The 89891-nt window shown below is 70.1% G+C and carries 70 protein-coding genes, 3 tRNA genes and 1 pseudogene (1 of these 74 only partly in view); 33 read left to right on the forward strand and 41 right to left on the reverse strand.

Features of this window, described 5'->3' with window-relative positions:
* Positions 1-838, forward strand: partial view of an ABC transporter permease gene (locus tag ACFYWY_RS22860; RefSeq protein WP_389189672.1) — the 3' portion only. It extends 20 nt beyond the left edge of the window; 838 of the gene's 858 nt are visible here — the last part of the coding sequence; its start codon lies off the left edge, out of view; its stop codon occupies positions 836-838.
* 36 nt (positions 839-874) lie between these two features.
* Here the strand turns inward: ACFYWY_RS22860 and ACFYWY_RS22865 are convergent, their stop codons facing one another.
* Positions 875-1477 carry a DNA-binding response regulator gene (locus ACFYWY_RS22865; protein ID WP_389189675.1) on the reverse strand — a complete coding sequence of 201 codons (603 nt, stop codon included), beginning with the start codon at positions 1475-1477 and terminating at the stop codon, positions 875-877.
* A 368-nt stretch (positions 1478-1845) separates the two neighbouring features.
* Between ACFYWY_RS22865 and ACFYWY_RS22870 the strand changes: the two genes are divergently transcribed.
* Positions 1846-3459 (forward strand): von Willebrand factor type A domain-containing protein, encoded by a 1614-nt coding sequence (locus ACFYWY_RS22870; RefSeq protein WP_389189678.1) that lies wholly within the window; start codon positions 1846-1848, stop codon positions 3457-3459.
* A gap of 144 nt (positions 3460-3603) precedes the next feature.
* The gene (locus ACFYWY_RS22875; protein WP_389189681.1) at positions 3604-4077 is read left to right on the forward strand and encodes a DUF1772 domain-containing protein; all 474 of its coding nucleotides are present in this window, start codon (positions 3604-3606) and stop codon (positions 4075-4077) included.
* An 82-nt stretch (positions 4078-4159) separates the two neighbouring features.
* Here the strand turns inward: ACFYWY_RS22875 and ACFYWY_RS22880 are convergent, their stop codons facing one another.
* The 6 genes from ACFYWY_RS22880 to ACFYWY_RS22905 form a co-directional block, all read right to left on the reverse strand.
* A complete protein-coding gene (locus ACFYWY_RS22880; RefSeq protein WP_389189684.1) occupies positions 4160-5314 on the reverse strand; it encodes a S1 family peptidase in 1155 nt (384 codons plus the stop codon).
* A 190-nt stretch (positions 5315-5504) separates the two neighbouring features.
* Positions 5505-5639 carry a hypothetical protein gene (locus ACFYWY_RS22885; RefSeq protein WP_389189687.1) on the reverse strand — a complete coding sequence of 45 codons (135 nt, stop codon included), beginning with the start codon at positions 5637-5639 and terminating at the stop codon, positions 5505-5507.
* Between the two features lie 362 nt (positions 5640-6001).
* Positions 6002-7090, reverse strand: coding sequence for a polyprenyl synthetase family protein (locus ACFYWY_RS22890; protein ID WP_389189837.1), 1089 nt, complete (start codon positions 7088-7090; stop codon positions 6002-6004).
* An 8-nt stretch (positions 7091-7098) separates the two neighbouring features.
* Positions 7099-8163, reverse strand: coding sequence for a tetratricopeptide repeat protein (locus ACFYWY_RS22895; RefSeq protein ID WP_389189690.1), 1065 nt, complete (start codon positions 8161-8163; stop codon positions 7099-7101).
* Positions 8164-8854: 691 nt separating this feature from the next.
* The gene (locus ACFYWY_RS22900; protein WP_389189693.1) at positions 8855-9535 is read right to left on the reverse strand and encodes a DUF4230 domain-containing protein; all 681 of its coding nucleotides are present in this window, start codon (positions 9533-9535) and stop codon (positions 8855-8857) included.
* A 318-nt stretch (positions 9536-9853) separates the two neighbouring features.
* Positions 9854-9926, reverse strand: a tRNA-Arg gene (locus ACFYWY_RS22905).
* 317 nt (positions 9927-10243) lie between these two features.
* Between ACFYWY_RS22905 and ACFYWY_RS22910 the strand changes: the two genes are divergently transcribed.
* The 8 genes from ACFYWY_RS22910 to ACFYWY_RS22945 all read left to right on the forward strand — a co-directional run bounded on the left by ACFYWY_RS22910 (position 10244) and on the right by ACFYWY_RS22945 (position 20726).
* Positions 10244-11854 carry a dynamin family protein gene (locus ACFYWY_RS22910; RefSeq protein ID WP_389189839.1) on the forward strand — a complete coding sequence of 537 codons (1611 nt, stop codon included), beginning with the start codon at positions 10244-10246 and terminating at the stop codon, positions 11852-11854.
* Positions 11855-11859: 5 nt separating this feature from the next.
* Positions 11860-13659, forward strand: coding sequence for a GTP-binding protein (locus ACFYWY_RS22915; protein WP_389189696.1), 1800 nt, complete (start codon positions 11860-11862; stop codon positions 13657-13659).
* 119 nt (positions 13660-13778) lie between these two features.
* Positions 13779-14204, forward strand: a complete 426-nt coding sequence (locus ACFYWY_RS22920; RefSeq protein ID WP_389189699.1) for a single-stranded DNA-binding protein — start codon at positions 13779-13781, stop codon at positions 14202-14204.
* A 333-nt stretch (positions 14205-14537) separates the two neighbouring features.
* Positions 14538-15884, forward strand: coding sequence for an LAETG motif-containing sortase-dependent surface protein (locus ACFYWY_RS22925; protein WP_389189702.1), 1347 nt, complete (start codon positions 14538-14540; stop codon positions 15882-15884).
* A gap of 993 nt (positions 15885-16877) precedes the next feature.
* On the forward strand, positions 16878-17432 hold the full coding sequence (locus tag ACFYWY_RS22930) for a hypothetical protein (protein WP_389189705.1): 555 nt from the start codon (positions 16878-16880) through the stop codon (positions 17430-17432).
* 481 nt (positions 17433-17913) lie between these two features.
* Positions 17914-19578 carry an energy-dependent translational throttle protein EttA gene (ettA, locus tag ACFYWY_RS22935; RefSeq protein ID WP_389189708.1) on the forward strand — a complete coding sequence of 555 codons (1665 nt, stop codon included), beginning with the start codon at positions 17914-17916 and terminating at the stop codon, positions 19576-19578.
* Positions 19579-19587: 9 nt separating this feature from the next.
* A complete protein-coding gene (locus tag ACFYWY_RS22940) occupies positions 19588-20064 on the forward strand; it encodes an acyl-CoA thioesterase (RefSeq protein ID WP_389189711.1) in 477 nt (158 codons plus the stop codon).
* Complete coding sequence (locus ACFYWY_RS22945; protein ID WP_389189714.1) at positions 20061-20726, forward strand: hypothetical protein; 666 nt, start codon at positions 20061-20063, stop codon at positions 20724-20726. The genes ACFYWY_RS22940 and ACFYWY_RS22945 overlap by 4 nt, the downstream gene beginning before the upstream one ends.
* 57 nt (positions 20727-20783) lie before the next feature.
* Here the strand turns inward: ACFYWY_RS22945 and ACFYWY_RS22950 are convergent, their stop codons facing one another.
* Positions 20784-21188 (reverse strand): globin, encoded by a 405-nt coding sequence (locus tag ACFYWY_RS22950; protein WP_389189717.1) that lies wholly within the window; start codon positions 21186-21188, stop codon positions 20784-20786.
* A 99-nt stretch (positions 21189-21287) separates the two neighbouring features.
* Here ACFYWY_RS22950 and ACFYWY_RS22955 point away from each other — a divergent pair, with 99 nt between their 5' ends.
* Entirely contained in the window at positions 21288-22274 is a 987-nt protein-coding gene (locus tag ACFYWY_RS22955; protein ID WP_389189720.1) for a methyltransferase domain-containing protein, read from the forward strand.
* 58 nt (positions 22275-22332) lie between these two features.
* Here ACFYWY_RS22955 and ACFYWY_RS22960 read toward each other — a convergent pair whose 3' ends face one another.
* The 13 genes from ACFYWY_RS22960 to ACFYWY_RS23020 form a co-directional block, all read right to left on the reverse strand.
* Positions 22333-23589: an FHA domain-containing protein gene (locus ACFYWY_RS22960; RefSeq protein WP_389189723.1), complete on the reverse strand. Its 1257-nt coding sequence runs from the start codon at positions 23587-23589 to the stop codon at positions 22333-22335.
* An 86-nt stretch (positions 23590-23675) separates the two neighbouring features.
* Positions 23676-25034, reverse strand: a complete 1359-nt coding sequence (locus ACFYWY_RS22965) for a VWA domain-containing protein (protein WP_389189726.1) — start codon at positions 25032-25034, stop codon at positions 23676-23678.
* A 122-nt stretch (positions 25035-25156) separates the two neighbouring features.
* Positions 25157-26527 carry a PP2C family serine/threonine-protein phosphatase gene (locus ACFYWY_RS22970; RefSeq protein ID WP_389189729.1) on the reverse strand — a complete coding sequence of 457 codons (1371 nt, stop codon included), beginning with the start codon at positions 26525-26527 and terminating at the stop codon, positions 25157-25159.
* A gap of 3 nt (positions 26528-26530) precedes the next feature.
* Positions 26531-29299, reverse strand: coding sequence for a tetratricopeptide repeat protein (locus ACFYWY_RS22975; RefSeq protein WP_389189732.1), 2769 nt, complete (start codon positions 29297-29299; stop codon positions 26531-26533).
* A complete protein-coding gene (locus ACFYWY_RS22980; protein WP_389189735.1) occupies positions 29296-30636 on the reverse strand; it encodes a hypothetical protein in 1341 nt (446 codons plus the stop codon). The genes ACFYWY_RS22975 and ACFYWY_RS22980 overlap by 4 nt, the downstream gene beginning before the upstream one ends.
* Before the next feature lie 96 nt (positions 30637-30732).
* Positions 30733-31743, reverse strand: a complete 1011-nt coding sequence (locus ACFYWY_RS22985; RefSeq protein ID WP_389189738.1) for a glutamate ABC transporter substrate-binding protein — start codon at positions 31741-31743, stop codon at positions 30733-30735.
* 11 nt (positions 31744-31754) lie between these two features.
* Positions 31755-33146: a hypothetical protein gene (locus ACFYWY_RS22990; RefSeq protein WP_389189741.1), complete on the reverse strand. Its 1392-nt coding sequence runs from the start codon at positions 33144-33146 to the stop codon at positions 31755-31757.
* A 307-nt stretch (positions 33147-33453) separates the two neighbouring features.
* Positions 33454-34539 carry an N-acetylglucosamine kinase gene (locus ACFYWY_RS22995; RefSeq protein WP_389189744.1) on the reverse strand — a complete coding sequence of 362 codons (1086 nt, stop codon included), beginning with the start codon at positions 34537-34539 and terminating at the stop codon, positions 33454-33456.
* Complete coding sequence (locus tag ACFYWY_RS23000; RefSeq protein ID WP_389189747.1) at positions 34536-35801, reverse strand: 6-phospho-beta-glucosidase; 1266 nt, start codon at positions 35799-35801, stop codon at positions 34536-34538. Before ACFYWY_RS23000 ends, ACFYWY_RS22995 begins: the two co-directional genes overlap by 4 nt.
* Positions 35802-35808: 7 nt before the next feature.
* Complete coding sequence (locus tag ACFYWY_RS23005) at positions 35809-36720, reverse strand: carbohydrate ABC transporter permease (protein WP_389189750.1); 912 nt, start codon at positions 36718-36720, stop codon at positions 35809-35811.
* A 5-nt stretch (positions 36721-36725) separates the two neighbouring features.
* The gene (locus tag ACFYWY_RS23010) at positions 36726-37694 is read right to left on the reverse strand and encodes a carbohydrate ABC transporter permease (RefSeq protein ID WP_389189752.1); all 969 of its coding nucleotides are present in this window, start codon (positions 37692-37694) and stop codon (positions 36726-36728) included.
* Positions 37695-37698: 4 nt separating this feature from the next.
* Positions 37699-39036: an ABC transporter substrate-binding protein gene (locus ACFYWY_RS23015; RefSeq protein WP_389189754.1), complete on the reverse strand. Its 1338-nt coding sequence runs from the start codon at positions 39034-39036 to the stop codon at positions 37699-37701.
* Between the two features lie 73 nt (positions 39037-39109).
* Positions 39110-40270, reverse strand: a complete 1161-nt coding sequence (locus ACFYWY_RS23020) for an ROK family protein (protein ID WP_389189756.1) — start codon at positions 40268-40270, stop codon at positions 39110-39112.
* 371 nt (positions 40271-40641) lie between these two features.
* Between ACFYWY_RS23020 and ACFYWY_RS23025 the strand changes: the two genes are divergently transcribed.
* A complete protein-coding gene (locus ACFYWY_RS23025; protein WP_389189758.1) occupies positions 40642-42588 on the forward strand; it encodes a LamG domain-containing protein in 1947 nt (648 codons plus the stop codon).
* Between the two features lie 58 nt (positions 42589-42646).
* Here the strand turns inward: ACFYWY_RS23025 and ACFYWY_RS23030 are convergent, their stop codons facing one another.
* A complete protein-coding gene (locus ACFYWY_RS23030) occupies positions 42647-43708 on the reverse strand; it encodes a mechanosensitive ion channel family protein (protein ID WP_389189760.1) in 1062 nt (353 codons plus the stop codon).
* 280 nt (positions 43709-43988) lie between these two features.
* Here ACFYWY_RS23030 and ACFYWY_RS23035 point away from each other — a divergent pair, with 280 nt between their 5' ends.
* A complete protein-coding gene (locus ACFYWY_RS23035; protein WP_356226193.1) occupies positions 43989-44525 on the forward strand; it encodes an HNH endonuclease in 537 nt (178 codons plus the stop codon).
* Between the two features lie 50 nt (positions 44526-44575).
* Here ACFYWY_RS23035 and ACFYWY_RS23040 read toward each other — a convergent pair whose 3' ends face one another.
* Positions 44576-47659, reverse strand: coding sequence for a beta-N-acetylglucosaminidase domain-containing protein (locus ACFYWY_RS23040; protein ID WP_389189763.1), 3084 nt, complete (start codon positions 47657-47659; stop codon positions 44576-44578).
* Positions 47660-47926: 267 nt separating this feature from the next.
* On the opposite strand from ACFYWY_RS23040, the gene ACFYWY_RS23045 reads away from it, so the two are divergent.
* Genes ACFYWY_RS23045 through ACFYWY_RS23055 form a run of 3 tightly spaced genes read left to right on the forward strand, consistent with a single transcriptional unit; the run spans position 47927 to position 50589 of the window.
* Complete coding sequence (locus ACFYWY_RS23045; protein WP_389189765.1) at positions 47927-48121, forward strand: hypothetical protein; 195 nt, start codon at positions 47927-47929, stop codon at positions 48119-48121.
* Entirely contained in the window at positions 48122-50338 is a 2217-nt protein-coding gene (gene malQ, locus ACFYWY_RS23050) for a 4-alpha-glucanotransferase (protein WP_389189767.1), read from the forward strand.
* Positions 50339-50358: 20 nt separating this feature from the next.
* On the forward strand, positions 50359-50589 hold the full coding sequence (locus ACFYWY_RS23055; RefSeq protein WP_389189769.1) for a hypothetical protein: 231 nt from the start codon (positions 50359-50361) through the stop codon (positions 50587-50589).
* Positions 50590-51217: 628 nt separating this feature from the next.
* Here the strand turns inward: ACFYWY_RS23055 and ACFYWY_RS23060 are convergent.
* The 10 genes from ACFYWY_RS23060 to ACFYWY_RS23105 all read right to left on the reverse strand — a co-directional run bounded on the left by ACFYWY_RS23060 (position 51218) and on the right by ACFYWY_RS23105 (position 65233).
* Entirely contained in the window at positions 51218-52579 is a 1362-nt protein-coding gene (locus ACFYWY_RS23060) for a cytochrome P450 (protein ID WP_389189771.1), read from the reverse strand.
* A gap of 16 nt (positions 52580-52595) precedes the next feature.
* Positions 52596-53768, reverse strand: a complete 1173-nt coding sequence (locus tag ACFYWY_RS23065) for a selina-4(15),7(11)-diene synthase (protein WP_389189773.1) — start codon at positions 53766-53768, stop codon at positions 52596-52598.
* A gap of 450 nt (positions 53769-54218) precedes the next feature.
* The gene (locus ACFYWY_RS23070) at positions 54219-54848 is read right to left on the reverse strand and encodes an ATP/GTP-binding protein (RefSeq protein WP_389189775.1); all 630 of its coding nucleotides are present in this window, start codon (positions 54846-54848) and stop codon (positions 54219-54221) included.
* Entirely contained in the window at positions 54829-55188 is a 360-nt protein-coding gene (locus ACFYWY_RS23075) for a DUF742 domain-containing protein (protein WP_389189777.1), read from the reverse strand. Before ACFYWY_RS23075 ends, ACFYWY_RS23070 begins: the two co-directional genes overlap by 20 nt.
* A complete protein-coding gene (locus ACFYWY_RS23080; protein ID WP_389189779.1) occupies positions 55185-55601 on the reverse strand; it encodes a roadblock/LC7 domain-containing protein in 417 nt (138 codons plus the stop codon). The genes ACFYWY_RS23075 and ACFYWY_RS23080 overlap by 4 nt, the downstream gene beginning before the upstream one ends.
* Positions 55598-57043: a sensor histidine kinase gene (locus ACFYWY_RS23085; RefSeq protein ID WP_389189781.1), complete on the reverse strand. Its 1446-nt coding sequence runs from the start codon at positions 57041-57043 to the stop codon at positions 55598-55600. Before ACFYWY_RS23085 ends, ACFYWY_RS23080 begins: the two co-directional genes overlap by 4 nt.
* Before the next feature lie 184 nt (positions 57044-57227).
* Positions 57228-59813 (reverse strand): aminopeptidase N, encoded by a 2586-nt coding sequence (gene pepN, locus ACFYWY_RS23090; RefSeq protein ID WP_389189783.1) that lies wholly within the window; start codon positions 59811-59813, stop codon positions 57228-57230.
* A 166-nt stretch (positions 59814-59979) separates the two neighbouring features.
* A complete protein-coding gene (locus ACFYWY_RS23095) occupies positions 59980-61008 on the reverse strand; it encodes an aspartate-semialdehyde dehydrogenase (RefSeq protein ID WP_389189785.1) in 1029 nt (342 codons plus the stop codon).
* A gap of 191 nt (positions 61009-61199) precedes the next feature.
* The gene (locus ACFYWY_RS23100) at positions 61200-64529 is read right to left on the reverse strand and encodes a S8 family serine peptidase (protein ID WP_389189787.1); all 3330 of its coding nucleotides are present in this window, start codon (positions 64527-64529) and stop codon (positions 61200-61202) included.
* A 158-nt stretch (positions 64530-64687) separates the two neighbouring features.
* On the reverse strand, positions 64688-65233 hold the full coding sequence (locus ACFYWY_RS23105) for a CGNR zinc finger domain-containing protein (RefSeq protein ID WP_389189789.1): 546 nt from the start codon (positions 65231-65233) through the stop codon (positions 64688-64690).
* A 118-nt stretch (positions 65234-65351) separates the two neighbouring features.
* Between ACFYWY_RS23105 and ACFYWY_RS23110 the strand changes: the two genes are divergently transcribed.
* The 4 genes and pseudogenes from ACFYWY_RS23110 to ACFYWY_RS23125 all read left to right on the forward strand — a co-directional run bounded on the left by ACFYWY_RS23110 (position 65352) and on the right by ACFYWY_RS23125 (position 68194).
* Entirely contained in the window at positions 65352-65807 is a 456-nt protein-coding gene (locus tag ACFYWY_RS23110) for a VOC family protein (protein ID WP_389189791.1), read from the forward strand.
* A gap of 15 nt (positions 65808-65822) precedes the next feature.
* The gene (locus tag ACFYWY_RS23115) at positions 65823-66743 is read left to right on the forward strand and encodes a pyridoxamine 5'-phosphate oxidase family protein (protein ID WP_389189793.1); all 921 of its coding nucleotides are present in this window, start codon (positions 65823-65825) and stop codon (positions 66741-66743) included.
* Positions 66744-66764: 21 nt separating this feature from the next.
* Positions 66765-67205: pseudogene (locus ACFYWY_RS23120) on the forward strand (NUDIX hydrolase); the annotation flags it as partial.
* Positions 67124-68194 carry a serine hydrolase domain-containing protein gene (locus ACFYWY_RS23125; RefSeq protein ID WP_389189795.1) on the forward strand — a complete coding sequence of 357 codons (1071 nt, stop codon included), beginning with the start codon at positions 67124-67126 and terminating at the stop codon, positions 68192-68194. The pseudogene ACFYWY_RS23120 and the gene ACFYWY_RS23125, both read left to right, overlap by 82 nt.
* Before the next feature lie 67 nt (positions 68195-68261).
* On the opposite strand, the gene ACFYWY_RS23130 is transcribed toward ACFYWY_RS23125, so the two are convergent.
* Positions 68262-69290: a hypothetical protein gene (locus ACFYWY_RS23130; protein ID WP_389189797.1), complete on the reverse strand. Its 1029-nt coding sequence runs from the start codon at positions 69288-69290 to the stop codon at positions 68262-68264.
* 602 nt (positions 69291-69892) lie between these two features.
* The gene (gene pepN, locus ACFYWY_RS23135; protein ID WP_389189799.1) at positions 69893-72475 is read right to left on the reverse strand and encodes an aminopeptidase N; all 2583 of its coding nucleotides are present in this window, start codon (positions 72473-72475) and stop codon (positions 69893-69895) included.
* 135 nt (positions 72476-72610) lie between these two features.
* Between pepN (ACFYWY_RS23135) and ACFYWY_RS23140 the strand changes: the two genes are divergently transcribed.
* Positions 72611-73255, forward strand: coding sequence for a DsbA family protein (locus tag ACFYWY_RS23140; protein WP_389189802.1), 645 nt, complete (start codon positions 72611-72613; stop codon positions 73253-73255).
* Between the two features lie 122 nt (positions 73256-73377).
* Here ACFYWY_RS23140 and ACFYWY_RS23145 read toward each other — a convergent pair whose 3' ends face one another.
* Positions 73378-74019: a superoxide dismutase gene (locus ACFYWY_RS23145; RefSeq protein ID WP_389189804.1), complete on the reverse strand. Its 642-nt coding sequence runs from the start codon at positions 74017-74019 to the stop codon at positions 73378-73380.
* Positions 74020-74154: 135 nt separating this feature from the next.
* Positions 74155-75597 (reverse strand): amino acid permease, encoded by a 1443-nt coding sequence (locus ACFYWY_RS23150; RefSeq protein ID WP_389189806.1) that lies wholly within the window; start codon positions 75595-75597, stop codon positions 74155-74157.
* Between the two features lie 394 nt (positions 75598-75991).
* Here ACFYWY_RS23150 and ACFYWY_RS23155 point away from each other — a divergent pair, with 394 nt between their 5' ends.
* On the forward strand, positions 75992-76576 hold the full coding sequence (locus ACFYWY_RS23155) for a biotin transporter BioY (protein WP_389189808.1): 585 nt from the start codon (positions 75992-75994) through the stop codon (positions 76574-76576).
* Positions 76577-76720: 144 nt separating this feature from the next.
* On the opposite strand, the gene ACFYWY_RS23160 is transcribed toward ACFYWY_RS23155, so the two are convergent.
* Positions 76721-78205: an amino acid permease gene (locus tag ACFYWY_RS23160; RefSeq protein ID WP_389189810.1), complete on the reverse strand. Its 1485-nt coding sequence runs from the start codon at positions 78203-78205 to the stop codon at positions 76721-76723.
* Positions 78206-78389: 184 nt separating this feature from the next.
* On the opposite strand from ACFYWY_RS23160, the gene ACFYWY_RS23165 reads away from it, so the two are divergent.
* The gene (locus ACFYWY_RS23165; protein ID WP_389189812.1) at positions 78390-78878 is read left to right on the forward strand and encodes a ribose-5-phosphate isomerase; all 489 of its coding nucleotides are present in this window, start codon (positions 78390-78392) and stop codon (positions 78876-78878) included.
* On the forward strand, positions 78878-79702 hold the full coding sequence (locus tag ACFYWY_RS23170) for an Fpg/Nei family DNA glycosylase (protein ID WP_389189814.1): 825 nt from the start codon (positions 78878-78880) through the stop codon (positions 79700-79702). Before ACFYWY_RS23165 ends, ACFYWY_RS23170 begins: the two co-directional genes overlap by 1 nt.
* Positions 79703-79824: 122 nt before the next feature.
* On the opposite strand, the gene ACFYWY_RS23175 is transcribed toward ACFYWY_RS23170, so the two are convergent.
* Entirely contained in the window at positions 79825-81054 is a 1230-nt protein-coding gene (locus tag ACFYWY_RS23175; protein WP_389189816.1) for a GNAT family N-acetyltransferase, read from the reverse strand.
* Positions 81055-81160: 106 nt separating this feature from the next.
* Between ACFYWY_RS23175 and ACFYWY_RS23180 the strand changes: the two genes are divergently transcribed.
* Positions 81161-82306 (forward strand): PP2C family protein-serine/threonine phosphatase, encoded by a 1146-nt coding sequence (locus ACFYWY_RS23180; RefSeq protein WP_389189818.1) that lies wholly within the window; start codon positions 81161-81163, stop codon positions 82304-82306.
* Between the two features lie 173 nt (positions 82307-82479).
* Positions 82480-82941: an HD domain-containing protein gene (locus tag ACFYWY_RS23185; protein ID WP_389189820.1), complete on the forward strand. Its 462-nt coding sequence runs from the start codon at positions 82480-82482 to the stop codon at positions 82939-82941.
* 9 nt (positions 82942-82950) lie between these two features.
* Here ACFYWY_RS23185 and ACFYWY_RS23190 read toward each other — a convergent pair whose 3' ends face one another.
* On the reverse strand, positions 82951-84105 hold the full coding sequence (locus ACFYWY_RS23190) for an acyltransferase family protein (RefSeq protein ID WP_389189822.1): 1155 nt from the start codon (positions 84103-84105) through the stop codon (positions 82951-82953).
* A gap of 423 nt (positions 84106-84528) precedes the next feature.
* On the opposite strand from ACFYWY_RS23190, the gene ACFYWY_RS23195 reads away from it, so the two are divergent.
* Positions 84529-84723: a hypothetical protein gene (locus tag ACFYWY_RS23195; RefSeq protein WP_215097656.1), complete on the forward strand. Its 195-nt coding sequence runs from the start codon at positions 84529-84531 to the stop codon at positions 84721-84723.
* Between the two features lie 64 nt (positions 84724-84787).
* On the opposite strand, the gene ACFYWY_RS23200 is transcribed toward ACFYWY_RS23195, so the two are convergent.
* Positions 84788-84858: transfer RNA gene (locus ACFYWY_RS23200), tRNA-Gly, on the reverse strand.
* Positions 84859-85022: 164 nt separating this feature from the next.
* Between ACFYWY_RS23200 and ACFYWY_RS23205 the strand changes: the two genes are divergently transcribed.
* The 5 genes from ACFYWY_RS23205 (at position 85023) to clpX (ending at position 89738) form a co-directional block, all read left to right on the forward strand.
* Positions 85023-85099, forward strand: a tRNA-Pro gene (locus ACFYWY_RS23205).
* A gap of 198 nt (positions 85100-85297) precedes the next feature.
* A complete protein-coding gene (gene tig, locus ACFYWY_RS23210) occupies positions 85298-86701 on the forward strand; it encodes a trigger factor (RefSeq protein WP_389189825.1) in 1404 nt (467 codons plus the stop codon).
* 240 nt (positions 86702-86941) lie between these two features.
* Positions 86942-87547, forward strand: a complete 606-nt coding sequence (locus tag ACFYWY_RS23215; protein WP_389189841.1) for an ATP-dependent Clp protease proteolytic subunit — start codon at positions 86942-86944, stop codon at positions 87545-87547.
* Positions 87548-87616: 69 nt separating this feature from the next.
* A complete protein-coding gene (locus ACFYWY_RS23220) occupies positions 87617-88300 on the forward strand; it encodes an ATP-dependent Clp protease proteolytic subunit (RefSeq protein WP_356226350.1) in 684 nt (227 codons plus the stop codon).
* A gap of 145 nt (positions 88301-88445) precedes the next feature.
* On the forward strand, positions 88446-89738 hold the full coding sequence (gene clpX, locus ACFYWY_RS23225; RefSeq protein WP_389189827.1) for an ATP-dependent Clp protease ATP-binding subunit ClpX: 1293 nt from the start codon (positions 88446-88448) through the stop codon (positions 89736-89738).
* Positions 89739-89891 lie beyond the last annotated feature (153 nt).

Below are 89891 nucleotides of genomic sequence, written 5' to 3' on the forward strand. Positions count from 1 at the left end.
GGCCCCGGGCTACCGGGCACGGCACACCCTGCCGCTGCGTGTCGAGGCGGTACGGCAGCTGAAGCGCAGGCGGACGCTGGTGATGGCCGGGATTCTGGCCGCGCTGCCCCTCGTGCTGATCGCCGCCTTCGCGATCGGCGGTACACCGGACGGCGGGGAGAACGGCCGGATCACTCTGATCGACACGGCTACGGCGTCGGGCGCGAACTTCGCCGCCACCTGTCTGTTCGTTTCGGCCGGCTTCCTGCTGGTGGTGCCGGTGGCCCTCTTCCACGGGGACACCGTGGCCTCGGAGGCCAACTGGTCCTCGCTGCGCTATCTACTGGCAGCCCCCGTCCCGCGCACCCGGCTGCTGTGGTCCAAGCTGGCGGTGGCACTCGGCTTCAGCGCGGCGGCGATGATCCTTCTGCCGCTGGTGGCGCTGGCGGCGGGCACCGCGGCATACGGCTGGGGGCCGCTGAAGCTGCCGACGGGCGGCTCCCTGGCCGCCGGCGACACGGTGTCGCGGCTGGCGCTGGTCGTGGCGTTCATCTTCTTCTCCCAACTGGTCACCGCAGGGCTTGCGTTCTGGCTGTCCACCAAGACCGACGCCCCGCTGGGCGCGGTCGGCGGAGCGGTCGGACTGACGATCATCGGGAATGTGCTGGACGCGGTCACCGCGCTCGGGTCGTGGCGTGATGTGCTGCCCGCGCACTGGCAGTTCGCGTGGATCGACGCGCTCCAGCCGCAGCTGGAGTGGAACGGCATGGTGAAGGGCGCGGCCGTCTCTGTGACATACGCCCTGGTGCTGTTCGCCCTCGCCTTCCGAAACTTCTCCCGCAAGGACATCGTGTCGTAGTCGTAGTCGTAGTCGTAGTCGTAGCCGTAGGCCTCGCTACACCCAGCCCCGACGAGCCGCTTCCGCTCCCGCCCGGAAGCGGCTCGTCGTGCCGAGGCCGGTGAGCAGTTCACCGACGCGGCGGCTGTACGTACGCCCGGACATGCCGAGCCGGGTCGCTGCCGTCTCGTCCGTGAGCCCGGCGAGCAGGGCCAGGAGCACCGGCTGCAGATGGGCCGGCACGGCGCCGGGCGCGGTGTGCCGGGTCAGACTGTCACCGGTGGCCCACCAGGCGCGGTGGGTACGGACCAGGGCCTGGACGACGACGGGATCGCGGATCAACAGCACGCCGTTGAAGTGCAGTTCCAGATCGAGCGGAACGGCAGCGACCGACCGGTCGGCGACGACCATCTTGAACGGGATGGAGTCCGTCACCCGGGTCGCGCCGGGGCAGAGCCATGGCTGCGCGAGATGGGTCAGCCCGTTCCGGGGTGTGATCCGCCTGACCGCCTTGGTCTGCTCGGCGGCCGTACGAACACAGGCGCCGCCGAATTCCAGGAACGGCTCCGGAATGCCGTGGCCCAGCGCGCCCGCCGGGTCGTCGAAGCTGAGGAGCTCATGGCGCGCCGAGCGGACCAGCCCGGTCAGGGCCGCTCTCACCTGTGTCACTCCTTGAACCGGCTGTCCCGGCGCTTCGCGCAGGACAGACCGGGAGACCTCCCGACCGAGCACGGAGCCCGGTGCCACCCCCGCTGTCATGACAGATCATCCCCCCGCCCTTCACACACGCCCCACGGCCCGTCCCCTCGGATCCGTAGGCCACTCCATGTACGCACACGATTGCACATGGTGACAAGTTCTGGTTCGCGGGTGGCGAGTCATTGCCAATTCCTCTGGGTTCCGGGGAGGTTCCGGGCAACTTCCGCCCGTCGTTGCCGCATTGAGATTCATCCGCAACTCCTTCGACTGCTCCCCGGGGCCGTCTCGGACGTCACATTCACAAGTGCTGACGATCCAGGGGAGCCCAGATGAAGCTCAGCGCACGGACGTACAGGGGAGTGCTGGCAGCGGTGCTGGCCGGCGGCATGCTGCTGACCGCCGGCTGCGGCGGTGGCGACCACGCCGACCGGACCTCCCAGGGCGGCGCCAAGGAGCGGGCGAACGACGGCGGGAGGCCCGATTCCGCGCCGATTGCGCCCGACGGGGGAGGAGGCGCGCCCGCCACGGGAGTGGACGGCGGGGCTGACGGGGCGCGGCAGGGCGACGCGTTCCAGGAGTCCGAGCGCGCTCCCGACTATTTGTCGACCTTCGCGCTCGACGTGGACACCGCCTCGTATGGCTATGCCCGCCGTACCCTCGCCGACGGGCGGCGGCCGCAGGCCGGTCAGATCCGGCCCGAGGAGTTCGTCAACAGCTTCCGGCAGGACTATCCGCGGCCGAAGGGCAACGGCTTCTCGGTGACGGTCGACGGGGCGCGGCCCGGCCGCGCGGAGGGCGAGATCCGAGGCCAGGGCGATGACGCAACGGGTGGCGAGGGCTGGTCGCTGGTGCGCGTGGGGCTCTCCACCCGCCCGTCCGACCGCAAGGGTGAGCGGCCGCCGGCCGCCCTCACCTTCGTCATCGACATCTCCGGCTCCATGGCGGAGCCCGGCCGGCTCGACCTGGTCAAGGAGTCGCTGGGCATCCTCACCGACGAGCTTCGGGACGACGACTCGATCGCTCTGGTCACCTTCAGCGACGAGGCCAGGACGCGGCTCCCGATGACCAGGGTCGACGACAACCGTGACCGTATCCACGAGGTGATCGACAGCCTGGAGCCGACGGACTCCACCAACGTCGAGGCGGGCGTGCGGCGAGGCTACGACGAGGCGGTCGAGGGCCGTCGCCGCGGGGCCACCAACCGCGTCGTCCTCCTCTCCGACGCGCTCGCCAACACCGGCGAGACCGAGGCCGACGCGATCCTCGACCGGATCGACGACGCCCGCCGCACGTACGGCATCACGCTCTTCGGAGTGGGTGTCGGCAGTGAGTACGGCGATGCGCTGATGGAGCGGCTCGCCGACAAGGGCGACGGGCACACGACGTATGTCTCCACCAGCGAGCAGGCCAGGAAGGTCTTCTGCGACCAGCTGCCCACGCATGTCGAGCTGCGGGCACGGGACGCCAAGGCGCAGGTGGCCTTCGACCCGAAGACCGTCCAGCAGTTCCGGCTCATCGGATACGAGAACCGCGCGGTCGCGGACGAGGACTTCCGCAACGACACGGTGGACGGCGGCGAGGTCGGCCCGGGGCATACGGTGACGGCGCTGTATGCCGTACGGCTCAGGGAAGGCGCGAGCGGCCACGTCGCGACGGCGACCGTCCGCTGGCTCGACCCGAGTACGCGGGCGCCGCACGAACAGACGGGCTCGGTCGAGACGGACGCGGTGGACGGCGCGTTGTGGGAAGAGGCGTCGAAGCGGCTCCAGGTCACGGCGGTCGCGGCGTATTTCGCGGAGTCACTGCGCGGCGGCTCGATGCCAGGGGCACCGGGGCTGGGTGAACTGGCGGGCCGGGCGAGGAAGCTGGCGGGCTCGACGGAGGACGGCGCGGTGCGTGAGCTGGCGGAGGCGATCGCTCAGGCGCAACGGGTACGGGACTGAGAGGGACCCGGGGGCTGAGGGACCCGGGAGGGGACTGAGGGAACGGGGAGGGAACTGAAGGACCCGGGAGGGAACTGAGCGGGAGGGGACGGGCGGCGCGGCGCGATGCTGCGTCGCCCCTCACCCCGCGTCATGATGTGCGCCATGGCCACCCTTCTCCTCGCCCTCGCCATCGTCTTCACGGGGCTGTACGCGGGCTTCATGCTGACGTTCCAGATCTCGGTCATGCCCGCGCTCGCCCGCCTGTCGGACGACCAGTTCCTGCCGGCCATGCGCCGTATCAACGAGGTCGTACCGCGCCCCGTCTTCCTTCTCCTCTTCATCGGGATCATCGTGTTCCCCGCCGCGGCGCTCGCCGTGCCCGTCGACGGGCGCACGGACACCCAGCTATGGCTGATCGTCGCGGGCCTGGGGTGCGCGGTCGTCAACCACCTGATCACCATCGTCGGCAACATCCCGCTGAACAACGCCCTCGCCGCGGCGGAGAACGCCTCCCCGGCCGCCCCCGACAGCGAGGTCCGCGCGGCCTTCGAGCGCCGTTGGAACCTCCTCCATCTGATCCGCACCCTGTTCACGCTCGCGTCGTTCGCCCTGCTGGTCGGCGCCGCGCTGCAGTGACCGTGAACGGCTTGACCAGGCCGGGTGGCGACCTGGTCAAGCCCCCGGGAGGCTGCGTCCGTCCAGAACTCCCGGCTGTGCGTCAGGCCGTGTGCAGCGTCAGCCCGTACCGCCAGAGGATCTCGTTCACGGGCTGGAACCAGGTCTCACCGCCGCCGCGGCAGTTGCCCCAGCCGCCGGAGGTCACGCCCTGCGCCTGGTCGCCGCTGATGAACGAGCCTCCGGAGTCGCCGGGTTCGGCGCAGACGCTGGTCTTCGTCATCTGATGGACCGCGCCCTGGCTGTAGTTGACGGTCTCGTTCTTGCCCAGCACCCTGCCGCAGTGCCAGTGGGTGGTGGACCCGGAGCGGCAGATCGAGGCGCCCACCGGGGCCTCCGCCGATCCGCGTACGAGCTGGTCGGGTACGGTGCCCCAGCCCAGTACCACCGGGACGGTCCACCAGCCGTGGCCGATGCCGACGTAGGCGTAGTCGTCACCGGGGAAGGACGAGCCCTGGAAGGTGCCCATGCCGGAGCCGTCCCAGCCGCGGACGAAGGCGCCGGGCCTGCCGCAGTGCCCGGCCGTGACGAAGCCGCCGTGGACGGAGAAGCCGATGGAGCAGCGGACGTTGCCCGTGTAGTACGGGTCGCCACCCACGGTTCCGGCCGCGAAAGTGGCCGGCGCCTCGCGCATGGCCGCTTCGACCAGTACCGGCCCGGCCAAGCGGGCGCGGTCGACGAAGGCCCGGACATCGGCGTCGCCGCGGCGGGACGCGACGACGTCGATGACGACCTGGTTGGCCTTCGGGTCGACGTGCCAGCCGCTCACCCCGCGCGGTGCCCCCTTCGCGGACTGCGCCGCCTGCCGGTCGATGCCCTCCTTGGCCGCGTCCAGTTCCTTCGCGCTGTGCTGTACGAGCCGGACCGCCGCGCCTGTCTCCCGTACGGCCGCGGCACTTCCGCGACTGGTGACGGCGACAGTCAGCCTGCCGGTGGACGCGTCGAACCAGGATCCGCCGTACGCGTCGCCCGCGGCCCGTTCCGCCTTGCCCTGGAGGGCGGTCGCTGTCCGCTCCTGGGCGATCCGCTCGCGTGCCTGCGGCTCGGTGAGGCCCAAGTCCCGCTGCATGGCGGTCAGCAGACCGGCCGAGAGCGGGGGCTCGGGGGCCGCGGCGGCGGGGGTGAGCGACGCTCCGCCCCACGCGCCGAGGACCAGCAGCGCGGTCATGCCGATGCGTAGTCCGAAGGCGCGTCTCACGGATGTCCGTCTCACGGATGTCCGTCTCACCGATGTGCGTATCGCTGATGTGCGTATCACTGTGGTGAACCCTTCCGTCGTTTTTCCTGTGGGGTGATGGCAGTTCAGGTGGTGGTAGAGAGCGCTCTCAGAACGCTGCGCGATGCGCCCCGGTGGAGGCAGATCCGGGCACAGCGTCCGCGCTGTCGGCTCAGGGCGCCCGGGCGGCCTCGACCGCCCAGGTCGTGACTTCGGTGGACTCGGCGGGCGGGCCGGCGTCATGGGAGGTGACCCCGAAGCCCCGGCTGCTGGCCGTCTGGAGGAAGTGGCGTCGGTTGAGCGGCATGGGGGGCGCTCCTGCCGTTGACCGCGGGGGGACGGGGGCTTGCGCGTGTACGCCGTTGCGCCGTGTACAACGTTGAAGGGAGGGGCAGTTGGCATGACAGCACAGACCTCGGCCACTGTCCAGGTGCATGACAACAGTGTGGGGTGGGCACGGGCCTCGCCGTAGCGGGTCATATGACGCGGGTTGGCTGGGGCCGGGGGCGCGGACTGTCGGATGGGCTTGCGGATTCGCCGTGCCCGCGTTCGCCCCCCCGGTCACCCGATGGCTGGTCACCCCGGCCGAGAGGCGGCCGGGGGTCTCCCGGATTTCTGCCAAGAGTGAATCGACTGACGGGTGGTCGGAGCGTTCCAGACGGCGGGCCCTCACATTCTTCGTGTGATGAGGAAGCGAAGCAGCGTGAGGATTTCGCCGACAGCCGTCGTCGCCAGCGGGACGCTGCGCAAGCACGCGGAGGCCATGTCGACGTGGTGACTGGCCTCGTCCAGAGTGGCGGAGCGCCCGCCGGCTTCCTCGATGAGTTCGGCGGCGTGGCGGACGGTGTCGTCGTCCAGGGCAGCCGGAGATTCGAGGAGCGTGATGAGGCGCCGGGAGGCAGCGCTGTCCTTGGTCAGTGCGGCGAGTGCGGGGAACGTCTTCTTCCTCCGGCGCAGATCACTGTGAACAGGTTTGCCTGTGACTTCGGGATCTCCCCACATGCCGAGCAGATCGTCCACCGCCTGGAATGCCACGCCGAGGTGCTGTCCCGCCCGGGCGAGGGCGGTGACCGTGGACGACGGAGCTCCGGCGAGTACGGCGCCCAGGGCGGCGGCGCAGCCCAGGAGAGCGCCGGTCTTGTGGTCCGCCATGGACCGATACTCGTGCAGTTGCACGGCGTCCGGCCCTGTCCAGGGGCGGGTTTCGAAGAGCAGGTCCTCCGCCTGACCGCGTACCAGCTTGTTCAACGCTTCGGACAACTTCCGTATCGCACCGCCGCTGTTGGCGTTCTGCGATGTGGCCAGCGTTTCCAGGGCGAGGGCGAACAGCGCGTCCCCTGCGAGGACCGCGGGCCCTGTGCCGTACGCCTTCCATACGGTCTCCCGCTGCCGCCGCGTCTCGTCACCGTCCATGATGTCGTCGTGCAGGAGGGAGAAGGTGTGGATCAGCTCCACGGCCACCGCGCCCGCGACCGCAGTCTCGCCGGGCGCGCCCGCGGCTTCCGCGCAGAGCACGGTGAGGGCCTGGCGCACGCCCTTGCCATGAGCACTGGATCCGGGTCTGCCGCCCACCTCGCACCAGCCCAGGGAGAAAGCGGCCATCTCGCGCGGCCAGGGGTGGAGGCGCTCAATGGCCGCGGCCAGGGGCGGCCGCACGAGTTCCCGGCAGCGGGCGAGGATCTGCGGTGCGGTCGGCTGCGGTGCGGTCGGCCGCGGTGCCGTCGGCCGCAGTGCTGTCTGCTTGTCGTCGGCTGCCATGGGCAGAGTCATCGCAGACCGCCCCCCTCGCCCATCCCGGAGTGCATGGGCGGTATTCCGAGCTCGGCCCTGGCCTTGTCTGCCATGTCACGGGCATGATGCAGGCCGATCCGGTCGAGGTCGCGGCGCAGCTCGTCCAGATCCGCGGCCGTCTCCGCCTGGTCCCGCCCCAGACGGGCGAGTGTCTTGACCAGCCCCAGCCGGGCCAGTGCCTCGCCGCGCGGCTCGCTGATGGCGCGGAACTCCGCCAGGGTCTGTTCGTACGCCTGCTGGGCCTCCTCGTAACGGCGGGCGCGGAAGAGCACGTTGCCGCGCATCTTGTGGTTGTAGGCCAGCGCACTCGTCAAGTGCATCTCACGGCAGATGAGTTCCGCTTCGGAGAGCAGATCCAGGGCGCGGTCCGGCTCGTCGTCCCGTGCGGACACGATGTCGGCGATGCCGCGCAGCGCCCAGGCCCGGCCCCGCCTGTCGTCTGCCCTCTCGGCTATCTCCGCCGCTTCCTCGAACATCGCGAGCGCGGTGCCGTACGAGCCGGTGTTCCGGTGTATCTGGGCGATGCCCTCCAGCGCCCACACCGTGTGCCTGGCCTCGCCGCGCCGCCGGGCCTCGGCGAGCAACTGCTCGTGGAGGGCGCGGACGGCCTCGTAGTCACCCTGGATCCGGCCGGTCTCCGCCATCCCGGCGAGCGAGTAGCCCCGGGCCACGACGTCACCGCCGCGCTCGCCCAGTTCGGCGGCGAGCCCGAGCAGCCGGCGGGCCAGAGCCAGGGCGCCCCGCTGACGGGCGAGGGTGCCGCCGCTCCACAGCGCCCATGCCATCGCCCCGAGGTCACCGACCGAGCGCGCGGTGCGGTAACTCGCCTTCCAGGCCCGATCGGCCTCCTCGACGTGTCCCAGGCGCCGATGTGCTTCCGCGACGGCAAGACCGGACCGCGCGACCTCCTGCTGGGAACCCGAGAGCTTGGCCTCCCGCAACTGCTCGGTCCCCTTGGCCAGTACGTCGGGCAAGGAGGAGTTCACCGACATTGATCGGAGGGCGCCTTGGTATTCGGCGGCGAAGGCCTTGCTGTACATGGGTGCCTTTCTGCTTTCTGGGCTCTGGCCAGGCGAGTCTTGAGTTTGTGAGTGGGCAGGTCAGAAGGGGGTCGTCGTGCAGAGGACTTGATGAGGCAGCGACTATACGCAGCATCTATACATGGAATGCATAGTCGGCTGGTGCGGGAGGCGGAAACCTCTGCCCACACCCCGCTCCGCTGCTTACGGGGCGCTACGGAAGGGGGCTTGTAAACACCCGCTCCGACACCTGCCGTTGATCAAGACGCTGATCGTGCTCTTTGCGTTGCTTCCGAAAGCGAACGGAAGGAGCCGCACGGCGGAGCGTCACTCGTGTCACCTCGGCCCGACCAAGGCCGATGGTGACGCTCGCCGTCGGGGCCGGCAGCAGGCGGCGGCTGGTTCACGCCGGTCAACTCGGCCGCGCCCTAGCCTCGGCGGGTTCTAGGTGGAGCCGGAGACGCTGCCCGGGGTTCGAGGCATCGCGGCGCCGCGATGCCAAGTTCAACAAGTGCGCCGCTCGCGCCGACGCCGACACCCTCGCCGAAGAAGACGACGAAGAAGCCGTCCCCGAAGAAGACGACAAAGACGCCGACGCCGTAGTTGAAGACGTGCGCCGAGCGGCTCGCCGAACTAGGTCCTTGGGTCTCACGAAACGCTCAAGACACCAATGACACGTGTTCGACGGCGTCGCTGGTGGCGGCGACCGCCGTCATCCGTACACGACGGTCACTTGCCGGAATCCGAGGGAGCGCAGCAGACCCTCCAGCATGGAGGTGGTGTTCTTCTCCGCGCGCGCGGTGAGCTCGCTGTCCTTCGCCGCCTCGCCGATGCGCTGTGCCGCGAGCCGGTTCACCGCACGTTCGCTGGCGGGGTTGTCGGAGAACAGATCTCCGAGGCGGTCGAGGAGCCCCCGCTGCTTGGACACCGCGTACGACCGTTCTGGGTCGAGGACAGGCGCACCGAGACGGGCGTGCGGAAGGCGGAGCGTGGCCGCCGTACGGTCCTTGTCGACGGTGACGCTCTTCTGGCCGATGGCGCCGAGATCCACGTATGCGCTGACGCTGCCTGCCCCCACGTACAGGGTGCGGGTGCCGCGGATTGCGTCTGGGAGGAACTTGGCGTCCTTCTCCAGGTCCACGACGATCTGGAAGTTGCCCGCCGCTCCCTCGTAACGGTTCATGTCCTTGATGGACTTGAGCAGGGCGGGCCCCGACCGGTCCTTCGTCTCCTCGCCGAAGACATCGTCGAATCCGGGCAGCAGACTGAAGCGTCCGGCGAGGACCACCACAACGAGGACCAGCAACAGGGCGACCGGCACTGACAGCCACCACGGCAGCTGCAGGCGGCGGGCGGGGCGTGGGCGCTCGGTATCCGAGGTAGGTGTCGTCACTCTCTACGTGTGCCCCGGGCCGCACGCGGGCACGCGCTGCGGGCCGTCGGGTGCGATACGCGTCGTAACCCTGCGTGCGGCCGTTCGTGGACGGCAGCGCTCGGATCGCGCGAAGTCGTGGCCCTCTGCGGCACACGTGCACGTATTCGACAGGGCCACCCGCCCAAACCCGGTGACAGCGGGACACCGCCGGACCGCCCCCGACAGTCACGGGGGCGGTCCGGCGCTTACGCCTCCGCTACCCTCCGCCCGCTATGGTGCCTTTGACCAGCAAAAAGACCCTCCGGGGTGGAGGGTCTGTCGGTCGTGCGGGTTGTGCGCCCCCGGCAGGACTCGAACCTGCGGCCAAGCGCTTAGAAGGCGCCTGCTCTATCCACTGAGCTACGGGGGCTGGATCGTGGCCTCGGTGGCCTGGAGCCCCTGGTGGGTCGTCCGTGAACCTTGCCGGGGACAAGGATAGGGCTCCGATCGCCTTGACCCGGTTGCTTCACCTGCGTGGCACGATGTGGAGGTTCGGTGAAGCGAACCGATAATCGCAGGCAGGTGCGATTCATGCAGCGCTTTTGACGTCTCGGGTCTCGGGTGTTGTGCACTCGTTATGCCTGCGCCCCACTCATCCCGTCTGTCCCGTCTGTCCGACCGGCGCGCAGAGAGGGTCATACGCTTCAAAAAGCCGCCAAAATTGGGCATTCTTCGCATGTGGTGACCTTGGATGCACGGCCTCAGCTGATCGACGCACTCTCCGCCCTCCGCGACCGTGTCGCCGCCGTGCGTCTTCCTCTTCCCCTTCCTGGTGCCCCGCGCGCCCGGCAGACGCGCGCAGAGCTTCTTGCGCAGCTCGACAATTACCTCGTGCCCCGGCTCAGGGAGCCCGAAGCGCCGCTGCTCGTGGTCGTCGGCGGATCCACCGGGGCGGGGAAGTCGACGCTCGTCAACTCGCTGGTGGGGCGGCGGGTCAGCGAGGCGGGGGTGCTGCGGCCCACCACGCGTACGCCGGTGCTCGTGTGCCACCCCGACGATCATCACTGGTTCACGGGGATGCGGGTGCTGCCGCACCTGACGCGCGTATGGCGGCCGCAGCAGGACGAGGCCGAGGGGGCGGAGGACGGCCGGCGGGAAGGGGAAGGGGAGGAAGGGGAGAACTCCCTGCGGATCGAGACAGCCGGCACCCTGCCCCGCGGGCTCGCGCTGCTCGACGCACCCGACATCGACTCGCTCGTCGTCGAGAACCGGCTGCTGGCCGCCGAGTTGATCTGCGCCGCCGATGTGTGGGTGATGGTGACGACGGCATCGCGGTACGCGGACGCCGTGCCGTGGCATCTGCTCCGTACGGCCAAGGAGTACGACGCCACGCTGGTGACCGTGCTCGACCGGGTGCCGCACCAGGTGATCACTGATGTCTCGCGGCAGTACGCGGCGCTGCTGACCAAGGCCGGTCTCGGGGATGTGCCGCGGTTCACCATCCCGGAGCTGCCCGAGTCGGCGGGCGGCGGCAGGGGGCTGCTGCCCACCACCGCCGTGGCCCCCCTCTTCGCCTGGCTGGCGCACCGGGCGCAGGACCCGGCGGCCAGACAGCAGACCTTGGGGCGTACGGCGGTGGGCGTGATCGACTCGCTCAACGCGCGGATGCCCGAGCTCGCGGCGGCGGTGGCGGGGCAGTACGCGGCAGCCGTACGACTCACGAGTGCGGTCGAGGAGGCGTACGAGAGGGAGCGCGAGCGGGTACGCAAGCAGCTCCGGAGCGGGGCGGTGCTCGCCGGGGACGCGCGGACCCGCTGGCGTGGCTATCCGCGCGACAGCTCCGCGGGCGAGCTGCTGGACGCGCTGGTCGGCAGCCTGTCCGCGCTGTTGCAGTGCGCCGTTGCCGCCGCGGACGAGCGCGTCCAGGAGGCATGGCGGCGAGAGCCGGCCGCGCGAGCGGTCGTCGTCCAGGGGCGGCTGGACCTGGAGACGGCCGAGCGGATCGGGATCGCCGTACGCCGCTGGCGGCGGGAGCTGGAGGAGCTCGCCGAGGAGGAGGTGCGCCGCCTGGACAGGAGCGTGGCGCCCGACCCCGAGGCGGTGGCCGCCCTGGTCGCGGCCGCGCTGCTCGGCGGGCGCCGGGCCCGCGGCGCGGGGGAGCGGCTCGCCGAACGAATCGGGGCGCAGGGCGCGCTGAAGCTTCGCGACAAGGGCGGCGAGCTGATGGCGACGTACATCAACGGCGTACTGCACAGCGAACGAGACCAACGCCTCGCACCCCTCGACGCACTCGAAGTGACCCCTGAGCCGCAGGCCGAGCTGATCGCCGCGCTTTCCGTACTGCAGAAGGAGAGGTGACGGCGGTGACCGCCATCACGGACGAACGCGCTGACGACGAGAACGAGGACGGCGTCCGCTGGGACGACGGGCTGATCGCCCGGCGAGCGGGCGGCGGGGACAGCGAGGGGGAGGACGGGGCGGACGTTGAGGAGGATCCGTGGGGCGAGGTGCATGTGCCGATCGGCGGGCCGTACGTCGGGCCGCTGCGGGTACGGCTCGACGCCCTGCGCGAACTGATCGGCCTTTCGCGGACCCGGCTGGACGAGAAGACCCTCGTCGAGGCAGGACGCGTCCTCGACGAGGCCGCAGCCCGGCAGCGGCTCTCCTCGCGGCACACCGTCGTCGCCATCGCGGGCGCGACCGGGAGCGGGAAATCGACGCTCTTCAACGCGCTCGCCGAAGTGCCGATCTCGGAGACCGGCCTGCGCAGACCCACCACCGCCGCGCCGATCGCCTGCACCTGGTCGGAGGGCGCGGCAGGGCTGCTGGACCGGCTCGCCATCCCGCCACGGCTGCGGCGCAGGCCCCTGGCGGGTGGTGACGAGGAGCTGTACGGGCTGGTGCTGGTCGATCTGCCCGACCATGACTCGGCCCTGGTCAGACACCGCGAGCAGGTGGACCGGGTGGTGGCACTGGTGGACGCGGTGATCTGGGTCGTCGATCCGGAGAAGTACGCGGACGCCGCCCTGCACGAGCGGTATCTGCGGCCGCTCGCCGGACATGCGGAGATCACGTTCGTGGTGCTCAACCAGATCGACCGGCTGCCCGGCGAGGCCGCCGACCAGGTGCTCGACGATCTGCGCCGGCTCCTCGACGAGGACGGCATGGCCCTTGGCGAACACGGCGAGCCGGGCGCCACCGTGCTCGCGCTCTCCGCGCTGACCGGGGAGGGCGTCGGCGAACTGCGCGAGCTGATCGGGAAGTTCGTACAGGACCGCAATGCCGCAGCGCGCCGGCTGTCCGCCGATGTCGACGCGGCGGCGGCAAAGCTCCGTTCGGTGTACCTCGCCGACGGGCACACCGGCCTCCATGAACGCTCGCGCGAGGACTTCGCGGCCCGGCTGGCGGAGGCGATCGGCGCGAATGCGGCCGGTGAGGCGGCGGAGCGCGAGTGGCGCAGGAACGCCAGCCGGGCGTGCGGGACGCCGTGGCTGCGGCTTTGGCGCTGGTACGAGCGCACCCGTATGCCGGGCGGGCTGCCGGAGCCCGCGACGCCGGCGGAGGACGAGCTCACGGCACGGCAGCGGGTCGAGCAGGCGGTGCGTACGGTCGCGGACGAGGCTGCGGCCGGGCTGCCCGTGCCGTGGGCGCAGGCGGTGCGCGAGGCGGCGGTGCGCGGGGCCGAGGGGCTGCCGGAGGCTCTGGACGAGCTGGCCGTGCGTGAGGCGGCGGCGACGAACGGGAGGCCGCTGCGGCCCGCGTGGTGGCCGGCCGCGGTGCTGGCGCAGGCGTTGATGACGCTGGTTCAGATCTTCGGGGGACTGTGGCTGGTGGGCCAGATCATCGGCGTGCTGGACCCGGGGCTGCTGCCGCCGGTGATGCTGATGCTCGCCGGGATCGTGGGCGGGCCGCTGGTGGAGTGGGCGTGCGCGGGGGCTGTACGGGGGCCCGCGCGGCGGTACGGGCAGGACGCGCAGCGGCGGCTGCGTGAGGCGGCCGCCGGGTGCGGGCGGGCGAAGGTGCTCGACCCGATCGCCGGGGAGCTCATGCGCTACCGGGAGGTGCGGGAGCAGTACGCGACCGTGTCGGGGAAGGCGGGGGCCGGCAGGGCCGCAGGCGGTTCGGGGGTGGGTGGGGGCGGGACGGTCCGGCTTCTGGGGTGACGGGGTTTTCCACAACGGTGCGGTGGTCCACAGGCGTCGGCGGGATCCTTCCGTCCGGTCCAGCATGGAGATCGGTCAGGACAGACCGGGCCAAGTGACCGGACGGGGAGGTGGCCGTCGTGAACGACACGATGGTGACGGTGGTGGGCAATGTCGCCACGAATGTTGAGTACCGGGAATCGGCGGCCGGAGGGATGGCTCGATTCCGTTTCGCGGTGACACCGAGGCGGTACGACCGGCAGAGCGGCAGCTGGACGGACGGACACACCAGCTTCTACACGGTCTTCGCCTGGCGGTCTCTCGCCATAAATCTGGCCGGGTCGGTCTCCGTCGGTGAACCTCTTCTCGTCCACGGGCGGTTGAAGGTGCGCGAGGAGGAGCGGGACGGGCAGCGCAGGACGTTCGCCGAGATCGACGCGGTGGCGGTGGGACACGATCTGACGCGAGGGACGGCGGCATTCAGGCGGGTGGTGAAGGCGGAGCCGAATCTGACGCACCGTCCCACGCCCCAGGAGGGGCCGACGACGCCGACACCTGTGCCCTGACCTGGAGTTGGGTGGATTTGTCGATTCAGCAGCGGAGATACGGCCGCGTCCGGACGAGCATCGATAACGATTCCGAGTCGGAATGGTTGTATGACGGTACGACGGGGGACTGGGGCGCGCGGTGTCCTTAGGATTTCGGCGTACTCACGGGGCACTTGAGTCTGCAGGCGAGGCACTCCCCCCACGCGTCACATGCGCACCTGATCCGACGTGAACACGTGCTCATTCGCGAATCAAGGACCTCGCTCGGAGGGGAATTCTGTGTTTGCTTTGTTCTCTGCGTCAGTTGGACGCAGGCGGGGCGCTGCTCGTCGTCTTACTGCCGCGGCTTTGATGTCGGGCCTCATCGCGGGCGGCTCCATGGCCGGCGCGGGCGCGGCAGCCGCCGACGACGGTGTCCAGCACCAGGGTGGCGCGGTCGCCACTCTCGACGGGCTGAAGACCTATGACCGTGCCGTGCTTCGCGCAGACGGCAAGAATCGCGAAATACCCGCCGGGCTCTTCGAGATGACCGTCGACGGCGGCGGTCGGCTGAAGACGTACTGCATCGACATCAACAACCCGACCCAGGACCAGGCGAAGTACCTGGAGACCCCCTGGAACCAGACGTCGCTGGGCGGCAACGAGAACGCGGGCAAGATCCGCTGGATCCTGCAGCACTCCTACCCGCAGGTCGACGATCTGGGGGCGCTGGCCAAGGACGCGGACAGCGGCCCGCTCTCCGAGCGCACCGCGGCGGCCGGCACTCAGGTCGCCATCTGGCGCTACTCGGACAAGGCGGACGTCGAGGCGCTCGACCCCGCGGCGGAGAAGCTCGCGGACTGGCTGGAGTCGAAGGCCGAGAACGTGGCGGAGCCGAAGGCCTCGCTCAGCCTGGAGCCGAACGCGGTCTCCGGCAAGGCGGGCGGGCGGCTCGGTCCCGTGACGGTCCGCACGGACGCCGGGCAGGTCTCCGTGGCCCCGCCGGCCGACGCGGCCGCCAGCGGGATCAAGGTCACCGACAAGACCGGCAAGCCCGTCACCTCCGCCGTCGACGGCACTCAGCTGTACTTCGACGTGCCGGCCGGTGCCGCGGACGGTTCGGCGACGCTGACCGCGCAGGCGACGACCTCCGTGCCGGTCGGCCGGGCGTTCGCCGGAGTGACCAAGAGCCAGACCCAGATCCTGGCCGGTTCCAGCGAGTCCACGGTCTCCGCGAACGCGACGGCCACCTGGGCCAAGACGGGCGCGATACCGGCGCTCTCGGCGAAGAAGAACTGCGCCAAGGGCGGCGTGGACATCACCGCGGAGAACAAGGGCGACGCTCCGTTCACCTTCGAGCTAGTGGGCCTGAAGCACACGATCCCGGCCGGGGAGTCCAGGACGGTCACCGTTCCGGTCGCCGAGGACCAGGCGTACGACTTCACGATCACTGGGCCCGAGGGCTTCACGAAGACCTTCAAGGGTGTGCTGGACTGCAAGACCACCGGCACCCCGACCCCGGGCACGGACACCCCCTCGTCCCAGCCCAGCCCGGCCTCGGCCGGCGGCACGTCCTCGGGTTCCGGGGGCGGCGACCTCGCCGAGACGGGCAGCTCCAGCGCCACCCCGATGATCGCGGGCATCGCGATCGCGCTCGTCGTGCTCGGCGGCGGCGCGGTCTTCCTCCTCCGTAAGAAGAGGGCGACGGCCGGCGAGTAGTGACAGGCGGCAGTGACCACGCGTAAACACGGCGTGACACTGCGCTGACGACGGCCCCGGTGCGAAGCACGCACCGGGGCCGTTGCGTGCGCCCCGTCTCGGCCGCGGTCCCACCGATCTGCCCCGGCCAGGCCCGCCTCCGGAGCCTAGGCGGATGGACTCCTGACACCGCGACAGATGCGACCATCTGCGCCTCGGCGTACGCAGCGTTGTGCGCATGTCGCGCTGCCTCCAGTTCGTCGTGCGCGGCTTCGGGTGACGTCTCGGCGCGGTTCTCGTCGCGCAGCCATTGGTCATGCGTGATCCGCTGCTGTCGTTCGAACTGCTTTCTCTGCACCCGTGCAACGAGCCGCTGGGAGACAACAGGTGCAAACGAGGTTCCCGTTACGCCGACAACCGCACCGAACAGCGCGATCATCCCACTCTCCATGCATCCCCCCCCCGGCCGCTGTGAACGGACGCTCTCGAAGATGTTCCGCCGGTAAGTCGCTGACGAGACAGCCGTCTTGAGCTCACGGCTCCAGCCCCGGAGGTGCTCAGGCTTGAACGAGGCAGCGGGCGGGAACCGATGTACGGGCAGGCGTGTAGCCGAGCCCGGCGGTCCTGCAGCCGCCCAACTGCGGATCTTGGCCCGTCTGCTTGTCCTGGCAGGACGGGGAGCCGTGGCAAGTGTGTACCGCTCGCTCTCCCCCGTGCAGATGAGGTGCGCGAGCCGCTCCAGGTGTCGGGAACACCGGAGCAGGAGTAGACATTGAGCGCTGACGGGCGAGGGCGGCCGTCCGCTCGCCGGAGGAGGTTGGGTTGGGTCATGCTGGGGTTTCTCCTGTTCCTGCCGAAGGGGCGGAGAGCCGGGCGGTCGCGGTCTTGTGGTGAGAGGCGACCGCCCCGGACGTATCTGCATGCGGTGTCGCAGAACGTTGATCCGAAGACCGGATGTGGAGGCGACGCGCGCAACTTTGGGGGACCTACTTCCGTAGGGCCTGACCACGCGGCGTGGACAGCACCACCGCCGCACAGCGGAGTGGGGTGATTGCGGTGGTCCTGAGCGTGGTGACGCTTTTGGTCTCGGTGCTCGCGCTGGTGATCTCGGCGATGCTGGCCCGGAGGCAGCTTCTGTCATCCAGGAACGCGAATGTGCTGGCGATGATCCTGGAGGGATTCAAGGACACGAGGGGGGACGACTACCTGCAGGCGGTCGAATACGTGCTGTACCGACTGGCAACCGAGCACCAGCCGCCGGTGCCCTATATGGATCTCCCGCAGGGCCCCAAGAAGTACGTTCAGCGCGTGGGTCTCTTCTACAACCACCTCGGCAAGCTGGTCGCGCACGGCATCGTCGACGAATCCCTGATCATCGGGTCCTACGGGAGAAGCCTGCTGCGGGCCTGGACGGTGCTGGCACCATATGTGTACCTGGAGCGCGAGGCGCGCAGGCGCCATGTCATGCCGTACTTCGAAGACCTCGCGTGGCGGGTGTCCGTCAAGCCTCCCGAGGATGTCTACCGGGAACTGGGCTTGCATGTGCTCCCGCCGACGACCTCGCCTTGAATCGAAGCCGTCGTTGCGGGCCGCGTGCTCCAGCTCAGCGATGGTTTCGTCGGTGCGGCGCAGCTGCCAGACGAGCCATTCGCGGACGCTGTGCAGGCGCTCCAGGCGAGGCATTTTTTCGGACACGTGTTCGAGGCCATGGTCGCCTGGGCGCGACGCGACAGAGCACTCCCCTGACGGGGTGACCGGGCTCACGCGCACGCGAGGTCAGATACGGGCGTATCCGCATCTCCAGTGGCCCGCTCACGCTCCCGCTAGGACGCTGGCCAGCCGGAACGTGTTCGAGCGCGGGGCCGTCTGTGGGCCGTCGGAGGGCCGCCAAGGGTGACCGACAACGACCAACGACGACAGGACCGGCGTGCACGCCCACCGAATGCAGCCCAGATCAGAGCCGCTGGCCGTACTCATTTCCTTCGGGGGATGGACGTACGGCAAGATGGGGTGTATCTCTGCCCACCCACTTCTTGCCGGACGGTTTCTCTTGGCTGAGTACATCTACACGATGCGCAAGACGCGCAAGGCGCACGGCGACAAGGTCATCCTCGATGACGTGACGCTGAGCTTCCTGCCCGGTGCGAAGATCGGTGTGGTCGGCCCCAACGGCGCCGGTAAGTCCACCGTGCTGAAGATCATGGCTGGTCTGGAGCAGCCCTCCAACGGCGACGCCTTCCTCTCGCCCGGCTACACCGTCGGCATCCTGCTGCAGGAGCCGCCGCTGGACGAGTCGAAGACCGTGCTGGAGAACGTCCAGCTCGGCGTCTCCGAGGTCAAGGGCAAGCTCGACCGGTTCAACGAGATCGCCGAGCAGATGGCGACCGAGTACACCGACGCCCTGATGGAAGAGATGGGCAAGCTCCAGGAGGATCTCGACCACTCCAACGCCTGGGACCTGGACGCTCAGCTCGAGCAGGCCATGGACGCGCTCGGCTGCCCGCCCGGCGACTGGGCCGTCACCACCCTCTCCGGTGGCGAGAAGCGCCGCGTCGCCCTGTGCAAGCTGCTGCTCGAAGCCCCCGACCTGCTCCTCCTCGACGAGCCCACCAACCACCTGGACGCCGAGTCCGTGCAGTGGCTGGAGGCGCACCTCGCCAAGTACTCCGGCACCGTCGTCGCCATCACCCACGACCGGTACTTCCTCGACAACGTCGCCGAGTGGATCCTGGAGCTCGACCGCGGCCGCGCCCACCCCTACGAGGGCAACTACTCCACCTACCTGGAGAACAAGTCCTCCCGTCTCAAGGTCGAGGGTGCCAAGGACGCCAAGCGCCAGAAGCGTTTGAAGGAAGAGCTCGAGTGGGTCCGCTCCAACGCGAAGGGGCGGCAGGCCAAGTCCAAGGCCCGTCTGGCCCGTTACGAGGAGATGGCGGCCGAGGCCGACAAGATGCGGAAGCTGGACTTCGAGGAGATCCAGATCCCGCCGGGCCCGCGGCTCGGCAGTGTCGTCGTCGAGGTCGAGAAGCTCTCCAAGGCCTTCGGCGACAAGGTCCTCATCGACGACCTGAGCTTCACGCTGCCGCGCAACGGCATCGTCGGCGTCATCGGCCCGAACGGCGCGGGCAAGACCACGCTGTTCAAGATGATCCAGGGACTGGAAGAGCCCGACTCCGGTGTGATCAAGGTTGGCGATACGGTCAAGATCAGCTACGTCGACCAGAACCGCGCCAACATCGACCCCAAGAAGTCCCTGTGGGCCGTCGTCTCCGACGAGCTGGACTACATCAATGTCGGCCAGGTCGAGATGCCGTCCCGCGCCTATGTCTCGGCGTTCGGCTTCAAGGGCCCGGACCAGCAGAAGCCGGCCGGCGTGCTGTCCGGCGGTGAGCGCAACCGCCTCAACCTGGCGCTGACCCTGAAGCAGGGCGGCAACCTGCTGCTCCTCGACGAGCCCACCAACGACCTCGACGTCGAGACGCTCTCCTCCCTGGAGAACGCCCTGCTCGAGTTCCCCGGTGCGGCCGTGGTCGTCTCCCACGACCGCTGGTTCCTCGACCGCGTCGCCACGCACATCCTGGCGTACGAGGGCGACTCCAAGTGGTTCTGGTTCGAGGGCAACTTCGACTCGTACGAGAAGAACAAGGTCGAGCGGCTCGGCCCGGACGCCGCCCGTCCGCACCGTGCGACGTACAAGAAGCTGACCCGGGGCTGAGGTTCATAGATGGCCCGGCACATTTACCGCTGTCCCCTTCGCTGGTCGGACATGGATGCCTTCGGGCACGTCAACAACGTCGTCTTCCTGCGGTATCTGGAAGAGGCGCGCATTGACTTCATGTTCCGGCTGGCGCCCGGGGACGGTTCCCCGTCGTTCGCCGGCGGGTCCGTCGTGGCCCGGCACGAGATCGACTACAAGCGGCCGCTGGTCCACCGGCACGAGCCGGTGATCGTCGAGTCGTGGGTGACGAAGATAGGCGCGGCGTCGCTGACCATCGCATACGAGGTCAAGGACGCGGAAGGGGCCTCACAGGTGTATGTCCGAGCCTCGACCATCGTCGTGCCGTACGACCTGAGCGCCGGGCGCCCGCGCCGGATCAGCGCGGAGGAGAAGTCCTTCCTTCAGCACTACCTCGACGACGCCAACGACGCTGCCGACGCTGACGAAAAGGCCGACGCCGACGAGGGTGTTCTCGCGGCATGAGCGTGCCCGTGCAGACTCTGCACTTCGCCGACGCGGGGGAGGCTGAAGATCTCACAGCCTTCCTCTCCCGGCTGATCCATTACGACCGCGCCGCCGCCGTCCGGCTTCAGGCCGGCGGCGGCGCGCTCGCCGTTTTCGGGCGTCCGCCCTCCTTCGAGGTGCTCGCGATCCGTACGGCACGGCTCAGTGACCGAGTCGAGCTGGATGTCACCGTCTCCGCCGGTGAGCTGCTGGAGTCCCTCGGCGGGGCGGAGTTCACCGTGCCCGCCGCCGTCACCGGGCCGCCGTGGGCCGGCGTGCTGCCGCCGCGCGGCGGCTGGCGGGAGCTGCCCGGGCTGCCCGAAGTGACCGCGATGCGGGGCGCGGTGGCCGCAGCCGTGACTGAATTCCGTACCCGCGACGAGCAGTTGCCCGCCGAGCGGCGTACACGCGCCGAGCGGGACCGCATCGGGCGTGAGATATGGTCGCGCACCGTCGGCGGAACCGGGCTGCCGCTTCGAGCCGTGCACGCCGCCCAGTCGCTCGGCTTTCTGCGTCCCGGAGTCCCGGTCGCGCTGCTGTCCACGGGCTCGTGGCTCAGACTGCGTACGCCCTTCGGGTCGATCGTCGTACGCAAAGACGGCCTCGGCGGACTGAGCGTCACCCCCACCGGGCCGCGCTGACCCCGGTCGAGCCTCGCCCGCAAGTGACCGGGCGGCTCCCTCAGGTGCCGGTGCTGATCAGTCCGCCGTGTTCAGCATGGAGGCCGCGGCGTACGTGAGGTAGTTCCAGAGCGTCCGCTCGTGCTCCTCGGACAGGCCCAGCTCGTCGACGGCGGTACGCATGTGCTTCAGCCAGGCGTCGTGCGCGGCCCGGTCGACGGTGAACGGCGCGTGGCGCATCCGCAGCCGCGGGTGGCCGCGGTTGTCGCTGTAGGTGCGGGGCCCGCCCCAGTACTGGATCAGGAACAGCGTGAGCCGCTCCTCGGCGGGACCCAGGTCCTCCTCCGGGTACATCGGCCGCAGCACCGGATCCTCGGAGACGCCCTGGTAGAAGCGGTGGACGAGGCGCCGGAAGGTCTCATCGCCGCCGACCTGTTCGTAGAAGGTCTGCTCCTGAAGCGTGCCGCGCGGAATCTCATTCACCTGACCATCGTCTCAGACTCACCGGCCGAGGACCCAGGCCCTAGGACCACCCACGATCGGGTGCTCGCCTCAGGCGCGGCGCCGCAGGACAGTGGATGCATGGGTGTGGACCTGGAGCAGTATGCAGACCCGGCCGCCGAGGCGCGGCAGTCGTTGGTGCGGGCGATCGTGGCCGATGGCGGGCTGACCGATCCGGCCTGGCGGGCGGCGTTCGAGGAGGTGCCGCGGCATCTGTTCGTGCCGTACTACTTCGTGGGCCGGGGCGGCGCGTACGAGCGTCTGTGGTGCGAGGACCCCGATCCCGTGCGGCGGAGCCAGTGGCTGAGAGGCGCATATACGGACGGGCCGCTCGCCACCCGGGTGCGCGACGGCGAACTGATCTCCTCCAGCAGCCAGCCCTCGCTGATGGCCAGGATGCTCGAGGAGCTGGAGGTACGGGAGGGGCACAGCGTCCTCGAGATCGGCGCGGGCACCGGCTACAACGCGGCTCTGCTCGCACACCGGCTCGGCGACGAGCTGGTGACGACCGTCGACGTGGACCCTGAGATCACCGAGTCCGCGCGAACGCATCTGGCGGCCGCGGGCTACCACCCGGCTGTGATCACCGGCGACGGGGCGCGTGGCTGTCGGGAGCGCGCGCCCTTCGACCGCATCATCGCGACCTGCACGCTGACGTCCCTGCCGTTCGACTGGCTGCCGCAGTGCCGGCCGGGAGCGCGGATCCTGGCCCCGCTCTCCACCGGGCTCATCGCGTTGCGGGTGCGCGACGACAGCCGTGGCCGGATCGCGGAGGGGCATTTCCTGCGGACGTCCGCGTACTTCGTGCCGCTGCGCGGCGGCGGGCTTGCTCCGGTGGGGCACGGCGGGGGGCTGCCGAGGCGCGCGGTCGAGAACGATCTCTTCCGCTTCTTGCTGACGCTGACCGCCGGCAGCCTCGATCCGCACGAGGCGCTCTCGCTGTGGGAGCGCGAGCGGCGCCCGCAGCGGGACCGGTTCGGGATCACGGTCAGCGGACAGCACCAGTGGGCCTGGCTGGACGACCCCGAGGGGCCGTACGCCTGGCCGCTCGGGCGTCCGTCCAGCTGACCGTTTCAGCCGGCTGTTCTCGGCGGAGTGTCTTGCGGAGTGTCTTACGGCGGCAGGGCTAGCCGCGGCGGACGGTGATGGTGGTCCAGGCGCCGACGTGAACCCGGTCGCCGTCGTTCAGCGGGATCGGCACATAGGGCTGGATCGGATCCTCGGCGCCGTTGAGCGTGGTGCCGTTGGTGGAGTTCTGGTCGACGACGGCCCAGGAGCCGTCGGGCTGCTGGACCAGCACCGCGTGCTGGTGCGAGACTCCCGGGTCTTCCGGCGGGACGGACAGGTCGATGTCGGGGGACTCGCCGGTGGAGTGCCGGCGGCGGCCGATCGTGATCTGGTTGCCGGCGAGCGGGAGGTGCTGCTCGGGGGAGTACGCGGGCAGGTTGAGGCCGCTGGCATCGGGGCCGCTGCGCTGCATCATCGCGAGGAAGTACTCACGGTCGGGCGCTATGACGGCCGTCCAGCCCGCGGGGGCCTGGGGCTGGGGCTGGTACTGGGGCGGCTGCTGTGGACCCGACTGCCCCTGCTGCGAACCCAGCTGTGGACCGGACTGCGGACCGGGCTGCTGGGCGTACTGCTGCGGCATCTGCTGCTGGAACGCCTGCGGCGCGTGCGGCTGCTGGGGCGCCTGGGGCTGAGGTAGCTGGGGGGCCTGTGGCTGCTGCGGCGCCTGCGAGGGCGGGGGCAGCATCCAGTCGTCCCCGCCGCCCGTCTGCTGGGGCTGCTGCGGCACGGGCGGCGCCGGCTGCTGCTGGAAAGACGGCGGGGGCGGGCCCTGCTGGCTCGGCTGCGGGTGCTGGAAGGACGGCGGAGGCGGCGGCCCCGGCTGCTGGAACGCCTGCGGCGGCTGCTGCGCCGACGGGTCGTTCGTCAGCGGTTCGGCCGGCCGGTTCATCTGCGACGGCCGCGAGCTCTGGTACTCGTACGGATCGTGCTGCTGCGGGAGAGGAGGCTGCGGCGCAGGAGGCGGCGGTGCAGGGGCGGGCGCAGGCTGCGACTGGAAGCCCGGCGGGAGGTTCAGCCCGGCCGGCTGCTGCTGGGGCGGGGCCACCGGGGTGTACGACGTTGCCGTGTGCGTGAGGAAGTTGTACCGGCACTCCTCGCAGAACGGGGCCATGGCCTCGCGCGGGGTGCGGCACTGCGGGCAGAGCTCGGCCTGGGCGGTGGCGTTCGGGTCGCCGGGACCCGGGTAGCCGTAGGCCGGCGGCGGGGGAGGCGGCGGAACGGCACCCGCGGGAGCGCCAGGACCGGCCATGCGGTGGCCGCAGACCTCGCACCAGTCGTCGGAACCCGACTGGTGTCCGTTCGGGCAGGTCGGCATGTCGGCGCTTCCCCCTCTCCTCGTCCGGCCCGAGGGCCGTTTCACTTCGGTGTTGCCGTCGGCGTTTCTGTCGGCGTCAGTACCGGCTACTTCTTCACGCGAACCGTCTTGGTGGAGCGCGTTTCGAGGGTCATCTCGTCAGCCTCCGCGACCTTCGCCTTCAGTCGCACAGTACCTGTCGCGGCATCGACGACGTCCACCACCTTCGAAAGCAGTTTCGCTGTGTCCTCGTTGCCGGAGTCCGCCGCGAGCTGCACGGCACGGCCGAGCTTCGCGGTCGCGCCGTCGTAATCGCCCGACTTGCGGGCATCGAGCCCCTGTTGGATGACTTGCGCAAGTTCGGCCTGGCCCGTGTAGTGCGCGACCTGCGGGTTGATCGAGGTGGACGCCACCATGTCGTCTGTCCACACCGCCCGTACGAGACCCTGTGACAGCACCTGCGGAGCCCCGCCGTCCGCGGCCGGGATGATCAACGAGACCCGGGCGGCCAGCATCTCCTGGCCGATCCCGGCCTCCGGGACCTGCACGCACACGTGGTAGTCGCGGGACTCGTCGCCCCAGGAGCCGGTCGGATAGTCGCCGGCCCGCGGGCCCGCTTCCGTACGCCGTCCGGTCAACTCCTCGACCGTCGGCGCCACTTGTTTGACGAACTTGATCTCCACGCCGACGGGCGTCCACAGCCGCAGCGCCACATCCGCGACCTCCTTGCCCATCGCGTTCTCCATCATGCTGGTGAAGTCCGCGGCCAGTTCGGCCGGGTTCGCGACGATGTCCGCCGTGCCGAGCAGCGCGGAGGCGATGCCGGTGACCTCCTTGACCTCCCAGTCGGTGCCGACGCCGCGGGCGTCGCAGGTGAAGCGGCCCGCGCCGGCTTCGAGGGTGGCCTGCAGATCCTCCGGCGACTCGTGCTCGTTACGGCCGTCGGTGAGCAGGATGCCGTGCCGGATGCCGGCATCGGAGCTTGCGAGCAGCCGGTCGGCGAGGCGGAGCCAGGTGCCGATCGCGGTGCCGCCGCCCGCGGTGAGCCGCCGCAGTGCCTCCTTGGCCTGACCCCGCGTCTGCGGATCGGCGACCGCGAGCCGACCGCCGCCCGGGTAGACCTCGTTCGCCACATGCGTGCCCGCGATCACCGCGAAGGAGACGCCGTCGCGCAGCGTTTCGATGGCGGCGGCCGTGGCATCACGGGCATTGCGCATCTTGGTCGGCGGATAGTCCATCGAGCCGGAGCAGTCGACCATGATCACAACGGCGGCGCTCGGCGCCTGTCCCGGTATGTACGCGGGGGAGCGCGAAGCGCCCGCGAGCGGGGTCCCGCCGCTGGTGCCGCCTCCGGTGGAGGTGACGGTGACGATCGCGTTCACCTCGCGGCCGCCCTCCGGCAGATACTCGTTCTGATACACCTCGACGGAGAACTGCGGTACCTGTGACTTGGAGAAATTGGCCATGTGATCGGCTCCTTGGGGCTCCACTCGGGCAGAGAAACGACACGAAGGTCCGCAAGCGGCAGCAGGCGGCAACGGGCGGTGACAAGCGGCAACAAGCAGCCACTCGGCGGACATAAGGGGGCTCAAGCCCTGTTGTAGGCCGATCCTGCCCCTTGCTGCGGCACGGCGAACGGCAGCACCGCCACTGTTACGTTGTCGTGGCCCCCGCCGTCGAGTGCGTGGCCGACCAGAACCTGCGCGCTGTGCAGCGGGCGGCCCGCCGCATCGACCGGGATCGCCTGGGCCATGTCCTCGGCGGCCTCCGCATAGTTCCACAGGCCGTCCGTGCAGACCACGACCACGCCGGAACGGTCCGGTTTGAACGAGGCGGTGTGCGGCTCCAGTTCGTACGCGTCGGCCCCGAGCCAGCCCGTGATGGCGTGGGCACGATCGTCCGCGTACGCCTCCGCCTCGCTCATCAGGCCGGCCGCCACCATCTGGGCGGCCCAGGAGTCGTCCTCGGTGAGCCGGGCGGGCGGGCCGCTGCGATCGTCCGGTACCCAGTAGGCGCGGCTGTCGCCGACCCAGCCGACGACCAGCAGGCCACCGGCCGCCACGGCGCCGACGATGGTGCAGGCCGGCGCGTTCTGGTGGTGGTGCGGGTCGTGCTCCATCGCCTCGCCCTGACCGGAGTCCCTGGCGAGGGAGTTGACCGCCTCGGAGGCCGCGACGATCGCCTCGTGCATGGCCTGCTGGGGGTGGGTGCCGCGTGGCAGCGTCTGGAGCAGCAGCTCATTGGCGGCGCTCGCGGCGGCCTCGGAGGCCTCGTCGGGGCGGGTCGCCGACGACACCCCGTCGCAGACGATCGCGACGACGGCGGGCGAGCCGTCGGGCAGGGCTGTGGACGACACCGCGAACGAGTCCTCGTTGCGGTGGTGGCGCAGCCCGCGGTCGCTGACGGCGGCTACCGAGCCGAGCTCCTGCTCCATGTGGTCGCGCTCGCGGGGCTGGGCGTGGCCGCAGTTCTCGCAGTAGCCGTCGGGGTCGACATGGCCGGCCCGGCAGGCCACACAGAGCTTGGTGCCGGACGGGGGTGCGATCGGGTCCGCGGCGCGCGGGTCGGCGGCGACGGCGGTGCCCGCCTCGGGCGCGGGCAGCTCGAAGTCGCCGCTGGAGGAGGCATTGGGCGGAGCCGGGGGCGAGGGGGGCGGTGAGGAGGGCGGATCGTCGTAGCGCACGGCCGCGGCGGGCAGCAGGCCGCCGCCCGAGTCCCTGCCCGGCAGATCTCCGGGCAGATGCGCCGGCGCGGGCGCGCCCGAGCTGTCCGTCCTTCCGGTGGCCGACGGCCACTCGACGGGCGTGCCGATGGCAATGGTCGGGTGGTCGTCCGGCGGCGCGGGCACGACGGAAAGGTCGTATCCGCACGCACCGCAGAAAAGGTCACCCGTCTCCAGCGGCTCGGCGCAACTTGGGCACGTCGACCCGGCGGCCGGCTGGTGCATCTGCGAGGCCATCAATCACACCCACGTCCTGGGGCGGAAGCGGTTCGCCCGCTCCACCAGGTCTATCCGCTCCTCGCCGCGCTGGGCGAGCCGGGCGAGCACCCGGTAGGAGCGTTCCAGTCCGAAGCGCAGGCCGCGCTCGTCCAGTTCGTTGCCGAGCAGCACTCTCTGTCCGGACGGCGGGGCTCCGGGACTACCGGAGAGTACCCAGTCGAGGGCCGTGCCGAGTACTTCTGTGGACAACTGCGCGCGGCGCACCGCGTCCAGACCGAAGTCCTGCAGGGCGTCCACCTGCGCGGCGGCCGCCGACAGGTCGTCGATCAGCGGGTCGTGCGCGGCGCGTCGCCGCAGCCTCGCCCGTACGGCAGCCACCCGCGCGGCCGTGTAGTGGATGGACGACTCCGGCACCGACTCCAGAGTCCGTACGGCGCCGGGCCGGTCGCCCGCCGCGAGCTGCACCCGGGCCAGGCCGAACGCGGCGCTGACATAGCTCGGGTCGGTCGTCCACACCAGGCGGTAGTACTCCGCGGCGTTGTCCAGCTGGCCGAGCACCTCGGCGCAGACGCCGAGTGCCAGCTTGGGTGCGGGCTCGCCGGGGAACGCGTCGTAGATCGCGTCGAAGGAGAGCGCCGCGACCTCGTTGTCCCCGGTCACCAGCGAGGTGAGGCCTCGGTACCAGACGACCCGCCAGTCGTCGGCGTCCTCGCTCTCCAGGGTGGCGAGAGCCCTGGTGGCGGAGTCCAGTTCACCCATCTCCAGGCGGGCGCGCAGCTCGCGCAGCCGGGTCTCCGGGGAGGCCGCGGACGCGGAGTGCAGAGCGGCGATGAGCTCGGCGGGCGCGGAAGCCATCAGGCCGGCGAGGAATCCGGCGTTGGGGTCGCCCGGGTCGACACGCGGCACGGGCAGGGCGAGTGAGGTCGCCCGGGCGTCGAGCACGGCGAGGTGCGGGGCGAGGGCGAGGTTCGGGGGAGGGGAGGCGAGACCGGCGGAGCGGGGCGCGGGGATCGGTGCGGCGTAGGCATTGGCCGATCCGCCGCCGGGGTAGCCGGTGCCTCCGGCGGCCAGTTGTCCCGGAACCGTCCCCGGAACCGACCCCGGCACCGGCGTGCCGCCCGCGTTCCCGGCTCCGCCGGGCACAGTCCCGGCGCCCCAGGGCTGCGCGGCCGAACCGCCGCCCACCCCCGGGCCGCCCACCCCCGGGGCGCTCACCGCAGGGCCGCTCACAACAGGACCGCCGCCCACCGCGGCCGAGCTGTTTGCCGCCGCGGGGAGCTTGCCGCGGCCGCGGCCCGAGGGCGCCGACGCACGCCCGCCCAGCTGCGAGACGTCCTCCGTCAGCTCCGCGAACAACTGCGTGTCCGTGACCCGCAGTTCAGGTCCGAACAGCGTCGACAGCGCAGGCCGCGGGCGGCCCGTCTGGATCGCGACGACCTCTCTGAGCACCCCCGTCAGCTGCTCCGCCATCTCCTGCGCAGAGGCGAACCGCCGCGCCGGATCCGGGTCCGTCGCCCGTACCAGCAGCCGGTAGAAGGACTCGTACGTCTGGAAGACGCCGATGTTCTCCGGGTCCGGCAGGGAGTCCACGAACACATTCGTGTAGCCCTGGAAGTCGAAGGTCAGCACGGCCAGCGTGCGCGCGACGGTGTACAGGTCGGAGGCGACCGAAGGGCCGACCTCGCCGACCTCCGGGGCCTGGTACCCGACCGTGCCGTAGATCGCGGACTCGTCGTCGTCCATCCTGCGGACCGCGCCCATGTCGATGAGCTTGAGCTGGTCCTGCTGCTGGATGGCGTTGTCCACCTTGAAGTCGCAGTACAGCAGGTTCCTGCTGTGCAGATGTCCGAGCGCCTCCAGCGCCTCGATGCCGTACGCACATGCCTGCTCGACCGGCAGCGGATCGCGCTTGCCCGCCCGGTTGCGCCGTTCGTTGGCGATCTCCTTCAGCGACTTGCCGCCGACGTACTCCATGACGATGTAGCCGTCGAGCGAGCCGGTGCGCTGGTCGAGATGCTCCACGAAGTTGTAGATGCGGACGATGTTGGAGTGCTCGATCTCCGCGAGGAAGCGCCGCTCCGAGATCGCCGCGGCCATCGCGTCCTGGTCGCCCGTGTCCAGCAGGCCCTTGAGCACCACCCACCGGTCGGAGACCGCGCGGTCCACCGCCAGATAGACCCAGCCCAGGCCGCCGTGGGCGAGGCAGCCCACCACTTCGTACTGCCCGTGCACGATGTCGCCGCCGGTGAGCTTCGGCACGAAGGAGTACGGGTGGCCGCACTTGGTGCAGAACCCTTCCGTACGCCCCGGACGCTCCCCGCGAGAACGCCCCACCGGGGCACCGCAGTCGGAGCGCGAACAGAACCGCTTGCGCTCGGGGACCTCAGGGTTCTCCATCACCGCGGTACGCGGCTCGGGGCGCGGCACGTCCGGCACGGAGACCAGGCCGGCGCCCAGCCGGTTGCGGCCTGACCCGCTCGTGGAGCTGCCGGAGCTGCGCACCGAGACCGACCGGGACGAGGCGCTCCCGGACAGCGAGCGCGAAAGCCGCCCGGACACGGAACGGCGCGACGTCGACGAACGCGACGAGGCCCGCGAGGAGCGCGAACTGCTCCGCGCGGAGCCGGAGTCCCGGCCGCCGCCCGTGATGCCGGTGGGCGGCGAGGACACCATCCCGTTGGACGCGACGACGGGCGCGAGGCCGCATGTGTCGCAGTACAGCTCACCGCCGCCGAAGTCCTCGTACGAGCCCTCACAGCCGGGGCGCTGGCAGTTCTTGTTCTCGCTCACGAATCCCCCCTGCGGTCATTGGGCCCGGACGGTCCCTGCTGTCTCGGGACAAGGACTTCGGCGGCGGCGTGCTGATAACGCAGCACCGCCTGTTCGGCGACGCGCAGATCGCATGGTGCGCTCCACAGCATCCGGCGGGCCGCGTCGTACCGCTCGATCAGCAGCGGATCCTCCGCCATCCCGTGCCTGGCCACTTTCGCCTTGTACGCGTCGAGACGGCCGCGCAGCTCGGCGCGGACCGCGAGCGGGGCGGTGACGGCCGTCAAAGACTCACGGGCGCGCAGCAGCTCGTCCTCCGCCTCGCGCTCCAGGGATTCGAGCAGCGGCGACAGCCGGTGCCACTGCGAGTGCCTGCGGTACTCGGCGGCGGTGGCGAGCCGTTCCTGCAGCGCGGTCGACGGGCCGCTGACCGCGGGCACCTCGGAAGCGGCGATCTTCGCCAGCACCTCGCCGCGCGCCGACCGCGCCTCGGTGAGCGTACGGTCGGCGCGCGACAGCACGTCGCGCAGCCGGATCAGCCGCTCCTCGGAGTCCTGCCGAACCCGGAGCACCGCCTCGATCTCCCGGCGTATGTCTTCGAGGGCGCGCGCCGCACGGTCGTAGCGGTCGGTGTCGGGGCGGCCGCCACCGGGCGCCGAACTGCCGAGCGCGGGCCGCCAGAAGGCGAGCGGGTCGGAGATCACCTGGGCGCGCAGCGTGGACAGTTCATGGGTGATCGACTCCAGCTCGTCGCCGGCCGGGTGCTCCCCGGGCCGTACGCCGACGGAGTGCGCGAGCGAGCGGGTGCGCTGCAGCTCGGCGGAGAGCAGATCTATCCGGGCGGGCAGCGCCGACCACACCGAGTCGGCCGTCACCACCATGTCCAGCGAGCTTGCGTACAGCTCGTTCATCCGGGCGACCAGCTCTTCGAGCGTGAACTGCTCGGAGAGCTTGGCGGGCCCGGTGATCGAGGGTGCGGTGTGGGCGGCGGAGCTGGCGATCGTGACGCTGCGGCCGCGCAGCCGGTCGGTCAGCTCCACCAGGTCCTCACGGCTCGGCCAGCGACGCCTGTCGCGCAGCTCACGGGTGTCGTTCAGGGCGGCGGTGTACGTGTCGAAGTACCCCCACAGCAGGCTGATCGCCTGGTCGGCGGAGGCCCAGCGGTCCTTGGTGACGCCCGTCAGCTCGGCGCCTTCGAGGAGTCTGCGGCCGGCATGGTCCTGCAGGGCGAGGAGCGAGGTCTCGATCGCCTCGTGCTCCGCGCCGAGGCGCGCCAGCGCACGGTCCACCTCGTCCCGGTCCATCACCGGGCCTGGGGGTCCCCCCGCGGAGCTGGGGGAGGGTCCCGCCGCGCCCATCGATCACCTCTCTGCTCTTCCTGTGTTCCTTGCAGGACTAGTCGTTCAGCCTGTTCAGCCTGTTCAGCCTGTTCAGGTCGTTCAGCGCCGGTTGTCTCAGCCGGCGCGGTACTTCGGCGCCGGCGGCCCGGCTATCCCGGGGAGATCGGCCACCAGCCATTTGTTGTACGCCGCCGTCCAGGCGCCCTTGCGGTACTGGTCAAGCACCTTGTTCACCCGGCGCACCAGGTCGTTCTTGCCGAGTTTGGTGGCCACGCCGTAGTACTCGGTGGTGAAGGGCTTGCCGCCCTTGAGCTCGACCGCCGGGTCCTGCGCCGCCTGGCCGGCCGCGAGGGCGTTGTCCGTCACGATCGCGTCGACGAGACCCTGCTGGAGCCGCACCAGGCAGTCCAGCTGGTTGGACACGGTGAGCACGTCCTCGTCTCCCGGCTGCCCGTCGTGCTTGTCCTTGAACGTGGCGCCGAAGGAGTTCTCCTCCAGCGCGTCGTACGCCGTCGAACCCTCCGCGGTGCAGATCTTCTTCCCGGCGAGGGACTTGTCGTATCCGGTGATGGACGAGCCCTTGGCGGCGAGAACCTGCTGGCCCGCCTGGAAGTACGCGGTGGAGAAGGCGACCTGCTTGATCCGGGCGCAGTTGATCGTCATCGTGCGGACGACGATGTCCACCGTGCCGTTGTTCAGCGCGGGTATGCGCTGGTTGGTCGGGATGGCGCGGAAGATGATGGCGTCCGGCTTGCCGAGGATGTCCTGGGCGATGGCCCGGGCGAGATCGATGTCGAAGCCTTCGAGGCCGCCGGTGGCCGGATTGCGGTAGCCCCAGCGGTAGCTGTTCTGGTCGACGCCGACGATCAGCTTGCCCCGTGCCACGATCGCGTCGATGTTCGGCCCGTTCGCCGCCGACGGTGACAGGGAGCGCTCCGGTTCGGTACAGCTGTCGGCCTTGGCGGGCGTCACCGAGGCGGCGCTCTGGCCGTCCAGGCCGGAGCCGAGGGCGTCCGCGCCGCCGTGGGACAGCGGCAGCAGCGTGACGGCCGCGGTCAGCGCACAGGCAGCGGCCATCCCCGCGACGCCGCCCCAGCCGCGGAACCTGGTCCTCAGGTCCGTCATCGCTCCTCCTCTCACCGGTATTCCGAAAGCCTGCGGTTGATGCCGAGCACGGCGCCCGCCGCACCCAGCACGGCCAGTGCCGCGGCGCCGACCGGAAGACCGGTCAGCGCGCCGCGCCCGTCCTCGGCGGCGCGGGTGAACTCGTGCTGCTCGTGCGCGAGCGCCTTCGCCAGCGCGTCGTCCACCTGGTCGAAGGACTGGCCGGTGGAGGCCTTGGGCCCGATGACCTTGTCCAGCGCGCCTTCGTAGTCACCGGCCTTGTCGGTGGTGCTGGCGCTGCTGTGCCGGACCTTCCACTCGGACACGCCCTTGACGGCGGCCTCGACGGGAGCGCGGCCTTCCTTGTCGTCGGCGAGCTTCTGCGCCTCGCTCAGCCCGTCGCCGAGCTTCTTCATGCCTGCGGTGTAGTCCGTTTCGTACTTGTCGCTCTTGCCGTCGTCGGTGAGCACCGCGCCCCGCGCGACGAGCGTCAGGTTCTCATTCGCCCGCGCCTTCAGGGAGCTGATCCGCGCGTCGTTGAGCACCTTGAGCGACTTCTGGCCGTGCACTTCTGCGGCGTTCAGCTCGGCGCGGGCCACCGTGTGTCCCACGGCCAGCCACAGCAGGACGACGGTGGCGGCGGTGGTGGCGGCGAGCAGGCCGTGGTTGAACACCCGGTTCGTCCGACGGTAGTTGCGGCGCTGCGCCCACACCAGGGCGGCCAGTGCGACCACGCCCACGGCGAGCGAGAAGACCGGCCAGAAGCGGGCGTCGTCGTCGTCCCGGTCGAGCCGGGCCGTCTCCGCGTCGTACAGCTTCTGGGCGGCGGGCAGCAGATCCCGGGTCATCTGCTCGTTCGCGAACCGCAGATACGCGCCGCCGAGGGGCAGGCCCTGCCGGTTGTAGGAGCGGGCCGTCTCGATCACGCCGGTGTAGCGGGGGAGCTGCTCGTTGAGGGCGGCTATCTGGCGGCCCGACTCGCTCGAACTGTCGGTGTTCGCCGCGGCCTTGACCAGCAGTCTGGACGCGAGCGCGATGTCTTTCTGGTACCGCTCGCGGGCAGCGCGGGGCTCCTCGGCCCCGGCCAGGAAGCCACTGGAGGCCGCCGTGTCCGCGTCGGCCAGCGAGCGGTAGATGGACGCGGCGTCCGCGCTCAGTGGCTGGCTGCGGCTCACCACGTCGTCGGCCGCGGATGCCCGGTCGGAGATCTCGAACGCCGTCACCGCGCCGAACGCGACCACCAACGCCGCCAGAACGGCACCGATGATCTGCAGCCGCCCCGGCTCGGTCGTCGCCGCCGTGCGCAGCCGCTCCTTGCCCTCGGCCCACGCGCCGCGGTGGGCGGGCGGCGTGGCCGGCGGCTGCGCGGGCGCATGCGTCGGAGCCGATTGGGGCGCAGTGCGCACAGTCGGCGGGTATGTCACGTGACCCCCCTCGGTCGCTGACGTCGGCTCCGCCCCCGGCGGGTCCGGGGGACGTCCCCCGGCCAGCAGTATGGCCGCAGTGACCGACATACACAGCAGGATTGACTGGATCTTGTCCTGTCGCAGCAATTCAGGATCCGTCAGGCCCCGTCTCCCCCGCCATTCTTCCCCACCATGAATACGCTTCAGCACCTTGATCGGTTCCCCGTCGCACGGATGTCGGGCATGACCGGTCGCCGGAGCGGCGGAATGACCGGCCGCCGGACGGGCGTGAGGTCAGCCCGTCCGGCGACCGGAGACGCAGCGGCTACGCGTAGTGCGCGCGCAGCCTGGCGCGGTCCCCCGGCGAGGCTCCGATGTGGTCCATGCCCAGCAGGGCCGCGCCGAGCACCGGCGGTGCCGTCACCACCTCGATCACCGCCTTGGGCGCCTTGGCCGCGAGCAGCTTGCCGATGTGCTCGTCGAGTTCCGGGTGCCTGGCCGCGAGCACGCTGCCGCCCAGCAGCACCGGCACCTCCTCGTCGAGCAGATCCAGCCGCGCCAGCGCCACCGTGGACAGGGCGACGACCTCCTCGGCAAGCCGGTGCACCACCGAGCGGGCGACCGTATCGCCCTCCGCGCTGGTGGTGAACAGGACCGGCGTCAGCTCGTGCTTGCGCGCCGCGGGGATCCGCCCCAGGTGCAGCGCCTCGATCAGGGCGTACATGGAGTCCAGGCCGAAGTGCGCGGGCAGCGTACGGGCCAGAGCCGTCGGCTCGCCGCGTCCGTCCTCCGCCCGCGCCGCGAACCACAGCGCCTCCTCCGCGAGCCCCGCGCCACCGCCCCAGTCGCCGGAGAGCCGGCCGATCGCGGGGAAGCGTGCGGTACGGCCGTCCGGCAGCATGCCGACGCAGTTGATGCCCGCGCCGCACACCACCGCGACGCCCCGTGGCTCATCCACGCCCGCCCGCAGAATGGCGAACGTGTCGTTGCGCACCTCGGTCGTGAGCCCCCAGCCGCGCGCCTGCACAGCGGCCGCCAACTCCCGCTCCTCGACGGGGAGATCGGCGTTGGCCAGACAAGCCGAGACGTGCGCGACGAACGGCTCGGAGAGCGAGGTGCCACCGGTCGCCGTGACACCGGCCGCCGTGACACCGCCCGCCGTGACACCGCCCGCCGTGCCACCGGCCGTCGTGACTCCGACGGTGGCGACACCGCCCGTAGTGACGCCGGCCGCGGTCGCGGCCGCCGCGACCGTACGGCCCAGGGCGTCCACAGCCGCCTCGATGCCGACGGTCGGCGGCTGGAACCCCCCGCCGCGAGCCTTGCCGAGGACGGTCCCGTCGGCCGCGACCACCGCGACGTCGGTCTTGCTGTTGCCGGCGTCGATGGCCAGGACGCCTCGTGCGGTCATGCCCACGCGAGGTGCTCCCGGTTGTGCGCGATCAGCTTCTCGGTGAGCGGCTCGGCGTACTCGTACTGCCCGATCAGCGGATGCGACAGCAGCGCCTTGAAGACGCGGTCGCGGCCGCCGCGCAGAGCGGCCTCCAGCGCCAGGTCCTCGTACGCCGTCACATTGGCGATCAACCCCGCGAACAGCGGGTCGAGTTCGGGCACTGCGAGCGGCGTGGCGCCGCTGCCGTCGACGCGCGCCTGCACCTCGATCACGGCGTCTTCCGGCAGGAAGGACAGGGTGCCCTTGTTGTACGTGTTCACCACCTGCACCGAGCTGCCGCCCCCGCCCAGCAGCGAGGCCGCGAGGTCCACGGCCGCCTCCGAGTAGAAGGCGCCGCCGCGCTCGGCGAGCAGCTCCGGCTTGGTGTCGAGCGCCGGGTCGCCGTACATCTCGAGCAGCTGCCTCTCCATCTGAGCGACCTCGGCGGCCCGCGACGGCTTGGTCCTCAGCTCCCGTACGACGTCGTCGTGCGCGTAGAAGTAGCGCAGGTAGTACGAGGGGACGACACCGAGCCGGTCCAGCACCTGGCGCGGCAGCCGCAGATCGTCCGCGATCGCGTCGCCGTGCTCGGCCAGCAGCTTCGGCAGCAGATCGACGCCGTCGGACCCGCCGAGCCGCACACCCGTCTCCCACGTCAGGTGGTTGAGGCCCACATGGTTCAGGTGGACGTCGGACGGGGCTACTTCGAGAAGCTTCGCGAACTTGCGCTGGAAGCCGATGGCGACGTTGCACAGCCCGACGGCCTTGTGCCCGGCCTGCAGCAGCGCCCGGGTCACGATGCCCACCGGGTTGGTGAAGTCGATGATCCAGGCATCAGGGCTGGTACGCCGCACCCGCTCGGCGATGTCGAGAACGACCGGGACGGTCCGCAGCGCCTTGGCGAGCCCGCCCGCGCCCGTCGTCTCCTGCCCGACGCAGCCGCACTCCAGCGGCCAGGTCTCGTCCTGCTTCCGGGCCGCCTGCCCGCCCACGCGCAGTTGCAGCAGTACCGCGTCGGCGTCCGCGACGCCCGCGTCCACGTCGGAGGTGGTGACGATCTTCCCGTCGTGACCCTGCTTGGCGAAGATCCGCCGGGCCAGGCCGCCGACCAGCTCGAGGCGGTCGGCCGCTGGGTCGATGAGCACCAGTTCACTGATCGGGAGGGTGTCCCTCAGCCGGGCGAAGCCATCGATCAACTCAGGGGTGTAGGTGGATCCGCCACCCACGACTGCGAGCTTCATATGTGCATCAGCCCTTCACTCCGGTCAGTGTGACGCCCTCGACGAATGCCTTCTGTGCGAAGAAGAAGACGAGGATCACGGGGGCCATGACCAGGACGGTCGCGGCCATGGTCAGATTCCAGTCCGTGTGGTGCGCGCCCTTGAACGACTCCAGGCCGTAGCTCAGAGTCCACGCTGCCGGGTTCTCCGATGCGTAGATCTGCGGGCCGAAGTAGTCGTTCCAGGCGTAGAAGAACTGGAAGAGCGCGACGGCGGCGATGCCCGGCTTGGCCATCGGCAGCACCACCTTGATCAGCGTGCGCAGTTCACCGCAGCCGTCGACCTTCGCCGAATCCAGGTACTCATTGGGAATGGTGAGCAGGAACTGCCGCAGCAGGAAGATTGAGAACGCGTCGCCGAACGCCATCGGGATGATCAGCGGCCAGAGCGTGCCGGCCAAGTCCAGCTGCTTCGCCCAGAACAGATACATCGGGATGATGATCACCTGGGGCGGCAGCATCATCATCGAGATGACGAGCATCATCGACAGATTGCGGCCGCGGAAGCGGAACTTGGCGAGCGCGTACGCCACCGGGATGGAGGACACGACGGTCAGGACGGTGCCGAGCCCCGCGTACAGCAGGGTGTTCTTCCACCAGGTCAAGAAGCCGGGGGTGTCCAGGACCCGGGTGTAGTTGTCCCACTCCCAGGTCGCCGGGACGAGATCGCGGGTGAGCGCCTGCTGGTCGCTCATCAGCGAGGTGAGGACGACGAAGACGAACGGCAGCACGAAGAAGAGCGCGGCCGCGATGCCCAGCGAGTGCACGGCGATCCAGTGCAGCAGCGCCTTGCGGCGCGCCGTGCGCCCCGCCTGGGAAGCGCGGGTCGCCGGTGCGGCAGGCTTTCCGCGCCGGCCGGACTTGTCGAGTACTTGAGTCATGGCCCTCACCCACCTGCCTGCATCAGGCCGCCGCGCCGTCGCATCAGAAACGCGGTGAAGACCATGGAGAGCCCGAACAGAACGAGCGCGATGACAGCGGCGGAGCCGTAGTCGAAGCGCTGGAAGCCGAGGTTGTAGATGAGCTGCGGCAGCGTCAGCGTCGACTTCTCGGGGTAGCCGGGTTCGAACTGCTGCCCGCTGCCGCCGATGATGCCGGACGCGACCTTTCCGGCCACCAGCGGCTGTGTGTAGTACTGCATCGTCTGGATCACGCCGGTGACGACGGCGAACATCACTATCGGCGAGATGTTCGGCAGGGTGACGAACCGGAAGCGCTGCCAGGCGCTCGCGCCGTCCAGCTCCGCCGCCTCGTACTGCTCCCTCGGCACATCCAGCAGCGCCGCCATGAAGATGACCATCAGGTCGCCGATGCCCCACAGGGCGAGCGCGGTGAGCGCCGGCTTGGACCAGGCGGGGTCGGTGAACCAGCCGGGGGTGGGCAGCCCGATCGAGTCGAGGATCGAATTGACCGGTCCCGTACCGGGGTTGAGCAGGAAGACGAAGGCGAGCGTCGCCGCGACCGGCGGCGCCAGATAAGGCAGATAGAACAGCGTGCGGAAGACGCCGGCGGCCGTCCTGATCTTGGTGATCAGCAGCCCGACACCGAGGCCGAAGACGACCCGGCAGGTGACCATCACCAGCACCAGCCACAGGGTGTTCCGCAGAGCCGGCCAGAACATCCGGTACTCGCTGAAGACGTACGTCCAGTTGTCCAGGCCGTTGAAGACGGGCGGCCGGAAGCCGTCGTACTTCATGAAGGAGAAGTAGACGGTGGAGATCAGCGGGTACGCGAAGAAGACGGTGAAGCCGATCAGCCAGGGCGACATGAAGGCCGCGTTGCGCAGTGCTTGTTTTCTGCGCTTCGCCACAAGGCCGGAGCGCCGCCGCTCCGGCCGCAGAGTGTGCGTCGTCACGGTGCTACTTCGCCTTCGCGATGTCCGTGTCGATCTGCTGCGCGGTCTTCTGCAGACCCGCCTTGAGGTCGCTCACCTTCCCCGCCTCGTACTGGTAGCCGAAGTCCTGGAAGGTGACCTGGTACGCGCCGCCGTCGACGTTGGCCGGGGTGGTGCTGGACTTCGGGTGCTGCGCGATGTCGATGAAGGTCTTGAACTCCGGGTCGACCTTCAGCTGCGGTGACTTGAGCGCCTCGATCGTGGAGGGCACGTTGTGGATGCCGTTTGCGAAGGCCACGACCGCGTCGGTGTCCGTGGTCATGTACTTCACCAGCTCCCATGCGGCGTTCTGCTTCTTGCTGGTGGAGGCGATGCCCATGATCGTGCCGGAGAGGTAGCCCTTGCCGTAGTCGGCGGCCTGGTCGTCGGCGACGGGCAGCGGAGCCGTACCGATCTCGAACTTCACGCCCGCGTCCTTGGCCATGCCGAGCCGCCACTCGCCGTCCAGCTGCATGGCGACCTGGCCGGTGTGGAAGGGGTGCTTGGCGCCCCACTCGTCACCGAAGGTGTTGCGGTACTTCTCCAGTTTGGCGAAGCCGCCGAGCTTGTCGACCAGCCCCTTCTGGAAGGTCAGCATCTTCGAGAACGCCGGGTCCTTGACGATGTTGGACTTGCCGTCGGCGCCGAAGTACGTCGGGGACCACTGCGAGACGTAGTGCATGGGAGTCGTCTCGTAGCCGTGGTAGTTCGGCATGAAGCCGAGCTGCGAGTAGCTGTCGCCCTTGGACTTGGTCAGCTTCTCGGCGACCTTCTCGAACTCGCTCCAGGTCTTCGGCGGGGCGGTGATCCCGGCCGCCTTGAACGCGTCCTTGTTGTAGTAGAGGCCGTACGCGTCATTGAGGAGCGGCAGCGAGCACTGGTTGCCGTCGAACTGGGTGTAGTCCAGCAGCGGCTTGTGGAAGACCTTGGCCGGGTCGATCTTCGACTTGTCCAGGAAGGGCTTCAGATCCACGAAGGCGCCGGACGTGCAGAACTTCCCCACGCTGTCGGTCGTGAACGACGAGACCACGTCCGGGGCGTTCGAACCACCTGCCCGCAGCGCCTGGTTGATCTTGTCGTCGGTCATATTGCCGACGACCTTGACCTTGATGTTCGCGTGCTCCTTCTCGAAGCGGGCGACGTTGTCCTGGATCGCCTTGACCTCGCTGGGCGCGGACCAGCCGTGCCACAAGGTGATGGTGGTCTTGGCGTTGGGGTCGTCGTTCGCGGCGGTGTCGTTCGACCCCGTACAGGCCGAGGCGAGGAGGGATATCGCGGCGGTCGCGGCGAGCGCGGCGGCCGTGTTCCTGGTGCGAGTGGGCATGGCGGGGTCTCCCTGTGACGGGTCGAGGTGGCGGGGGCTTTCGCGGGTCTCGCAGCGTGCTTTCAGGGGTCTCTCAGCGGGAGGTGTCGAAGATCTCGTCGCGCGTGGTGACCAGGGCGCTCTCCAACGCCCCGCGCAGAACCGGGTGTTCGCGTACGGAACCGAGCACGAGGCGCGGCCTCGACGCTGCGAGTTCGGTGAGCTCCGCCTGCACGCGTTCGCGCAGCGGCTCCCCGCCCGCGGTGATCACATCGCCGGACAGGACGACCAGTTCGGGGTCGAGCACGGCGACCATGGAGGCGAGACCGGTCGCAAGCGCCGTCGCGTACGCGTCGAGCAGCTTGCGGTACGGACCCGAGTCGGCGCCGGCCGCCCGGGAGACCAGCGCGGTGGCGACCCCGGCGTGCGGGCCGTGCCCGACACCCTCGATCCCGAGCCCGCGCGCCAGCCGGGGCAGCGCCTGGGCACCGGCCAGTTCCTGGAAGCCGCCGCTGTTCGCCTTGGTCACCTGGCGTACGAGAGGGGTGCCGGGCACCGGCAGGAAACCGACCTCGCCGGCGCCGCCGGTGAAGCCACGGTGCAGCCGGCCGCCGATGACGAGGGCGGCGCCGAGACCTTCCTCGTTCCACAGCAGCACGAAGTTCTCATGCCCGCGCGCGGCACCGAGGCGCTGCTCGGCGACCGCGGCCAGATTGACGTCGTTCTCGTACTCGACGGGCATCGGCAGCACGGCGGCCAGCTCGTCGAGGAGGGTGAGGGAGTGCCAGCCGGGGAGATGCGACGCGTACCGCAGCCGCCCGGTGGACGGATCGAACGCGCCGGGCGTCCCGATGACCAGACGGTGCACGTCGGAGCGGCTGACCCCGGCGGCCTTCACCGCCCCGTCGAGCGCCTCGGTGACCTGCCGTACGACACTCTCGGCGCGCCGCCCGGGGGTCGGCAGCTCGAACTCGCCGACGGTGGCGCCGGTGATGTCGGCGACGGCGGCGCGGATGCGCTGCGGAGTCACATCGAGCCCGGCGGCGAAGGCGGCCCGCGCGTTGACGGCGTACAGCTGGGCATTGGGCCCGGGCCGCCCCTCGGTGGTCCCGGTGGCGACGACGAGCCCGGCGGCCTCGAGCCGGGCGAGCAGTTGGGAGGCGGTGGGCTTGGAGAGGCCGGTCAGCTTCCCTATCTTCGTCCGGGAGAGGGGCCCGTGCTCAAGCAGCAGGTCGAGCGCGGCCCGGTCGTTCATGGCGCGCAGGACGCGCGGGGTTCCCGGTGTTCCGGGGGTACCGGGAGTACCCGGGGTACTGGGTGTGGTTCCGGCCACGACGGGGTGCACCTGCCCTTCGGCTGTCCACTTCCCCATGCACTGTTAGGAAAGTTTCCTATTCGGTGAGAGGAAAGTAAGCCGCACGTCAGGCGGGCGTCAATGGTCAGCGCGCTCTAGGCAACCAAAGCGTTACCTGGGTTGAGCGGAAACTCGAATCGCAGGAGCCTGCGCCCGCCCTCGGCATATGTGGTCGATCAGGACCCGCCTTGTGATCTAGGGTGCGCCGACGGACTTCAACTGGTGGTCCGTTCCGTGAAGGGTCTGGGGAGGCCCTTGGAGGGGGATGAGTCATGCCTGTACGCAGATGGAGAGGCGCTCGCGCCTGGGGCGCGCTGGTGGGTGCCGTGTTGATGGCGGGGGTGCTTTCAACACCGGCTTTCGGGGCGGGGGACGATCCGGTCGACGACCCGGTGCCGCTCGCGCCGCGGATCACCAGCGACAGCACGTACACGGAGTGCACGGCGAATGACTGCGTCGCGCGGGGCGAGCCGGGTCTGTCCGGGATGTTCTCGTTCCGGCCGAACGAGGCCGACATCGACCCCGAGACGGGGGCGACGGATGTCACGGGCTACCGCGTGAGGTTGATCAGCGACTTCGGAGCGACAGTAGTCAGCGGAGCCGAGGCGTCACACGCCGTGGTCCCTCACCTTGCCGGCGAGCAGGTGCTGGAGGTGGAAGCCAAGGACCATGGTGAACGGTGGGGTCCTGCCGCGTCGTTCGTGTTCAAGGTGAAGCCGGCGGCCGGCGCGGTTGGGCACTGGCAGTTCGCCGACCGCCCGACGGACCCGAAGGTGACCACCACCAAGGACACCGCCACCGAGGGCACTGTGCGCCATGACGCGACGTTCAAGGGCGGCGCGACCTGGTCAGAGCGGGCGAGGCGTGGCGGCGGTGACTACTCGCTCGACCTGAACAGCACGGACCCGGCCAAGCGCAAGGCGTACGCGGCCACAGCCGGACCGGCAGTCGACACGAAGGATTCGTTCACGGTCTCGGCCTGGGCCTATATCGCAGGTACAGGGTCGAATCAGGTTGTGCTCTCGGCACCCGGGGCACAGGACGCGGCATTCGAGCTGTACTACTCCGCCAAGCAGAAGAAGTGGGCCTTCGGCCGCGGTGCTCAGGACCGCGGCGACACGGCGGACGTCGTCTCCTACGGCGATGCCGAGAACCCGCCGGCCCGCGTGTGGACGCATCTGGCCGGGGTGTTCGACACCAAGAGGGACACGGACAAGACGAATGACACCGTCCAGCTCTTCGTCAACGGCCGGCCTCAGGGGCAGCCGGTGAGTCTCTCCGCCGAGGCTGCTGCGTACCAACCGTGGACGTCCGCCAAGGGCCTTCAGATCGGCCGGACCAAGGATGACGGCTTCTATCAGCGGTACTTCCACGGCTACGTGGACGAGGCCGCGGTCTGGCAGCGAGCGCTCCGGTCGGTGGACGTACGGCAGGTGTCCGAGCTCGCGCAGGACGGAGTGCCCGCCGCCGCGCTCGTGGCGGACTGGAACGCCGGGCCTGCCAGCGGCGGAGAGATCACGGACGTGAGCGGCTACGCCCGGCCCGGGCTGAGCCTGTCGGCCGAGGGCGCGCAGCTTCGTGCGGATGAGTCCGGGCGGAGTCAGCTGATCCTCGACGGAGTGCAGGGCTACGCCGCGACTTCTGGGCCGGCGGTGGACGAGACGGGTTCCTTCACGGTCTCGGCTCGCGTACGTGTGGACAGTGCCAAGTGGGCGGCCAAACCGACTGGCTACCGCGCCATCGCGGCTGGTCAGAAGCTTGCGGGCGAGTCGTCATGGGCGCTGGTGCTCAGCAAGATCGATCCTGATGGTGATGGGGAAGCGGTCACCGTATGGACCTTTGAGCGGACGGCTGTGGACACCGCGGGCAATGTGACGGAGCGCGTCGTGGTTCAGGCGGACATGTCGATGCAGCCGGAGGAGTTCGACATCCCCCTCGACGTCACGGGTGTCTACGATGCCGCTGCCACCACCCCGGGTGAACCCGACACATCCGGCAAGCTCGAGTTCTACATCGGCACCACCCCACAGGTGGAAAGCCCCCATGCGGGGCTCACGTCGCAGGCACGGGGTGGCGGCGAACTGTCTGCTGGACGCGGCGGTGACAGCGGCACCATGGACCACTACTTCCCCGGCAGCCTGGATCGGTTGCGTGTCTGGAGCGGCGCGCTGACGGCCAACGGGCTCTTGCACGAATTGGAATCGGACGCGGTCAGCTGACGCGAGGATGAAATAGGGCCCCTGCCGCGTGGCAGGGGCCCTTTACGCGTGCCCGAAGCTACTTCGCCAGGTTCGCGGGAGGCGCTATCGGCGTCGCCGCAATCGACTGCGGCGACGTCGTCGACGCGTACGCCGACGGTGCCGCCATCCCCGCCGTCGGGTCCAGCGCCGACGCCTCGATCGCCGGGGGCAGGCCGCCCACGATGCGGATGCCCGCCATGTCGAATGCCTGCTTGATGCGCCAGCGCAGTTCCCGCTCCACGCCCAGCGCCTTGCCCGGCATCGTCTTCGCCGCGACCCGGACCGTCATCGAGTCCAGCAGCACCTCGTTCAGGCCCAGCACCTCGACCGGGCCCCACAGCCGCTCGTTCCACGGCTCGGACTTCGCCAGGTCGTCCGCGACCTCGCCGATCACCGAGCGGACGTGGTCCAGGTCCTCCGAGGAGCGGACCATGACGTCGACCGTCGCCGTCGCCCAGCCCTGGCTGAGGTTGCCGATGCGCTTGATCTCGCCGTTGCGTACGTACCAGATCTCGCCGTTGTCGCCGCGCAGCTTCGTCACGCGCAGGCCGACCTCGATCACCTCGCCGGAGGCGACACCCGCGTCCACGCTGTCGCCGACGCCGTACTGGTCCTCCATGATCATGAAGACGCCCGAGAGGAAGTCCGTCACGAGATTCCGCGCGCCGAAACCGATCGCGACGCCCGCGACACCCGCCGAGGCGAGCAGCGGGGCCAGATCGATCTTGAAAGCGCCGAGGATCATCAGGCCCGCGGTGCCGAGAATCACAAAGGAAGAGACCGAGCGGAGTACGGATCCGATGGCCTCGGAGCGCTGTCGGCGCCTCTCGGCGTTGACCAGCAGACCGCCGAGCGCCGTGCCTTCCACGGCCTGGGCGGAGCGGTTCATCCGCTCGATCAGCTTGGTCAGGGCGCGGCGGAGAAACATGCGCAGCACCAGCGCGACCACCAGGATCAGCGCGATGCGCAGACTGGTGTTCAGCCAGGTGGACCAGTTCTCCTCCACCCAGCCCGCTGCGTCGCCGGCCTGCTTGGCGGCCTCGTCGAGCGAGACGGGCTCGGGTGACGGATCGGCGGCCAGTAGGACGGACCAGGACACGGGGGGAACCTCCAGGCATTTGCGGTGGCAGATCAACCACCCTAACGGGGCATCCGGTGTGTTTCGTTGCGCTGTTCGAGGGAGAGACGAGGCTCACCCGGGGATGGACCTGCCGAAGGCACGTCGCGGCACGTCGGAGGCACGTCGAGGGCCTGTGGTCGAAAACACCTCGAGCCCGTTACCCGCACGTGGTGGCGCTCGGACCTGGCATGAGGAGAGACTGAGAGCAGATCGTCCCGGCGCGAGCCACGTGCCGCCGGCGTACAAGGAGGCATCCACCGTGCCGCACGTCCTGGTCCTGAATGCGTCGTACGAGCCCCTCGGCGTCGTACCGCTCCGCCGCGCGCTCATCCTCGTCCTGGAGAACAAGGCTCTCTGCCTCGAGGAATCCGGCGCCTTCATGCACAGCGCGACCCGTGTCATCGCCGCCCCCAGCGTCGTGCGGCTGAAACGGTTCGTGCGGGTCCCCTACCGGGGGCCCGTTCCTCTCACCCGCAAAGCACTCTTCGCCCGCGACGGCGGGCGCTGTATGTACTGCGGTGGCGTCGCAACCAGCGTCGACCATGTCATTCCGCGCAGTCGCGGCGGACAGCACGTCTGGGACAACGTGGTGGCGGCCTGCCGCCGCTGCAATCACGTCAAGGCGGACCGGCATCTGCGGGAGCTGGGGTGGCGGCTGCGCCATCAGCCAGCCCCGCCGAGCGGGCTCGCGTGGCGCATCATCGGAACCGGGCATAGGGACCCGCGCTGGCTGCCATACCTGCAGCCGTACGGCGCGGACGACGCGATGGCCCGGATCGACGGCATTTCCGCCTAGGATCCGGGCCTTCGTCGTCCCTTGTCCGTTGTCCGGCTGTGACGGCTCGCTCACTCTGCGACGGCGTATGCCTCCACCGACCAGAGCGAGTACCCGTACGGGGTGGCGCGTGCCTCGCCCTGGACGCGGATGAAGCGGGTGTCGCGGCTGTCCATGCGGACCGCCTCGCGCCCGCCCTTCCCGTTCACCGTGTCGGCCGTGCGCCAGATGCGGCCGTCCGCGGAGACCTGGACGCGGTACTTCGTCGCGTACGCGTCCTGCCAGTGCAGCACCACCTGGCCGACCCGGGCCGGCCGCTTCAGCTCCAGCTGCCACCAGGCGCCGTCCTCGGCGGGTGAGGACCAGCGGGTCTTCGGGTCGCCGTCGATCGCCGAGGCCGCCGGGAAGTCGGCCGTCTCGTCGCCGGAGGACGAGGCGGCGGAGCCCTCGGCGCGCGCGAGGTCGGGGCCCGCGGTGCGCGGATAGGCACGCACCGTGAGCGTGCGCTCCTGGCCCGCGAAGGACAGCGGCACCCGGTACTCCCCGGCCGGCGTGCCCGCCGGGACGGTGACCTCGACCGGCACGGTCGTGTGCAGTCCGCGCGGCACCGTCGTCTCCTTGGGCACCGACACCTTGATGCCCGCCGGGGCCTTCGCGGTGAGCGCGCCGCGCACCTCGCCGGGGCGGCGCGGGGTCAGCCGGATGCCCGCCCGCTGCGGCCCGCCGCCGATCTCGGCGTCCGTCTCGCCCTGCACGAGATCGAGGCCGGCCGCCGGCTCGTCGGCGAACCAGGGCACCACGGACCGTACGGCGACGGGCTCGTCCCCGTCCGGCGCGACCCGCACCGCGTCCATCCGCAGGCCCTTGGCGTCGGCGTGGGTCCAGCCGCTCGCCGAGAGGGGGCCGAGCGTGCGCCAGCCCTCGCCCGGGACGTGCCCCTCAAGGCGGCCACCGGAGCCCGAGCCACCGGCCGGGGTCTGGCTAGGGCCGCTGCCCGGGGTCCCGCTCGCGTCCCTGCCCGGGGTCTGGCTCGCGGACCCGTAGCCCGCCGTCCCGCGTGCCGGCTCCGACATCACCGTCACCGCCGCCACCGGCCTCGCCCGGTCCAGCCACACCGTGTCGTCGCCCGCCGTGTCCTTGACGCGGTCCGCGCCCGTCCAGACCGCCGACTCCTTCGCCGCCCGGTCCAGGAACGGTGCCAGCACGCCCTTGCCGACAGTCGCCCGGCTCGTCCCGAGCTCCTTGCGCAGCGGCTCCAGGTCCAGCGAGGCCCGCCAGCCCCTCTCGCCCTCGCCGCGGGCCTGCGCCTGCAGCATGTCGACGGACAGCTCACCGGCCCGGCCGTACCGCGCCAGCTGCTCCAGCCACGGCCGTACCTCGTCGTCCAGACGGCCGTCGGCGAGCCGCGTCAGCCGCTGCGGAGCCTCGCCCATCACGGTGAACGCGGCGCGCAGTGAGGCCGCGGCCCGGTCCCTGGCCGCCGCGTCCGTCGTCGTACGCGACCACCAGAAGTCCTTCAGCAGCGGCTGCAGATAGCCGGACTCGGCCGGGCTGAGGATGGAGGAGGCGTGATTGCCCGCCAGGGCGCGCAGCGCCTCACGGGTCGACCGGTCGCCGCCCGCGAGGTCGTTTATCGCGGCCTGCCAGGACTCCCGGGGGCGGTAGTTCTTGGGGTTCCAGGCATAGTCGGCGGCCGTGAACAGCGGGATGCGGGAGGCGGAGGCCTGCTCCATGGCGTTGGCGAGCAGGGCGGCCGAACCGCTCGCCACGGCAGGCTCCCGGCCCGTGTAGGGGCCGAGGAACATCCGGTCCTGTGCGTAGTCGTTGACCGGGTAGTTGTCCATGGTGACCAGCGGGTGCCTGAACACGTCCCGCGCGCCAGCCAGTTCGCGCCCGGTGATCGTGCGCGGCACCACGCCCACGCCCGTCCACGCAACCTGGACCCGGCTGTCCAGCTCGCTCGCGAGCGCCCTCCGGTAGTCGGTGGCGCCGTCCTGGTAGAACTCCGTCGGCATCAGCGACAGCGGCTCGGCCGCCGGATACCGGTCCGCCAGATGCCGGGCCACCGCGCCCGCGACCCGCGCCTGCGCCGTGGCCGCCGCCTCCGGGCCGGAGCCGAAGGCGTCCGCGTCCTTGTCGCAGTGCCACTCGCTGTAGCTGACGTCCTGGAACTGCAGCTGGAAGGCGCGCACACCCAGCGCCCACATCGCGTCGATCTTGCGCGTCAGCGCCTTGACGTCGCCGTTCTTGGCCAGGCACATCTCCTGCGCGGGCGCGACGGCCCAGGCGAGCGTGACGTGGTTCTGCCGGGCGCGCTCGGCGAGTTCGCGGAACTCGGCGCGCTGCGCGGCGGGGTACGGGTCGCGCCAGCGAGCCTGCCGGAACGGATCGTCGCCGGGCGCGTACAGGTAGCGGTTCTGCTTGGTACGGCCCATGAAGTCCAGCTGCGCCAGACGCTGTTCATGGCTCCACGGCTGTCCGTAGAAGCCTTCCGTCAGGCCGCGTACGGCCGTGCCCGGCCAGTCGCGTACGAGAACTCCGGCGACGGCCTTGCCGTCGGTCCCGGCGGGGGCCTTCTGGCCGGCCGCGGGGGCAGCCTTCCGGCCGGTCCCGGCGGCGGCGTCGCGGTTGGTGATCAGTTGGCGCAGCGTCTGGACGCCGTGGAACAGCCCGTCCTCGCCGACGCCGTCGAGCGCGATCGTGCCGCGGCCCTCTATCTGGCCGACCGCGATCCGGTAGCCCCCGGAGGGCAGGTCGGCGCGTTCGGGCGCGCGCAGGGCGCGCAGCGCGTTCTGCGCGCCGGTGCCGCCGATGCGCAGGACGGGACCGCGGCCGGGCAGTTCGGTGTGCACGGTCCGTACGCCGGACCTGCGCAGCAGCTCCTTGAGCCGCTCCACGGCGTACGGATCGGCGGCGCGGTCCGCGGCGACGGTCACCTCGTCGCCGAGCGCCACGGCGGAGCCCGCCGCACGCATCGTCTGCGGGCGCGGCCACACGGACGGCAGCGCGCCCTCGCCCTCGGGGTCCGTGGTGGTGCTGGTCGGGGAGACGGGGTCCTCGGGGGCCGCGACGGCGCTCTGCGCGCCGCTGAGCAGGCTGCCGATGACAGCGACAGCGACGGCTGTCGCGGTGCGCCTTCTGCTCGCGAGCCGCACGCTTGTCTCCCCTCGTTCTCCCCTGCTGTGCCGGTCGGTTTGAGCCCACCACCACCAGACTGAGGGTGTCAATGCGCATGGCCGTTGTGCACCTTTTGCCTGATGCGATGGGTGGTTTGACGCAATGTGACTCAACTGCTGGATGAGGAGGGGAATGCGGGGAACCGAATGTGATGCGGAACACGTTGACTGATCGTGTACGTCTGCCGTCGCGTTCGCTGGGTAGGGCGTCTGTGTCCCACAACCGTCAGCTTGGAGTGACCCCCCATGACCGCATCGGCACATCTGCTGCTCTCCGCCCTGTCCAAACAGGTCCCGGGTCCCGGCCCGCTGACCAGTGAGCCCCCGCTCGCCGACGCGGCCCCGCTGACCAGCGAGCCGCCCCTCGCCGACACCGCTCCCCTCACCAGTGAGCCGACCGCGCCCGGCATGGCCGGGGGCACGGAGTCCCCAGGAGTCTGAATGGGCCTTGCCCGGCTCGCAGCGCTGCACGGAGTCGCCACTGCCTACGCGCCCTCGGAGGGCGTCACGGTCCCGGTTCCCGACACCACGGTCGTCGCGGTCCTCGCCGCGCTGGACGTCGACGCGTCGTCGCCCGCGGCGTTACGCGACGCCCTGAATCGCGCCGAGTCCGCGGCGTCGGCCCGCTTGCTGCCGCCGACGGTCGTGCTGTGGTGCGAGGGGGCGGAGGCGCTCCCACCTGCTGTCCTGACGGCGCTCCCCGCGGGCACGAGCGTGCGGGTCGAGACGGAAGGGGGCGGGGCGGTCGAGTGGACCAGCCCGGGTCCGGGCGACGTGGCGTCTCCGGCCGACGTTGCTCCGGGCGTGGCGTCTCCAGCCGATGCGACGCCTTCCGCCGACGCGGCGTCTCCGGCCGATGCGGAGCCGCCCGTCGACGAGCCCGGCTTCTGGTCGCAACTGCCCCTCGGCGTGCACCAGCTGTGCGCCCACGCTCACGCCCCCGACGAGCGCGTCGCACGCTCCACCCTCATCGTCGCGCCCGCGCGGGCGCCGCAGCCCGACCGGCGTTCGTACGGTTTTCTCGTGCAGCTCTACTCCCTGCTCTCCGCCCGGTCCTGGGGCATGGGCGACCTTGGTGATCTGGCTGAGCTCGCCACCTGGTCGGGGCGGGCGCTCGGGGCCGGGTTTGTGCAGGTCAACCCGTTGCACGTGGCTGTTCCCGGGACGCCCACCGATCCCTCGCCGTACCGGCCGTCCTCGCGGCGGTTCCCCGATCCCGTCCATCTGCGGATCGAGGACATCCCCGAGTACGCATACGTCGGCGTCCCCGACCGGCAGCGACTGGACGAGCTCCGTGACGAGGCCGCGCGGCTGCGTGAATCCGTCCTGGAGAAGGGCGCGTTGATCGACCGGGACGCCGTGTGGGCGCTGAAGCGGGCGGCCCTGGAGATCGTGCACCGTGTCCCGCTCGGGCCCGGCCGCCGTGCCGCGTACTGCGACTTCCTGGCCGAGCAGGGTCAGGCCCTGGAGGACCACGCCACCTGGTGCGCCCTCGCCGAGGTGCACGGGCCCGAGTGGCACTCCTGGCCTGCCGCGCTGCAGGACCCGCGCTCGCCCGAGACCGCGCGGGCCCGGCGCGAGCTGATGGACCGGGTCGACTTCCACGGGCGGCTCGCCTGGCTCACCGACGGGCAGCTGGCCGCCGCGGGGCAGGCGGCGCACGAGGCGGGCATGGGCGTCGGCATCGTCCATGACCTGGCCGTCGGCGTGCACCCCGGCGGCGCGGACGCCTGGGCACAGCGGGAGGCATTCGCCGCCGGGATGTCGGTCGGCGCGCCCCCGGACGCCTTCAACGCACGCGGCCAGGACTGGGGCCTGCCCCCGTGGCGGCCGGACGTGCTGGCCGCGTCCGGCTACGCCCCGTACCGCGGACTGCTCCGCGGCCTCCTCCGGAACGCGGGCGCGCTGCGTATCGACCATGTCATGGGCCTTTTCCGCCTCTGGTGGGTCCCGGAGGGCGGCCCGCCCACCGAGGGCACGTATGTGCGGTACGACGCGGAGGCGATGCTCGCTGTCCTCGTCCTGGAGGCCCACCGCGCGGGCACGGTCGTCATAGGCGAGGACCTCGGCACGGTCGAACCGGGTGTGCGTGAGGCCCTGACCCACAGGGGCGTGCTGGGCACCTCCGTGCTCTGGTTCGAGCGCGACTGGGCCGGTACGGGCCGCCCGCTGCCGCCCGAGCACTGGCGCGACGGCTGCGTGGCCACCGCGACCACGCACGACCTCCCGTCCACCGCGGCCCGCCTGACCGGCGAGCACGTGGCGCTGCGGCACCGCCTCGGTCTGCTCACCCGCCCCCTGGAGCAGGAGCGCACGCAGGACGCGGCGGACGTCGGCGAGTGGCTCGGCCTGCTCACCGGCCTCGGCCTGCTGCCCGAGGGCAGGGGCGACGAGGAGGGCCAGATCCGCGCGGCCTACCGCTTTCTGCTGCGTACGCCCGCCCGCATGGTCGGCGTCTGGCTGCCGGACGCGGTGGGCGACCGCCGCCCGCAGAACCTCCCGGGCACTTGGGACCAGTACCCGAACTGGCGCCTGCCGGTCGCGGACGCCGAAGGCCACCCGGTCACCCTGGAGGAGCTGGCCGCCTCGCCCCGCCTGCACGCGCTGATGGCGGTCTTCGGGCCCCGGACGGCACCCCCGGACGCGCGGTCGGGATAGCCGTTCGCTACGTTGGCACTGTGGACAAGAAGAACGCTTTGCGCGCCGGCGCCGTCGCGGCCGGTACGACGCTGATGATGCTGCTCCTGTCGTCGCCCGCGCTCGCCGCGATGCCTGACGACGGTGACGACCCGGGCCCGGGTCTGAGCGTGATCGAGACGCTGGGTCTCTATGTCGCGGCGCCGGTGGTCCTGTTCCTGGTGATCGCGGGGCTGGTGATGGCTCTCGACAAGTCCAGGAAGCAGAGCTGACGGGCTCAAGGGTCCACTGGCTACTGGCTCCACCGGCTTTCCCAGGGCGCCTTGGGGTGTGCGCACCCCCGAGGCGCCTTTGGCATGCCTGCCGCGGGGGCAAGGGGTACTCCTGGTGTTTCCCCTACCCGCCCTCCCCCTACGCCCTCGCGGGAGGTACCCCCATCCCGAACGGGGGCGAGCCCCCAGACCCCCGGGGGAGGGAGTGTGTGTGGGGGCTGACACCCCCACACCCCCGTGCGCGCCCGCTTCGCGGCGCGGGTGTGCCAGCCGAGTGGGCGCCGCTGGGCGCCACTTCGGTGCGGCGCGCCCTGCGGCGCGCAGGCTTCGCAGCGCGGTGTCTCTTCGCGTCGCACCAGCGACGTGCGCACCAGCGACGTGCGCACCAGCGACGTGCGCGCCCGCTTCGCGGCGCGGCCGTGGTCTCCCTGGGGGCAGCACTTTTGCGTTGCACCAAGGGATGCGCGCGCCCGCGCCGCGGTGGTCTCCCAGGCGCAGGACCTTCGCGCCGCCGGTGCGTCGACAAGTAGGCCGCGCTGGGCGAGGTTTGGCTCGGATGTGGATCCACGTTCGCGGCTGAACCTCGTGCGCAGTACGTGCGGCTGACGGGCTGACCGCAGACGTCGCGTCACACGGTTCGGGGCTCCGCCGTCATCGGCATGCGGTCCGGGTGCGCCACCGCAGAGGCCACCTCCCGAGGCGTGTGGCCCGGGACCGGCCGCAGCTGCCATCGCGCGAGGATCGTCGCCAGCGCGATCGTCGCCTCCGTCCAGACGAACGCGTCCCCGATGCACTTACGGTTGCCCGCCCCGAACGGGATGTACGCCTGACGCGCGATGTCCGTGCGGCGCTCCGGCAGCCACCGGTCGGGGTCGAAACGGTCGGCCTCGGCGTACAGACTGGGGTCCCGGTGGAGGGCGTACAGACTGAACGCGACCTCGGTGCCCGCCGGGAAGCTGAACCCGCCGAGCTCCACCGGCGCGGTGGCGCGGCGCATCAGCATCGTGACCCCGTGCAGCCGTATCACCTCGTCCAGCACCCGCCGGACCGCTTCGAGGCGGGGCACGTCCTCGATGGCCACCGGCCGGTCGCCGACGACCTCCTCGATCTCGGCGACCAGTTGCTTCTCGACCTCGGGATGGCGGGCCAGTTCGTAGAAGGTCCAGGACAGCGTGGAGGCCGTGGTCTCGGCGCCGGCGAAGAGAATGGTGCTGAGCTCGTCCCTGACTTCCGTGTCGTTCAGCGACTCGCCGGTCTCGTCGTCCTGGGCGGCGAGCAGCACCGACAGCAGGTCGTTCCGGCCGGTCTGCCCGGACCGGCGGGTGGTGGCGACCACCTCGTCGATCACCTTGCGCAGATTCGCCGCCGCGGCGTCGAAGTCACGGTTGGCGCGGATCGGCAGTCTGTCCAGGAACTTGGGGGACGCCGCCCGTATCAGCATGTTCTTCAGCACGACAGGCAGGTTTCTGCGGACGGCCTCCACGGCCGGCAGCCCGATGTCCGTGGAGAACATCGTCGACGCAAGCGTCTCGATGGCGTACTCGGCCATCGCCTGCTCCATCTCTATGTGCTGTCCCGGCGTCCACGAGTCGGCCAGGGCGCGCGCGTTGCCGCTCATGGTCGCGGCGTACACCGAGATGCGCTGCGGGTGGAACATCGGCTGGATCAGTCGGCGGTGCCTGCGGTGCACTTCGCCGTTGGCCGTGGCCAGACCATTGCCCGCGAGCGGCCGCAGCCGGTCGAACAGCCGGCCCTTCTCGAAGCTGCGCGCCTGCTTGACGGTCACCTCATGGATCAGCTCGGCGGAGGTGACGACGTACATGGGCATCGTTCCGAGGTCGACCCGGACCAGATCGCCGCTGTCCCGCAGCGACTTGAGAAAGCCGAGCGGGTCGCGCCACAGCTTCAGGGCATGCCCGAGAAGCGGTACTGCTCCGGGCGCGCGGGGGACCGACTGTAAATCGGCGGCACCTGTCGCTGACGCTGACACCGAAGAATTCATTTCTCTAGGCCGCGGTCTCTTGTATCGGCCGGTGCGGTGCGCGTGTGGCGGTCTCGTCGACCACGAGGTCGGGCACATGGCCGGGCAGATGGCCGGCCACGAGGTCGACCACGAGGTCCGGCGCATGGTCAGGCACCAGGTCCCACCACCAGGAGACGGCCGGGATGTCCAGCGGCTCGCGGCTGTCGTCGGTGGGCGTATCGCGGAACACCGAGGGGACGCCCGCCGGATCGTCCGGCGTGGTGTACCGCACGGAGCTGATGCCCCAGTCCTGGGCGCCGCGTATGAAGCAGGCAAGGCTGTGCAGATACCGCCGCAGCTGCGGGCTGGCCTCCGGCTGCAGATGCGCGCTCAGGCGCATGAAGAGAGTCATCACCCGGTCCCGCTGGGAGATCGCCGTGTCCAGCGCCTCTGCGGGGGTGAGCCCGTGCTCCTGCTCCAGCACCCGCAGGGCGTTGAGGTAGTAGCCCGACCCGCTGCGTTCCTTGTGGTACGAGAAGATGTCGTTGTCCCACGTGATGATGAAGGACGCCATCTCGGCCGCGGCGCGCACGGTGGTGTGGTCCCGCTCGTGCGGCTGGAGCTCGTAGCCGTGTCCCATCTCCAGCAGTGGCAGTACTACGGACGTCGCGCCGTCGTAGAGACGCATCAGGGTGTAGTCGTTCAGGTCGGGCACGGTGTCCGCCGTGCGATGGGCCGCCTCCCACACCACGGAGAAGAAGTACTCCCGCAGCGCGTCCACCCAGCGGGCCGTCTGCCCCGCCGTGCCGTGGCGGCTGACCCGGACACGCAGGTCCCGCAGCCCCGCGGCCAGCGGGTCGTCGAGCAGCATGGGGACTTCCGGGTTCTGGGCGACCCGCAGCAGACGATGGAGCAGGCCGGCCAAGTCGCCCGGCCGGCGGCCGAGTTCCCCCTCTTCGCAGTGTCCGTCGTCCACGCCGAACAGCCACAGGACGAAGTCCGCGAGGAGAGAGACGACCTCCTCGCTCCCTTCCGGCAGTATCCGGGCGGAGAACGTGCCGATGTCCTGCATCACGAGTCTGCCGCGCAATTCGTCGGACCCGATGCGAAACGTTTCGGCCCAGGCAGCGGTCTGCACGTCTATGTCCGCATGGCGCGGATGGATCGCCGGCGGAATGGGAGAGAAGATCGGTGGAACTATCAGCTCGGGCCCCACTGCGGCCTCCCTCTCGGTGGGGGCGCGACGCGAACTCTGCTTTCACAGACGTCACTTGCGCCTCATAGTGATCAACTATGGCGCATAGTATTCACTCCGAGCGGCTGATCCAATAGGACAATCCCTAAGTAACCCGGCATCGCGGCACTGTTCATCTCCGCGGCCGGGACAAGCCGCCGCCACCAGGGCGCACGGGCCGGACGCCACGGCGAAGCCGCGGGACGGATGCCGCCGGCCATAACCGGAACCGGGTCCGGCAGCGGCGCGGGCGTCGTCGAGGCGCACCCGGGCGTCGTCGAGGCGCACCCGGGCGTCGTCAACGCGCACCCGGGCATCGTCCACGCGCAGTCAACGCGCACCCGGGCATCCTCAACGCGCAGTCGAAGCGCAATTGACGGGCAGTCGACGGGCGTCTCTACGCCACTCGGCCCTCGCCGGCCCCGGGCGTGATCACGACGCCTCCTGCGTCGTGGCAAGTCTCTGCAGATAGCGCATCAGCGTCATCAGTACGTCCCGGCTGGACGCACGCTGCCGGGCGTCGCACATCACGATCGGCACAGCCTCGGGCAGGTCAAGGGCGGCCCGCAGCTCATCCACCGGATGGCCGGGCGCGTCCGGGAAGGAGTTCACGGCCACCACGAACGGCACCCCGCGCTCCTCAAGACGCCCGATGACGTCGAAGCTGACCTCGAGGCGGCGAGTGTCGACCAGCACCACCGCACCCAGCGCGCCCTCGAACAGACCGCGCCACAGGAACCAGAAGCGCTCCTGCCCGGGCGTGCCGAACAGATAGAGCACCAGCTCTTCGTTGATGCTGATGCGGCCGAAGTCCATCGCGACCGTCGTGGACGTCTTGCCGCCGATGCCCGCCGTGTCGTCGACGCCGACCCCGGCCTGGGTCATCGTCTCCTCGGTGGTCAGCGGCCGGATCTCGCTGACCGAGCCGACCAGGGTCGTCTTGCCGACCCCGAAGCCGCCCACGATGACCACCTTGACTGCGGCGGTGGCGGTCGCCGGCAGCGCATCCTCGCTCCGCGGCCCGGCGGTTCGCGCCGGCTGCTCAGAGCCTTTGAAGTCCATCGATCACTGCCTCAATCAAAGCGCGGTCGGGAAGTCGGGCGGGTGGGACGGGCGCGCGGGCGACGACCCGGTTCTCGGCGAGCAGATCGCCGAGCAGGACGGTGACGACGCTGAACGGGAGACCGGTGTACGCGGAGACCTCGGCGACGGACAGCGGCGCTTCGCAGAGCTGGATGATCGCCGCGTGTTCGGGCTGCATTCCGGGCTTCGGCCCGGACCTGGCCACGATCAGGGTGACCAGGTCCAGCGTGGTGGGGACGGAGGAGCCGCTGCGGCCGCCCGTGATGACGTAGAGCCGCTCGGGACTGTCCTCCCAGTCCCCGCCGCCCGCATCGCTCACCTCGGCTGTCCATCCTGACGCGGCGGGGTGCTGAGGTGCTCACCGATCCGCAGAACGAGATCCCGCATCCGCTGGCCCATCAGTCCGGCGTCGACACCCTCGTCGGCGAGCACCGCGAGGAAGGCCCCGGAGCCCGCCGCCATCAGATAGAAGAAACCGCCGTCCATCTCGATCACGACCAGCCGCATCCGGCCGTCGCTGTGCGGGAGTTCGGAGGCGACCGCGCCGGCCAGGGACTGCAGCCCGGCACAGGCGGCCGCCAGCCGGTCGGCGGTGTCGGTGTCGGTTCCGTACTGGGCCATGCGCAGACCGTCGGCGGAGAGCACGACCACATTCCTGGTCTGCGGCACGCCCTCCGCGAGGTCCTTGAGCATCCAGTCCATGTTGGTCTGGTTGGACTGCTGCTGAGTCATGGCTGGTTGTTCCCTCTGTTCGTCTCGGGGGTCTCGCCGGTCACGCCGCCCTGGAAGGCGGCCAGCCAGATGCCGGGCTGCACCGCGGGTGGGGAATCCCGCCCGGACTCCGGATCCGGCGCGGCGGCCTCGGCGAGTGCGGCCGGTGCCGCGACGGGCGTCTTGCGACGCCGCTGCGGCAGACCGTTCAAGGTCCGCTCGGCCACGACAGGGAGCTCGTCGTCCGCCGTCATGGGGCCGGTGGCCGGCCTGGACGGCTGCTCGGCGGGGGCCTGGGGCAGGGTCGGGCGGGGACCGGAGGAGGCGCCGATGCCGTGGGCGAGACCGGTCGCCGAGGCAGCCGTGGTGATCAGCGACTGTGGGACGACCAGGACGGCGCGCACACCGCCGTACGCGGAGGAGCGCAGCGAGACCTGGAAGCCGTACGCCTGCGACAGCCGGCCGACCACGGCGAGGCCGAGGCGCGGCGTCTCGCCGAGGTCGTTGACATCGATGCCCTGCTGGGCCTGGCGGAGCATGCGTTCGGCCCGCTTGCGGGCCTCCTCGCTCATGCTGACGCCGCCGTCCTCGATCTCGATGGCGATGCCCGACTGCACGTCGACGGCGGTCAGATGGACCTTGGTCTGCGGCGGCGAGTAGCGGGTGGCGTTGTCGAGCAGCTCGGCGAGGGCGTGGATCAGCGGCTCGACGGCGGTGCCGAAGACGGCGACCTCGGTGACCGAGTGCAGCTCCACCCGCTGGTAGTCGATGATCCGCGACATGGCGCCGCGCATCACGCTGTAGAGCGGTACGGCCTTGCTCCACTGGCGGCCGGGCCGCGCACCGCCGAGCACGGCGATCGAGTCGGCGAGTCGGCCGATGAGGGCGGTGCCGTGGTCGATCCGGAGCAGATCGCCGAAGACGTCCGGGGACCGGCCGTGCCGGTCCTCCATCTCCCGTAGCTCCTGCGCCTGTTGGTGGACGATGGCCTGAACCCGTCGGGCGATGTTCACGAAGGCGCGCTGTGCGGATTCGCGCAGGTCCTCCTCGGCGACGACGGCGTGGACCACCGAGCGCAGGACCGCCTCGTGCTCGGCCGGGGCGTCGAGCGAGCCGAGTACGTCCTCCGGGAACTCGCCCTTGCGCAGCCGCTCCACCGCCTGCGGCAGCAGTTCGTCGGCGAGGTATCTGGACTCGGCCTGCTGCCGCGCCACCGCCGCGTCCCGCTCCGCGAGTCTGCCCCGCAGTTCCTGGACCAGCCTGCCCCGACGCCCTGCCTCGGCGCAGGCGATCGCCACCATGACGACCGCCACGGCACCGATCCAGAGCACAGGGGTGCGGGCCGACTCGGAGACCAGTGCGGCAGCCGCCGCAGTGGCCGCGGCGGTTACGGCGACGGGCAGCAGCCACACGGAGGAGGCCGCAGGCCGCGGACTTCCGGTCGACGTTTCCTGTCGAACCATCAGCACCCTCAAACCATCGAACGAGAAGATCACATGACGACGGTCGGGAGCATATCCGGCTCGGGCGAACGGGCTTGACGGCGGGTCATCAAAATTGGCGCGTTGTTTTCGCCCCTGAACGCCCCTGAACGGGCGAGGGCGCCCCGGGCCGGCCATGGCCCGGGGCGCCCTCGCGTGTGTCCGGTCACCCAGCCGCCGCGTCCGCCGCCTGCGCCTTCAGCGCACGCTCGACGCCCGACCGGGACTCCGAGACCAGCCGCCGCAGCGCCGCGTTCGGCTCGGCCGATGCCAGCCACGCGTCCGTCGCGTCCAGCGTGGCCTGCGAGACCTGGAGCGAGGGGTAGAGCCCGACCGCGATCTGCTGTGCGATCTCATGGCTGCGGGACTCCCACACATCCTTGACCGCCGCGAAGAACTTGTCGGTGTACGGGGCGAGCAGCTCGCGCTGGTCGGTCTGGACGAAGCCCGCGATGACCGCGTCCTGCATGGCGTTCGGCAGCTTGTCGGACTCCACGACCGACGCCCAGGCCTCCGCCTTCGCCTCCGCCGTCGGCCGCGCCGCGCGCGCGGTCGCCGCGTGGCGCTCGCCCGCCGCCGTCTTGTCCCGCTCGTACTCCGCCGCGATCTCGTCCTCGTCGAGCTGGCCGATCGCCGCAAGGCGCTCCACGAACGTCCACCGCAGCTCGGTGTCGACGGCCAGACCCTCGATCGACTCCGTGCCGTCGAGCAGCGCCTGCAGCAGGTCCAGCTGCTGCGGCGTCCGCGCGGTCGCGGCGAACGCCCGTGCCCACGCGAGCTGGTGGTCGCCGGCCGGCTCTGCCGCGCGCAGATGCGCCAGCGTCGCGTCCGTCCACTGCGTCAGCCCCGTCTCGCGCCACTGCGGCGCCGCGTACAGGTCGATCGCCAGCTTCACCTGGCGGTGCAGCGACTGCACGACGCCGATGTCCGACTCCTTGCCGATGCCGGAGAGGACCAGGGACAGATAGTCCCGCGTCGCCAGCTCTCCGTCGCGGGTCATGTCCCAGGCGGCGGACCAGCACAGGGCCCGCGGCAGCGACTCGGTGAAGTCGCCGAGGTGCTCGGTGACGACCCGCAGCGACTCCTCGTCGAGGCGGACCTTCGCGTACGACAGGTCGTCGTCGTTGAGCAGGATCACCGCGGGACGGCGGGTGTTCTGCGGGAACGGCACATCGGTGTGCTCGCCGTCCACGTCCAGCTCGATCCGGCTCGTGCGGACCAGCTTGCCGTTCTCGTCGAGGTCGTAGCAGCCGATCGCGATCCGGTGCGGACGCAGGGTCGGCTCTCCCTTGGCGCCGGCGGGCAGGGCGGGGGCCTCCTGGCGTACGGAGAAGGAGGTGACGTGCCCGTCTTCGGAGACCTCGATCTCCGGGCGCAGGATGTTGATGCCGGCCGTCTCCAGCCATGCCTTCGACCAGGTCTTCAGATCACGGCCGGAGGTCTCCTCCAGCGCGCCCAGCAGATCGGACAGCCGGGTGTTGCCGAAGGCGTGCGCCTTGAAGTACGCCTGCACACCGCGGAAGAACTCGTCCTGCCCGACATACGCGACGAGCTGCTTCAGCACCGACGCGCCCTTGGCGTAGGTGATGCCGTCGAAGTTGACCAGGACGTCGTCCAGGTCACGGATGTCGGCCATGATCGGGTGGGTGGACGGCAGCTGGTCCTGCCGGTAGGCCCACGTCTTCATCTGGTTCGCGAAAGTGGTCCAGGAGTGCGGCCACTTCGAGCCCGGGGCGTAGGCCTGGCAGGCGATGGAGGTGTACGTGGCGAACGACTCGTTCAGCCACAGGTCGTTCCACCACTCCATGGTGACCAGGTCGCCGAACCACATGTGCGCAAGCTCGTGCAGGATCGTCTCGGCGCGCGTCTCGTACGCCGCGTCCGTCACCTTCGAGCGGAAGACGTACTGGTCGCGGATGGTCACCGCGCCCGCGTTCTCCATCGCGCCCGCGTTGAACTCCGGCACGAAGAGCTGGTCGTACTTGGCGAAGGGATAGTCGTAGTCGAACTTCTCCTGGAACCACTCGAAGCCCTGCCGGGTGACCTCGAAGATCGCGTCCGAGTCCAGGAACTCGGCGAGCGAGGGCCGGCAGTAGACGCCGAGCGGGACGCTCTGCCCGTCCTTCTCGTACGAGCTGTGCACGCTGTGGTACGGACCGACGATCAGCGCGGTGATGTACGTGGAGATCCGCGGCGTCGGCTCGAAGCGCCAGACGTTGTCCTCGGGCTCGGCCCCCTCCGAATGTTGCAGTGCGGAGTTCGAGACGACCGTCCAGCCCTCGGGGGCCTTCACGGTGAACTGGAAGGTCGCCTTCAGGTCCGGCTGCTCGAAGGAGGCGAAGACGCGGCGCGCGTCCGGCACCTCGAACTGCGTGTAGAGATAGGCCTGCTGGTCCACCGGGTCGACGAAGCGGTGCAGACCCTCACCGGTGTTGGTGTACGAGCAGTCCGCGACGACCTTCAGCTCGTTCTGGCCCGCGTGCAGATGCGGCAGCGCGATACGCGCGTCCCTGAAGACGGCGGCGACGTCCAGTGCCTTGCCGTTCAGCACGACTTGGTGCACGGCCGGGGCGACCAGGTCGATGAAGCTCTCCGCGCCGTCCTCGGCGGAGTCGAAGCGCACGGTGGTCACGGACCGGTAGGTCCCGCCCTCTTGCGCCCCGCTCAGGTCGAGGTCGATCTCGTACGAGTCGACAGTCAGCAGGCTCGCCCGCTGCTGCGCCTCTTCGCGGGTCAGATTCGTGCCAGGCACGCTGTCATCTCCTCGGTTCGTGACGTTTGCGGCCATCCTTCCACGGGGCGCGGGTCCGCCGCCTGCCCTATTTGCCTGCCCTGACCGAGGGGCGGGAGCAGCACGAGGGCGGGGCGCCCCAGGGGTGCCCCGCCCTCGCCCGTGCCCGCGGGTGTCAGCCCTCGTGTCAGCCCTTGAGTTCCTCGGCGACGAGCTCCGCGATCTGCACGGCGTTCAGTGCCGCGCCCTTGCGGAGGTTGTCGTTGGACAGGAAGAACGCGAGGCCGTTCTCGACGGTCTCGTCCACGCGGATACGGCCGACGTACGAGGCGTCCTTGCCGGCCGCCTGCAGCGGAGTCGGGATCTCGGAGAGCTCGACGCCCGGGGCGTCCTTCAGCAGCTCATAGGCGCGCTCGACGCTGACGGGGCGCTCGAAGCGGGCGTTGACCTGCAGCGAGTGGCCGGAGAAGACCGGAACGCGGACACAGGTGCCGGAGACCTTGAGCTCCGGGATCTCCAGGATCTTGCGGGACTCGTTGCGGAGCTTCTGCTCCTCGTCGGTCTCGAAGGAGCCGTCGTCCACGAGGTTGCCCGCCAGCGGCACGACGTTGAAGGCGATGGGGCGCTTGTAGACGCCGGGCTCGGGGAACTCGACGGCCTCGCCGTCGTGCGCCAGCTCGCTCGCGCGGCCGGCGACCTCCTTGATCTGCCCGTCCAGCTCTGCGACACCGGCCACCCCCGAACCGGAGACGGCCTGGTAGGTGGTCGCGACCAGCGCGGTCAGACCGGCCTCGGCGTGCAGCGGCTTGAGAACCGGCATCGCGGCCATGGTGGTGCAGTTCGGGTTGGCGATGATGCCCTTGGGGCGGTCCTTGATCGCGTGCGGGTTGACCTCGGAGACGACCAGCGGCACCTCGGGGTCGCGGCGCCAGGCCGAGGAGTTGTCGATCACGACGGCGCCCTGCGCGGCGACCTTCTCGGCGAGCGCCTTGGAGGTCGCGCCACCGGCCGAGAAGATCACGATGTCCAGGCCGGTGTAGTCGGCGGTGGTGGCGTCCTCGACGGTGATCTCCTGGCCGTCCCAGTGCAGGGTGGAGCCCGCGGACCGGACCGAGGCGAACAGTCGCAGCTCGTCGACCGGGAACTTCCGCTCGGTGAGGATCTTGCGCATGACTCCGCCGACCTGACCGGTGGCTCCGACGATTCCGACCCTCACGGACGACTCCTTCGTACTGATTCGTACTGATCTGCTGACCTGGATGCTGTTCCATCATGCGTATGTCCCCGGCCGACTTGTCCAATCCATTGTCCGATGGCCGGGACGTGTGACGCATGACATGCCGGCGGGGCGGGTGCTCCGAAGAGCGCCCGCCCCGCCGTCGTACAGACCGATTCGCTACGGGAGTGCTACGGCGTGACCTTCTCGATCACTACGCTGCCGGCGCCCGCGACCGTGCCGCGACCGTTGAGCAGCTGCACCTCGCCGAAGAACTGCCGTCCCTCCGGAGCCGCGCCGCCCACCAGAACCTCGGCGCTGACCTGCGCCGACGCCCCGTTGGCGAGCTTCACCGGCTGCGTCGAGTCGACCTTGACCGAGCCGAGCGAAGCCGCGAAGAACACATCGCGGTAGTTGTACTCGGTGGTCCCGGCCGGGACGGAGTAGCCGTCGATCACGATGGTGTACGTGCCCGCGGCCGGCTTGAGCAGGCTGACGGCCTCCTCCGAGTCGCCGTCCGCCGCCTGGCCCACCCGGACACCGTCTCGAAGGACCGTGAGGTCCAGGTCCGCACCGTTGTCGGAGACACCGCCGATGGCGACGTCGAGACGCTCGACGCCCTCGCCGATGGTCACCGTGGTCTCCTGCGACTCACCGTCCTTGATCGACGGGCGGGTGACCTTCGCCGAGCCCAGCGAACCGCCGGCGAGCTTGCCGTCGATCGCGGCGAAGCCGTTGGTGACCTTCCACTCGACGGGGGCCGGCGTGCCGACCTTCGCCTCGGGGAGCGTCTTGACGGCCGGGTCGAAGGTGGCGCCCAGCAGGGTGACGTCCAGCTGGTACGGGTTCTCGAGCAGCGGAGACGTACGCCGCGACTCGACCTCGATCTCCCAGACGCCCGGGGTCGGTTCGGCGTACGAGCGCAGATCCGGGCGGCAGGTGTTCGCCGGGTTGTTGTAGTTCGGGTAGCAGAAGATCGTCGAGCTGTCGTCGACCGGGACGCCGTACGGGTGGATGCCGATGAACCGCGTCTGGCTGTCCTTGCCGAGCCCGCCGAGCGCGACCTCGAGGTTCTTCGCGCCCTCCGGCACGGTGACGAAGTACGACTTGTGGCTGTTGCGGTCCACGGAGCCGGACGCCGAGAAGCTGTACGAGGGCTTCGCCAGCTCCTTGGAGACGACCACGGTGGCGAGGATCTGCTTGTCCACGCCCTCGGTGCGCTCGTCGTCCGCTTCCAGGATCGCGCTGTGGACACCGGCAGAGCCGGGCTTGGCGTCGACCTTGACGGTGACCGGCTTGTTCAGCGGCAGCGTGACCGCGCCGGAACCGGGCAGATCGAAGGTGCCGTCGTTGTACTTCCAGTCCAGCTCGTGCCGTACGGGGCGGTCCGGCCCCGTCGTCCGCGTGATGACGACGTCGTACGACTTCTTCTGGCCGGCCTTCAGACCGCCCTCGCGGTCGTAGAGGCCGGTGCCGAAGCCCGGGGTCTTCAGCGCGAAGTCGATCGCGGTGTCGACCGGTGCCTTGACGCTGTACTCGTGGGCGGTCGCGCCGTCCTCGATGGCGTCCCAGGCGTCCACCACGTTGATCAGGCCGGAGCCCTGCTCATGTGCCTGCACTCCGGCGATACGGTGCGCGGTGCTGGTCAGCGCCGTGCGCAGCTTCGCCGGCGTCAGCTCGATGTTCCGCTGCTTGGCGGCCGACAGGAGCAGCGCGCTCGCGCCCGCGGCCTGCGGCGAGGACATCGAGGTGCCCTGCAGCATGGAGTAGCCGGCCGGGAGCTGGTAGCCCGCCTCGGCGACCGGGCCGCCGGGGGCCCAGGTCTGGGTGGTGTTGATCGACGCGCCGGGCGCGGTGATGGTCGGCGTGAAGCCGCCGTCCTCGCGCGGTCCTCGGGAGGAGAACGGCAGCAGGTTGTACTTCTTCCTCACCTCGGAGCCGTAGTTGGCGGCCCAGGTCTCCTTGGAGATGCCGGCGCCGACCGAGATGACCTTGTCGGCGACGGCCGGGTCACCGAGGGTGTTGGTGCCGGGGCCCTCGTTGCCGGCCGAGATGACCAGCTGGACGCCGTAGGTGTCGATGAGCCGGGTGTAGAGCTCGGCGCGGGCGTTGTTGCCGTCGTTCAGCGGGGGCAGACCGCCGATGGACATGTTGACGATGTCCACGCCGCGGTTGATGACCAGGTCGGCCATGCCCTCGGTGAGCGCGATGTTGGTGCAGCCGCCGCTCCAGGTGCAGGCGCGCGAGGAGACCAGCTTGGCGCCGGGCGCCGCGCCGTTCATCCTGCCGCCGAAGAGGCTGTTGGCCGCGGTGATACCGGCGACGTGCGTGCCGTGCGAACCCTCGATGACGCCGATGTTGACGTAGTCGGCCTTGGCGCCGGCCGCGTTGTAGACGACGTCCTTGCGGACCTCGATGACGAACGGGATGCGCTCCACGACCTCGGTGGCCGGGTTGTCGGTGCCGAAGTAGCCGATCTGGAAGCCGTTCTTGTACGGCTTCATCACGGTGTCGTCGGAGAAGTCCGCGTCGTTGTCGAGGTCGACGCGGGCGGTCCTGGTGCCCGCGTCGTACAGCACGCCCCAGACGTCGGTGGTGTCGCCGTCCCGGTTGAGGTCACCGGCCATGTCGCCGCCCTTGGTGGCGGCCTCGGCGAAGAGGTTGAACTTGTACGCGCCCGCCGGAGCGGAGTACGTACGGCCGTTGACGGCGAACGTCGGGCCGCTGACATCGAGCGACATCCGGCGCCAGGTGCCGTCGCCGTCCGCCACCGGGTCGGTCGCGGTGACCCAGTCGACGATCTTGCGCTCGCCGGTGGTGGTCTTCTGCAGCGCCGGGTGGCCGACGTCGACGCCCGAGTCGAGGATGCCGATGGTCACACCGCGGCCGTCGGCCTTGGGGTGCTCCTTGACGAAGTCCACCGCGCCGGTCTCGAAGGACGGGTTGTACGGGTTCTTCGCCGGGGTGTTCTTCCCGGGCGCCGGGTACTTCGCGGCCTGGGCGCCGGCCGTGCCCGCGCCCTTGGCGGTGTCGCCCGCCGGGGTGGGGTCGTCCAGCTTGATCTCGTGCTTGAGATCGATGCCGTGGACGCTGGAGAGCTTGGCGGCCGCCTTGAGCGCGGCCTCCGCCCGGCCGGTGGGGAGGGTGGCCCGCACATAGCCGAGCTGGTCGTACGTCTTGCCGACCACGGCGCCCTCGACGGCGTCGAGCTGGCCCGCGACCTGCTCGGTCGCACCGGGGGCGGTGGCGACCATGACGGTGACGGTCTTCTCGCCCTTTGCCTCGGCCTCGGCAAGCAGTTCGGCGTCGGCCGAACCGAGCTTGTCGGACGAGGACTTGGCGGCCTTGACGCCGGCGGTCGTGCCGGGGTCGTCGGCGGGCGCGTCGGAGAAGGCCGGTACGGCGCCTGCGGCGATCAGCGCGGCCACCATCGATGCGGCGGCCGCGACGCGGGCCACGCGTCTGTGACCTGGTACGGAGCGCCCGGATATGGGGCTCTGGGATTCGGGGGTCATCAGCATCCCTGTTTGGTGAAAGAGAGGGTCCGGAATTCGGTGCCGGATGACCGCTCAGCCTTTCGTAAGTGACAGGGGTTTGTGGAGAGTTGCCGAAGGCGGGATGTGGTCATGGCGGACATCCGCCATCGCGGGCGATGTGCCACGAGGAGTAGAGGGGCTGTTCAGGCTTCGCGGCTGCGGGCGTAATGCCGGGACGCCTTCGCGCGGTTGCCGCACAGTGCCATGGAGCACCAGCGCCGGGTGCCGTTCCGCGAGGTGTCGAAGAAGTGCAGGACGCACGCCTCGTGCGCGCAGCCGCGGATGCGGTCGGGCGCGGTGCGCAGCAGATCGAGATGGCCGCGAGCGGCGATCCAGCCCGGGCCCCAGGCCGGGTCCGCGAACTCCGCCTGCTCGCCGGGGCCCTCGGCGGTGAGAGTGGCGCGGATGCGCCCATGGCCGAGCACGTCGTCGACGCGGGCGGCCGCGGTGGCGTCGCCGGGGCTGTCGACGAGTGCGGCGAGCGCCTCGCGGGCGGTCAGTGTCCGTTCCAGGGTGGCCGCGTCGGCGGTGAACCGGTCGGCGAGGCCGTTGGCCGCCAGCCAGATGCGCAGCCCGTCGACGCCGGTCAGCAGGTCCTGGCGTACGCCGTCCCGCATCCAGCGGGTGTTGAGCAGGTCGAGGGAGACCGGCTCGCCGGTGAGCGGCCGCGGGTCGGACATGGCGGGCATCCCTGGGCTCCTCTCGTAGCTAACCCCTCAAGGTTACGTGACCGGTTGCACGCTTTGATTCTAACCTCTAAGCTCAAATTGAGTGGTTAGCTCATACCGACCTTCCGAGAGGTGTGCCATGACGGCGACCAGCCCTCTGCGTACCGGCCATATCGGCCTCAACGTCACCGACCTCGACCGGTCACTCCCCTTCTATGGAGACGTCCTCGGCTTCGACGTCCTCGGTCAGGGCAAGGAGGACGGCCGCCGCTTCGCCTTCCTCGGCCGGGACGGGCAGCTCGTCCTCACGCTCTGGCAGCAGGCGGACGGGGCGTATGCCCCTGCCCTCGCCGGGCTGCACCACCTCGCCTTCGAGACCGAATCCATCGAGCAGGTCCGCGCCGCCGAGACGCGTCTGAAGGCCCGCGGCGTCGACTTCGCCTACGAGGGCGTGGTCGCCCACGGCGAAGGCGCGGCCTCCGGCGGGATCTTCTTCCACGACCCGGACGGCACCCGGCTGGAGATCTACGCCCCCTCCGGCGCCGAGGGCGCTCCCGTGCCGACCGCCACCGCCCCCACCTGCGGCTTCTTCTGAAAGAGCTGATCTTCTGTGGACCCGGACCTGGACCTGACGCAGGACCCGGAGCCGTACCACCGCGGCTCGATCGCCGTGCAGAGCCGCGTCGGCGTACGCGACCAGGCCGCGCACGTCGGCCGCTCCATCGGCCAGGGCATCAAGCCGGTCGCCGCCGCCTTCCTCGGGCTCCAGCCCATGCTGGTGCTCGGCGCGGCGGACGCGGCGGGCCGGACATGGGCCTCGCTGCTCACCGGCGCACCCGGTTTCGTCCGGGCCACGAGGGCGCACTCCGTCTCGGTCGCCGGCGGCGTGCACCGGGGCGATCCGCTCGCCGGCGCCCTCGCTGCGGGGCCGCTGCCCGTCGGCACGATCGCACTCGACCCGCGCACCCGCCGCCGGATGCGGATGGGCGGCACGGTCCGCCCGTCCGCCCGCGGGCTGGCGATCGAGACCGAGCGGGTCTTCGCGAACTGCCCGAAGTATCTGCAGAAGCGGGAGCTGTACGCACCCGATGGGGGAGGGGAGCGGACCGGTGCCGTGCGGCGCGGCGTGCGGCTCACCCCCGACCAGGAGGAGTTCGTCCGCGCCGCCGACACCTTCTTCATCGCCACCGGCACGCCGGAGGGGGTCGACGCCAGCCATCGCGGCGGCAACCCCGGCTTCGTACAGGTCACTTCGCCCACCACGCTCAGCTGGCAGGACTATCCGGGCAACGCGATGTTCCTGACGCTGGGCAACCTCGAGACCGACCCGCGCGCCGGACTGCTCTTCCTCGACTGGAGCAGCGGCACCACGCTCCAGCTCACCGGCACCGCGCGCACCGACTACTCCGACAGCGGCCGTATCCTCCGGTTCACCGTCGAGCAGCTCGTCGAGACAGCGGCGGCCAGCCCGCTGCGCTGGTCCGCGCCCGAGTATTCGCCCGCCAATCCGCCCCTGGAACAGGGAGTTTGAACGTACGTCTACCCTCACCGCATGAACAAGCAGTTGCGTAACGGGGAGTTGAGGGTCGCGGCCTACGCCGTATGCGTACGGGAGGAAGAGATCCTGCTCGCCCGCTGGGTGGCACGCGACGGCGCCAAGAAGTGGACGCTGCCGGGCGGCGGAATGGACCACGGGGAGGACCCTCTCGACACGGTTGTCCGCGAGGTCGAGGAAGAGACCGGCTATAGAGCCGAGATGACCGCGCTGCTCGGCCTGGACTCCATCCGCCGCCGGTATCCGCGCAAACTCGGTGCGTTCGCCGACTTCCAGGGGCTGCGCATCGTGTACGAGGGCCGGGTCACCGGGGGCGAGCTGCGCAATGAGACGGACGGGTCCACGGACCTGGCCGCGTGGCACCCGCTGGCCGCGGTGAGGGGCCTGGAGCGGGTCGAACTCGTCGACATCGGGCTGGAGTTGTGGCGCTCCAGGCCCCCGGTGTGGCCCAGGCGCGCGACCGCGACGGCACCTGGAACGGCACCGCCGGCGTCGCGAACCTGCGGACCGGGCGCGAGCGCCTGCCGCAGGACCGCTACCGCGTCGGATCCATCACCAAGACCTTCGTCGCCACCGTCGTGCTCCAGCTGGAGGCCGAAGGCAGACTGAGCCTGGACGACACCGTGGACCGCTGGCTCCCCGGCGTGGTGCGCGGCCACGGCCACGACGGACGCCGGATCACCCTGAGGCAACTCCTCAACCACACCAGCGGGATCTACAACTACACCGACGACCAGGGCTTCGTGGACAAGGTCTTCGGCGACGGCTTCTTCGAGCACCGTTACGACACCTGGCGCCCGCGGCAGCTCGTGGGGATCGCGACGGAGCACGAACCCTACTTCGCGCCCGGCGCGGGCTGGCATTACTCCAACACCAATTACATCCTCGCCGGGATGGTCGTCGAGAAGGTGACGGGACGTTCGTACGCATCGGAGATCGGGCGCCGGATCCTGCGCCCGCTCTCTCTCCGCGCCACCTCCGTGCCCGGGACCGACGCCCGGATGCCGCGTCCCAGCGGCCGGGCCTACTCGAAACTGTCCGAGGACCCCAAGGCGAAGATCCACGATGTGACCGAGCTGAACCCGTCGGGCGCCTGGTCGGCCGGCGAGATGATCTCCGACTCCGCCGATCTGCAACGCTTCTACCGGGCGCTGCTGAAGGGGGAGTTGCTGCCGCGGAAGCAACTGCGGGAGATGACCAGCACCGTCCCGGTGGACCCGAAGGAGCCGGACGTCCGGTACGGCCTCGGCCTGATGCAGCTCAAGACGAGCTGCGGGAAGGACGTCTGGGGCCACGGGGGCGGGATTCACGGTTCCTCGTCCGAGGCGCTCACCACGCGGGACGCGAGCCACTCGCTCGCGCTCAACTTCAACGGCGACTGGTCGGGGGACAGCTGGGCGGTCGTGGAGGCGGAGTTCTGCGGCTGAGGCGGCTGAGGCGGCTGACGCGCCTGACGCGCCTGACGCGCCTGACGCGCCTGACGCGGCTGACCGCTCAGCGTGGGAGCACCATCACATAGGCGGCGGGATCGCGGTCCGGCGCCGCCATCAGGGCGGTGCGGACCACGGTCGCCTGCTGCTCCGGCGACTCCCGCAGCCGCTTCGGCATGATGTGTACGACGGTGATGCCGAGCCGCTCCAGCTGCTCGCGCTTGCGGGCGTACTCCGACCACAGGGCGTCGTCGTTGCGCGGCGCGCGGGTGTCCAGCTCGACCGCGACGGCCTGCTCGGGCCAGTAGGCGTCGACGCCGCCGAGGTGCGGGCCGCCGGGGAGGCGCAGGTCGACGTTCCACAAGGGGACGGGGAGCCCGTGCGTACGCACCAGGTCGTAGAGCCGCTGCTCGGCGATGGCCCGCGCCTCGGCGAGCAGCGAGTCGACGGCGTTCACGACGTGAGGGCGGGACAACAGCCGCGCGCGGCTCAACTCCTTGAGCACGGCGGCGGCTTCGCAGTGCCCGCCGCTGACCGCCTCGGTGAGCAGCCGGCGTACGGCACTGGCGTCGGCGAGCTGCGCGACGGCGTCCGCGATGGCGCGGGGCACGGGCGCGACGGGCACGCCGGTGATCTCTTCCGGTCTCGGCAGCGTGTGCGTCCGCACGAGCCGGGCGCACCCGGTCGACCGCAGCCGCCTGGTGCGCGGCACGAGGACGTCGATCTGATCGAGGGAGAGGAGCGGCGGGGCGGAGGCGAACTGGTGCAGGGCGAGGGCGGCGAGTCCGGTCACCATGGTTTCGCCGTAGGGGGGCGCGGCGGGCGGTGCCTGGGGCTCGCCCTGGGCGGGAAGGACCGGCCGCCCCGCGTAGAGGAGGGCGCCGTGCAGCCGCTCCTCGCTGGTGGGCGGCCCGGGGTGCAGGAGGAACACACCGGGCAGCAGCGACTGCCAGGGTCCGCCGGGCAGGCACTGCGAGGCGATTCGGGCGGGGGAGATCCCGTGCGCACGCAGCTGGGCTCCGGACATTACGCGGCGCTGCACCTCGGAGAGGTGGCTGAGGGGGAGGGGGGAGAGCGGGGTGTTGTGGTTCATGCGACGGGGATGCCCGCGGGGGGTCGGGTGGCTAACCGCTGTTACAAGCCCGTCGACAATTCGGGACAAGCTCGCCCTAAAGTACGGGCGTTCGAGTGCCGATCAGCCGCACCGACGAGCGGGGGTGCGGGGGGTGCTTTTCCCCACCCCGCCCTTTCCCGTAACCGGGCTCCGCCCCGGACCGCGCGCCTCAAACGCCGACGGGCTGACATTCGGGGCTCCGCCCCGGACCGCGCGCCTCAATCGCCGGCGGGGCTGACTTTCGGGGCTCCGCCGCGGACCCGCGCCTCAATCGCCGGCGGGGCTGACTTTCGGGGCTCCGCTCCGGACCCGCGCCTCAAAGGCCGGCGGGGCTGACTTTCGGGGCTCCGCCCCGGACCCCGCGCCTCAATCGCCGGCGAGGCTGGAAAATCAAGCCCGCTGGGGGTCCCCCGGACGAAGTCTGGGGGAGATTGAGGACACGGCCGAAGGCCGTACTGGGGGTCCCCCACGCCTGCATGGCGTAGGGGGATGCGGGGTGGGGGCCGCGCATGCGCACCTTGCCGCGCAGCCGGGGGCAGCGCCCCCAAAAGCACCCCCGCCGCACCCGGCCCGGGCGCTGCCTACGCGCCCGCACCCCCATCGCACGCCTGTGCCCGCAGGGCCCGTGCCAGGTCGTCCCTCGCCTCCAGTACCAGCCTCCGCAGCGCCGGCGGCGCGTCCGCGTGGGACGCCAGCCACTCGTCCGTCGCTGCCAGCGTCGACTCGTCGTCCTGGAGGCCCGGGAACAGGCCCTTCACCACGTCCATGGCGATCTGGATCGACCGCTCCGCCCACACCCGCTCGATCGCGTCGAAGTATTTCGACACGTACGGCGCGAGCAGCTCCCGCTGCCCTGCCTGCACAAGGCCCGAAATCGTCGCATCCACCAGCGCGTTGGACAGCGAGTCCGACTCGACGACCTGCGCCCACGCCTGGGCCTTCACCGCTGCCGACGGCCGCGCCGCCAGGCAGCGGACCTGGTGGCGCTTGCCCGACGCCGTGTCGTCGCGGGCCAGTTCCGCCTCGATGACCGCCTCGTCCGCCACCCCGTGCGCGGCCAGCGGCAGCAGGAACGCCCAGCGCAGCTCCTGGTCCACCTCGAGCCCGTCGATCTTCGCCGTTCCGTCCGACAGCCCCTGCAGCAGCTGCAGATCAGCCGCCGACGTCGCCGTAGCCGCAAAGAACCGCACCCACGTCAGCTGGTGCTGGCTCCCCGGCTCGGCCAGCCGCAGCTCACGCAGCGCGCCCTCCGCCAGCAGCCGACCGCCCTGTTCGCGCCACGCGGGCGCGGCGTAGTGCTCCTGCGCGGAACGCGCCCAGGCGTGCAGCATCTGCAGCACCCCGATGTCCGACTCGCGCCCCGCGAACCGCAGCACCAGGTCGATGAAGTCCCGCGCCGGCATCAGCGCGTCACGCGTCAGACTCCACAGCGCCGACCAGCACAGCGCCCGCGCCAGTGGGTCCGTGATGTCGCCCAGATGCGCCCGCAGCGTCGCCAGCGAGCCCTCGTCGAAGCGGATCTTGCAGTACGTCAGATCCTCGTCGTTGACGAGGATCAGCTCAGGCTTCTCAGCCCCGGTCAGCCCCTCCACGACCGTCCGCGGCCCGGCGACGTCCACCTCGGCCCGCGCGTACCGCACCAGATCCGTGCCCTGACGCCGGTACAGGCCCACCGCCACCCGGTGCGGCCGCAGCTCCGGATGAGAGGCCGCCGCCTCCTGGACGACCGCGAGCTCCGTGATCCGGTCACCCGCGTCATAAGTGACCACCGGCGTCAGGGAGTTGACCCCGGCCGTCTGCAGCCAGGAGTGCGACCACGCCGCCATGTCCCGCCCGGACGTCTCCTCCAGCACTGCCAGCAGGTCGCCAAGACGCGTGTTCCCGTACGCATGGCGCTTGAAGTAGCGCCGCGCGCCTTCCAGGAACGCGTCCTGCCCGACGTACGCCACGAGCTGCTTCAGCACGCTCGCGCCCTTCGCGTACGTGATCCCGTCGAAGTTGAGCTTCGCTGCCTCCAGGTCACGGATGTCGGCCGTGATCGGATGGGTCGAAGGCAGCTGGTCCGCGCGGTACGCCCACGACTTGCGGTTGTTGGCGAAGGTGATCCAGCCGTTGGTGAACCGCGTCGCCCCCACCATCGAGAACGAGCCCATGAAGTCGGCGAAGGACTCCTTCAGCCACAGGTCGTCCCACCACACCATGGTGACCAGATCGCCGAACCACATGTGCGCCATCTCGTGCAGGATGACGTTCGCCCGGCGCTCGTACGACGCCTGCGTCACCTTCCCCCGGAAGATGAACTCCTCGCGGAAGGTCACACACCCCGGGTTCTCCATAGCGCCGATGTTGTACTCGGGCACGAACGCCTGGTCGTACTTCCCGAACGGGTACGGGTAGTCGAAGTGGTCGTGGAAGAAGTCCAGCCCCTGCTTCGTCACCAGGAAGATGTCGTCCGCGTCGAAATGCCTGGCGAGCCCCTTGCGGCAGATCGCCCCCAGCGGGATCTTCAGCGTCGATTGGTCATCGAACGTCCGTGTGTAGACATCGGTCTCGTAGTGGTACGGACCGGCCACGACCGCCGTGATGTACGTGGAGACCGGCTTCGTCTCCGCGAACCGCCACACCCCGTCCTCGGCCGGCGCGCCCTCGCCGTTGCTCCAGACACTCCAGCCCTCGGGCGCGGTCACCTCGAAGCGGAACGGCGCCTTGAGATCTGGCTGTTCAAAATTGACGAAGACCCGGCGCGCGTCGGCCGGCTCGTACTGTGTGTAGAGGTAGACCTCGCCGTCCTCCGGATCGACGAAGCGGTGCAGCCCCTCACCCGTACGGCTGTACGCGCACTGTGCGTCGACGACCAGCACGTTCTCCGCGGCCAGCCCGGCCAGGGCGATCCGCGAGCCGTCGAAGACGGCGGCCGGGTCCAGCGTCTCGCCGTTCAGCGTCACGGCCGTCACCGCCGGCGCCAGCAGATCCGCGAAGGTCGCGGTGCCCGGCTCCGCGCAGCGGAAGCGAATCGTCGTCACCGAACGGAAGGTGCGCGGCCCGGCGTCCTCTGGGGCCTCCCCGACCGCGGAACGCAGATCGAGGGCCACCTCGTACCCGTCGACGGATACCAGCTCGGCCCGCCGTCGGGCCTCGTCGCGGGACAGATTCTCACCGGGCACGGGCACTCCTTTGTGTCTCGTTCGAACAGGACCGATCCTGCCATGTGCACCTGGCACCGGGTATCCGGGAATCGTCGGGTGGCTCGTTGGTGTTGCCTGTTCGAGGCACACGCGACGTTCCCCACGAGGAGTGACATGTCCGAGAACGGCAAGTCCGTCAAGACCCCGGTCGACTTCTGGTTCGACCCCCTGTGCCCGTGGGCCTGGATGACGTCCCGGTGGATGCTCGAGGTGGAGAAGGTCCGCGACGTCGAGGTCCGCTGGCATGTGATGAGCCTCGCCGTGCTGAACGAACCCAAGCTTGACGAGGTCCCGGAGGAGTACCGCGAGGGCTTGAAGCAGGCGTGGGGCCCGGTCCGGGTCGTGATCGCCGCGCAGCAGAAGCACGGGGACGAGGTCCTCGGCGATCTCTACACCGCGCTCGGCACCCGCTTCCACAACCGCGGGGAGGGCGCGACCCGCGAGGCGATCGCGGCGGCGCTGGAGGAGGCCGGCCTGCCGGCCGAGCTGATCGAGTACGCCGACTCCGACGTGTACGACACGGAGCTGCGCGCCTCCCACAAGGAGGGCATCGACAAGGTCGGCCAGGACGTCGGAACCCCGGTCATCGCGGTACCGGGCCCGGACGGGCAGCAGGTCGCGTTCTTCGGCCCGGTGGTCACACCGGCCCCGAAGGGCGAGGAGGCGGCGAAGCTCTGGGACGGCACGCTGATGGTCGCCTCCGTCCCCGGCTTCTACGAGATCAAGCGCACCCGCACACAGGGCCCGGTCTTCGACTGACCGGCCTTTGGCCACTGCTGATGGAAGGACCCCCGCGAGTCACGTCCTCGCGGGGGTCCTTCGTTACTCCGCCCGCACGTGAAGGTTGAGAAGACGATCACGAGCAGGACGCTCACCGGGTGCTACGGAACGAGCAGAAGGCTGTTCGCGCGCAGCTTCGCGGACGCGTGACGCCTCGCCACGTCCTGCCAGTCGACGACCTTCCACATCGCCTCGATGAAGTCCACCTTCTGGTTCTTGTACTGCAGATAGAAGGCGTGCTCCCAGGCGTCGAAGACCAGGATCGGGACCGAGCCCTGCCCGACGTTGCCCTGGTGGTCGTAGATCTGCTCGACGATCAGACGGCCGCTGACCGGCTCGTAGGCGAGAACGCCCCAGCCCGAGCCCTGAGTGGTCGCGGAGGCCTTCGTCAGCTGCGACTTGAACTTGGCGAAGGAGCCGAAGGACTCGGCGATCGCGTCCGCGAGCTCGCCGACGCCGTCCTTCGCCAGCGGCTCGCCGCCGCCGTCGCCCGTCATGTTGTGCCAGTAGATCGAGTGCAGGATGTGGCCGGAAAGGTGGAACGCGAGGTTCTTCTCCAGGCCGTTGATCGCACCCCACGCCTCCTTGTCACGCGCTTCCTCGAGCTGCTCGAGGGTGTCGTTGGCGCCCTTGACGTAGGCGGCGTGGTGCTTGTCGTGGTGGAGCTCGATGATCTGCGGGTTGATGACCGGTTCGAGCGCCGCGTAGTCATAGGGAAGTTCTGGAAGCGTGTAGGTGGCCATGTCTGTCCGGTCCCTCCGGCTGCTTATTGCACATCTTATGCAAGTGCACATTAGCAGCAGGAGGGGCGGGTCATGATCAGGCAACCCCCGGACCGTGACGGCCCGGGGGTCCGATGTGCTGGCGGACGGTGCCGGTTACCTCTTGCCGACCTCGGCGTCGACGGCCTCGGGCTCCGCCTCCGCGTCCCCCTTCGCCGCCACAACGACCTGGCGGATGTACCCCACGACGGCCAACGCCAGCACCAGCCCACCCGTGTAGAACAGCTGCGTACGCGTATCCGCTTCCCGCGCCATCAGCACGAACACCGCCGCCATGCCCGCCAGCGCGACCCACGTCAGCGCCGGGTACAGCCACATCTTCACGACCAGCTTCTCCGGCGCCTCGCGCTCCAGCTTGCGGCGGAGCACCAGTTGGGAGACGGCGATGAAGATCCAGACGACCAGGATCACCGCGCCGATCATGTTGAGCAGCCACATGAAGACGTCGTTGGGCCGCCAGTAGCTGAGCAGCACGCAGGCGAAGCCGAAGACCGAGGACACCAGCACGGCGATGCGCGGGACACCGCCGAAGACCTTGCCCAGCGCCTTCGGGCCCTGGCCGCGGGCGACCAGCGAGCAGGCCATGCGGGAGGCGCCGTAGACGTTGGCGTTCATCGCCGAGAGCAGGGCGACCAGCACGACCACGTTCATGATCTGGCCGGCGGCCGGGATCCCCAGGTGGTCGAGGGTCGCGACGTACGGGCCCTTCTCGACGACCTTCGGGTCGCCCCATGGCACGAGGGTCACGATGACCGCCATCGAGCCGATGTAGAAGAGCGCGATACGCCACATCGCCGTACGCACGGCCGTGGCGACACCCTGGACCGGGTGCTCGGACTCGGCCGCCGCGATGGTGACCGTCTCCAGGCCGCCGTACGCGAAGACGGAGGCGAGCAGGCCGACGACGAGGCCCTCGGAGCCGTTGGGCATGAAGCCGCCGTCGCCCGTGAGGTTGGCGGTGCCGGGGGCGTCGGTGCCCGGCAGGATGCCGAGGATCGCCAGTACGCCGATGCCCAGGAAGAGGGCGATCGCGCCGACCTTGAGGGCGGCGAACCAGAACTCGAACTCGCCGAAGTTCTTCACAGCCGCCAGGTTGGTGCCGCAGAACACCAGCATGAACAGAGCGACCCACGCCCACTCCGGAGTGCCGGGCAGCCAGCCCGTCATGATCTTGGCCGCGCCGATGCCTTCGAGACCGACGGCCACACAGAGCAGGAACCAGAATGCCCAGCCCGCGGTGAAGCCGGCCCAGGGGCCGATCGCCCGCTCGGCGTGCACGGAGAAGGACCCGGATGCCGGGTTGGCCGCCGACATCTCGCCGAGCATGCGCATCACGAGCATCACGAGCAGGCCCGAGATCGCATAGGCGATGACGATCGAGGGTCCGGCAGCGGCGATGCCCGCGCCGGATCCGACGAAGAGTCCGGCGCCGATGACGCCACCGAGAGCGATCATCGAAAGATGGCGTTGCTTGAGTCCGTGCGAGAGCGGCCCGTCGACCGGCTGGTCGACGGGCGCGGGCGCGGAAGTCCGAGACATGGGGGTGCCCTGTTCAGTAGCTGAGAAGGGGAGTGGAGGTAAGTCTGGGCACGCGCCCGCATGCAGGGATCGGATGTCCGCTATACGGGCACGAAGCTCACACAAGGTGAACACTCACGCACGTCCCGACCGTGCCTCTCCCACCTGGATGGTTTGGTGGGACCCCACAGTCTCCCCAACTTCGGCCCCGCTGCGCAAAACGGGCCGACTAGGCTCCGACCTCAGTGACGAGCGTCACGCCAACTCGTGCACGGCGGGCCGCCTTTGTGCGATCCCCACCAAGCGGCAGAGGCGGGCTTTGTCGCCGACAGACGGTGATCGAGCGATTCCCGGTGGGCTAGCGTCGGCCTGTCCTTACCTGTCCTTACTCGTCCTCACCTTTCGCGGAGTCCCGATGAGCACTGCTTCCGTCACCTCACGCCCGGGAGCGGTCCTCGCCGACCTGCTGCCTGCCTCTCGTACGAAGGACATCGCGCTCGTCGTCGGCGGCGCCGCCCTCACCGGCATAGCGGCCCAGATCGCCGTCCCGGTCCCCGGCTCCCCGGTCCCCGTCTCCGGCCAGACCTTCGCGGCACTCCTCGTCGGCACCGCGCTCGGCGCCCGCCGCGGCTTCCTCTCCCTCGCGCTCTACGCGGTCGTCGGGATGGCGGGCATGCCCTGGTTCGCCCAGGGCGCATCGGGTTATGCGATGCCGTCCTTCGGCTACATCCTCGGGATGGTGCTCGCCGCCACGGCCGTCGGCGCCCTCGCGCGCCGCGGCGCCGACCGCTCCGTGCTGCGCACGGCCGGCGTGATGGCGGCCGGCTCCGTGATCATCTACGCGGTCGGTGTCCCCTACCTTGCCCTGGCCACCGGCATGACGCTGTCGCAGGCCGTCGCCGCCGGCCTGACGCCCTTTCTGATCGGTGACGCGCTGAAGGCGGCGCTGGCGATGGGCGCGCTGCCCACGGCGTGGAAGCTCGTCGGCCGCCGGGGCTGAAGCTCCCGCACAGCATGAAAGAGGCTCTCCGTTCGCGCCCTGTCGGCGTTCACGGAGAGCCTCTTTCAATCACCTGTTTCCAGCACCTGACGTCCAGCACCTGACATTCAGCAGGTGCCGTTGAGCGTCAGGCGTTGTGCCGGGTCACGACCGGGCGACCGAGTCCTTCACGTCGCTCTGACCGGCGTCCGCGGAATCCACCGCGCCGCGCCGCCCGAACTTCTCACGGCCGACCGCGATCGCGATCACGACCGCCGCCACCAGCAGCGACAGCAGCACCTGATCCCGCGCGTCGCCCCCGTCGTAGACCATGTAGCCCAGCACGAACAGGATCATCGCGATGGTCACCCAGGTCAGATACGGGAAGAGCCACATCCGCACGACGAGCTTGTCCGGCGTCTCGCGCAGGATGATCCCGCGCATGCGCAACTGGGTGACGCAGATGACCAGCCACACGAACAGCGCGACCGCGCCGGACGAGTTCAGCAGGAACGCGAAGACGGTGTCCGGCCACTTGTAGTTGAAGAAGACGGCGACGAAGCCGAAGACCACGGACCCGAGAATGGCCGCCTTCGGCACGCCACGCGAGTTCGTGCGGGCGAAGGCCTTCGGCGCATCGCCACGCTGCCCGAGCGAGAACGCCATCCTGGAGGCGGTGTAGAGCCCGGAGTTGAGGCACGACAGAACTGCGGTCAGCACGATCACGTTCATGATCTGGCCGGCGTGCGCGATGCCGATCGAGTCGAGCGCGGCGACGTACGAGCCCTTGTCGAGGATCGACTTGTCGTTCCACGGCAGCAGCGTCAGCACCACGAAGATGGAGCCCAGGTAGAAGACGCCGATCCGCCAGATGACGCTGTTCGTCGCCTTGGTGACCGCGCGCTGCGGGTCCTCGGACTCACCGGCGGCCAGGGTCACGATCTCGCTTCCCATGAAGGAGAAGACGACCATCAGCACACCGGTCAGGATGGCGCCCGCGCCGTTCGGCATGAATCCGCCGGCGTCGGTGAGGTGTGCGAAGCCCGCACCGGGGTTGTCGGAGCCGGGCAGCAGCCCGAAGACCGCGAGCACACCGATCAGTACGAACGCGCTGATCGCGACGACCTTGATGCCCGCGAACCAGAACTCGAACTCGCCGTACGACGACACCGACACGAGGTTCGTCGCCGTCAGCACGACCATCACGATCAGCGCCCAGCCCCACTGCGGGACCATCGGTATCCAGCTTTCGAGGATCTTCGCACCGGCTGTCGCCTCGACCGCCAGCACCACGACCCAGAAGAACCAGTACAGCCAGCCGATCGAGAACCCGGCCCAGCGGCCGAGCGCCCGGTCCGCGTAGGCGGAGAAGGAGCCGGAGGTCGGGTTGGCGGCGGCCATCTCACCGAGCATCCGCATCACGAAGACGACCAGCGCGCCCACGAGTGCGTATGACAGAAGGATGGCCGGGCCTGCCGCGGCGATACCGGAACTGGAGCCGACGAAGAGGCCCGCGCCGATCACACCGCCGATGGCGATCATGGACAGATGGCGGTTCTTGAGACCGGCCTGGAGACCATCGGAGGGCTGCGGGTTACCGGGTGTTCCGGGCTTCCCGCCTTCCTTCGTGAGGGTCTGCTGCGAGGTCATGGACGATTCCTTAGGTTCGAGAGCACTCGGGTCACGAGCCCCCGCATTCAAACCTGCGACACCCGATCATGGAAGTCCCGTCTCCGTATCGTTAGGTCGATGCGGTAAGCGGAAGGCCCGCGACCCCTTGCGGGTCCGGACCCCGCTGCCCGCTACCCAGCCCCGCGCGTGCCACACTCGGACCATGCGCGTGTACCTCGGCTCCGACCATGCCGGCTTCGAACTCAAGAACCGCCTCGTCGAGTGGCTCACGGCCCATGGCCACGAGCCTGTCGACTGCGGCCCCCACATCTACGACGCCCAGGACGACTACCCGCCGTTCTGCCTGCGTGCCGCCGAGAAGACGGCCGCGGACCCGGACAGCCTCGGCATCGTCATCGGCGGCTCCGGCAACGGCGAGCAGATCGCCGCGAACAAGGTCAAGGGCGTGCGCGCCGCACTCGCCTGGAGCGAGCAGACGGCCGCACTCGGACGTGAGCACAACGACGCCAACGTCGTCGCCATCGGCGGCCGGATGCACACGCTGGAGGAGTCGACGAAGTTCGTCGAGATCTTCCTCAGTACGCCGTACTCGGGTGAGGAGCGTCACACCCGGCGCATCGAGATGCTCACGGCGTACGAGACGACCGGCGAGCTCCCCCCTATCCCGGCGCACCACCCGCAGCAGGGCTGATGCCCGAGGGTCATACGATCCACCGACTGGCCGCCGACCACTTCGAGAGGTTCGGCGGCCGGCCTGTGCGGGCGACCAGCCCGCAGGGGAAGTTCTCCGACAGCGCGGCGCTGCTCGACGGCCAGGTCATGGAGAGCACCGAGGCGCACGGCAAGCACCTCTTCCTCGGCTTCGGCCCGCTCGGCTGGGTCCATATCCACCTCGGCCTCTTCGGCAAGGTGAACTTCGGCGACGCGCCCGCGCCCCCGCCGACCGAAACGGTCCGGCTGCGCCTGGCCGGTCCCACCGCGTACGTCGATCTGCGCGGCCCCACCGCCTGCGGGCTGATCACCGACGGCGAGAAGCAGGCGATACACGACCGCCTCGGCCCCGACCCGCTGCGCGCCGACGACGCCGCGTTCAGCTCCGGGGGCGAGCGGGCCTGGGCCCGCGTCTCCCGCTCCCGCACCACCGTCGCCGCGCTGCTGATGGACCAGAAGGTCATCTCGGGCGTCGGCAATGTCTACCGCGCCGAGGTCCTCTTCCGGCACGGCATCGACCCCTACCGCGCGGGCAAGGACCTCCGCCGCGCCGAGTGGACCGCGATCTGGACGGACCTCGTGGAGCTGATGCGCGAGGGGGTACGCAACAACCGCATCGACACCGTCCGCCCCGAGCACACTCCCGAGGCGATGGGCCGCCCGCCGCGCGTCGACGACCACGGCGGCGAGGTCTACGTCTACCGCCGGGCACGACTGCCCTGCCATGTCTGCGGCGGCGAGATCCGCACCGCCGGTCTCGCCGCACGCAATCTTTTCTGGTGCGCGGGGTGCCAGCGGGGTTAGCCCGCCCCGCACCCCACGCCTCAAACGCCGGCGAGGCTTGATTCGGGGCTTCGCCCCGGACCCCCACGCCTCAAACTCCCCCAGACTTCGTCCGGGGGGACCCCCACGAGGCTGGAAATGCGCTAGAAGCCGTGCGGCAGCCAGGGCACGACATCGCTGGTGAACGCCGACGACGCCTCAGCCAGCGCCCCCTGCCGCAGTTCCCGTACCCGCCCCGCCCCCGCCAGCGCGGCCAGCGACACCCCGCCCAGATAGGCCGCGCCCAACTCCCGTACTGACAGCGCCAGATCGGCGTCGTCCTCCGTCCGCTTGCAGGACGCGCCCTTGTCGTCGCCGGTCAGCCGCCAGCGTCCGATGTTCCAGGGGCAGAAGGCGTCAGCGACGTCGAAGACCACATCCACCGGCGTCCGGTACGTACGCGCCTCGAGGGCTGCGCCCAGATCCACCAGCCGGACGAACAGCCCGTCCCGCACCCGCGCTTCGAGGCGCCGCACATCGTTGACGAGATGCAGCAGCGGATCGTCCACGGGGCGGTTGCGGGCCACCACCTTCACCGTCAGGTCGATGTCGAAGAGGAAGCGCCACAACACGGCGTACGTCACGGGGTCGAGCGCCTCGATGTGCCGCAGCGTGATGGTGCCGCTCGGCCCGCGGGGCTCCCACTCCGGCTTGTTGTGGAAGCGGACGAAGCCGACGATCTCGCCCTCCCGCTCGGCAACCACACACTGCATCGGCGACGCGCCCTCCCGCTCGCTCGGCGGGTCGAGCAGCGGCAGCCGCTCCCAGCCCGGCTTGCGGGCGAGCATGCCCGGCCGTGAGCCGATGCTGCGTACGTACACCGCCTCGCACTCCGCGGCGACGTCCGCGACTTCGGCGAACCGCAGCCGGACCGCGTCGGCGCCCTCCGGGACGGTGATCCGCCCCCGGACCGTGTCGATCTGCGCGGACATCTGCTGGGTCGCGATTCCGTAGCCGAACCGTCCGTAGATCTCCGGCTCGGAGGCCGTCAGCACGGCCAGCGGCTCACCCCGGCCGCGTACGTCGTCCAGTTGGCGGCGCATCATCGAGGTGAGCACCCCGCGCCGCCGGTGCGTCGCCGCCACGCTGACCATCGTCACGCCGGCGGCCGGCACCATCGCGCCGCCCGGCACCGAGACCCCGAACGAGAACGCCCCGGCCGTCCCGACGCAGTCGTCGCCGTCCCAGGCCCCGATCGACCGCTCGTACTCGGTCAGCGAGTCCCACAGCTCGCGCTCCTCCTGCGGCTCGCCGACCCCACCGAAGGCGAGCATCAACTTCCCGTACCAGTCGTCCCATTCGGACGGCCGCAGCACCCGCAGCTCGATCGTCATAAGCCATGCCTACCAGGGCTGTGGCAACACGGCGACCCGATTTCGAACACATTGTCACAGGGGTCCCCCTGCGCGGAACGCGGGCGGGTCGATAGGGTCCACGGCAATGGCCCGCGGCTCTGCAGCAGACTCGTTCACGGCCCGGTTGCGGAAGGCAGTGCACCGGGCCCGTATCGCCCTGCGCAAATCCGGCGTCGACTACTTCCGCGGCGACGGTTCCGACTGGATTGCGCTGGCCGGGCTGCTGTTGACCATCCCCGCCTTCACCTGGGGGACGGTCGTGATGCCCGTCTGGGTGTCCCCGGCGGCGCTGGTCCTGCCGATCGTGGCCGGCGGTCTGCTGCTGCGCCCGGCGAACCTGCTGGGTCTGTACGCGGCGGCCGCGGCGGCTCTGATCGTCGAGTCGGTCGTGCTCGGCCCCTACACCGAGGGCCCGGCCAGGGTCACCCCGGGCACGGTCCTGGTGGTCGCCGCGTGCGGCTTCTTCGGCCTGCTGATCGCGCAGTTCCGGGCCAGGGTCGGGGTGCCCTGGCGGCGCGGCGGAACAATGCTCTTCGACCTGCGCGAGCGCATCCGAATACAGAGCGCCCTGCCGCGGCTGCCGAAGGGATGGCACCGCGAGATGGCGCTGCGCCCGGCGGGCGGCCAGTCCTTCTCCGGCGACTTCGTCGTCGCGGCGCGTACGAATGGCGGCCGCACCCTCGAGGTCGTCCTCACCGACGTCTCGGGCAAGGGCATGGACGCGGCGTCCCGCGCGCTGCTGCTGTCCGGCGCGTTCGGCGGGCTGCTCGGCTCGCTGCCGCCGCACGGCTTCCTGCCCGCGGCCAACGGCTACCTGCTCCGCCAGGACTGGGACGAGGGCTTCGCCACCTCCATCCATCTCGTCCTGGACCTGGACTCCGGGGACTACGAGCTGCTGTCGGCCGGCCACCTGCCGGCGCTCCAGCTGAGCGCGGGCAGCGGCCGCTGGGAGGAGAAGTCCGCGGAGGGTCCGCTGCTCGGCGTCTACGACCCGGCACAGTTCGACCCGGTCAAGGGCTCCCTGCGCCCCGGCGACGTACTGATGCTCTTCACCGACGGCCTGGTGGAGGCCTCCGGCCGCGACATCAGCGAGGGCATCGACCGCCTCACCGGCGAGGCCGACCGCTATGTCGCCTCCGGCTTCGAGGGCGCGGCCTGGCATCTGATCGAGGCGGTCGCGAAGGACGTCAACGACGACCGGGCGCTGCTGCTGCTCTGCCGGGAGGCGTGAGCGCGGGGTGGGGTGGCGGGTGGGGTCACGCCCCGCCCCCGATCGCGCCGGCACCGCGGGCAGCCTGACGCGCGCGAACTCGGCGCAGATCGCAGCGCGTTGACCGCCCTGACCACCCCGCATTCGCCGGAGCGCCTGCGTATCGGCGCACCGTACGCACGTACAGTCGTCCCATGTCGTATCTCACGCTCACCGAGGTCGAGGCCATCGCCCGTGAGGCGCACGCCGCCCAGAAGGACAAGTCGGGACGCCCGTACACCGAGCATCTCGCCGCGGTGGCGGAAGGCGTACGCGCCCGCGGCGGGAGCGAGGAGCAGATCGCCGCCGGGTGGCTGCACGACGCCGTCGAGGACGACGTGCTCTCCCGCGAGTGGCTGGACGCCGCCGCGCTGCCGCAGTCCGTCAAGGACATGGTCCTGGCCCTCACCAAGGGCGAGGGCGAGGCCCCGGAGGAGTACGCACGGCGCATTCTTGCCACTCCCGGCGCCCGCCTCATCAAGGAGGCCGACCTCGCGCACAATGCCAACCCGGCGCGGCTCGCCGCCCTCGACGAGGCGACGCGGACCCGGCTGGCGGCGAAGTACGCCAAGATGCGCGGCCTGCTCGGTCTGTCGGACGAGCAGCCCACCGACTGATTCAGCGGGTCAGCGCCGCGGCCCCAGCTCCGTCACGTCCCGCCGGAACGCCCACGCCATCTCGGGCTCGGTCACGCACCGCATCACCCGTCGCACCGGCGGCGTGCACAGCAGCGTCACCGCGGCCGCCGCGACCAGCGTCAGCACGATCTCGCCGCTCGGCGTGCTCAGCCAGGCGTTCGTCTCGAAGACATGCCCGTAGTCCGCGGCCTTGATCAGCAGGCCGTGCAGCAGATAGCCGCAGATCGTGCCCGCGCCCAGCACCGTGAACCACATCCTGCGGCGCGGCACCCACGCCAGGAACCCGGCCGTGAGCAGCACCGCGCAGCCGAAGAACGCCAGGGTCATCAAGATCCCCGACCACCACGGCACACCCAGGTCCTGCGCGCTGCTGGACCGGTAGAACCAGCCCAGATCCATCCGGGGCGCGGCCCAGTACGCGAAGACGCCCGCGCCCGCGAAGAGCGGCAGCGCCAGCAGCCGCACCTCGCGCCGCCGCACCAGCTGGAAGTGCTCGGGCTTCAGACACAGCCCGAGTACGAAGAACGGCAGGAACTGCAGCACGCGCTGGAGATTGAGGTCCGCCCCGATGCCCGGCGTCAGCGCGGCGAGCGAGGCCAGGGTGAGGGCGACCGGCAGCGGCCACCGGATCAGCTGCCACAGCGGCGTCGTCAGCCGCCAGATGAACAGGGCGACCAGGAACCAGGTCAGATAAAAGGGGTCGAGCAGGCTGATCGGCTGCTCGGGGGCGTTCTGCGCCCACCGCCGGAAGAGGGAGTAGACCACCTCGAAGACGACGTACGGCAGGGCGATCCCGGTCAGCATGCGTCTGAGCTGGTCGGGCCGACCGGTGTAGCTCCGCGACAAGTAGCCGGAGACGACGATGAAGGCCGGCATGTGGAAGGCGTAGACGAGCATGTACAGCGCCCGGGAGGCGCGGCTGCCCTCCATCACCGGCTCCCATGCGTGGGCGACTGCCACGAGCACGATGGCCAGATACTTCGCGTTGTCGAAGTAGGCGTCTCGCCTGGTGGACTTCGCAGCAGCCTTCTCGGCAGGCCCCGGGGCGGCCGGTGTGGCCGTCTTCTGCGTCGTAGGGACGGGCTCCGACTCCCGGGCCTGGGGGAGCGGGGCCCTCTGATATTCATGCGGAGCGTGGAACATCTGAGGCACCCTAGCCTCGCCGATTCGATTTCGTAAAACCTTCTCCGGACGCCCCCCATTCGAATCTGAAACAGCCACCAACCGCCCACTATGCCCCAATTAATCCCCCTTAAATGGGGCATATCTCCACGACCTTGTGACCACGTGAATTTCCTCACCGACCCCCTTCGAATTTCTCGTGTGCGACGTGTGGGGGCATGGCAACGATCAGGCCGAATTCCTTCCCGTATTTCACCCCGGCGGACGAGTCACCCCTTCTCCCCGGGCGCGCGCGGGCGCGCGGATGGCGTGATCCCGTCATCGATGATTCGTCAGCGGGCAGCATGTACCGGGCTGTTGGTGGCACGATGGTGAAGGGCGGGGGTGTGCTGGGCCGCACGCTCCCAGGCCGGCATGGCGGACCGACCGAGGGTGTGATCAGTTGTGGCCATTTCGCTGTCTGTGGTGCTTCTGTTGGCGATCATCCTCGTGGTGCTGATCCGCGGCGGCTCCATAAAGGCCGGACCCGCGATAGTCGCGGTGCTGTTCGGCTTCTTCCTCGCCTCGACGGGCATGGCGCCGTCGATCAACAGGTTCCTCGACTCGATAGCCGACACCATCAACCAGATCAACTTCTGACCTTCAAACGCCACAGGCCCGGCCCGGTCGAACAGCGACCGGGCCGGGCCTGAGGCATGAAGAGAGCGGGCGACGGGAATCGAACCCGCGTAGCTAGTTTGGAAGACTAGGGCTCTACCATTGAGCTACGCCCGCAAGTGCCGCACCGCAGGTCACGAGGGCCGCGGTACGAGGAGCATCGTAGCGGGTCCGGGGCCGGTGACGCACACCCCATTCCGTTCGCGACGCCTCCCTGAGTGCCTCACGAAAAATGCGGCAGCCGCATGGCCTGCGGGCATGTACCCTACGTGTCGCACCGACGGGGTGTGGCGCAGCTTGGTAGCGCGTCCGCTTTGGGAGCGGAAGGTCGTCGGTTCGAATCCGGCCACCCCGACCATCACCACGATCGCCCTTCAAGATCGCATTGTGGGGCTCATCCTCCTTGCGGCTACTATGCAAGCTGCGTGCCCGTGTGTCCGACGCGTCCGGCGAACAGCCGGCGAGTGGGACGGAGAGCCGGGCCGAATCCGCTGAGTCGCCTCCAGTGCGGCGGACGCAGCAGAACCTCAGAATCAGCCACCAAGGAGACCGAACCGTGAAGAGCGCCGTGGAGACCCTGAACCCGACTCGGGTTCGGCTCACTGTCGAGGTGCCCTTCGAGGAGCTCAAGGACAGCCTCGACGCGGCGTACAAGAAGATCAACCAGCAGGTCACGGTCAAGGGCTTCCGCAAGGGCAAGATCCCGGCCCGAGTGATCGACCAGCGGTTCGGCCGTGGTGCGGTGCTGGAGGAGGCGGTCAACGACGCCCTCCCGAAGTTCTACACCGAGGCGGTCAACGAGGCCGCGGTCAACCCGCTCGGCCAGCCCGAGGTCGACATCACGGAGCTGAAGGACGGCGAGACGCTCGCCTTCACCGCCGAGGTCGACATCCGCCCGGCCATCGAGATCCCGGACTACTCCGGCATCGAGGTCACTGTCGACGCCGTCGAGGTCAGCGACGAGGACGTCGACAAGTCGGTCGAGGAGCTGCGCGAGCGCTTCGCCTCCACCAACCCGGTCGAGCGCGCAGCCGCCGAGGGCGACATCGTGACGATCGACCTCGAGGCCAAGGTCGAGGGCGAGGTCCTGGAGGACGGCGTCGCGAGCGGCGTCCAGTACACGATCGGTTCCGGCGAGCTGCTCGACGGCATCGACGATGCCGTCACCGGCCTGGAGGCCGGCGGCGAGGCCACCTTCACCTCCGAGCTCAAGGGCGGCAGCGCCGAGGGCAAGGAGGCCGAGGTCGCCGTCAAGGTCACCGCCGTCGCCGCGCGCGAACTCCCCGAGCTCGACGACGACTTCGCCCAGATGGCGAGCGAGTTCGACACCCTCGAGGAGCTCAAGGCGGACAGCCGCAAGCGCCTCGAGAACATGAAGCAGTACGACCAGGCCACCCAGGCCCAGGAGCGCGTCCTGGACGAGCTGCTGAAGCTGGCCGAGGTGCCGATCCCCGAGAAGCTCCTCGAGGACGAGGTCAACACCCGTAAGCACAACCTGGTGAACCACCAGCTGGCCCAGATGGGCCTCGACCTCGCGAAGTACCTGGAGATCCAGGGCAAGACCGAGGAAGAGTTCGACGCCGAGACCGCGGAGCAGGCGGTCAAGGGCATCAAGACCCAGTTCATCCTCGATGAGCTGGTCAACAAGGAGAAGCTGAACGTCAACCAGGAGGAGCTCACCGAGCACCTCATGCGGCGTGCGGCCTCCTCCGGCATGAGCCCCGACCAGTTCGCCCAGGCGGTCGTCGAAGGCGGCCAGGTGCCGATGCTCGTGGGCGAGGTCGCCCGCGGCAAGGCGCTCGCCGTGGTCGTCGAGGCCGTCAAGGTCACCGACACCAACGGTGAGGTCATCGACCTCGAGGACGACGAGGACGAGGCCGAGGCGGCCGCAGACACGGCCGAGGCCGCCGCTGACGGAAACGACGGAAACGACGGAAACACGGAGAAGACCGAGGCCTGAGCCTTGCTCTGACCCCTACGCCGGGCCCCGGACGCACCCTGCGCCCGGGGCCCGAGTCGTACTGCTGTGCCCCCCGGTACCTTGCGCTCCGAGCGAACAGTTCGGGAAGCGGGATGGCGTTGTCCCACCTGCGCGTTAGGGTCCATGAATACGAGGGCAAGGCAATTCCCGCCCCCAGTACGAAGACGCTGAGACGGCCGCAGCCGTCAGAGACGAGCAGGTGGATACGTGACGAATCTGATGCCTTACGCCGCGGGTGAGCCGTCCATCGGTGGTGGCCTCGGTGACCAGGTCTACAGCCGGCTGCTCGGCGAGCGCATCATCTTCCTCGGCCAGCAGGTCGACGACGACATCGCCAACAAGATCACGGCGCAGATGCTGCTCCTTGCCGCCGACCCGGACAAGGACATTTACCTCTACATCAACAGCCCCGGTGGCTCGGTGACAGCCGGCATGGCGGTCTACGACACCATGCAGTACATCCCGAACGACGTGGTGACCATCGGCATGGGCATGGCGGCCTCGATGGGTCAGTTCCTGCTGACCGGCGGCGCCTCCGGCAAGCGCTTCGCGCTCCCCAACACCGACATCCTCATGCACCAGGGCTCGGCCGGCCTCGGCGGCACCGCCTCGGACATCAAGATCCAGGCCGAGTACCTGCTCCGTACGAAGAAGCGCATGGCGGAGATCACGGCCCGGCACTCCGGCCAGAGCGTGGAGACGATCATCCGCGACGGTGACCGCGACCGCTGGTTCACCTCCGAGGAGGCCAAGGAGTACGGCCTCATCGACGAGATCATCTCCGCCGCATCGGGCGTTCCGGGCGGCGGCGGCACCGGCGCCTGAGCCCTGAGCTCCGAGCTCCTGAGCCAGGCAGTCCGCCCCGGCCACCCAAGCCCACAGAACGCCACCAGGATGGTGAACACCGACATGAGTAACTTCCCCGGCGCTTCCGCCAGCGGCCTCTACACCGGCCCGCAGGTGGACAACCGCTACGTCGTCCCGCGCTTCGTCGAGCGCACCTCGCAGGGCGTGCGCGAGTACGACCCGTATGCGAAGCTCTTTGAGGAGCGCGTGATCTTCCTCGGCGTGCAGATCGACGATGCTTCCGCCAACGACGTCATGGCGCAGCTGCTGTGCCTGGAGTCGATGGACCCGGACCGTGACATCTCGATCTACATCAACAGCCCCGGTGGCTCCTTCACCGCGCTGACCGCGATCTACGACACGATGCAGTTCGTGAAGCCGGACATCCAGACGGTCTGCATGGGCCAGGCGGCCTCCGCCGCGGCCGTGCTGCTCGCCGCCGGTACCCCCGGCAAGCGGATGGCTCTGCCGAACGCCCGCGTGCTGATCCACCAGCCGTCCTCGCAGACCGGTCGTGAGCAGCTCTCCGACCTGGAGATCGCGGCCAACGAGATCCTGCGGATGCGTACGCAGCTGGAGGAGATGCTGGCCAAGCACTCCACCACGCCGATCGAGAAGATCCGTGACGACATCGAGCGTGACAAGATCCTGACCGCCGAGGACGCCCTTGCGTACGGCCTCGTCGACCAGATCGTCTCGACCCGTAAGAGCACGGCCGCAGCGGCCGCCTGACCGGACCGGCGCCCTTGGCGCGGTTCACGACAATGTGAACCGCGCCAAGGGGGGCCCGAACGGGGGGCCCGGCAAGGTACCGTCGGATATGAGGCACCAGGAGCCGGCTGAACCAAGCTGCTCCCAGGCGAAGGGGAAGCACCTCGTGGCACGCATTGGTGATGGCGGCGACCTGCTCAAGTGCTCGTTCTGCGGAAAGAGCCAGAAGCAGGTGAAGAAGCTCATCGCAGGCCCCGGTGTGTACATCTGCGACGAGTGCATCGACCTCTGCAACGAGATCATCGAGGAGGAGCTCGCCGAGACCTCCGAGGTGCGGTGGGAGGAACTGCCCAAGCCGCGCGAGATCTACGAGTTCCTCGAGGGGTACGTCGTCGGGCAGGAGCCCGCGAAGAAGGCCCTCTCGGTAGCGGTGTACAACCACTACAAGCGCGTCCAGGCCGGCGAGAACGGCGGCGGCGCGAGCCGGGACGACGCGATCGAACTGGCCAAGTCGAACATCCTGTTGCTCGGCCCGACCGGGTCCGGCAAGACGCTGCTCGCCCAGACCCTGGCCCGGATGCTCAACGTCCCGTTCGCCATCGCCGACGCGACGGCGCTGACGGAGGCGGGGTACGTAGGCGAGGACGTCGAGAACATCCTGCTGAAGCTCATCCAGGCGGCCGACTACGACGTCAAGAAGGCCGAGACCGGGATCATCTACATCGACGAGATCGACAAGGTCGCCCGCAAGAGCGAGAATCCGTCGATCACCCGGGATGTGTCGGGCGAAGGCGTCCAGCAGGCCCTGCTGAAGATCCTGGAAGGCACGACGGCCTCGGTCCCCCCGCAGGGCGGCCGGAAGCACCCGCACCAGGAGTTCATCCAGATCGACACGACGAACGTGCTGTTCATCGTGGGCGGCGCCTTCGCCGGACTCGAGAAGATCATCGAGTCCCGGGCGGGCGCGAAGGGCATCGGCTTCGGCGCGACGATCCGCTCCAAGCGCGAGATCGAGGCGAGCGACCAGTTCCAGGAGGTCATGCCGGAGGACCTGGTGAAGTTCGGGATGATCCCGGAGTTCATCGGCCGCCTCCCGGTCATCACCTCGGTCCACAACCTGGACCGCGAGGCGCTGCTGAAGATCCTGGTCGAGCCGCGCAACGCACTGGTGAAGCAGTACCAGCGCCTGTTCGAACTGGACGGCGTGGAGCTGGACTTCGACCTCCCGGCGCTGGAGGCGATCGCCGACCAGGCGATCCTGCGCGGCACCGGCGCGCGTGGCCTGCGGGCCATCATGGAAGAGGTCCTGATGTCGGTGATGTACGAGGTGCCGTCCCGCAAGGACGTGGCCCGCGTGGTGATCACATCGGATGTGGTCCACAACAACGTGAACCCGACGCTGGTGCCGCGGGAGCCGCGGATCGTGAAGACCGACGGGCGTCACGAGAAGTCGGCGTAACTCAGCCAAACGAACAGGGGCGCCCGGCCCCGCAACAGGGCGGGGGCCCCGCGGTTTGGCGCCGGGGCAAACGACCCTGGTACGGGGGGGGGTGGTGCGCTTTGGGGGCACCGCCGCGGCCCGGGGCCGGGGGACGGGGGGGGCCCCCCTTGC

Source organism: Streptomyces sp. NPDC002870, from assembly GCF_042888505.1.
Classification (GTDB): Bacteria; Actinomycetota; Actinomycetes; order Streptomycetales; family Streptomycetaceae; genus Streptomyces.

Bases quoted from the DNA above. Each gene is read 5' to 3' on its own strand.
- ACFYWY_RS23180 (WP_389189818.1), top strand. From the start codon at position 81,161: ATGGCCCGCGGCTCTGCAGCAGACTCGTTCACGGCCCGGTTGCGGAAG.
- ACFYWY_RS23025 (WP_389189758.1), top strand. From the start codon at position 40,642: ATGCCTGTACGCAGATGGAGAGGCGCTCGCGCCTGGGGCGCGCTGGTG.
- ACFYWY_RS22870 (WP_389189678.1), top strand. From the start codon at position 1,846: ATGAAGCTCAGCGCACGGACGTACAGGGGAGTGCTGGCAGCGGTGCTG.
- ACFYWY_RS23215 (WP_389189841.1), top strand. From the start codon at position 86,942: ATGCCTTACGCCGCGGGTGAGCCGTCCATCGGTGGTGGCCTCGGTGAC.
- ACFYWY_RS23000 (WP_389189747.1), bottom strand. From the start codon at position 35,801: ATGAAGCTCGCAGTCGTGGGTGGCGGATCCACCTACACCCCTGAGTTG.
- ACFYWY_RS23045 (WP_389189765.1), top strand. From the start codon at position 47,927: ATGACCGCATCGGCACATCTGCTGCTCTCCGCCCTGTCCAAACAGGTC.
- ACFYWY_RS22970 (WP_389189729.1), bottom strand. From the start codon at position 26,527: ATGGCCTCGCAGATGCACCAGCCGGCCGCCGGGTCGACGTGCCCAAGT.
- ACFYWY_RS22925 (WP_389189702.1), top strand. From the start codon at position 14,538: ATGTCGGGCCTCATCGCGGGCGGCTCCATGGCCGGCGCGGGCGCGGCA.
- ACFYWY_RS23110 (WP_389189791.1), top strand. From the start codon at position 65,352: ATGACGGCGACCAGCCCTCTGCGTACCGGCCATATCGGCCTCAACGTC.
- ACFYWY_RS22995 (WP_389189744.1), bottom strand. From the start codon at position 34,539: ATGACCGCACGAGGCGTCCTGGCCATCGACGCCGGCAACAGCAAGACC.
- ACFYWY_RS22885 (WP_389189687.1), bottom strand. From the start codon at position 5,639: ATGCCGCTCAACCGACGCCACTTCCTCCAGACGGCCAGCAGCCGGGGC.
- ACFYWY_RS23150 (WP_389189806.1), bottom strand. From the start codon at position 75,597: ATGTCTCGGACTTCCGCGCCCGCGCCCGTCGACCAGCCGGTCGACGGG.
- ACFYWY_RS23220 (WP_356226350.1), top strand. From the start codon at position 87,617: ATGGTGAACACCGACATGAGTAACTTCCCCGGCGCTTCCGCCAGCGGC.
- ACFYWY_RS23160 (WP_389189810.1), bottom strand. From the start codon at position 78,205: ATGACCTCGCAGCAGACCCTCACGAAGGAAGGCGGGAAGCCCGGAACA.
- ACFYWY_RS23105 (WP_389189789.1), bottom strand. From the start codon at position 65,233: ATGCCCGCCATGTCCGACCCGCGGCCGCTCACCGGCGAGCCGGTCTCC.
- ACFYWY_RS22955 (WP_389189720.1), top strand. From the start codon at position 21,288: ATGGGTGTGGACCTGGAGCAGTATGCAGACCCGGCCGCCGAGGCGCGG.
- ACFYWY_RS23170 (WP_389189814.1), top strand. From the start codon at position 78,878: ATGCCCGAGGGTCATACGATCCACCGACTGGCCGCCGACCACTTCGAG.
- ACFYWY_RS23005 (WP_389189750.1), bottom strand. From the start codon at position 36,720: ATGACTCAAGTACTCGACAAGTCCGGCCGGCGCGGAAAGCCTGCCGCA.
- ACFYWY_RS22965 (WP_389189726.1), bottom strand. From the start codon at position 25,034: ATGGCCAATTTCTCCAAGTCACAGGTACCGCAGTTCTCCGTCGAGGTG.
- ACFYWY_RS23140 (WP_389189802.1), top strand. From the start codon at position 72,611: ATGTCCGAGAACGGCAAGTCCGTCAAGACCCCGGTCGACTTCTGGTTC.
- malQ (WP_389189767.1), top strand. From the start codon at position 48,122: ATGGGCCTTGCCCGGCTCGCAGCGCTGCACGGAGTCGCCACTGCCTAC.
- ACFYWY_RS23070 (WP_389189775.1), bottom strand. From the start codon at position 54,848: ATGGACTTCAAAGGCTCTGAGCAGCCGGCGCGAACCGCCGGGCCGCGG.
- ACFYWY_RS22940 (WP_389189711.1), top strand. From the start codon at position 19,588: ATGGCCCGGCACATTTACCGCTGTCCCCTTCGCTGGTCGGACATGGAT.
- ACFYWY_RS23085 (WP_389189781.1), bottom strand. From the start codon at position 57,043: ATGGTTCGACAGGAAACGTCGACCGGAAGTCCGCGGCCTGCGGCCTCC.
- ACFYWY_RS22875 (WP_389189681.1), top strand. From the start codon at position 3,604: ATGGCCACCCTTCTCCTCGCCCTCGCCATCGTCTTCACGGGGCTGTAC.
- ACFYWY_RS23130 (WP_389189797.1), bottom strand. From the start codon at position 69,290: ATGAACCACAACACCCCGCTCTCCCCCCTCCCCCTCAGCCACCTCTCC.
- ACFYWY_RS23100 (WP_389189787.1), bottom strand. From the start codon at position 64,529: ATGCTGATGACCCCCGAATCCCAGAGCCCCATATCCGGGCGCTCCGTA.
- ACFYWY_RS22890 (WP_389189837.1), bottom strand. From the start codon at position 7,090: ATGGCAGCCGACGACAAGCAGACAGCACTGCGGCCGACGGCACCGCGG.
- ACFYWY_RS23190 (WP_389189822.1), bottom strand. From the start codon at position 84,105: ATGTTCCACGCTCCGCATGAATATCAGAGGGCCCCGCTCCCCCAGGCC.
- ACFYWY_RS23165 (WP_389189812.1), top strand. From the start codon at position 78,390: ATGCGCGTGTACCTCGGCTCCGACCATGCCGGCTTCGAACTCAAGAAC.
- ACFYWY_RS23080 (WP_389189779.1), bottom strand. From the start codon at position 55,601: ATGACTCAGCAGCAGTCCAACCAGACCAACATGGACTGGATGCTCAAG.
- ACFYWY_RS22960 (WP_389189723.1), bottom strand. From the start codon at position 23,589: ATGCCGACCTGCCCGAACGGACACCAGTCGGGTTCCGACGACTGGTGC.
- ACFYWY_RS23020 (WP_389189756.1), bottom strand. From the start codon at position 40,270: ATGAACGACCGGGCCGCGCTCGACCTGCTGCTTGAGCACGGGCCCCTC.
- ACFYWY_RS23175 (WP_389189816.1), bottom strand. From the start codon at position 81,054: ATGACGATCGAGCTGCGGGTGCTGCGGCCGTCCGAATGGGACGACTGG.
- ACFYWY_RS23145 (WP_389189804.1), bottom strand. From the start codon at position 74,019: ATGGCCACCTACACGCTTCCAGAACTTCCCTATGACTACGCGGCGCTC.
- ACFYWY_RS22895 (WP_389189690.1), bottom strand. From the start codon at position 8,163: ATGTACAGCAAGGCCTTCGCCGCCGAATACCAAGGCGCCCTCCGATCA.
- ACFYWY_RS22985 (WP_389189738.1), bottom strand. From the start codon at position 31,743: ATGACGGACCTGAGGACCAGGTTCCGCGGCTGGGGCGGCGTCGCGGGG.
- ACFYWY_RS23185 (WP_389189820.1), top strand. From the start codon at position 82,480: ATGTCGTATCTCACGCTCACCGAGGTCGAGGCCATCGCCCGTGAGGCG.
- ACFYWY_RS22945 (WP_389189714.1), top strand. From the start codon at position 20,061: ATGAGCGTGCCCGTGCAGACTCTGCACTTCGCCGACGCGGGGGAGGCT.
- ACFYWY_RS23155 (WP_389189808.1), top strand. From the start codon at position 75,992: ATGAGCACTGCTTCCGTCACCTCACGCCCGGGAGCGGTCCTCGCCGAC.
- ACFYWY_RS23015 (WP_389189754.1), bottom strand. From the start codon at position 39,036: ATGCCCACTCGCACCAGGAACACGGCCGCCGCGCTCGCCGCGACCGCC.
- ACFYWY_RS22980 (WP_389189735.1), bottom strand. From the start codon at position 30,636: ATGGGCGCGGCGGGACCCTCCCCCAGCTCCGCGGGGGGACCCCCAGGC.